Origin of the sequence: Streptomyces sp. NRRL F-5123, from assembly GCF_000721495.1 — a bacterium.
Taxonomy (GTDB): domain Bacteria; phylum Actinomycetota; class Actinomycetes; order Streptomycetales; family Streptomycetaceae; genus Actinacidiphila.
In genome coordinates this window covers 113,696-229,038 of sequence record NZ_JOHY01000003.1, presented here as the reverse complement: position 1 = coordinate 229,038, position 115,343 = coordinate 113,696, and the positions used below count along the sequence as shown (strand labels likewise).

The following is a 115,343-nucleotide window of genomic DNA, read 5'->3' as shown; positions in this document are numbered from 1 at the left end:
GCCTCTTCGCCGAGGACAAGCTGGCGGCGGCCGACAAGCTCGCACCCAAGCTCAAGCGCGAGCTGGAGATCATCGCCGAGGACGGGCGCTGGGCCAAGAACCACCTGCTGGAGGCCAACCTCCGGCTCGTCGTCTCCCTGGCCAAGCGCTACACCGGCCGCGGCATGCTCTTCCTTGACCTGATCCAGGAGGGCAACCTGGGCCTGATCCGCGCGGTCGAGAAGTTCGACTACACCAAGGGCTTCAAGTTCTCCACGTACGCCACCTGGTGGATCCGGCAGGCGATCACCCGCGCGATGGCCGACCAGGCCCGCACCATCCGTATTCCGGTGCACATGGTCGAGGTCATCAACAAGCTCGCCAGGGTGCAGCGGCAGATGCTCCAGGACCTGGGCCGCGAGCCCACCCCGGAGGAGCTGGCCAAGGAACTCGACATGACCCCGGAGAAGGTCATCGAGGTCCAGAAGTACGGCCGCGAGCCGATCTCGCTGCACACCCCGCTCGGGGAGGACGGCGACAGCGAGTTCGGTGACCTCATCGAGGACTCCGAGGCGGTCGTGCCCGCCGACGCGGTCAGCTTCACGCTTCTGCAGGAGCAGCTGCACTCGGTCCTCGACACGCTGTCCGAGCGGGAGGCAGGCGTCGTCTCCATGCGCTTCGGCCTGACCGACGGGCAGCCGAAGACGCTGGACGAGATCGGCAAGGTCTACGGCGTCACGCGCGAGCGGATCCGGCAGATCGAGTCGAAGACGATGTCGAAGCTGCGCCACCCGTCGCGCTCCCAGGTGCTGCGCGACTACCTCGACTGACCCTCCTCCGGACGGCGGGACCGGGGCGCGCGGCACTGCGCGCGCCGCCGGTCTGCGGATGCGGCCTCCGGCCCTATCGATGACTCTGGGTGCTCAGAGTGGTTCATAGGGTCAGGAGGCCGTATGCATCTCCCCGTTCCCACCTGTCTGCGTCATCGCGGCCGCCGCGACCGTCGGCGCCGCCGCCGTACGGCCATAGCCGTGGCGGCCCTGCTGTCGGCGTTCGCCCTTCCCCTGGCGGTGCCGGCGGCTCCGGCCGCCGCCAACGGAGTAGTCGTCGGCGGCGTGCCGACATCGACCGACGACGAGCCGTGGGTGGTGGCGCTCGCCAGCCGGGAGCGTTTCGGTTCCGCCAGATCCGGGCAGTTCTGCGGCGGTGTGGCGGTGGGGCCGCGTACGGTCGTCACCGCGGCGCACTGCTTCGGGCAGGAGGCGCTCGGTGTCACGGACTGGCACAAGCTGCCGGACCTGAGGGTCATCGCCGGGCGGACGGATCTGAGTGGGTCCGACGGGCAGGAGCTGACACTTGCCGATGTATGGGTCAACCCCGACTTCGACGCCTCCACCAATGCCGGGGACGTCGCGGTGATCACGCTTCCTCAGGCTCTGCCGGGCGGCGCCGTGCTCCCGATGGCCCAACCGTCCGACGCCGCGCCGTACGCGCCGGGTACCCAGGCACAGGTCTACGGCTGGGGCGACACCACGGGGCAGGGTACGTATCCGCAGGCGCTGCGGACGGCCACCGTGGACGTACTGGCCGACTCGGTGTGCGAGAAGGCCTACCCCGGCGACGCGGACGGCACGTACCTGCGCGACTCCATGGTGTGCGCGGGGCTGTCCGCCGGTGGCAAGGACGCCTGCCAGGGCGACAGCGGCGGGCCGCTCGTCGCGGCGGGCCGGCTGATCGGGCTCGTGTCGTGGGGGACGGGCTGCGCGGAGGCCGACTACCCGGGCGTCTACACCCGCGTGTCGGCGGTGTCCCAGCTGGTGGCCCAGCACATGTGAGCGCGGCACACCACCGGCGGAAAGCCCGCGGGCGGACACCCCCTCAAGGGGTCCGTCCGCCCGCGGGGCCGAGCTCGTCGCGTGGTGCGATGTGTCAGCGCTCGTCTTCTCCCGCCGGGGCCGGGGCGTCGGTGAGCCGCCCCGTCTCGTCCTGTATTTCTGCAGCGATCTTCTTGAGTTCCGGCTCGAACTTGCGTCCGTGGTGTGCGCAGAAGAGCAGCTCTCCGCCGCTGGTGAGAACGACACGCAGGTAGGCCTGAGCGCCGCAACGGTCGCAGCGGTCTGCCGCTGTCAGCGGACTCGCGGGGGTCAGAACAGTAGTCACGTCGCCTCTTCTCTAGCTCGACGAGCTGTCGTACCAGGGTCAACATCCAACCAGGCCGAAAACGTTCCCGCTGACGGCTTTTCCTCGAAAACGGGCCTCGGAGTGACTGGGTGTTACCGATTGGCGGCGAATAGGAGTCAGTTGCGTCAGATGTCGCATATGGGGCTTTTGTCGTACTGGTCCACACTCGCCCCGACCGGCTTGCCGGGGTGTTGGTGAGGACGTGCCCGGAGCCTAAATGGTTCATGCCTCTTTGGGAACGTGACATGTGTATCACTCGTGCGGGTTATCGAACGTGTGAGCGAGCAAGGCTACGATGAAGGTCCGGATACCGGGTCGCGGCGCAGCTGCCCTCCCCGACCTCGGTACCCTCTCACCGATACGGCTGAAGAGCTTCAGGCCACACCAGATCGAGGAGTTGCCCGCGTGACCGCCGAAACATCCGTGCCGTCCACCGCGCTGCTGACGGGCGCAGATCGCGACGGCTCCAACTACACAGCGCGGCACCTGCTCGTCCTCGAAGGCCTCGAAGCGGTTCGCAAGCGTCCCGGCATGTACATCGGGTCCACCGACAGCCGCGGTCTGATGCACTGCGTCTGGGAGATCATCGACAACTCCGTCGACGAGGCCCTGGGCGGCCACTGCGACAGCATCGAGGTGATCCTCGCGGCCGACGGCTCCATCGAGGTCCGCGACAACGGCCGCGGCATCCCTGTCGACGTCGAGCCCAAGACCGGCCTGTCGGGTGTCGAGGTCGTCATGACCAAGCTGCACGCCGGCGGCAAGTTCGGCGGCGGCTCGTACGCGGCCTCCGGCGGTCTGCACGGCGTCGGCGCGTCGGTGGTCAACGCGCTCTCGGCCCGACTGGACGTCGAGGTCGACCGCAGCGGCAGCACCCACGCCATCAGCTTCCGCCGCGGCGTGCCCGGCGCCTTCGCCTCCGCCGGTCCGGATGCCAAGTTCGAGCCCGCGAGCGGCCTGACGAAGACCAAGAAGATCCCGCGTACGCGCACCGGCACCCGGGTCCGCTACTGGCCGGACCGGCAGATCTTCCTCAAGGACGCCAAGCTCTCGCTGGAGACGCTGCACCAGCGCGCCCGGCAGACTGCCTTCCTGGTGCCGGGCCTGACGATCGTGGTCCGCGACGAACGCGGCGTCGAATCCGAGAAGCCGGTCGAGGAGATCTTCCACTTCGACGGCGGCATCAGCGAGTTCTGCGAATTCCTGGCCCCCGACAAGCCCATCTGCGACGTCCTGCGGCTCACCGGCAGCGGCACGTTCAAGGAGACGGTCCCGGTCCTGGACGACCGCGGCCACATGACGCCCACCGAGGTCACCCGGGAACTGGGCGTCGACATCGCGCTGCGCTGGGGCACCGGGTACGACACCACGGTCCGCTCCTTCGTCAACATCATCGCCACGCCCAAGGGCGGCACCCATGTCACCGGATTCGAGCGCTCGGTGGCCAAGACGGTGAACGAGGTGCTGCGTGCCGCCAAGCTGCTGCGCGTCGCCGAGGACGACATCGTCAAGGACGACGCGATGGAGGGCCTCACGGCCGTCGTCACCGTCCGGCTCGCCGAGCCGCAGTTCGAGGGCCAGACCAAGGAGGTGCTCGGCACCTCCGCCGCCAACCGGATCGTGGCGAACGTGGTGGCCAAGGAGCTGAAGGAGTTCCTGACCTCCACCAAGCGGGACGCCAAGGCCCAGGCGCGCGCCGTCCTGGAGAAGGCCGTCGCGGCCGCCCGGACGCGTATCGCGGCCCGCCAGCACAAGGAGGCGCAGCGCAGGAAGACGGCCCTGGAGACGTCCTCGCTGCCCGCCAAGCTCGCGGACTGCCGCAGCGACGACGTCGACCGCAGCGAACTGTTCATCGTGGAGGGCGACTCGGCGCTCGGCACCGCAAAGCTCGCGCGCAACTCGGAGTTCCAGGCGCTGCTGCCGATCCGCGGCAAGATCCTCAACACCCAGAAGTCGTCGGTCTCCGACATGCTCAAGAACGCGGAGTGCGGCGCGATCATCCAGGTCATAGGAGCCGGCTCCGGCCGCACCTTCGACATCGACCAGGCGCGCTACGGCAAGGTGATCTTCCTCGCCGACGCCGATGTCGACGGCGCCCACATCCGCTGCCTGCTGCTGACCCTCTTCCAGCGCTACATGCGCCCCATGGTCGAGGAGGGCCGCGTCTTCTCGGCGGTCCCGCCGCTCCACCGCATCGAGCTCGTCCAGCCCAAGAAGGGCCAGGACAAGTACCTCTACACCTACTCCGACAACGAACTCCGCCAGACCCTGCTCGACCTCCAGCGCCGCAACGTCCGCTACAAGGACAGCATCCAGCGCTACAAGGGCCTCGGCGAGATGGACGCCAACCAACTGGCCGAAACCACGATGGACCCCCGCCACCGCACCCTCCGCCGCATCAACATCAGCGACATCGAAGCCGCCGAACGCGCCTTCGACCTTCTGATGGGCAACGAGGTGGCCCCCCGCAAGGAGTTCATCACCAACTCGGCCTCCACGCTGGACCGGGCGCGGATCGACGTCTGACCTGCGGCGGAGCAGGCGGGCTGCCTCGGTGAACGCCTGGCAGTCCGCAGACGGTCCGCAACCGCGCTGACGGTTGGTCAGCGCGGGGGAGTGGCTACGCCACTTCCTGGGCGGGCTCGTCCGGGCGGTCCGCGTAGGCGCAGTCGACGGCTGCGCGGGTCCGCTCCTCGGAGTCGGGCCACAGGTGGGTGTAGATGTTCAGCGTCATGGCCGCGTTGGTGTGGCCGAGGCGCTCGGAGACGGTCTTCACCGACTCGCCGTGCTTGATGAGCAGGCTGGCGTAGTGGTGCCGGAGGGCGTGAGGGCCGACGCCGTCCGGTATCCCGGCCTTCCGGCATGCGGGGCGCCACACGCGCTTCATGAACTCGTTGTAGGCCACAGGACCGCCCTCTGGCGCCGTGAAGAGCCAGTCCTGCTGTGTGGGGGCCGGGAAGGACTTCAGGTGGGCCTTGACCGCGTCGGTCGCCATCCTCGGAAGCGGCACGACCCGGTACGAGCGGTCCGTCTTGGGCGGCCCCACGAAGACGCCGTGCTTGGTCTGCTGCACCTGCTGGTCGACGGTGAGGGTCGCACGGGCCAGATTCAGGTGACGGCGCTGGAGCCCGAACACTTCTCCCGGGCGTAGCCCGGTGCTGGCCGCCAGGTACACCAGGCCCTTGTAGGGCGCGGCTATCTGCGTTGCGAGGCTCCGTACCTGGGCGACGGTAAGAGGCACGATCTGCTTCCGTGGCACCGATGGCAGCTTGACGCCGGTGCACGGGTTGAGGGGGATCATGCGGTCGCGGACGGCCGCGCTGAAGACGGCGTTGACGGTGTTGAAGACCGTCCGCGTCGTGCTGGCTGCGAGCTTGTGCGTGGACGTGAGGCTGGTGACCCAGCTCTGGACGTCACCGGGCTTGATGCCACCCAGCGTCCGGCTTTCCCAGGCGGGGTATGCATGGCACCTGAGGTGCTGCTCGACCGCCCTGGCCGTGGAAGGCCGGTGAGGCTGGCTGCGGCGCCACTCCTCGGCGTACTCCTTGAACGGTTTCCTGGCGGACTGCGGGTCGACGTACTGGCCGGTGACGATGCTGGTGGTGACCTCGTCGAGCCAGCGCTGGGCCTCGACCTTGCGGTCGAAGTGCCGGGCGTGTTCCTTGCCGTTGGAGTCGCGGTATCGGGCGCGCCACTTGCCGTTGGGGCGCTTCTGGACGTTGGCCAAGGTGGGGCTTCCTATCTGGTCAGTGGTGGTAGCCCCCGTTCTCGATGTGCTGGGTGAGGGCGCGTGCGTCGCGCTCGTCGCCCATGAGGCGGAGGCACTGGGTATGGATCCCGGTGGAGCTGTCGGGGTGGGCTCTGAGGTAGTCGGCGATGCCGATCACGGCTGCGTGCAGGCGGTCCTGGGCGTCGCGGGACTCGTAGAAGGCTTCGACGGCTTCCTGGACGACGCGTCTGCCTTCCAGGTCGATGCCTTCCAGGGGTGGTGACATCAGCTCTTCCAGGGGCAGTTCGAAGACGCGGGCGAAGCCGAGGGCCTCGTCGAGTGTGATTTTGCGGCGGGGCTTGCCGTTCTCGATCCGCCAGACCGCGGTCTGGTTCATGGGGACGCCGGCCTTGGTCATGCGGGTGGCGAGTTCTGTGGTGCTCCAGCCCCTGATCTCGCGTTCGAGGGCGACGCGTGCTGCCGCGTTGCCCTCGCTGTACAGCAGCGGGGTGCCGCTGTCGTTCGGCTCAGTCGCCATCGGCCTCTTCCTTCGATCGGTGCGCCCTACCCGGCCAGGTGCTAGTCAAAATGTAACATGTGCTATCCCGTTTGCATGGCCCGGGCTTTCGTGATTGGTTCATCTCCGTAACGGAAGGCGACCTAGTCGAAAGGGAAAACATGGACCGCTACCTGACCACGGCCGAGGTGGCCGAGCGCTACCGCACAGCGGACAGCACTGTGCGGTACTGGCGGCACATCGGCTACGGGCCGAAGGGGGTGAAGGTCGGCCGCCGCGTGCTCTACAGCGAGGCCGAACTCACCCGCTTCGAGCAGCGCCTGGCCGAGCAGGACCCGGGCTGCGACGGTTGGACCCTGGGGGCCTGATGCCCGTCCAGACGCCGCAGCCAACGAAACGACCCCCGGTGCTACCAACACCGAGGGCCTCGTGAACACCCATCAAACCGTGCGATCGATTCACGACGGTGAAGGCGGGCCTGCCAGCCACGACCTCACCGGGAGGAGCTCAGCATGAACGATACGCCCCCGACGCCCGAGGGTGCATCCCCGATACCCGCATGGCCAGCGGTCGCCATACCGGCCAGCCAGGCCGACACGAGCCCTCTACGGCCCCTGCCATGGTCGACGGGCACACATACCCAGAGGTGACAGAAGCGGCGCCTGTCGCCCCGCCCAAGCTGTTGGACTGGGGGACCGGCGAGGGTTCTCGCCTGCTCGGCGAACTACGGTCCCAGGTCGCGCGCTTCGTGATCCTCCCCTCCACGCACGCCCTCAACGCGGTCACGCTGTGGGTGGCGGCGACGCATCTGCAGCCCGCGTGGCAGCACGCCCCGCGCCTGGCCGTGGTCGGCCCGGCCAAGCGGTGCGGGAAGTCACGGCTGCTCGACGTCCTCACCGAGACCGTCCACGAGCCGATGCTGACGGTCAACACGACCCCGGCGGCGGTCTTCCGGTCCATCGGCGACCAGCCGCCCACCCTGCTGGTGGACGAGGCCGACACGATCTTCGGCAGCGTGAAGGTGGCGGAGAAGAACGAGGAGCTGCGCGGCCTGCTCAACGCCGGGCACCAGCGCAACCGCTACGTCACCCGCGTGGTCGGCAACGACCACACCCCGCACCGGTTCGCGACCTTCGCCATGGCGGCGCTCGCCGGGATCGGCGACCTGCCCGACACGATCATGGACCGGTCGGTGGTCGTCCGGATGCGCCGCCGCGCCGACGGCGAACGCGTCCACCCTTTCCGCTCCAAGCGCGACACCCCCGCCCTGCACGCCCTGCGCCAGCGGATCATCGCGTGGGCCGGGCCGCTGGTCGACGCAGCCGCAGACCTGGAGCCGGAACTGCCGGTGGAGGACCGGGCCGCCGACACCTGGGAGCCCCTGGTCATCGTCGCCGACCTGGCCGGCGGTCCGTGGCCGGACCTGGCGCGTGAGGCGTGCGCGCGGATGGTCGCGGCCGAAGCCCAAGCCGAGGAGGACAACCCGGGCGGCGCACGGGTCCTCGCGGATATCCGCCGGATCTTCTTCGCCCGCCGCGAGCCGGACAGCCTCACCACCACCGACCTGCTCGCCGAACTGCGTGCGGACCCCGAGGCACCGTGGGGGGAGTGGGGGAGGGCAGGGCTGTCCGCCCGCGACCTCGGTGCCCTGCTGCGCGAGTTCGGGATCGTCTCGGGCAACGTCCGCGTCGCTGACGGTACCCAGCGCAAGGGCTACACCCGCAGCAAGTTCCTCGACCCGTGGCGCCGGTACTGCCCCACCGTCCACCCGACCGGCATGAGCCCGGCACCCGGCACGGGCTGACCCGGTCCCCTGGTTGCCGTCTTTGCCGTCCCTGCCGTAACACCGCAGCTCAACAGGGGTCTGTGCAAGACGGCAACCGGGCCCAAGACGGCAACACGATCAGCACCAGGCCTCGGTGCCCCCTGGGACGCCGCCTCAATCCGTCCCGTGCCGTCTTTGCCGTCCCCGCCGTACCACCGCAGCTCACCCCGGGTGTACCCGGGACGGCACGAGCCACCCTGCCGTCCCGCCGACGACCCAAGACGGGTGCGCAACCGGGGCGAGACGGCAGCCCGGCGGGCTGCCGTACCTGCCCTGACCTGCGGTTGCAACGGCAAGACGGCCAAGACGGATCCACACCACCAAGCTCCCGCCCGTAAGGATGCTCTCCACGCATGCCCACCACCCCGCCGGACGCCCGCCCGACCGCCACGGGTGTGTTCGCCCGCACAACGATCACCCTCGTCATGGCGGTCATCGCAGCCCTCGCCTTCGTGTTCTCCTTCGGCAACGTCTGGGCACTGGCCCTCCGGCTCGGCATCTCCCGCCCGATCGCGCCACTGATCGCACCGATGGTCGACCTGTCCGTCGTCGGCCTGCTCGTCGCCCTGCACCACCTGGCCGCCTACGGCACCGACCCCGTCCACCTGCGCTCAGCCACACGGCTGATGCACCTGTGTGGCCTGCTGACCGTCGCCCTCAACACAGCCGAGCCCCTGCTCGCCCGGCACTACGGCCGCGCCGCCCTCGACACCGTCGCTCCAGCCCTCCTCCTCGGCTGGGGAGCCGTCGGCCCCACTCTCCTGCGCCACCTCCACACACCCACCGCCCCGCCACCGAACCAGACAAGCCGCCCCCGGCCGGACGAGGCCACCACCACGGTCACGAGCCCACCACTCGCCCGGAAGGCATACGCCGGAACGCCAACTGCCACCAAGCACGCAGCAACCGCCGTGCAAACCGAGAGCGACAGCACCGAGGCCGCCGCTGCGCGCAAACGCACCGGACGCCCGCCAGCGGCAACCATGGACGAGCTGATCGCCATAGCCCGACCCGCCGTCGCCGAGCACAATGTCAGCGTCGCCGTGGTCAAGCAGGCCCTGCGTGACGCTCACACACCCGTCAGCAGCGCCCGCCTCACCGAACTCATGAAGCACCTGAGGGCCGAAGCTGTCATCTCTGCCAGCGCCGCACCGGAGCCGGAGCCCGTGCGAGCCCACCCCGCCGAGAGCTGATGAGGGCGGCACCCCGATCTGGATGCGCGGATGTCCGGACGTCCCGCGGACTTCCGCGCATCCGGATCGCCGACCCACCTACACCCGGAATGGCGAAACCGCGACTCCATGAACTGCGCCGCAGCAGGACCACCCCCGTCATCCGCCTCACCGAAAGCCCCCACCGGAGAGAACCGTGAAGCCTGACCCGTACGCCGCGAACGACACCGAGGAAGGCCGCACCCCTGTCGCCAAGTCCCGAAGGCTGACCGGCTTGTGGAAGCGCGTCGTCACCAACGACGTCCCGGACGGAGCAAGCTGGAGCGGTCGAAACTCCTCTGGGGTTTCGTCCGCGCTTGCCTCCGCCCCAGCGGGGGCCGAGGGGTCCGGCCGCTTGGGGCCGCCGGACCAGGTGGGTGAGGCCGAGCGCGGCCTCACCCAGAACACGGCACGCCGGGCTACGGACGGGGCGTGCCCGTCGTGCGGCTACCTCCTGCCCGCTACTGCTGGGCAGCGGGAGTCCCCGTCGTGGCGGGAACCGGAAGATCCGCCATTGCCCGGCCCGATGTACCGCAAGCCCACCAGGGAGACACGGAGCAGGGCGCGCAGCATCCGCTTCACCCCGACCGCGGAGGCGGTGATCGAAGCCGCCGCCCAGGCGCGTGGCCAGTTCTTCGCCGGGTACGTCGGTGACGTCGCCTACGCCCACGCCCTCGGCAAGGCCACCGCGGGCCTGGGCAGCCCCGAGGACGACCCTGCCCGCCCCGTGGTCGAGGCGGTCGAGAGGCTGATCGCCCAGCTCCGCCGTAACGGCAACAACCTCAACCAGATCACCCACGCGATCAACACCGGCATCGTCCCCGACCACGCCGAGCACGTCCTGGCACGCGTCGAGGAGACGGTCGAGAAGGCCTTCACCCTCCTCGACGGGTTCGTCGGCAAGCAGGACGTGGCCTGATGGTCCCCGACGTGTCCACCGGTTCGCACACGGCCGGATTGCTGTACTACCTGTTCGGCAAGGGCCGACGCGACGAGCACGCCGATCCGCACATCGTCGCGGCCTGGGACATGGCCGGCGCCCCCGACCCCGGCCGCAACCCCGACGCCACCATCGTGCAGCTCGCCGACCGCCTCGACCTGCACGCCCGACTGCGGGCCAAGGAGACCGGGAAGATGCCGACCAAGCACATGTGGCACTGCCCCGTACGCACCGCGCCGGGCGATCGCTACCTCACCGACGCCGAGTGGGCCGAGGTCGCCCGCCGGATCGTCGCCGCAACCGGCATCGCCCCCGACGGCGACGACCTGGCCTGCCGGTGGATCGCGGTCCGCCACGCCGACGACCACATCCACATCGCCGCCGTCTCCGTACGCGCCGACGGCCGCCGCGCCCGCACCAACCGCGACGGCCAACGTGCCCAAGCCGAATGCCGCCTCATCGAGGAGGAATACGGGCTCCGGCAGCTGAAGTCCGGCGACATGACCGCGCCGAAGACCCCCACCAGCGCCGAGCAGGCCAAGGCCGACCGGATGGGCCGCGACATCACCAGCCGCGCATGGCTGCGCGACCAGGCATACGCCGTCCTGGCCGCCGTCCGCACCGAGGAAGAGTTCTTCGACGTCCTCGGCGCGCTCGGCATCAAGGTCAACAAGCGCATCGGAACCGAGACGGGGAAGGTCACCGGCTACAGCCTCGCCGCCCCCGGCGACACCAACACTGACGGCGAACCGGTGTACTTCGGCGGCTCCAAGCTAGCCCCGGACCTGTCCATCGTCCGCATCCGTGAAACGCTCACCCGCTCCGGACACGTCACTCCGGCCTCGCGCACCCGGCCCAGCCCGCTGGACGCCTGGCAGTCCGCCGAGACCGCACTCCGCGAGACCACCACGGTCCTCGGCGGCAGCGACGACGAGGAAGCCCAGGCCCACCTCGCCGCTTACAGCACCGTCCTCCACAACGCAGCCCTGAACGCCCCACCCACCTACCGGGCCGACCTTCGCGCCGCGGCAGCCGCCTTCAACCGCGCTCGCCGCTCCGCCATCCGAGCCGACCACGACAAGGCCACCGCCCTCCGCCAAGCCGCGAAGGACCTCATCTACGCCTCCCACGACGCAGGCGGCCTGCCCGTTGCGGTGATCGCCACCATCCTCCACCTGGCCGTCGCTGCCGCCCGTTGGTACGAACAGCGCGGCTACCAGCAGCAAGCAGCCGCAGCCCAGCAGACCGTCGCCCACCTGCGGGCCGGCTACCAGCGTGCCGCTGAACCGGTCTTGGCTGACCTCACCCGCCGCACCCCAAGCCCACAGGCTGCCCGACGCTTCGAGACCACGCTCCGCCAGGCGATCCCCGACCATGCCGATCGCCTTCTCACCGACCCCGCCTGGCCCGCCCTGGCCACCACCCTCGCCCAAGCCGAAACCGCCGGCCACCACCTCCCCACCCTTCTCCGCCAGGTCGCCGCCGAACGCGAACTCGACACAGCCCACTCACCCGCCGAAGTCCTCACCTGGCGCATCACGACCGCCCCCAACCGCCGAGCAGCCGCAGCGCAAACCCGCACCACCACTGTCCGAGCGACTCCACCCGCGCCGGAGCACGTACAGCCAGCGCGCCCCGCTGCCGTGCCTGACCAGCCGGTCCACAGGAGGCGGTAGGCAGTCTCTGTAGGGGCCGCCGTCCAAGAGCGTGCAGAACACCGCGGAGGGGTCCACGACGCTCGTGGACCCCTCCGACAGCCGGGACCGCCTACCTCTCGAGCCTCAACCTCACTCAGCTCCGAGGTCGCGCAGTGAACTGCGGCAGTCATGCCCGGCGTCGCCGGTGTTTCGCGCCCTGGCCCGTTGTAGCTGACCGACCCGGCAACACCGGCTGGGCAGCCGCGGAGGATGCAGGGCGATCCTCAAGGAGGATGGCTTGTCAGACCAGGTTCTGGAGTTCGCGGATGCAGGGGCCGCACGCGTACATGGGCGCCTGCGCTCCGGCGACGTTGGCCGGGCCGATCCACAGGACGCGGGTCCACTGCCGGCCGCAGTACAGCCAGCAGTATCCGTCAACCCACTCGTTGCCGTCGTCTGTCGTCGCAGGCTCGGGCAGACCGCCGCGGGCGAACGTAGCGATCCCGGGGATCACTCGGTGCTGAATGGAGACTTCGGTCAGCACTGCTTCACCCCGGCTGTCACCGACTGCCGGCAGCGGCGTCGAGGTCCTCGTTCTCCTTCACGTCGGAGAACAGGAGGGTGGATTCGGCCAGGATGTCGCGGCCCGCCTCGCTCTTGTAGATGGCGTCGACGCTGCCGAAGCGGGCGTCCACGTAGTCGAGACCCAGGCGAGCGGCGGCCTGGCGGACGGATACCTCGTCGGGGCCCTCGATCTCCAGGAAGGTGGGGAGGTCGGGCCAGGTGTCGAAGTCGAAGGCGATGTCGCCGAGCTGCCACTCCTCGCGGAAGTTCTCCTGGTAGCGCACCTCGCGCAGGCCCAGGTTGCTCAGGATCTCGGCCATCGCCTGCAGGTCGCCGACTTCGGTCTCGATCTCGGTCGTCCCGTGGATCGAGGTGGCGTCGGTGACCTGCTTGAGGGTGAGCGTGGTGCGCGTGCCTTCGTTGCGCAGGCGCACCCACTGGGAGCCGTCGAGGACGTCGCTCTCGAAGATCTTGCGGGTGAGCAGGGTCCGTGGAAATGCCTGGACCGCGCCCAGGGCCGCCAGCTTGGCCTGGAGCCCGGCCACGTCGACGGCGAGGAACTTCGCTTCGTACTCGTGCTTCATGATCGCTTCATGCCCTTTCGGTGGTCGCTGAAGAGGTACGGGTCGCCAGGAGCGCACCCATCCGGTGGACGTGCGGGTGCGGCTGGCCGATGTGCGGACGCTCGGTGAACTGCCCCGTCCTCAAGGTCAGCTGGATGTTCCAGCCCTTGGAGAAGTGGGGGCTGAGCCGTTCCGGGGACGTGTAGTGCTCGCTCAAGTGCTGCCGGGCCGTGACGGGCATCATGAACTCGGCTCCGAACAGACCGTGGACACGCACGAGGTCTTGCATGCGGGTGACGAAGTCGGCGAGGCGCCAGTGGTGGTTGGCACTGTAGTGCCAGGAGGAGCTCGTCCAGACCGCGTCGTATTGCCCGGTGATAGGCAGGTCCGCGTCGAGGAAGTCCGCCTCCACGACGTCCACGCGGTCGTCCAGCTGCTCCTGCCGAAGTCGCTCGATCAGCCCGGTCGCGTGGGCCTTCGTGCCGTCAGGCAACTCGACGAGTCCACCCTGAAGAGCGATCGGGTCTCGTTCGATCGCGATGACGCGGTGGCCGGCCGCGGCCAGCGGCAGGACCAGCCTGCCGTCGCTCGCGCCGATGACCACCACGGTTGCGTCACAGCCGACGTGTTCCGACAGGGCCGCGCGGAACTGGGGGAAGAAGGTGAGGGTGTGCTCCCACCTGCTGAGGGTCTGCACCGCCGCTGTCTCCTTGGGCTGTGATGTCGAGGATGCCGTGGACGACCTGCTCCGGGGTGCGGCGCGTGGTGTCCACTCGATGCATCGGGAAGGGGGCGTACGCGTGGGTGATCTGCTCTGCCACCTCCTCGGCGAGCCCGTCCCAGCGCGAAACGGGCTTGTGGCGGGCCAACAGCCTGCGCCGGCGTTCTTCCTCGGCGCACACGAGGCTGTACGTGACGGGCTCGGGCAGGTCCGGCGGCAGGCTGATGTCGAGGCGGGAGCCGTAGGCACGGTGGTTGGCCAGGCAGCGCGCGAAGTAGCTGTCCACGACGACCGGGGTACCGGCCGACAGGTGCCGGCGGATGTCGTCGGTGGCGGTGAACAGCGCGGAGAGGTAGAAGGCCATGCGGGCCTCCACGTTGTCCCGGGCGTCGACCTCCTTCCGCAACGACTGGTAGAGCGCGGGCACGGTGGGGACGAGTACGGCTCCGCGTGCCGCCGCGAGCAGGGGCGCGACCGTGGACTTCCCCGTGCCGCGTAACCCTTCGAGGCTCTCGAAGAGCGGCCCGTCAGGCACGGGCGTAGACCACGCCGGGCACCGCGAGGGCGATCTCGTCGGTGGCGGAAGGCCGGTGGACGATGTGACCGGCTTCCTTGTCGTACCAGAAGGCGTGGGCGTCCTTGCCGACCGCGTTGCAGGACATCGTCAGGGCGCCGCGCGGGTCGGCCTCGATCCGGGGAATCGAAAGGGCCTGGGGCGCGGGGGCGCAGGCCTCGAGGGTGCCCTCCTCGGAGAGGTCCTCGTCCACGATGACCTCGATCGTGAGGTCTGCGGTCCCGAGCTGCTCGCGCAGGCGGCCGTATGCGGCGGTGTCGGTGATGAGCAGCTCGGGGTGGTGGGCGGCGTTGCCGACCGGGCGCAGGTGGTGGAGCTTGAGCTGCCGGGCGCCGTGGTCCTGGAGGGTGCGGGCCAAGGGCAGGACCTCGTCGATGTTGCGGGCGTTGACGGTCATGGTCGCGCCGGTGGGAATGCCCAGATCGCGAGCGTGGTCCATGGCGCTGAGGGCGCCCTGGTAGCTGCCGAACTTGCGGATGGCGTCGTTGGTCGCGCCGTTCCCCTCCAGCGAGATCCGCAGCAGGTCCAGGTGCGGGGCGATCTCGGTGAGGCGGCGTTCGATGCGGTAGCCGTTGGTGCAGATCTCCACCTGGAGGCCCAGCTCCTGCTTGGCGTACCGGACGACCTCGGGCAGGTCCTTGTAGACGAAGGGCTCGCCGCCGAGGAGGTTCACGGCCTCGGTGCCGTAGTCCTTGTGCATCAGCCGCATCAGGCTGACGGCCTCGTCGAGCGTGAAGGCGTCGGCGTGCTGGAGGCGTTCGCCGTGGAAGCAGTGCTGGCAGGCGAAGTTGCAGCGGTAGAGCAACTGCAGGTACAGCATCCGGATCGTCCTGATGCCGGTGACTTCCGCGATCACAGGGGGCCTCCTCGGGCTCGTTGCCTGGTCGAGGCCCTGATGGTGGCCGGGTGAGACGGGACCGCGTCACCGCGTAAAGGGACGTGCTCAGGACGTCCCCGGGACGTTTTCGCCCCGCTCGACGTCCTCCAACCGGCGGAGAACGCGATCGGTGTCCGCCAGGTCGGGCAGAACGACGGGGGCACCGGCAGCGGCGAGCGCGGACGGACTGTCGACGCCGGTGGCCACGGCGATGACGTGTGCTCCGGAGGCCAGGGCCGCTTCCACGTCGCGAGGTGTGTCGCCCACCAGGACGACGGGGGTGTCGATGGGAAGCCCGCGGTCGCGGTGGATGCGGCGCCGGGCGATGTCCACAAGGTGCGGACGCTCCTCGGCGTCGGCGCCGTACGCCCCGACGGGCAGGTCCAACAACCCGTCCAGGCCGAAGGCTGCCAGCTTGACCCGGGCGTTGGCCGCGATGTTGCCCGTGAGGACCGAGGACACCCAGCCCTCGTGCACGGATGCTTCCTTGAGGGCTTCCCGCACACCGGGCAGCGCTGTACCGCGCTCGCGTAGGACCTCACGTCGTTCCTCGCCGGCCTCGGCAAGAGCGGTCTCGACCTGGGGCCACTCGGGCTCGTCCACGCCGTTCCGCCGGAACAGGCCTCGCATGATCAGGCGGTCCGTACGTCCTTCGGTGACCGCCGGCTTGGCTGGCCGCGCTCCCGTCACAGTCTCGAACGCGGCGGCGTAGATTTCCTTGCTCACGCCGGCGTTGTCGATGAGGGTGTGGTCGATGTCCCACAGGACGATGAGCGTCATACCGGCAGCGTAGGCGCCTCGCAGGAACGCCCCATTCCACTGGGCGCGAACCGACACGACTTGCCCGCCGGCAAGGCTCTGCACTTGTATGACTCTGTGAACGAGCGACTGCACTCCGTACTCGCCCAGCGCGGCGTCACACCTGAGTTGCTCGCAGAAGTGTGCGAAGTGGACCCCAAGACCGTCAGCCGCTGGCTTGGGGGACGCATTCCCCACCCTCGCCACCGCTATCGCGTCGCTCAGCACCTCCGCGTGGAGGAAGCCTTCCTCTGGCCTGCTCCGCAAGCCATGAGCAGGCCGACGGTCACCGCCCCTGGGACGGAACTGCTGGCCACTTATCCCAATCGGGCCAGCGTCCCGCGAGAGACGTGGATCTCCCTGATCCAACAGGCCCAGGAACAGATCGACGTGCTCGTCTTCTCCGGCACCTTCTTCGCCCAGAGCAACCCGCACGTCGCCCGAATGCTGGCAAGCCGTGCGGCCGACGGCGTCCGTGTGCGGCTGTGCTTCGGCGACCCGGGCGGCCAGGCCGTTGCCATCCGGGGCCGCGAAGAAGGCATCGGCGACACCCTGGCCGCCAAGATCCGCGCCTCCCTCACCTACTACCGCTCCCTGTTAACGGTGGACGGCTGCGAAGTGCGGCTGCACGACACGACGCTCTACACCTCGCTGTTCCGTTACGACGACACCCTGCTGGCTAACCCGCACATCTACGGCCAGCCCGCCAGCGCCAACCCCGTCCTCCACCTCAAATGGGCGGACGCCAACGGCTGGTTCGACACGTACGCTGACAGCTTCGACGCCGTCTGGGCCAGTGCACGCCCCTGGACGCCCGAACCGGAGGGGACCACCGCACATGGGCAGGACTGAGTACTACAACGACCCCAAGGCCCCCAAGGCCAACACCCTCATCCCCGCCAGCAACCTCCTGGTCGTGGACGGGACCGGCGCGATCCTCCTCCAGCGCCGCCGCGACACCGGCCAGTGGGCCCTGCCCGGCGGAGCCCAGGACATCGGCGAGACCGCCGCCGAATGCGCGGTCCGCGAGTGCCTGGAGGAAACGGGGATCATCGCCGAGATCACTGGCTTCCTCGGCGTCTACACCAACCCGCGCCACATCGTCGCCTACACCGACGGCGAGATCCGCCAGCAGTACGAGAACACCTACATCGGCCGACCCGTCGGCGGCGAACCCACCATCAACGACGAAGCCGACGGCGTCCGCTTCGTCCAGCCCACCGACCTCGACGCGTACGACATCCACCCCAGCATGCGCCAGCAGATCGGCGACTACCTCGCCGGCACCTACCCCTACCTGGGCTGAGCCATAGCGAGAGCTGCTTCCACCCGCTCCACCGCCGCGAAGATCTCGGGCTCCGCCCGCCGGATGAACCGCCCCACCACGCTGTCGGCCCCGTACCGGCTGACGATCTCCGCCACCCGGTCCTGGGCGGTTGTCGGCTCACCGTCAGGCGTCGTCGTCATGTCGCAGTACACGAGCGCGTCTACGAGCAACGGGTCCTCCAACAGCGGGAACTCGGCTTCCAGCACATCCCGCAGCCTGCGCTCCTCCGCCTCCAGCAACGCGAAGGAGTGGTTGGCCACCAGACGGACCAGGCGCTCGTCGCCTTCATGGACATCCCGGAGGAAGCGAGCCCCGTCTAGCGGGTGGAACCCGGTCGTCGCCAGACGCGGCGCGTAGCCGACGTCATGTAGGACGGCCGCCGCGCGAAGCAGTCCAGAATCTTGGCCAATCACGGTCGCAAGCGAGGAGGCCCGAGCCGCGACTCCTTGAGAGTGCGCCCAACGCCGAGGCAACGGGCCAGCCAGCTCGTCATGTGCCAACTGCGAGGCCCACGCGACCATGTCTCCGTGCACACGAAGGGGCATTCCCTACTCTGCGAGGTGCTACTCCCACTGGGCCATGGGGCTGCAGCCGAGGGATTGAAATTGGGCCGTGTTCGACAGCTCGCCCGGCACGGCACAGTGGAGGTTTCTAGCGAAGTGCCCGAACTAGCGAGTCCAGGGTGCGGGTAGCACAAGCTCCGCGGCCTGCCCCGCACCGTTCCCTTGCGTTACCTGCTCCGCCCGATCGTCGGCCTTGCGCACATCAACGGGCACCTCGCCCTGACCTACCCGACTCCGCGAGCAGGCATGCAAGGGGGTCACAGCACCCTAATACGAGGCCGCTTGCGCCGTCGTCGCCCGCATTGACTCCGACTACTTTTCCTACGCCTGGGGGCGACTTGCTCGCAGGGTCGCCTCCTGACGTATTACTCCGCAGCCAGGCGCTCCAGGGCCGCATCCAGTCGGGCCACCACGCGGTCGCGGCCCAGGACCTCAAGGGACTCGAAGAGCGGCAGACCGACCGTGCGTACCATCACCGCGACACGGACTGGAGCCTGGGCCTTGCCCAGCTTCAGTCCGTGCTTCTCTCCCACGGTCACCAGCACGGCCTTCAGCGGCTCCGTTTCCCACTCGGCGGTGGCCAGCTCGCCAGGGACGTCGCGCAACAGCTCGGCGGACCCGGACTTCATCGCCTTGCTCCACGAGACCTCGTCGTGCACCGGCTCGTCCAGGAACAGGAAGTCCGCGTACGACGTGACCTCGGTCAGCACCGCGATCCCACAGCAGTTGCTGCTTCGGCGTGTTCGACAGGTGCTCCTCGCCCCGGATGACCTCCGTGATGCCCTCATCCAGATCCTCGACGACATTCGCGATCAACAACACCGGAGACCCGTCGCCGCGGGCAATTACGAAGTCCTCGATCGCGCTGTTCGGGAACGCCGACTCCGGTTGGTTCCGGGCCGCGTCGGTGTCCTCGATCCGGAGGACGAGCATGCCACCGGACTGTCGTGCGACCGCCCAATTGTACAGAGCAGACCGCGCGCTCCACCGACGTGGAACATGCCGGTGCGGCGTCTCCGGGCAGCCGAGTCGGAATAAACGCGGCGCATAAAATTCGCTTCTCGACACTCCCGCATTTCTTGTCGGAGCCCGGGTCATGCCCTTATAGGTTGAGCGCCGCTGCCTCGTGCGGCTGAGGGTCACAGCCCGAGGGCTGGTATGGTGCAGCACGAAAAAATTGGTGCACAGAAACGCGCATTTGTCCTGAACGATGAGCGAGTCCGTGAGAACGAAAGGCGCCCGGCTTAATTCACCGACGTAGTCGGCATGGCTCAGCGTAGACGTCAGTCGCACGGCATTGCTGCTGCGGTCTCCCTACCCTGGAGAGGAAACGCTGAAAGGCTCCCGGCGCGAAGAAATTGTCACTCCTCATGGAAAGCATCCGTCGGACGTAGACGCCACTTCGAAGGGCCAGCAGAATTCACCCGTTCCTTGACTAGTTTCCCTTCGGCGACCAGTCGCTTCACAAAAGCCTGCCATTTGTCGCCGTGCTCGCGTGTCCACTTCATCCGAACGTCCTCGTCCGGCGGGTTGTAGTGCCGGTCCACGACAATAGCTACCCGGGTGTTGGCAATTTTGTCCCGGAAGAAGTCCTCAATGGTGCTCGCATCGACCGCCTCCTCGGGCAACCCAAGCAGCGCTCTTATCCCCATAGGCGTGCTCACCAGCCCGCCCTGGGTGAGCAGTTCGCCCACCTGCTTATGAGAGTCGTCTAGCAGCGGGTTGCCGGAGGTCCCGGAAAGGTCTAGCTGGTCGATCCGGCTGCGGGTCAACCGCACATTGACGCCCGGTCCCAGAGCTAGGTACTTCACCTGGGCCTGGTCGAGCGTCACTGTGCCGGAGCCGTTGAGCTCAAGCCTCTCGACGACAATACGGCTTACCCTCCTGGCGTTCTCCGCAGTCCCGTGCACCCTCGCCCATAGCTCGCCGAGGCTTGCCATCGCGGGACGGCACTCCTCGGGCGACAGGGCCGCACTCACCCTGCCCTGGAGTTCAGCGACCAATGCGACCAGCTTCTCGCCTTGAGCCTCTGGCCACATCGAGGCGATCAACTGAGCGCACAGAGCCGAGATGGCCACATCGGACAATAGTGCCACGGCTTGTTGGAACGGTACCCGGACGACCTGCCTGGCGAGGAAGTGTTCGGCGATCGCAAGATGAGTGAAGCTGAACGAGAGCTCATACTCCGACCACTCGGCGCTCATGGCGCATAGCGCGACCAGCCTGCGCCGCTCCTTCTCGTCGAGTTCCTTACCCAGGGCGAACTCTGCCGAATCCACTAGGTCAGACTCGGAGATCTCCCCGGTCACGTTGCGGGCGGTCATCTCCGCGACCTCGCAGAAGATCCCTGCAAGGTCGTCCTTGGTGAAGAGAGGGGTGCGTTGATGACTTTCCAGTTTCCCCAACTCGCGTTGGAGGTAGGCGTCGATTACAAACTGTAGGAAATTCCCCCGCGGGTCTGCTCGTTTCCAAGCTGCGTATGCAAGACAGAAGAAGGGAGTGGTCAGTAGTTGCCGAACTTCCGGGGCTTCCTCGGCGGAGGCATCGATAGACAAGTGGTCGGCGAGTTCAATCAACTGTGACCGTCGCCACGGCTGCAATTTCATCGTGGTTAGTCGGTGGCGGGACTCCTTGGAAGGGTGCTCCTTGAGGCTTTTCCAGAGCCGCGCTTCTGAATAACTTGCCCTCGCGGACAGAATGACGGCTCCCCGGTTACGGAGTGGGTCGAGAATCGGCTGCAGGCCCGACAGTGGGTCGTCGTAGGACCGAAATCCCAACATCTCGTCGAATCCGTCGATTATCAGTATTGCCAGGCCGGCTCGGCACAGGGCCAGCACCGATTCCCTGTCCAGAATACGTGTGCTGGCGACTCCGGCCGTGATGAGTTTGTCGAGAGTGGTCGCACTCGACCTGCTGGAGGAGATGTAGATTACCACCGGGTCGAGGTCGCTACGAGAGGCCAACGATTCGCGGGCGAATTGGAGCAGACTATGAGTCTTCCCGGCCCCGGCCTCGCCGGTCAGCGTGATGAGATTCGTGCTGCCACGGTAGGTGTGGACGCCCCCGGTGATCTCCGTGCAAGCTGCAGTGATGGTCAGATTGGCGTGATGTCCCTGATAGTCATCATCCAACTGGACCAGCGCTGGCACATGATGAGCGACCTGCTGCAGGTTCGGGAACAAATCTCGGCTGATTCGCTTCTCGGCGGCAACCTGTTCCTCGAGCTCCTCAAGTAGTCGCCGCTTGAGCAACGACCACTTGCAGACATCTGCCAAGAACGCCTTGTAGGGCTTCGGCCCAGACTCGGTCAGCCATATTCTGGCATGATCGGCGCCGATGTCGAACCGATCGACCCGCGGGTCCGGCCCCTCGGAGCTGCGTCGATCCCAGTGCACAACGATGGGCTGTGGCGGCGACACCAGGACGTAGACCGAGTCACGCTCAGCGAACCCCTTGAGGTCCCGCTCGACGTCCTGCGCGAAGTCATCGAGTAGACGGTCACCACGTTGGAAGTTCAGTTTCTTCAACGCGTCCACCACGTCAGGGTCCGCCACATCAACAGCTTCCCCCCGGCGCGGCCAGTACGTTGCTGCCGTGCCCGAGAAAGAGTGCAATGCCGCAAGTCCGCCGTTTACCACCCGGAAGTATGGCCGCAACTCGCTGACGTGGCCGTGCTCGTAGATCCGCATGATGCGCTCGGCGTTGTCAGTCACTACCGTGCGCAAGACCGACTCGTCGATGTCCTCCGGGACCGGGCCGCCGTGGCAGATCTGGTTGCGCACCTGCCTGATCGACAGCTCCGGCTTTTTGGCCACCACGGTGTTGATACTGTCGGCGGCCTCCGCCGCGTCCGTCCGACACTCCAGACAGCCCAGTTTCTCGCTCTGCTTCTTGCTGTAATCGCCCCACGCCTCGAGCGAGCCGGGTGTGCTGAACTTGCCCGGCTTCACATCCGCAGCCGCGCACAGCAGCCCTAGCACTCGGAGTTGGTACTCCACGTGGACCAGCGCTCTGAACGGCTCCTGCTGCAGGTCCGGCGCCGCGACGAGGTCCGCAATGGTCACAATCTGCTCCAGCGTGTGTGCAGCGGGGGGAGAAAATTTGGGGATCCCAACAATCAACTTGTCGACGCTCCATCAAATCACGTGGCTGGACCGAGCGTGTCAGAAATTCTGTCCTGACGACCGCACTCGCGGCGGCGAAGGCCGCTTGCTTGGCGAAGCGGTCCGCAAACAGTTCCGCAGACAGTCGAAACTGCTGTCGTAGGCCAACGCTCGCCGTCGGGAAGAGGCCAGGTCAGCGATGCGAGAGGAGGTTTCTCCGCAGGCCGGAAGGGTGGCTGATTGGTCCATTGCCAGTTCGGCGATGACGCTCGACCGCTCGAAGATCGACTTCTGACCTGCGGTGGAGGGTGCGGGCTGGCTCAGGGGTAACCCCTGCGCCGGCACACCGCCCACGGATGATCTGACGCCAGGGCCAGCTCAGGGAGGCATCATGCCGCCGTATGGACCCGCGCCGCCTGTGTTCGGGCGGTCCGTGAGTGACCGAATGCCTCGTTGGCACGGGATCTGAGTTGCGCCATGATGGCACGTCAGCGAGTGATCGGGATGATGGCAGGCCGGGCTCTTCGGGGGGTGGGGATGGCCGCAACCCATGACATGTCCGGTCCACCCCTTCGCCGGCACCGGGCGTTCGCCTCGGCCGGAACGTCGAGAGTCGGCCGGCTGGACGACGAGGTGCCCTTCCTTGCCCGGCTGGAGCACGAGCAGCGGGTGCTCCTGCTGGAACTCGGGAATCCCATGAAGTACGGGCCACGCGCCACCCTGGTCCAGCAGGACGAGCCCTCCACCCACGTCGTCATCATCCTTAGCGGCTGGACCAAGGTCACCCGCTCGGCAGCGAACGGCTACGAGGCTCTGCTCGCGCTGCGCGGCCCCGGAGACATCGTGGGTGAGGCCTCCGCCATCAGCGGACGGCCCCGGTCGGCAACAGTGACTGCGCTCGGGGAGGTGGAGGCCCTCACCATCGATCGGGACGGCTTTTTGACTCACCTCTCCGCCTCTCCCACCACCGCCCTTCAGCTTCTCGGTCTGACTGCGGACCGTACCCGGGCGAGCGACCGGCAACGCGTGGAGCAGGGCGCGCTCGGCGTCCGTGAGCGGTTGGCGATCCTTCTGCTGGATCTGGCCCGGACCCACGGTGAGCAGGACCCGGAAGGCGTGCTCTGACGACGGGGCTCAGCCAGCACGAGCTGGCGGGCTCGGTCGGAGCGTCACGGGAGGCCGTGGCACGACTCCTGAAGGACCTGCGGGAGCGCGGCATCGTCCAGACAAGCCGCCGAGGGCTCGTCATCGTGCGCCCCGATCAGCTGCGCCGGATCGGACAGGGCGGTTAGCCGGCCGGCCGACGCAGGCCCGTCTGCGGACGGCTTTGGTGCGCTCGGCTTCTGTGCACTCGGTCACAGACGGGGTGTGCCATTGTTCCTCCCTTGCTGTCAGACCCCTGGGGGATAGTGCTGCAGACCGAGCCGAGCCCCCGAGAGGCACGCATGTCCTTATCGCTCGCCGAACCCGTCAACCGTACGTTCCTGCTCGTCGACATCGAGAGCTTCAGCAACCGGGACAACGTTGAGCAGGCGGTCCTGCGCCGAGAACTGCACAACGTGGTGGAGGACATCCTCGCCGGGGCGGGCGTGGAACCGAACCTGCAGTATCGGGAAGACCGGGGAGACGGGCTGATCATCCTGGTCAGCGCCGACATCCCGAAGGCCGCACTGCTGCGAGCGCTGTTGACGACGGCGCCGGACTCGCTGCGCACGTACAACCGTGTGGCGTCGAGTAGCGCTCAGATGCGACTGCGGACCGTCCTGGCCTCGGGAGAGGTCGCCTTCGACCCGCGTGAGGGAACAGTCGGCGGCCTCGTCGGCCACGATCTGAACCAGGCGTGCCGACTGCTCGACGCCGACGTTCTGCGCCGGGCGCTCGAGCAGCGGTCCACCGACTGCGTCCTGTGCGTGTCGACTCCCGTGTACGAAGGCGTCGTCCGCCATGGTTATCGCGGCCTGCGGCCGGAGGAGTTCCACCGGGTGCCCGTGTCCGTGAAGAAGGATCAGTTGAGCGCGTGGCTGCACGGCCCGCTCCCGGTGGAGACGTCCGCCGTGGCCCCCGCGTCGGATACGAACGGCAACGGCGGATCTGGTGGAACCCCGCAGACCCCGGGCACCCAGGCCGGATCGCCCGGACGAGGTGGGACGAGCCTCACCGTCAACGGCGGCTCCATGACCTTCGGCGGCAGCCAGGTCAGCGGTGACCAGATCGGTGTGAGCGGCGGGAATGTCACCGGCGACGTCATCATGGGCAGCGTCCGCCACGAGGCTGGGGACGGCCGCCCGTGAGCGAGCAACCAGCCCAGGACAAGCCGGACCAGCACGGTCCGGGCGAACCCGAGGGGGCACCCGGTGGTCAAGAGCAGCCTGCCGAGGAGCAGACCAAGGACGTGGAACAGGAGAGTGACACCCCGCAGGACCCGTGGACGGCCCGGCGCGAGCTGATCAATCACATACCGAGCGCCCTCGGAGGCAGTCTGGTCGGCGGCAATCAGACCGGGATCAGCGGTGGCAGCGTCCTCGGCGACGTCGTCCTGGGTACGAAGATCGAGCAGACTTTCCGCCTCGGGGTGTCCACTCATGCGTCCGGCGACATTCCCGCCGCCGAGATCGAGTGGTGCGCCAAAGTCTTCGCGGGATACGAGGAACTGGTGCACCCGCTGCTCGTGCGGCTGCGCGACGAACGGGTTCTCGTTCTGTCAGGTGCGCCCATGACCGGCCGCCACAGTGCCGCCCTGATGCTGCTCCACGCGCTGGAGGCCGTACCGGTACGCGCCCTCGACCCCAAGACCAAGCCCACCGCGCTCAAGGACGACGTGGCGGGGGCATCGCTGGGCTACCTCGTCACGGACCTGGTGACGAGCCGCGATGAACCGCTGCGCGACATCGACCTCTGGTCGGTGCGCGACGAACTGCAGAAGAAGAACGCCTACCTCGTCATCACGGTCGATCTGTACGCCGTCCTGCACGGCGTCAGGACGGTTGAGTGGCAGTCTCCGTCCCCGGAGGCCGTACTGCGCTCGCATCTCCACGCGCGGGTCGACGACCCGCCGCAGGAGAGCCGTCTGCTCGCTCTGCCCGCGGCCCGTGACTTCCTTGCGCAGGGAAACCACCAGCTTCGTGAAGCGGCATCCTTCGCGGAGGCTCTCGCCTCCCACGCGCGCGGCGAGACCAGCCACGAGAAGCTGGACGACGTCGGCAGAGAACTGCTGCGCAACCAGGTCCAGGAATGGTTCAGCGAGGAACGGACACAGCTGCGGGACAAGGCCTTCCTCCTGTCCCTTGCAGCGTTCGACGAGGCCGCGTATGCACTGACCGCAGAACTCAGTGACGACCTGTTCGCCCAGTTCCAGCGGACCCAGGACGCGGGATCGAGTCCCCGTGTCGGAATCTTCGGCACGTCGATCACCCAACGCCTGACCCTCGCGCGCGCCAAGGAGTACCTGAAGGAGGAGCCCACTGAGTGGGGGCCGGTGACGCAGCGCATGGTCCGTTTCCTTGAGCCCAGGACTGCCGGCGAGATCCTGCGCGAGGTGTGGACGGGGCACCCGTCGGCGCGTCCAGCACTGATCCGCTGGCTGGAGCGACTCGCCGATGACGGCCGGCCGCTGGTGCGGACCAGGGCCGCGGTGACCGCGGCAGTGCTGGCCGTCGCCGACCTGCCCTCGGCCATGGCACTGCTCATCGAACGCTGGGCGGCTTCGAGGCGCTACCGGACCTGTCTGGTCGCCGCCAACGCCCTGGCTATGGCCCATTCCGTGGGCGCGCCCAACATCCCGGGAATCCTGCGGGCCTGGTGCGGCGAGCCGCCTGAGTCCCGGCTGCGCTGGACCGCGATCCGCGTCTACGGGCTGATGGGCGCGAACATGCCGCGGGACGCACTGGAAGCACTGGCGGATGCCGCCCGTGGGGAAAGCGACGGCGCGCGGGCCACACACATTGCCGAGTCGGTCGCCCTGCTGCTGACTGATCAGTCACCCGCCGTACGGGCGGAGATCCTCCGTGACCTGATCGGTCTGCTCAAGGAGACGCCATCGGTCGCCCGGTTGGCGCTGCACGCCTTCGTCCTGGCATGTACGCACACAGACGACCGGCTGCTCCTGCGGTGGTACGCCGAGGCCGCCGCTCAGCGGGGCACTGAGGACGCCCGGCACCTTGCTCACCTGTGGCGATCCGTACTCAATGACATGCGATTCACCAACGACGCCCTGCAGGCGCTGGGCGGCTGGGTCCGGGCGGCAGAGGACGACCCCCGAAGTGAGGGGCAGCTGACCGTGCTGCTTCCCGTACTCGCGACGACCGCCGAGGATCGCAGACGCCTCGACCACATGCTGCGGACGCTGCGCGACAAACGCGACGAACAACCAACCGTGGCGAAGCGACTGCTGAACGCGCTGGCGGTGCCCACGAACACCGGCAGCCCTTCCGTGATGCGAACGGACAAGGAGCAAGGAGAGGTGAACCATGGTGGAATTCCGCCGCGAACCTGACTGGGACCAGGGCGCGCACCGGCACAGCGTCCTCGTCGATCCCGTCGTGACGGTGCGCCAGCTGGCGCGGTTCGACTACCGCAAGAACTACAGCCGTATCGACAACGCCCTGGTCTTCACGACGAACAAGGGCGAGCACGACGTCTACCTTCCGCCGCGGCGTCCGACCCGCTCGGAACTCGCCGCCCGGCGGTACACCGCCGTTTACGAAGTCGACATGGGCATTCATTCCTGCTCGCGCTTACTGTCGCTGCCAAGTGACAACGACGCCTTCGACTTCAGTGCCGAACTGGCGATGACCTGGCAAGTGATTCGCCCTGACGCTTTCGTGACCAGCCGCGAGCGGGACGTGCCCGGCCTTTTGACCAGACGGCTGGAGGAGCTGGCGCGCGAGGTCGGCCGCAAATTCCCCATCGACCGGAGCGCCGATGCCGAGCGGGCCATGAGCGAGGCGGTTGCAGCGGGCGGCCCTCTGGCGGGCAACGCCGGGCTGCGCGTGTCGTGGGCGCTACGGCTGCGGCAGGACGACGACGCCGTCGCACAGCAACGCCAGTTGCGCGAGCTCCGCTACAGCGACGAGAGGCTCGGATCCGCCCACGATCTCGCGATGCGCGAGGACCGGCTGCGAGCCGAGCGGGACCGGGTTCAGGCCGAGCAGCAGCACGAACTCGCCATGCGGCGCAGCCGTCAGGAGGCAGAGCTCCGCCAGCTGGAGGCGGAGAAGATCGGCTATTACCAGTCTTACCTCCAGCACGGTGGCGTGGCGTCATGGGCCCTTCATCTGAGCCGGCACCCGGAGGACTCCCAGCTGGTGATGGAGAGCCTCCGCAAGGATCAACTGCTGCTGATCCAAAGTCAGAAAGAGGTGGCCCTGCAAGTGCTGAAAGGAGAGGGCGGCCTGGAGGACTACCAGCGTTCCCACCTGAACGAATCCGCGATACGGATCATCGAGGAGTTCCTCACTCGCGGCCTGCCCGGTGCTGATCCGGCTCCCCCTACAGCGGGTTCGCTGCCCTGGCAGCTGACGGAGAAGCCAGAAGACGACCCGGAGGATGGCCCGGAGGGCGAACGGTGAGTGAGCGGGCCCCTGACGGTTCAGCCGCGGGTTTGCGCCTCCTGTCAGAACTGCGCGCAGAGACCGCGCACGCAGACAACAAAGCGTCCTTGCTGCTGGGCGCGCTGAGCATGACGGCCGGCCTGCTCGGTGGTCTGCTCGCCACCCGCCGATGGTCGGTGTCACAGCTATCGCTTACCGGAACGGTGCTGTGGTGGGCAGCTGTGACCGCGCTGGCGGGTTCGCTCCTCTCCCTCCTGCTCGCCGTACGTCCCAGGTACAGCACCAGGGCCTGGATCCCAGGGCGCCCACTGACGTACTTCGACGACATCCGCCGAGCGGCACAGCAGGGGCTGCTTGCGGAGGCACTCGACCGCACGAGAACGAACCCTGATACGGGTCTGCTCAGCGCGCTGACCGAGAACAGCCGCATCGTGGCTCACAAGCACCACTGGATACGCGCGGGCCTGGATTTCTACTGCGCGGGAGTGGTCCTCCTGCCGACTGCGCTCGCCCTGCACTGACCGCTTCCCGCCCACCCCTCGCCGCGCCATGTCGGTACGGCCGAACGCACGTATAGGAATTCGTCATCATGGCCACCCCGTCTGACCCCTTGCGTGTCCCTCCAGACATCCCGCCGTACCCCGGCGGCACGATCCCGCCCCCACCGCCCTACCCGCGCGCAGCGGACGGCGCACCGACCACCACGCGTGTTCCTCCGCCCCGCCGGCCTCCCGCCGCGGACGAGACCGATTTCGGAAGCCCGGGGCGGGTGTACCTTGCCAGGCGGCAGCGCACTGTAGATGCTGCCTCGGTCGGCCAGCTGCTGCTGCATCTGCCTCCGTTCGTCATGAGCCTGCTGATTGTGGCGACTATCTCCTACACCCTGCTGCCGAGCATGGGATGGGTGGCTGTGCTCGTCTGGCTCAGCTCGGGTGCCTTGGCATTCCACCGGCCCACGGAAAGCGTTCTCGCCCGGCACCTGCTGAACCTCCGCTATCCGACGCCGCGAGAGCGCGCACGGCTGGAGCCGATCTGGCGGGAGGTGACCGCTCGGGCGGGTATCGAAGGGCGCACCTACGAACTGTGGGTCGAGGAGAGTGACGACCTCAACGCCTCCGCCGCGGCGGGCCATATCGTGAGCGTCACGCACTTTTCCCTGGCGAGCCTGCCTAGTAGTCATCTCGCCGCGGTCCTCGCACACGAATTGGCGCACCACGTGGGCGGCCATGCATGGTCCTCACTGCTGGGCGAGTGGTACGCCCTTCCGGGGCGGCTGGCGTGGGCCGCCGTGCGCGGGGTGGCCCGGCTCGGTGTCAAGCTCAGCCGTCGCCTCAACGGCTGTCTGGTGCTCGTCCTCCTCCTCGCGGCGGGCAGCGTCGTGCTCGCATTCGCGGTCTCCTACTGGTTCGTCATCCTGGCCATGCTCGTGGCTCCCTATCCGTTGGCCGCTGTGGCCCGAAGGGCCGAACTGCGGGCAGACCAGCACGCGGCGTCGCTCGGCTTCGGGCCGCTGCTCGCGGAGGTGCTGCAGGCCATGCACACGCAGGAGCCCGGAAACAACGCCCTGGCCGCTTCCTTCGCTGCACGCGGGGAGGCGGGCGCCTTCGGAACGATAGTCCGGGCGCACAGCAGACGCTCCGGCACGCTGGGCAAGCTTCTTGCTTCGCACCCCGACTACCACACCCGCCTTCACCACTTGGCTCCATACCTGGAGCCCAGTCGCTGAACCACTCCTCGGCGGCGCTCGTGGTGGTAGGGCAGTTATCTGCCTGTCGGCCCCCGTCAAGCAGTCCGCAAACGGTCCGCAGCGCAGTCGAAAACGGCAGTCGGGGGCCAACGCTGGCCGTCGGGGAAACGCCAGGTCAGCGCGCGATCGGCGGCTGCGCCGCAGGTCAGAAGGGTAGGCGATTGGTTCATCACCAATTCGGCCACGACGCTCGACCGGTCGAAGATCGACGTCTGACCTGCCGCGGAGCGGGCGGGCTGCCTCGGTGAACCTCCCCACGACGGAGGGGGCCGCGCCCCGTTGCCGCGTGGGTGCGCCGGCGGGACGGGCGGGGGCCAGGCTGCCGGTTGCCGCGACGTGCCCGGGGCTTGATCCGCCGTGCGGCCCTTGCCGAGGCCGGGCGGGGCGGGTGCGCCGCAGGGCGCGTGTTCTGCCGGCGTTCTGGGCTTGTGCCAGGGGTGGTCGCAACCGGCGACAGGGCTCTTCCCCGCGGGCTACCAATGGAGGCGACACATCCCGGAAGGAGGTGGACGGAATGAAGAAGATCAAGATCCGCAAGGCGGGTTCGGTGCGCCTCACGACCTCCGCTTCGCTCTACGGCGGTCCCCCCTGCGACGTGGCCTGACTGTGACAACCTCGGCGATGGGCCGGCCGATACCGCGCCCATCGCCGAGGCCCACCCCGCAGCGCGTCCCGTCGTCCCGCCGTGCTCCGTTCCGAACACCGGCCCAACGGGGGAGCCATGCCCGATCACACGCCCGCCTCCGCCGAGGCTGCTCCCGCCGGGAAGACGGCGGTACAGGCCCACGACGAACCGCTCGCCTTCCACCCGCTGACCTTCCAGCCCGAAGGCGACGAAGTGACGGTCGGCCGGATGGACGAGGGCACCTTCGTCGTACTGCCCGCCGACGGCGCCGCGCTGCTCCGGCGGCTGGTCGAAGGCACGCCGCCGCGGCAGGCGGCCCGCTGGTACGAGCAGGAGTACGGGGACCCCGTCGACATCGACGACTTCGCCGCCGAGCTGACGGAACTCGGCTTCCTGCGTGCGGACGGCATCCCCGAGCCGTTGCCCGCGCGCCCCCTGCGATGGCGGCAGCTGGGCCGCGCGGTCTTCTCGCCCGTCGGGGCGGTGCTCTACACGGCGCTGCTGGCGGCGTGCGTCCTGGTGGTCGTGCGCGTCCCCGACGCGGCACCGCGCTACCACAACGTCTTCTTCACCCACTACATGTCGGTGCTCACGCTGACGCTGTTCGTCGGCCAGCTCCCGCTGATCTTGCTGCACGAGTCCGCGCACGCCCTGGCCGGACGGCGGCTCGGCGTGCCCTCGCGGCTCTCCATCGGACGACGGCTGTACTACGTGGTGTTCGAGACCAACCTCGACGGGCTCGCGGGGGTGCCGCGACGCAGCCGCTACCTGCCGATGCTCGCGGGCATGCTCACCGACGTCGGTTGCTTCGCGGTGCTCACCCTGCTCGCCGCCGGCACCCACCGTGCGGGCGGCGGCTTCCCGCCGGCCGGTGCCGTACTTCTCGCGCTGGCCTACGCCACGCTGCTGCGTCTGGTCTGGCAGGGGTACTTCTTCCTCCAGACGGACATCTACTACCTGGTCGTCACCGTGCTGGGCTGCGTCGACCTCCAGACGACCGCACGCCAGCTGCTGGCCAACCGGTGGTGCGCGCTCCTACGGCGGCCGGCCCCCCACGACCCCGAGCAGTGGCATCCCCGGGACCGCAGTGTGGCCCGCTGGTACTCCTGGCTGATGGTCGCCGGCTACGCGTTCTGCCTGGCCACGCTGCTCCTCACACTGCTGCCCATCCTCGTCCACGTCTTCGGCACCGCGGTCGCCCGGCTGGCCGGCAACGGCCACCAGGGCGGCGCCGGTCTCGCCGACAGCCTGCTGTTCCTCGTGCTGAGCCTGGGGGAGACGGCCGTCGCCGTCACGATGTACGTCCGCGAGCGGCGGGCAGCCGCCCCGACCGCCGAGGCTGCCGCGCCCGCTTCCGCCTGACCGCTACGGGAGATCCCATGCCTGACCCAACGCACCAGCCGGCCCCCGCCCACCTCTTCCTGGCCGGAGCGCTGCGGCGCGACCGGCGCGAGTGCCTCGGGACGCTGCTGCTGCCGGGCCCCGCGCATCCCGCGGTGCGGGTGATCGACGCGAACCGGCGGTCGGGCGGCCCGTACACGGTGGCCGGCGCGCTGATGCGCGCCCTGGTGCCGGCGGCGCTGGCCGAGCGCCCGGATCTGGTCGCCAGGCACCAGGTGGAGATCCTCACCGCCGCCGCCGACCTGCGCGGCATCGTTCCCGCCACCCAGGAGACGCTGACCTCGCTGGCGGTGCCGACCGAGCGAACCCGGTTCTACGCGAGGCAGCGGACGCTGCGCATCGCGCACGGTCTCAAGGAGTTCCTGCACGACCTGCTGTCCGCCCCTGGGCACGGCCCCTGCGCCGTGGTCGTCGACGACCTCGACCACGCCGACCCCACCGACGCGGAGTTCATCGCGGTCCTGCTGCGCCGGATGGACCCGGCGGTGCTGACCGTGGTGGCCGGGGGCACCACCGGGCTGCTCGACCCGGCCACGGAGGCGCCCGCCGAACCCGGAACCCCCTCGGGAGAGCAACTGCACACTGCTCTCCTGCGGTACTGCCGCCGGGTGGACTGCGCCCCCGCCCAGGCCCCGGCCGAATCGACGGGAGAACCGCGCGCGCTCGCGGCGCGGTACGTGGTCGGCGACTGCCGGGACGACGACCCGGCGGTGCTCGCGGCGTACCGCGGCCTGGCACCGGACGAGCGGCAGCGTCTGCACGACGCGCGCGCCGACCAACTGGAGGCGGCCGAAGACCCCGTTACGGCCCTCGGCGCCCTGCCGTTCCACCGCGAGCACGGTTCGGATCCGCTCGGTGCGGGTCTGGCGGCGATGGAGCAGGCGATGACCACCTGCGTGCTGCACGGCTTCTACGACGCAGTGCTGGACTTCTGCCGGCGGGGCAGGGCGCTGACCGACTGGGAGACCACCGCGCGCCGGCGCTGGACGTTCTCCACGCTGCTCCCCACCACGCTGTCCGCACTCGGCCGGGCGGAGGAGGCCGAGGCGATCTGCGACGAGGCCCGTGTCCACATGCGCGACCCGCGCGTCCACATGCAGGTCGCGTACGCCACCGCGATGCTGTACACCCGCCACCGTGCGCCGGGGCGCCGGGACCACGAGCGGGCGACGGCATGGATCAACACGGCCATCGCCATCTCCGGTCTCCTGCCCGACGCCCGCAGCCGGGCCTTCAGCACGGTCTTCCACCACAACGGGCTTGCGCTGATCGAGGCCCACCGGGGGCGCCCGCTGGAGGCGCTGGAACTCGTCACGCAGGGCATGGCCGCACTCGACCGCGAACTCGGCGAGGGCGAGCACAGCCTGCACCGCTCGGTGCTGCGCCACAACCGCGCCACCGTGCTGATGGGGCTGGGGCGGTACGAGGAGGCGCTCGCCGAACTCCGCGTGGTGATCGACGCGGACCCGTACTACCCCGAGTACCACCTCGACCTGGGCAACCTCCTCCAGCGGATGGGCCGTCACGAGGAGGCCGCCGCCGCCTACGACACCGTGACCCGACTCGGTCCGCCCTTCCCCGAGCTGTACTACAACCGGGGAGACCTGCGGAACGGGCAGGGCGACGAGGAGGGTGCTCTCGCCGATTTCGGCTACGTGCTGGAACTCGATCCCGGGTTCGTGGACGCCTACGTCAACCGGGCGGGCCTGCTCCTGGACCGCGGTGAGACCGAAGCGGCCGAGCACGACATCCGCGCGGGGCTGGAGTTGGCGCCGGACAGCCCGCTGCTGCTCGCCGCGCTGGGCCGGCTGCACGCCGACCGCGCAGAGGCGGAGAGCGCCCGGGCGGCCTTCGACCGGGCGCTCTCCTCCGCCCCCGACCTGGTCGCCGCGCTGTGCGGCCGGGCCGGCCTCGCCTTCGACGCGGGGGAAGCCGATGCAGCCCTCGACGACTTCGGCCGCGCGGTCGAGGCGGCACCCCACGACCCCGCCATCCGCTACAACCGCGCGTTCGTGCTGCGCAGCGTCGGCCGCTGGGACGAGGCGCTGGCCGACCTCGAAGCGGCGGCGGCCGGCACCCCCGACGACCCGGAGGTGCAGGAGGCGCTGGAGGAGTGCAGGCAGCGGCTCGCCGCAGCGTGAGCGGAGGACGGGCCCCCGCGGCCTGTCCTCATCCCGCTCACACGGCGGGTGGGGAGCGCGGGCCCCGACACCGCCTCCCGAGCGGGCCGCCGGCAGCGCCCGGGTCCGTCTCCCGCGCACCTGGGCGCCGGTCTCGGCGAACCGCTCGGCCGTCGACCGATGGGCCCACCCGCCGCAGGCGAGGGCGCCGGCCGCGTCCGGTCGGGTGGGCTACCGTCGCGGGCGGAAACCGGTCCCGCCCGAGGTGCCCGGGAGGCGGGCGAGACCGAGGACGGCGGTCGGCAGCCGGACAAGGGCCGACGCGAGGCGGACGGCTCTGCTGCGCCAGTGGGAGGCGGGCGCGGCGGGCGGTACGGCCAGCGATGCCGCGGGCGCCGACTCCAGCGTGCGGGACAGCGCGTCGGTCAGGCGCTCCGCCCGCTCGGCCAGCGCCTGTCGGCGCAGATTCAGCAGCGAGCCGGGCGGCAGGCCGAAGGCACGCTCGTAGGCGCACACCAGCGCTTCGGAGGGCAGCCGCTGCCCGCGCTCGACGTCCACGAAGACGCTGTGGGCGCTGTAGCCGAGCAGCCGGGCCAGTGCGCGCAGCGACAGTTCGTGTTCCAGCCGGAGGCGGTAGAGAGCGAGGCCGAGGCGCCGCTGCGCAGGGAGGGCGGCGCCGCCCGCCGGAGGCGCGACCGCGGACGGGCCGTGAGGGGGGACAGCGGGTGCCGCCCCGGGCGGGAGTACGGGGGTCCGGCGCACCTGGAGCGGGCGGCCCGGTCTTCCGCCCTCCGGCATGCCCGTCACATCGGCCCCCGCGGAGCGGTGTGACGGCGGTCGAGAAGTCGGCCGCAACAGTGGCCGGGGTCCTGCGGTCTCATCTGATCACGCTTCCTTGCGTCAGGACCGCGCCTACGCGGCACGGTGCTCTTTCACGAGGCGGTAAAGCGATCACGCCTGTCGACTGCACGCCGAAGTCACATGTCGAGATCTCATGTGGACATCGAGCGCATGCGTTCCGCTGATCCCTGCGTGCATTCCGTACGGCGTACTCGGGGCCATTTCCCCGGACATCTTGACGGGAAAGCCCGCCGGCCGATCGGATCACCAGCATGAGGTTCAGCCCACGACTCGTCAAGGCGACCGGAACCGGCCCGCCGCCGAGGCGGACGCCGATCAGCCGAGCGCGGAAAGCGGCACGGCCGGGCGGAAACCCTGCCGCCGCGCACCATGCGCCACGTCACCGGGGCGCACCTCTCGCTCGGCCTTCCGAACGGCACACCGGGGTGTGCGTGAGGGAAATGGCTGGATCCCGCCGGGTGCGGGTATTTCCGTATTCCGGTAATGGTGGAACGGATGTGGCGAGTGTGAAAAGCGTGGTTCCGGCGGCTGACCGGGCTGCGGACGCAAGCCGGAACCGTCGTTATCCGCCTCGTCGGACAGGGACGCGGCCACGAGGTCGAACTCACTGAGCGGACGGCAGCCGAAGCCGTCATCCGCCCAGAAGAATAATTTCCCGACTTCCCTGGGGTTTGGACGAAGAGGGCGACGTTCCGTACTCCGGGGCCGGGTCATGCGGGCGAGCCGGGGCTCGGTCAGTCCTTTGCGGAAGGCGATGGACGCTGCCTCGGTGCGGGTTGCCGCGCCCGGCTCGGCCAGGATGTGGGAGACGTGGACGCCCGCCGTGCTCGGCGAGATACGGCCGTTTCGGGTACGGCGTCGCCGGCCACGTGGCCGAAATCCGGGGCGACAAGCGATTCATGTCGCTGCGGCCCGGTACCGATCTCGGCGACGGGACGGTCCGCCTGCTCGGCCGCGAGGACGCCCGGCCGCTCCTGGAGAAGGTCTACGAGGGGGACGGACGGCCGCGGTGAGGGAGGAGGAAGCGCCAACCTCGACGCCCACACCGGTCTCGCCTACGACGGCGCCGTCGGGGCGGGACCACCCTGGCGTCACTGGCCGCCGCGGGCCGGGTCGAGGAACTGCGCCCGGTCGCGGCCGCCGCAGCCTCGCTCGCCTTCCGCGGCGAACGGGCACCGTTCCATCCCTCGGGGTGGGCGTTCCCTGCCTTCTGAGCACGTCCGGCCTCTTCTGTCCGCTTTCCGTCTGTCCCCACGACGAAGAAGGAGCACCGCAGGGGCTGCTGGACGAACGCGTCCCGATGCCTGCGGCCGGTTGACGGGCGGGGCTGAAAGATCTTCTCGTTCAGGCGTCCGGGGAGTGGGCCGGTTCGGGGTGAGGGGCGTCGAGTTCGGGTTCCAGGCCCTCGGTCACGGGGGCGGCGCGCCGGCGGGCGTCGGAGCGCCAGGCCTCGAAGGCCCAGGTCGTCGCCGCGACCACCGTCAGGCCGAGCAGCCAGCCGCCGATCACGTCGCTGCACCAGTGGACGCCCAGCGCCACACGGGTGAAGCCCACGCCCACCACGGCCACCACGGATGTCAGCCAGCACAGCCAGTGCGCGGCGCGCGGCACCAGCGGCAGCAGGACCAGCAGGAAGATCGCGAAGGACGTGGTGGCCGTCATCGCGTGCCCGGAGGGGAAGGAGTAGCCCGGCGCGTGGGCCACCGGATCGGGCAGGGCGGGGCGGGCCCGTTCGACGACCGCCTTCACGAGCGCGCCCGTGATCGCCCCGGTGATCGCGGTCACCGCCGACCACGCGGCCAGCCGCCAGGCTCTGCGGTACAGCAGCCAGAGGGTGAGCAGCGCCACCGCGGTGCGGAGGGTGCCGGGGCTGAGGATCCGGTTCGACACGAAGGCCAGCCCGTCCGTCCACCCGTGGTGGTGGAGGGCCCGGCGGTGCAGGGCGCCGGCCGCTCCGCTGTCCATGCGGCGGAGCGGTCCCCAGTGCGCCTCCACCAGGAGGAGCACGAGCCCGAACAGCGCGGCCGCGACCGCGGCGCCGGCGGCCGAACCGAGCAGGTGGGCGCCGTACCTGCGGTCGGCCCGGCGGATGCGGTCGCGGGCGGACGGGGGGCCGGCGGGGCCGGTGCGTCCGGTGGCGGCGGGATGGGGGTGGGAGGGCATGTCATGCTCCGGGATCGGATTGGACGGGGCCCGGCCGCAACGCCCGCACCGCCTCCAACTGGGCCGCGAAGGACAGCCCGAGGAAGAGCGCGAGCGACGTCAGGTAGGACCAGAGGAGAAGGGCCATGAACGCGCTCAGCGGGCCGTAGACCGTGTCGAACGAACCGCTGTACCGCAGGTAGAGGGCCAGCAGCGTGGTGAGTGCGGCCCACAGGACGATGGAGACGGCGGCCCCGAACGCCAGCCAGGTGTAGCCTGGCTGGCGCCGCCGCGGCGCGCCGCGGAAGATCACACTCGCCGACGCCAGGGCGAGGAGTACCCCGGCGGGCCAGCGTACGGCGTTCCACACGCTCAGGGCGGTGCCGCCCCCCGTGTGCCAGACCTCCGCCACCGAGGCCCCGAGGTCGTCCCCGGCCACCATCGCGACGGTCGCCAGGCCCAGCGGGGTGCCGGCCGTCACCGACATCATCAGGCCGCGGGCGTACTTCCGGTGGAAGGGCCGGTCCCGCTCGATGCCGTAGATCCGGTTCGCCCCGCGCTCGATCTGGCACATGGCCGTCGTGAGGTTGACCCAGGAGAAGATCAGGCCGAACCACAGGGCGAACTCGGCGCCCCCGCCTGCGTGCCCGCGGCTGCGGGCGAGCGCGTCGTCGACCACCTGCTCGCTGGGGCCGGACACCAGCCGGCGGATCGTCAGCTCGGCGACCCGCCCCAGGCTCTCGCCGTGCAGCGCCGTGGACAGGCCCACGAAAGCGATGGCCAGCGGGATCACCGCCAGCACGATCTGCAGGGCCAGGGCCCGCGCATGGCTGAACCCGTCGGCGTAGCGGAAACGGACGAAGGAGTCGCGCAGCAGCGGCCAGCGCCCGTAGCGGAGCAGCGTTGCCATCGCCTCGTCGGCCGACAGTTCGTCCTCGGACATGCCGTGGGTCTGCGGGACCCGTGTCGCGGTGCCCACTCAGGCCTCCTCACCGGGGTCGGGAAGGAGGACGTGCACCCCTCCCCGTACGACGCGCGCCGATATCCGCCGCCCAGCTGCCACCGGGTCGCCGTCGATCTCGCGCGGGGACGGGGTGTGCAGGGTCAGCTCGGCGTGACGGCAGGCGAAGATCTCGGGTCCGCCGTGCCGGGGGTGCCGGGAGGGCCCCCGAAGGATCGCCGCAACTACCGATGCCCAGCCGCGCAGGCCGCGCGGGTCGAGGAGTACGACGTGCAGGAGGCCGTCGTCCGGGCGGGCGGCGGGGGCGAGGGAGGCGCCGCCCTGGAGGCGGCCGACGTTGGCGACCACGGCCATGCGCACGGTGCGGTGCACCGGCCCGTCACCGTCCAGGCGCAGCGAGAGGCGCGTGCGGGCGGTGCGCAGGGCTCGTACGGAGGCCAGGGCGTAGGCGGGCCACCCCAGCGCGGACTTGACGCGCTCCGGGGTCCGCTCCATCAGCGCGGCGTCCAGGCCGGCGCCGGCCATGACGCAGAAGTGGCCCGGCGGGAGTCCGTCGCCCTCGATGTGCCCGAGGTCCACGGGATGCGGTGAGCCGCCGAGCGCCGCGTCGAGCGCCCGGGCCGGGTCCATCGGCAGGCCGAGGTTGCGGGCCAGCAGGTTCCCGGTGCCGTGCGGGGCCACCGCCAGCGGTACGCCGGTGCCCGCGAGGGCGTCGGCCACCGCGCGGACGGTGCCGTCCCCGCCGCAGACGACGACCAGGGCCGCTCCGCCCGCCACGGCCCGCGACGCCTGGCCGTGGCCCGGGTCGTCGGCGGTCGTCTCGGCGAACCGCGGGGCGGTCCGGCCGTGCCGCTCCAGCACCAGGCGGAGCCGGTCGCGGTCGGAAGCGGTGACGGACACGGGGTTGACGATCACGACCGTCGCGCCCGGCACCGGCTCGACGTCCTTCCGCGCCTCGGCCACGGAGGCGTCCACGGCGTTCTCCGGCAGCGGGGCGGGGACGGCATCGCCGGACAGCAGGGTGCGGCCCGCGACCAGCAGCGAGAGCGCCCCGTTGAGGATCCCTCCGGCGACGTCCGTCGGGTGGTGCATGCCGCGGTACAGCCGGCACGTGCCCACGGCGAGCGGTATCAGCAGCAGAAGGACGGCGACCGCGATCCGCCATGGGCGGCCCAGCCGCCGGGCGCGGGTGAGCACGAGCACGGCGAGCCCGCCGTACAGCGCGGTGGCCGCGCCCGTGTGCCCCGAGGTGTAGCTCGACGTCGGGGGCGAGTCGTCGAGCCGGTGCACCTCGGGCCGGTCGCGGTCCACGGCGGAGGTGATCGCGAGGAACACCAGCGCCTGGAGCGACACGCCCACCGCGAGGAAGAAGGCTTCGCGCCACCGCGGCAGGACCGGGCCGACGACGAGGGCTCCGCAGACGGCCAGCGTGATCGCGATGACGGTCAGGGTGTTGCCGGCTCCTGACCCCCAGGACGTGACCGTGTCGAAGGTGCCCGTCCGGAGGTGCTCGAAGCCCCGGTTGACGCCGTCCTCGGCGGCGATCGGCCACAGGTGGCGCGCCGGGCCGGTGATCAGCAGCCCCAGGCCGACCAGCAGCGCCGCCTGGCACGCGGTCAGCGCGGCGACGCGGACGGTGGCGGAGGCCACCCCGGTGGTCAGCAGGGGCGGACCACCCGCGCGGGACGCCGCGGACAGCCGGCGGTACGGGCGGCGGCCGGAGCCCGGAACGCTCCGGTCCGGGAGGACGGTGGGCATGGGACCCCCTGTTCGGCGGTTGGGGACGGAGGGCGCCGGGCGGACGGCCACCGGGTGGGCCGGTGGACATCCGGGCGGCGGGGCCGGGAGCGCAACGCCCGCGACGGCGGGGAAGGGCTCAGAGGAAGCGGCGGATGGGCAGCACGGCGGCTTCGCGGGCGCGCTGGAGGAGCATGCGGCGGCGCCACCTGGCGGGGTCGATCGTCTCGGCCCGCAGCATGTCGCGCTCGAAGTCGGCGTCCAGCGAGGCGGTGAACTCCGCGTCCAGCACCGCCACCATGACTTCCTCGTCGAGGTCCATCGACCGGCGGTTGAAGTTCGACGAGCCGATCAGCGCGCCCACCCCGTCCACGGTGGCGATCTTCGTGTGGAGCATGGTCGGCTGGTACTCCAGGATCTGCACCCCTGCGTCGAGCAGCGAGGAGTACAGGTACTGCCCGGCGAGGCGGCAGGCCCGCTGGTCGGTGTGCGGCCCGGGCAGCAGGATCTGCACCTGGACCCCGCGCCGGGCCGTTGCGCACAGCAGGTCCGCGAAGTAGCGGTCAGGGGCGAAATAGGCGGTGGAGAGCCGGAGGCGCTCCTCGGCGGAGTCGATGACCACGCGCAGCAGCGTCTGCATGTCCTGCCATCCGACGCTCGCCGAGCCGCGGACCACCTGCACCACCGCTCGTCCCGGCTGCTCGTGGGTGATGAAGCGGTCGCGGTCGTCGAACAGCTCGGTACGGCACTCCGCCCAGTTCTGCGCGAAGGCGGCACTGATGCCGTCCACGGCCGGGCCCCGGATCTCGACGTGGGTGTCGCGCCACTCGCCGGGGTTGCGGGCATCACCGCACCACTCCTCCGCGATGCCCACTCCACCGGTGAACGCCTGGCGTTCGTCGACGATCAGCGCCTTGCGGTGGCAGCGGTGGTTCTGCTTGAAGGGCGAGAGCCACAGGGGTTTGCGGAACCAGGCCACGTGGACGCCTGCCGCGTCCATCATGTCCAGAAGCGCCGGCTCGATCTGCTTGGCGCCGAATCCGTCGAGCAGGAGCCGTACCCGCACGCCCGCCGAGGCGCGTTCGGCGAGGGCGTGCGCGAAATCACGGGCGATCTGGCCGCGCCAGTACACGAAGGTCATCATGTCGACGGTGTACCGGGCGCCCCGCACAGCGGAGAGGAGCGCGGGGAAGATCTCGTCGCCGTTGCGCAGCGGGCGCAGCGTGTTGCCCTCGGTCGCGGCGACGCCGATGAGCCGTTCCAGCCGCCGTCGCAGTCGCTGCGCCCGGGCGCTCCGGTCGAGCTCCGGGGCTTCGGCGTCCCCGCCGTCGAGTGGGACACGGAAATCCACAGCCGTCATCTGATCCTCCCGCCCAACGGCGACCGTCGGCCGTCTCCAGCTGACGGCACCCACCCCCCCGTCTGCCCCGACTTTGCGGATGCAGCCAATGGCTCGGCGCGGTTCAGGGGCATCGTGCGCATCTCGGCCTGCTGACGGACCCCGTGACGCGCACGCCTCAGGCCTGTTCGTCCCGGGTGGAGCCAGGCAGGGACGGAGGGCCCGAGGGCAGTGTTGACGCGGGCCTTCTCCACCCGGGGGTGGACGCGGGAGTTCGCCGGGCGCTGGAGGTGCCGGCAGGAAAGGAAGATGCGGGGGATGCGACGCGACACGCCGAGAGGAGGGAATTGCCGGACGGGTTGACGGTCCGGGAGGCGGAGGTGCCTCCGCTGGTGGCGGAGGGACTGCCGAACGCCGAGATCGCCGCGAGGCCGCAGGCCAGTACTGCCACGGTGAAGACGCACACCGACAACCTGTTCGCGAAGACCGGTGTGCGGGACCGCGCTCAGGCCGTGGGATACGCCTGCCGGAAGGGCATCACCTGATGGGGTGAGCGATTCGTGATTGTCGGTCGGGATCTTCCCGCTCTGTCCAAAATGGGACACACGGTTCATCTGGCCGTGGAACGAGGAGAGTTCGGTGGACAAGCACGACGGCGGCGACCCCTTGGCGCTGCGGGTGGACGACCCATGGCGGGACGCCGGAGAGGAAGAACTCTGGCTGCCCGGTCAGGCCGAGCCTCCCGCGCAGCCTGAGGAGAGGGCGCCGGTCGCCGCGGGGGTGACGGGGGATCGGGGGGCGGTCTACGAGGAGGTGCAGTTGAGTGCCGCATTCCGGCAAGTGCGGCAGCGGTACCGGGGATTCGCCTTCCCGGCGGCGACCGGGTTCGTGGCCTGGTATCTGGCCTACGTCGTGATGGCCACCACGGCGCCGGGGCTGATGGGCCGCCAGGTCGCCGGGCAGGTCAACGTGGCGATGGTCGCGGGGCTGGCGCAGTTCGCCACGACGTTCCTGCTGACCTGGGCCTACACCCGGCACGCGCGGCTGCGCAGGGACCGGGCGGCACTCGACCTGCGCTGGACGCTGGCGACCAGGACCGGGCAGGAGCGCGTGCGGTGAGGGGCCAACGGATGACGGCGGCGGCGTATCTCGCGGATTCGGCCGGCGAGCACCAGGGGCTGGCCGTGGTGCTGTTCACGGTGTTCGTCACGGTGACGCTGGCGATCACCGCGTGGGCGGGGCGGCAGCGCAGCTCGTCGGTGGAGTTCTTCGCCGGCGGCCGGATGTTCAGCCCGATGGAGAACGGATTCGCGATCTCCGGCGACTACATGTCGGCGGCGTCCTTCCTCGGCATCTCGGGGCTGATCGCGCTGTACGGCTACGACGGGCTGCTGTACTCGGTGGGCTTCCTGGTCGCCTGGCTCGTGGTGCTCGTGCTGGTCGCGGAGCTGGTGCGCAACTGCGGGCGCTACACGCTGGCCGACGTGCTGTCGGCCAGGATGAAGCAGCGCCCGGTGCGGATCGCGGCGGGCACCTCGTCGGTCGTGGTGTCCGTGCTCTACCTGGTGGCGCAGATGGTGGGCGCCGGCAGCCTGGTCGGGCTGCTGCTCGGCGGCGAGAGCACCGCGGCGCGCACCTGGGCGGTGATCGGCTGCGGGGCACTGATGGTCTTCTACGTGACCTTCGGCGGGATGCGGGCCACCACCTGGATCCAGATCGTCAAGACCGTGCTGCTGATGAGCGGCACGGTGCTGCTCACCGTGCTGGTGCTCTGGCGCTTCCACGGCAACGTCGACGACCTGCTGCGGTCGGCGGTCGGCGGCAGCGGGCAGGGGCACGCCTTCCTGGCGCCCGGGCTCAAGTACGGCGGGAGCTGGACCTCGCGGCTGGACTTCGTGAGCCTCGGCCTCGCGCTGGTGCTGGGCACCGCGGGGCTGCCGCACATCCTGTCCCGCTTCTACACCGTGCCGACGGCCCGCTCGGCTCGGCAGTCGGTGGTGTGGGCGATCGGGCTCATCGGGGCGTTCTACCTGATGACGATCGTGCTGGGCTTCGGCGCCGCGGCCGTCGTCGGGTCGGACACCGTACGGGCGTCCAACGCGGCGGGAAACACCGCCGTGCCGCTGCTCGCCGAGGCGCTCGGCGGCGGGGCGGGGACGACCGGCGGGACGGTGCTGTTCGCCGTCGTCGGCGCGGTGGCCTTCGCGACCATCCTGGCCGTGGTCGCCGGCATCACCCTGGCCTCCTCGGCGTCGGTCGCGCACGACCTCTACACCGCGCTGCGCCGCCCCGCGGCCCGGCACGGGCGGCGGGACCCGGGCGAGGCCATGGAGGAGGACGAGGTACGGGTCGCGCGCTTCGCGGCCGTCGGCATCGGCGCGGCGGCGATCGCGCTGAGCCTGCTCGCCCAGGATCAGAACATCGCCTTCCTGGTGGGTCTGGCCTTCGCGGTGGCCGCGTCGGCGAACCTGCCGGCGCTGCTCTACTCGCTGTTCTGGTCCCGCTTCACCACCCGCGGTTCGGTGTGGGCGATCTACGGCGGTCTGGTGCCCGCACTGCTGCTGGTGGTGCTGTCGCCGGTGGTGTCGGGGCGGCCGGACGCGCTCTTCCCCGGGGTCGACTTCCACGTCTTCCCGCTGGAGAACCCCGGGCTGATCTCGATCCCGCTCGGCTTCCTCGCGGGGTGGCTCGGCACGGTGCTGTCGCCGGAGCCGGCCGACCCGCAGCGGTTCGCCGAGACCGAGGTCAGGTCGCTCACCGGGGCCGGAGCGGTGTAGCCGGCCCGCCCGCTCAACGGCCCGGCGCCGCCCAGGTGTAGCGGTGCTCGGGCCGGCCGGTGTCGCCGTAGCGGAGGGTGAGGCTCAGCCGGCCCGCCTGCTCCAGGTGCTTGAGATAGCGCTGGGCGGTGGATCTGCTGAGCCCTGCCCGCTCCGCCACCTCGTGCGCCGACAGCGGGTGCGGCGCCTCCCGCAGCACCCGGCGGATGAGGTCGGCGGTGGGCGCGGAGTGGCCTTTGGGCAGGTCGGCGGGGGCGGCGGACGCGGAGCGCAGCGCGCCGAAGATCCGGTCGACCTGCTCCTGCCCCGCCTCGCCGCGCCCGCCGCCACCCGCGACGCCGTCCAGCGCCCGGCGCAGCGCCGCGTAACCGTCGAGCTTGGCACGCAGCCCGGCGAAGCCGAACGGCTTGACGAGGTACTGCAGCGCCCCCAGCCGCAGCGCGGCCTGCACGGTCGCGACGTCCCGGGCCGCTGTCACCATGATCACGTCGGCGTGGTGACCCTGCTGGCGCATCCGGCGCACCAGCGTCAGCCCGGACTCGTCCGGCAGGTAGTGGTCCAGCAGCACCAGGTCGATGCGGCCGCGCTCCAGCGCCGCCAGCGCCTGCGCCGCGGTGTGCGCCCGCCCGGCGACCCGGAAGCCGGGCACCTTGGCCACGTAGGCGGCGTTGATCTCGGCCACCCGGAAGTCGTCGTCCACGACCAGCACCTCGATCACCGGTCCCCGCCTCCCGCCGCCGGAACGAGCACGCGGTGCTGCTCGGCGGTGTCCTGGCGCGGCGCCAGGTCCCCCGCCATCAGCGCCTCGGGCAGCACCACGGTGAACAGCGCCCCGCCCCCGGCCCTGGCGGTCACCCGCGCGGTGCCCCCGTAGCGCTCCGCGAGCCGTCGCACCAGCGCCAGGCCCAGGCCCCGCTCGCGGTGCGCCGGCGGCTCCTTCGTCGTCCAGCCCTCCTCGAAGATCCGCCCCCGCAGCTCCGGCGGCACCCCCGGCCCGTCGTCGCCCACCCGCAGCAGCACCGTGGACCGCTCGGCCCGCAGCTCCACCTCCACCTCGCCCGCCGCGGCGTCCAGCGCGTTGTCGACCAGGTTGCCCAGCACGGTCACCACGTCGCGCGGGTCCACCACGCGGTCCGGCAGCAGCGTGTCCTGTGCGATCCGCAGCGTCACCCCGCGCTCGGCCGCGATCGCCGACTTCCCCACCAGCAGCGCCGCCACCAGCGGATCCCGCACCCGCTCCGCAACCTCCTCCGCCGACGTCCGGTGGGCGTCGGCCACCTCCGCCAGGAAGTCCACGGCCGCGTCGTGCAGCCCGAGTTCGAGCAGGCCTAGCAGGGTGTGCAGCCGGTTGGCGTGCTCGTGGTCCTGCGCCCGCAGCGCCTCCAGCAGCCCGTGGGTGGAGTCCAGCTCGCGGCCCAGCAGCTCCAGTTCGGTGCGGTCGCGCAGCGTGACGACCGCGCCGCCGCCCTCGGTCGGCATCCGGTTGGCCACCAGCACCCGTCCGTCGCTGACCGTCAGCAGGTCGGTGCCCCCGGCCCGCCCGGCCAGCACGTCCGTGGTCCGCCCCGGGGGCAGCACCGCCTCCAGCGGGCGGCCGGTGTCCTGCGCGCCCAGCCCGAGCAGCCGTTGCGCCTCGTCGTTGACCAGCCGGATCCTGCCGTGCGGGTCGAGCGCGACGACACCCTCGCGGATGCCGTGCAGCATCGCCTCCCGCTCGTCCAGCAGCGCCGAGATGTCTGCGAAGGCCAGCCCGTGGGTGGCGCGCTGCAGTCGCCGCGCCGCCCAGAGCGCGGCGAGCACGCCCACCGCGAGCGCCGCGCCCGCGTACCGCAGCAGCGGCACGACGGCCAGCAGCCGGGCGCGCATGCCGGTGTAGTCGAAGCCGACCGACACCGCGCCGACGATCCGCCCGTGCGCGTCCCGCAGCGGCACCTTGCCGCGCGCGGTGCGGCCCAGGGTCCCGCTGTCGACCTGCATGATGTCGTGGCCGCCGAGTGCGACGCTCGGGTCGGTCGAGACGTGCCCGCCGATCCGGGACCTGTCGGTGTGCGACCAGCGGGTGCCGTGCACGTCCATCACCACGATGTAGCTGGCCCCGGTGGCCAGCCGGATGCGTTCCGCCTCCGCCTGCACCGGGCCCTGCGGGGTCGGCCGGGAGGTCAGCAGCGCCTGCGCCACCTGCGGCTCCGCCGCCACCGTCTGCGCGATGGCCAGCGCCCGCCGCATCGACTGCTGGTCCAGCTGCCGGCTCAGCGGCGCCAGGAAGAGCCCGACGGCCAGCGCCGTCACCCCCGCAGTGATCAGCACCTGTATCAGCAGCACCTGCGCCGAGACGCGGCGCGGCCACCCGATGCGCATCCTCGCCTCCCGAAGGCCTCGCGTCCTGTCCGTCCCGAACGGCAGCGAGGCGGGCCTGCGGCCCCGGCGCCCGTGCCGTCAACGCAACGTAAACGCTGGGCGCTCCGAAGGGCAGGGTCCGTCACACTTTCGTTGTCGAGGCGTGGGCAAAACGAGCAGAAGCCCAGCTTGCGGGCACAAGGGGGGCTTGCGCTCACAAGTCTGTGCGGGCCGGGCGGGCGCTCGTAGCGTCCACCGCCATGACCCACGACACGAGCCCCGCCATCGAGCTGCGGGGGGCGGGCAAGGCGTTCCGGACACCGTCCGGCGCGCTGCACACCGCCGTGAGAGATCTGGACCTGACCGTCGGCCGCGGCGAGTTCGTCGCCGTCGTCGGCCCCACCGGCTGCGGCAAGTCCACCACGCTGACGCTGGTCAGCGGCCTGGAGGAGCCCTCGCAGGGCGAGGTGCTGGTGGGCGGGGAGCCGGTGCGCGGCATCGGCACCGAGGTCGGCTTCGTCTTCCAGCAGGACGCCGTCTTCCCGTGGCGCACCGTGCTGTCCAACGTCATGGCGGGGCCGCGCTTCCGCGGCGTACCCAGGGCCGAGGCGCGGGAGCGGGCGCGGGACTGGCTGGCCCGGGTGGGCCTGTCGGCCTTCGAGGACCGCTACCCGCACCAGCTGTCGGGCGGCCAGCGCAAGCGCGTCGCGCTCGCCGCGACCTTCGTCAACGACCCCTCGATCCTGCTGATGGACGAGCCCTTCTCGGCGCTCGACGTGCAGACCAGGGCCCTGATGTCGGACCAGCTGCTGGAGCTGTGGGCCGGCACCGGCGCCTCCGTGGTCTTCGTCACGCACGACCTGGAGGAGTCGATCGCGCTCGCCGACAAGGTCGTGGTCATGACCGCGGGCCCGGCCACCGTCAAGGAGGTCTTCACGATCGACCTGCCCCGGCCCCGCAAGGTCGAGGAGGTCCGCCTCGAACCGCGCTTCGTCGAGATCTACCGCGAGATCTGGTCCTCGCTCGGCGAGGAAGTCCGCATCACCAGGGAGAGGGGTGCCGCAAGTGCCGAAGCCGTCGAAGACGCTGCCTGAGCCCGCCGCGGGAACCGCCGGGTCCGTGAAGAAAGCCCAGCCCAGGTCCTCCGGGCCCGGGGCCGACCGTACGGCGGCGCGCGCCCGCGCGGCGCGTAACCGCGCGCTGCTGGTGTACGGCTGCCGGCTGCTGGTGCTCGTCGCGGTGCTCGGCCTGTGGGAGTGGTTCGCCCGCACCGGGGTCATCGACCCCTTCAACTTCTCCATGCCGAGCAAGATCTGGGACCAGATCCGGCAGTGGACGCTGCACGGCACCGCGCAGGGCAGCCTCGCCGAGCAGATCTGGGCGACGCTCTCCGAGGCGCTGCTCGGCTGGCTCATCGGCGTCGTCGCGGGGGTGCTGCTGGGCATCGCGCTGGGCCGGGTGCGCTTCCTCGCCGACGTCTTCGGCCCGTACGTCAAGGTGCTCAACGCGCTGCCGCGTATCGTGCTGGCCCCGATCTTCCTGATCTGGTTCGGCCTCGGACCGGCCTCCAAGGTGGCCTCCGCGGTCGTGCTGGTCTTCTTCCCGGTCTTCTTCAACGCCTTCCAGGGCGCCCGCGAGGTCGACCGCAACCTGGTGGCCAACGCCCGGATCCTCGGCGCGAGCAACCGGCGGGTCACCTTCCAGGTGGTCATCCCCTCGGCCACCTCGTGGATCTTCACCAGCCTGCACGTCAGCTTCGGCTTCGCGCTGATCGGCGCGATCGTCGGCGAGTACATCGGCGCGACCAAGGGCCTGGGCCTGATGGTCTCCACCGCGCAGGGCACCTTCAACGCCGCCGGTGTCTACGCGGCGATGGTCATCCTCGCCGTCGTCGCCCTCGTCGCCGAGGGCCTGCTCACCTTCCTGGAGAAGCGGCTCTTCCGCTGGAAGCCCGCGGACACCGGCGCCGGCCGCTGACGCACCGCCTCCTTCCACCGCCCCACCACCTCACAAGGACGTGACCCCCATGCGCACCCGCAGAACCCTTCCCGCGCTCGCCGTCACCGCGGCCCTCGCCCTGACCACGCTGACCGCCTGCGCCGACGACTCCTCCAGCAGCGCCGGTTCCTCCGGCGGCTCCGGTGGCGGCACCAAGGTCAAGATCATGGTCGGCGGCCTGGACAAGGTCATCTACATGCCGGCCATGCTGTCCCAGCAGCTCGGCTACTTCAAGGCCGAGGGCCTGGACGTGACCCTCATGAGCGAGCCCGCCGGTGTCGACGCGACGACAGCGCTGGTGTCCGGTGACGTCCAGGGCGCGGTCGGCTTCTACGACCACACGCTGGACCTCCAGACGAAGAAGAAGTACGTGGAGTCCGTGGTGCAGTTCGCCCAGGCGCCCGGCGAGGTGGAGGTCGTGTCGGACAAGGCCGCCGCCGACATCACCTCCGCCAAGGACTTCAAGGGCAAGAAGCTCGGCGTGACCGGCCTCGGCTCCTCCACCGACTTCCTCACGAAGTACCTGGCCGTCAGCAACGGCCTTCAGATCAGCGACTTCACGCCCGTCGCGGCCGGCGCCGGCCAGACCTTCATCGCCGCCATGCAGCAGGGCGCGATCCAGGGCGGCATGACGACGGACCCGACCGTCGCCCAGATCCTCGACAAGGGCATCGGCAAGGTGCTCTACGACATGCGCACCCCGGAGGGTTCGCGGCAGGCGCTCGGCGGCCTCTACCCGTCCTCCAGCCTCTACATGAACACCGACTGGGTGAACGGTCACAAGGACACCGTCCAGAAACTGGCCAACGCCTTCGTCAAGACCCTGGGCTGGATGTCCACCCACACGCCCGAGGAGATCGCCGCCAAGATGCCGGCGGACTACGCGCAGGGCGGCGCGCAGCTCTACGCGGCCTCGATCAAGGCGACGCTGCCGATGTTCACCACCGACGGGGTCATGCCGCCCGACGGTCCGGCGACCGTGGAGCGCGTGCTGAAGGCCTTCAACCCCAACCTCAAGAACGCCACGGTGGACCTGGAGAAGACCTACACCACGGAGTTCGTCAAGAACGCCCGCTGACGGCCGACACCCGGTCCGCCGTGAACGCGGCAGGGGTGCCGAGCGCGCCGCCGCAGCTCTCCGGGCGCGGCGGCTGCGCGGCCGCCCGGGACACGCCGACGTCCCAGGCGCGGCCGTCGGTGTGCCGCACCCGGACCGTCCAGCCGTCGGGCCCGTCCGGGACGGTGCCGGACACCGCCAGCGCGCCCTCCCGCTCCTCACCGGTCAGGGCGCGTACGGCGAGGTCGGCGGCCTGCTCGGGGCGGTCCCAGAAGGAGCGGCCGCGGCAGCCGTCGAGGGCGATCCGCCCGGCGTGCGCCGCCGCCAGCACCTCCTTGGCGAGCGGGGCGTCGACCCGCCCGTACGCGTAGCCGAAGGGCAGCACCAGCATGGTCGGGGAGAAGCGGTGGCCGCCCAGATGCGTGGCCTCCCAGACGCCGGTGCCCTCGGCGGCGGCCAATGCGGTGGCGAGCGGACGGCCCTGCACCGCGCAGCAGCGGTCGCGCCGCCCGTTGGTGCACACCAGGGCGAGCGGCGGGCCCGCGTAGCCGTCCCCGAAACCGCCGTGCTCGCCGGTGCCCAGCGCGGTGAAGTCCAGCGCCGCGAGCTCCGCCGGATCCGCGACGGACGCGGTGCGCACCCAGGAGCCGCCCGGCGCGGTGTGCGCGAGGAAGACCCGGTGCGCGGCGGGGACGTGCCGGTCGGCGTGCCGGCCGGGCCGGCGGACGAGCGCGACCCGCACCCCCGTGCCGTCGGCGAGCCGCTCCAGCTCCCGGCCCACCGCGGGGTCGAGCCGGCTCGACGTCAGCGCCTTGGGGCCCCACGGCCCGGGCTGCTCCACCAGCAGCCAGGTGCGCGCGACGGCCGCGGTCGCCGCCACCGATTCACCCAGCTCCGCCGAGGCGGACGTACACGTACTCGTCACCGCGCGAGCCTAACCCGCGCCCCCCGCGGCGCCCGGCACGGCCCCCGGCAGCCCCGGCCCGGGGCCTGCCCCACCGAGGCCCAGCGCCCCGACGCCCCCGTCCACGGGCCCGGCACCGCTCCGGCGCCGGGCCCCGCGGCCTCACACCGGTCCGGCCACCACCGTCACCGGCTTCGCCAGCGGCACCCCCGAGCCGTCGCGGCGCGGGTCCTTCGGCGGCAGCTCGGCCGGCGCGCCCGTCGCCGTCGCGGCGCGGGCCGGCGTGGGGCCCGCCCAGGCCAGCAGCAGCCCGTCCTCGCCCCGCAGGAAGCGCTGGCAGCGCACCCCGCCCGTCGCCCGGCCCTTGCGCGGGAACTGCTCGAAGGGCGTGAGCTTCGCGGTGCCCTCGCCCGCGCCGTCCAGCGTGCCCTCGGAGCGGGCCACGGTGAGGACCACCGCGTCGACCGCCGGGTCCACCGCCGTGAAGGAGATCACCTTGGCGCCCTCCGCGAGCTTGACGCCCGCCATGCCGCCGGCCGGCCGCCCCTGCGGGCGCACCTGGCCGGCGGGGTAGCGCAGCAGCTGCGCGTCGTCGGTGATGAAGACCAGGTCCTCCTCGCCCGTCCGCAGCTCGACCGCGCCGACCACCGTGTCGCCGTCCCTGAGGCCGATGACCTCCAGGTCGTCCTTGTTGGCGGGGTAGTCCGGCACGACGCGCTTGACCACCCCCTGCTCCGTGCCGAGCGCGAGGCCCGGCGAGGACTCGTCCAGCGTGGTCAGGCACAGCACCCGCTCGTCGTCCTCCAGCGACACGAACTCGGCGAGCGGCGCGCCCCCGGCGAGCGTCAGCGGCCCGGCGGACTCCGGCAGCACCGGCAGGTCGATGACCGTCAGCCGCAGCAGCCGGCCGTGCGTGGTCACCGCCCCGATGTCGGCGCGGGCGGTGGTGGGCACCGCGGAGACGATCACGTCGTGCTTGGCGCGCTTGCCGCCGCCCGCGTCCCCGGTGGCGTCGGTCGTGGTGCGGGCCAGCAGCCCGGTGGAGGACAGCAGCACCCGGCACGGGTCGTCGGCGACCTCCAGCGGCACCGCGGCGACCGGCGCGCCGCCGGCCTCCAGCAGCAGCGTGCGGCGCTCGGTGCCGTACTGCTTGGCCACCGCCGCCAGCTCCGAGGACACCAGCTTGCGCAGCTCCGCGTCGGACTCCAGGATCCGCGTCAGCTCGGCGATCTCCGCGTTCAGCCGGTCGCGCTCGGCCTCCAGCTCGATCCGGTCGAAGCGGGTCAGCCGGCGCAGCGGGGTGTCCAGGATGTACTGCGTCTGGATCTCCGACAGGCCGAAGCGCTCCATCAGGCGCTCCTTGGCCTGCGCGGCGTTCTCGCTGGCCCGGATGATCGCGATGACCTCGTCGATGTCGACGAGCGCGACCAGCAGGCCGTCGACCAGGTGCAGCCGGTCGCGGCGCTTGGTGCGGCGGAACTCGCTGCGCCGCCGCACCACCTCGAAGCGGTGGTCGACATAGACCTGGAGCAGCTCGCGCAGGCCCAGCGTGAGCGGCTGGCCGTCGACGAGCGCCACGTTGTTGATGCCGAAGGAGTCCTCCATCGGCGTGAGCTTGTAGAGCTGTTCGAGCACGGCCTCGGGGTTGAAGCCGTTCTTGATCTCGATGACCAGCCGCAGGCCGTGCTCGCGGTCGGTGAGGTCCTTGACGTCGGCGATGCCCTGGAGCTTCTTCGCGCCGACCATGTCCTTGATCTTGGCGATGACCTTCTCGGGCCCGACGTTGAAGGGCAGTTCGGTGACGACCAGGCCCTTGCGGCGCGCCGTGACGTCCTCGACGCTCACCGTCGCGCGGATACGGAAGGTGCCGCGGCCGGTCTCGTACGCGTCGCGGATCCCGTCCAGGCCGATGATCCGGCCGCCGGTCGGCAGGTCGGGGCCCGGGACGTGGCGCATCAGCGCGTCCAGGTCGGCGTTGGGGTGGCGGATCAGGTGCCGGGCGGCGGCGACGACCTCGCCGAGGTTGTGCGGCGGCATGTTGGTGGCCATGCCGACCGCGATGCCGGACGAGCCGTTCACCAGCAGGTTGGGATACGCCGACGGCAGGACCGCGGGCTCCTGCTCCTGGCCGTCGTAGTTCGGCGCGAAGTCGACGGTGTCCTCGTCGATCGACTCGACCATCAGCTGCGCCGGGCCGGACATCCGGGCCTCGGTGTAGCGCATGGCGGCCGGCATGTCGTCCAGCGAGCCGAAGTTGCCGTGCCCGTCGACGAGCGGGAGGCGCTGCGAGAAGGGCTGCGCCATCCGCACCATCGCGTCGTAGATGGACGCGTCGCCGTGCGGGTGCAGCTTGCCCATCACCTCGCCGACGACGCGGGCGCACTTGACGAAGCCGCGCTCGGGGCGCAGGCCCATCTCGTTCATCTGGTAGACGATGCGCCGGTGCACCGGCTTCATGCCGTCCCGGGCGTCGGGCAGGGCGCGCGCGTAGATGACCGAGTAGGCGTATTCGAGATACGACGCCTGCATCTCGTCCACGACGTCGATGTCGAGGATCCGCTCCTCGAAACCGTCGTCCGGCGGCGGGGTCTTCGTCGTGCGGCGGGCCATCTCGGCGGCGCTCCTTCGTCTGGTTCCTGCTGCACCGGTGGTTCTGCTGCACCGGACATCTGTTCGGCTGGACCGGGTGAACTGACGCGGACCATTGTGGACCGCGCCGCCGACAACGCCGACCACGGCCCGGCACGAGCGCGTCCGCGACCGGGAACTTCACCGCCCGCGCACTCGCTTGCCTAGAGTGGCAGCACTCTACGCAGTCAGCGGACAGACGCACGCGACCGGAAGGACAGCTTGCCCATGGGTCACACGGCCTCGCCGGAGGCACACTCCAGCGGCCTGACAGCCACCGAGCACCGCCTGGCGAACGGGTTGCGGGTGGTGCTCTCAGTGGACCACCTCACCCCGGTCGCGGCCGTCTGCCTCTGGTACGACGTCGGTTCACGCCACGAGGTCAAGGGGCGCACCGGCCTCGCCCACCTCTTCGAGCACCTGATGTTCCAGGGCTCGGCGAGCGTGAAGGGCAACGGCCACTTCGAACTGGTCCAGGGCGCGGGCGGCTCGCTCAACGGCACCACCAGCTTCGAGCGCACCAACTACTTCGAGACCATGCCCGCCCACCAGCTGGAACTGGCCCTGTGGCTGGAGGCCGACCGGATGGGCAGCCTGCTGACCGCGCTGGACCAGGAGAGCCTGGACAACCAGCGGGACGTGGTCAAGAACGAGCGCCGCCAGCGGTACGACAACGTGCCCTACGGAACGGCGTTCGAGCGCCTGACCGCGCTCGCCTACCCCGACGGCCACCCGTACCACCACACCCCGATCGGCTCGATGGCCGACCTGGACGCGGCCTCGCTGGAGGACGCCCAGGCGTTCTTCCGCACGTATTACGCGCCCGGCAACGCGGTGCTCGCGGTCGTCGGCGACATCGACCCCGAGCAGACGCTCCGCTGGGTGGAGAAGTACTTCGGCAGCATCCCCGCCCACGACGGCAAGCCCGAGCCGCGCGACGGCTCGCTGCCCGACGTGATGGGCGGCCAGCTCCGCGAGGTCGTGGAGGAGGACGTGCCCTCGCGCGCCCTGATGGCCGCCTACCGGCTGCCCGAGGACGGCACTCGTGCGGGTGACGCTGCCGACCTGGCGCTGACGGTGCTGGGCGGCGGTGAGTCCTCCCGGCTGCACAACCGGCTGGTGCGCCGCGACCGCACCGCGGTGACCGCCGGCTTCGGACTGCTGCGGCTGGCCGGAGCGCCGTCGCTGGGCTGGCTGGACGTCAAGTCGTCCGGGGGCGCCGAGCTGGCCGCGATCGAGGCCGCGGTCGACGAGGAGCTGGCCCGCTTCGCCGCCGAGGGCCCCACGCCCGAGGAGATGGAACGGGCGCAGGCGCAGCTGGAGCGCGAGTGGCTGGACCGGCTGGCCACGGTCGGCGGCCGGGCGGACGAACTGTGCCGCTTCGCCGTGCTGTTCGGCGACCCGCAGAAGGCGCTGACCGCGGTGCAGCGTGTGCTGGAAGTCACCCCGGAGGAGGTCCGGGCGGTGGCCGCGGCCCGGCTGCGCCCCGACAACCGGGCGGTGCTGCTGTACGAGCCCACGGGCAAGGCGGCGCAGGAGGCCGCGGACGCCGGCGAGGACGCCGAGGACGCGGGTGCCGCGGCCACCGCAGACCAGGAGGAGGGCGAGCTGTGAGCGACACCACCGCCGTCATGACGTTCCACCCGCAGCCGCAGGCCGGTGCGCCCAAGCCGTGGGCCTTCCCGGCCCCCGAGCGCGGGACGCTCGGCAACGGGCTGACGCTGCTCACCAGCCACCGCCCCGGCCAGCAGGTCGTCGCGGTCGAGGTGCTGCTCGCGGCGCCGCTGGACGCCGAGCCCGAGGGCCTGGACGGCGTCGCGACCATCATGGCCAGGGCGCTGTCGGAGGGCACCGACGAGCACACCGCCGAGGAGTTCGCGGCCGAGCTGGAGCGCTGCGGCGCCACCCTGGACGCGCACGCCGACCACCCCGGGGTGCGGGTGTCGCTGGAGGTGCCCGCCTCCCGGCTGGACCGGGCGCTGGCCCTGCTGGCCCAGGCGCTGCGCTCGCCGGCCTTCGCCGACGACGAGGTCGAGCGGCTGGTCGCCAACCGGCTGGACGAGATCGAGCACGAGCTGGCCAACCCGGCGCGCCGGGCGGCCATGGAGCTGTCGAAGGAGCTCTTCCCGGCGGAGCTGCGCTGCTCCCGCCCGCGACTGGGCACCGAGGAGACCGTCCGGCGGATCGACGCGGCGGCGGTGCGGGCCTTCTACACCGCGCACGTCCGGCCCGCGACGTCCACCGCGGTGGTGGTCGGCGACCTGACCGGCATCGACCTGCCTGCGCTGCTCGACGACACCCTCGGCCGCTGGACGGGGGCGGCCGCGCAGCCGCGCCCGCGTCCGGTGATCACCGCGAACGACGCCGCCCGCGTGGTCATCGTGGACCGGCCCGGCGCGGTGCAGACCCAGATCCTCATCGGCCGCACCGGCCCCGACCGGCACGCCCTGGTGTGGCCGGCCCAGGTCATCGGCACGTACTGCCTGGGCGGCACCCTCACCTCGCGGCTGGACCGGGTGCTGCGCGAGGAGAAGGGCTACACCTACGGCGTGCGGGCCTTCGCGCAGGTGCTGCTGGCGTCCGCGGACGGTACGGGCGCGGCGCTGCTGGCGATCAACGGCTCGGTGGCCACCGAGGTCACCGGGCCCGCGCTGGCCGACGCCTGGCAGGTCGTCCGCACCCTCGCCGAGGGCGGCCTGACCGACGAGGAGCGGGACGTCGCGGTGCAGAACCTGGTCGGCGTGGCCCCGCTGCGCTACGAGACGGCCGCGGCCGTGGCCGGCACGCTGCTCGACCAGGTCGAGCAGCAGCTGCCGGACGACTTCCAGGCGCATCTGTACCAGCGGCTGGCCGCCACCGGCACGGTCGAGGCGACCGCCGCCGTGGTGAGCGCCTTCCCGCTGGACCGCCTGGTGGTGGTCCTGGTCGGCGACGCGTCCGCGATCGCCGAGCCGGTCCGCGAGCTGGGCATCGGGCCGGTGCGCGTCACCAGCTGAGGCCCGCGGGGCGCGCGGGGGCCCGGCGCCCGCGCCCTCGCGCCCCCTCACGACCGCCGACGGACCCCGGCACGCCCGCGCGTGGCGGGGTCCGCGCATATGCGCATACCACCGTAATTCCGAGGCCGCATTCCCCTTTCCCGGTGTGCTGGAATAGAGTCGCTGCACAATTCGGGGAAAGGGCGTGGTCGGGCGATGCGGAATCGGACGTGAGCGGGTCGGAAGGCACCGCGCGGCGAATCTCGGCCGAGGTGGTGTGTACGGCGATACGCGACGACATCGTCGCCGGCTACTTCCCGCCGGGGAGCCGGCTGACGGAGGAGCTGCTCGCGCAGCGCTACGGGGTCTCGCGGGTGCCGGTGCGCGAGGCGCTGCGCACCCTGGAGTCCGAGGGCTTCGTCCGGACCCGCAAGCACGCCGGTGCGTCGGTCGCCGAGCCCACCGAGCAGGAGGCCGCCGACCTGCTGGAGATCCGCGGGCTGCTGGAGCCGCTGGGCGCCGCGCGGGCGGCGCAGCGGCGCACCGACGCGCATCTGAAGGTGCTGCGCGGGCTGGTGCGGCTGGGCCAGGAGCGGGCGGTGCAGGGGCAGGTGTCCGACCTGCCGTCGCTGAGCGGATGGTTCCACGAGACCCTCGCGCAGGCCTCCGGCAGCCCGACGCTGGCCGCGCTGCTGATCCAGCTGCGGCACAAGATCTCCTGGGTCTACGCCGACGACGGGTCGGGGCGCGCCGCCGAGGCGTGGGAGGAGCACGCGGCGATCGTGGACGCGGTCGCGCGCGGTGACGCCGAGCGGGCCCGCCGGCTCGCCGCCGTCCACCTGGAGCACGCCGCGGCGGTGAGAACCCTGAAACACCGTGTAAACGCGGGGCGCCGCCGCAATTAACAATCACACCGTATACAAGAGTGCGTGATTATCGGCCGGCTATCGCCGTGGGCGGCCGGGGAAAAGCGTGAAGTGGGCGCGAAAAAGCGGGCCCCGGCAATCCTGGCGGATTGCGGGACCCGCTGGTTCCGACCTGCGCGCAATTCACGGCGCACGGCGTGAAGCCGTGGGCGCCGCGGGAAACCGGCCGGTGCGAACGCCCGCGCCGTACAGGCACGCCGCGCGGGCATGCGCCACGCCTTCGGCCCCGCACCGTGGCGCCCGCGCCGTACGCGCACGCCGCGCGGTGCCGGAGGCGTGAGATGCGTCAGACGGTCTCGGGAAGCTCTTCCAGCCCCTCGGCGACCAGCTTCGCCAGCCGGTCCAGCGCGGCCTCGGCGCCCTCGGCGTCGGAGGCCAGCACGATCTCCTCGCCGCCCTTCGCGCCCAGGCTCAGCACCGCGAGCATCGAGGCGGCGTTGACCGGGCCGCCGCCCTCCCTGGCGATGGTGACCGGCACCCCGGCGGCGGTCGCCGCGCGGACGAAGATGGACGCCGGGCGGGCGTGCAGGCCCTCCGCCCAGCCGACGTTGACGCGGCGCTCAACCATGGTGTTGCCCTTCGGTGTGTGTGTCAGGTCGTGCAAGTTGTCTAGACCATTTTTGCACGACGCGAGTGCAGCCCGGGCACCCGGCCGGTGAGCCCAGGGTCCCGCGTGCGCCTGCCGCCCGCCAGATGGCCGCGCCGCCTACGCTGGAGGCCATGACCGACCCGCAAGGCCCGCGAGATCCGCAGGGCGCGCAAGGCCCGCAAGACCCGCAGGAAGCCGCCCCCCGGCCCTACCCCGTCCACTGGGAGGCCGACGTGGTGCTGCGGGACGGCGGCATCGCCCACATCCGGCCGATCGGCCCGGACGACGCGGGACGGCTCGTGGACTTCTACGAGAAGGTCTCCGACGAGTCCAAGTACTACCGCTTCTTCGCGCCCTACCCCCGGCTGTCCGACCGCGACGTGCACCGCTTCACGCACCACGACTACGACGACCGCGTGGGCCTGGCCGCCACCGTCGGCGGCGAGTTCATCGCCACCGTCCGCTACGACCGCACCGACGAGCAGGGCCGGGCCGCGTCCGGCGCCGCCGGGACCAGCGCCGAGGTCGCCTTCCTGGTCCAGGACGCCCACCAGGGCCGCGGGGTCGCCTCCGCACTGCTCGAACACATCGCCGCCGTCGCCCGCGAGCGCGGCATCCTGCACTTCACCGCGGACGTCCTGCCCGCCAACAGCAAGATGGTCAAGGTCTTCACCGACGCCGGCTACACCCAGCGGCGCAGCTTCGCCGACGGCGTCGTCCACCTCGACCTCGACCTGGAGCCCACCGCCGAGTCCGTGCAGGTCATGCGCTCGCGCGAGCACCGCGCCGAGGCCCGCTCGATGCAGCGGCTGCTGCGCCCGGAGTCGGTCGCGGTGATCGGCGCCGGGCGGCGGCCGGGCGGCGTGGGGCGCACACTGCTGCGCAACATCGCCGCCGGCGGATTCACCGGCCGCCTCTACGCCGTCAACCACTCCTTCACCACGGACACCGACCTCGACGGGGTGCCCGGCTTCCGCTCCGTGCGGGAGATCGCCGCACGCGGCGAGAGCGTCGACCTCGCGGTGGTCGCCGTGCCCGCCGGGCAGGTGCCGCAGGCCGTCGCCGACTGCGGGGAGGCGGGCGTACGCGGCCTGGTCGTGGTCGCGGCCGGCTACTCCGAGACCGGGCCCGAGGGCCGCGAGCGGCAGCGCGAGCTGGTGCGGCTGGCCCGCGGCCACGGCATGCGGCTCATCGGGCCGAACGCCTTCGGGGTCCTCAACACCGCGCCTTCCGTCCGGCTCAACGCCTCGCTCTCGCCGGGGATGCCGCACCAGGGGCGGCTGGGGCTCTTCACGCAGTCCGGGTCCATCGGCATCGCGCTGCTGTCCGGGCTGCACCGGCGCGGCGCCGGCCCCTCCACCTTCGTCTCGGCCGGCAACCGCGCGGACGTCTCCGGCAACGACCTGCTCCAGTTCTGGCAGGACGACCCGGACACCGACGCCGTGCTGATGTACCTGGAGTCCTTCGGCAACCCGCGCAAGTTCAGCCGGCTCGCCCGCCGGACGGCCGCCGCCAAGCCCGTGGTGGTCGTCAAGGGCGCCCTGCACAGCGGCTCCGTGCCCGCCGGGCACGCCGTACCCGTCACCCGCATCCCGGACAGCACCGTCAGCGCGCTCTTCCGGCAGGCCGGTGTGATCCGCGTCGACACCGTCACCGAACTCCTCGACGCCGGGCTCCTCCTCGCACTCCAGCCGCTCCCCGCGGGCGACCGGCTGGCGATCCTGGGCAATTCCGAATCCCTCGGCCTGCTCACCTACGACGCCGCCCGCACCGCGGGCCTGCGCCCCACCGCCCCGCTGGACCTCACCACCTCGGCCGCCCCCGCCGACTTCGCCGCCGCCCTGACCCGCGCGCTGGCCGACCCGGCGACGGACGCGGTCGTGGTCACCGCCATCCCGCGGGTCACCGCCGATGCCCCGGCGCCGGGCGCCACCGGGACGCTGGACGGGGTTCCGGACGAGGGCGACGACCCGGTCCTGGCCGACACGCTGCGCCGCGCCGCCGCCGGGGACAAGCCGGTGGTCGTGGTGCACCTGGCCCTGGAGACCTTCGCCGAACGGCTCGGCGCGCCCGGCGGCGAGGGCGCGCGGCTGCCCGCCTACCGGGCGCCGGACCGGGCCGTCGGCTCGCTCGCCGAGGCCGCCCGGTACGCCGCGTGGCGCGCGGGCGCCGCCGAACCCGGGCGGGTTCCGGCCTTCGACGACATCCAGGAGGCCGCGGCCGCCGAGGACGTCCGCCGGCTGCTGCCGCCCGGCTCCCCGCCGCAGGGCGTCACCCTCGCCGACGCCGACGCCGCGGCCCTGCTCGCCCGCTACGGCGTCACCGTGCGCCGCGCGCTGCCCGCCCCCGGGCCGGACGCGGCCGTCGCCGCCGCCGAGTCGATCGGCTACCCAGTCGCCCTCAAGGCCACCGCCCCACACCTGCGGCACCGCCCGGACCTCGGCGGCGTACGCCTGGACCTGGCCGACGAGGGCGATCTGCGGCGTGCGTACGAGGAGCTGACCGCGCAGCTCGGCGGGCCCGCGGAACTGCTGCCGGTCGTCCAGGCGATGGCGCCGCGCGGGGTGGACACCGTGATCCGCGCCGGGGTGGACCCGGCCGCCGGGGCCGTGCTCTCCTTCGGGCTGGCAGGACCGCCCTCCGAGCTGCTCGGCGACCTCGCGCACCGGCTCGTCCCCGCGACCGACCGGGACGCCGCGGACCTGGTCCGCTCCATCAAGGCCGCGCCGCTGCTCTTCGGCTGGCGCGGCGCCGAGCCGGTCGACACCGGCGCGCTGGAGGAGCTGCTGCTGCGGGTGTCACTGCTGGCCGACGACCTGCCGGAGGTCGTCGCGGTGCGGCTGGACCCGGTGGTCGTCGCCCCGCGCGGGCTGACCGTGCTGGCCGCGACCGTACGGCTGGCGCCGCCGCCCGCCCGTACCGACCTCGGCCCGCGGGCCCTGTCGCTCTTCTGACCTCCGGCCTCCGGCGCGCGCCGGGGGCCGGAGGAAGAGGCGGGGGAAGAGGCGCGCCCCGGGGACGCGGCGCCGCCGGGACCTGCGGGACACCCCTAGGATGGGCGTATGGCGAAGTCGGGGATCACGACGCAGGGACTGCGGACGGCGATCGAGCGCAGCGGGTACTACCCCGGGCTCGTGTCGGAGGCCGTGGAGGCCGCGGTCGGGCAGGAGCCCGTCGCGTCGTATCTGGTGCACCAGGAGACCACGTTCGACGCGAACGAGGTGCGCCGGCATGTGACCGTGCTGGTGCTCACCGCGAGCCGCTTCATCGTGAGCCATACCGACGAGCAGGCCGCCGACGACTCCTCGCCGACGCCCTACGCCACGACGTCGACGGAGTCGGTGAAGATCGGCCGGATCTCCTCCGTCGTGGTCAGCCGCGTGGTGGCCAACCCCGAGGCGTACACCCCGGGCACGCTGCCGCGCGAGGTCGTGCTGACGATCGGCTGGGGCGCCGTCTCCCGGATCGACCTGGAGCCGGCCGCGTGCGGGGATCCCAACTGCGAGGCGGACCACGGCTACACCGGCTCCTCCACCGCCGACGACCTGTCCCTGCGGGTCAGCGAGGCGGGCGACGGGCCCGACACCGTGAAGCAGGCGCTCGCCTTCGCGCAGGCGCTGTCCGAGGCGACCGCGGCTGCCGCCTGATGGTCCAGCCCCTGCACGACGACGGGCTGCTCGACCCCCGCACCGCCCCCGTACCCGCCTACGGCAGCGCCGCGCTGTGCGACGTCGTGCCGGCCGCGGTCGCGGGATTCGGCATCGACGGGATGCCGCGCACCGGACTGGAGCTTGCGCCCGCCGACCGGGTGTGCGTCTTCCTCGTCGACGGGCTCGGCTGGGAGCTGATCGCCCGGCATCCGGACGAGGCGCCGTACCTGAACGCGCTGCTGCCGTCCTCGCTGGGCGGCACCGGCCGCCCGCTGACTGCGGGCTTCCCCGCCACCACCGCGACCTCGCTGGCCTCCGTCGGCACCGGACTGCCGCCCGGCCGGCACGGCCTGGCCAGCTACGTGACGCTCAACCCGGCGACCGGCGAGCTGATGAACCAGCTGCGCTGGCAGCCCTGGACCCCCCCGGCGGCGTGGCAGCCGCACCCTTCCGTCTTCCGGCTCGCCGACGCCGCGGGCATCGCCACCTGCCAGGTGTCCTCGCCGGACTTCGTGAAGACCCCGCTCACGCAGGTCGCGCTGTCCGGCGGCACCTTCCACGGCCGGCTGACCGGCGAGGAGCGGATGGACCTGGCCGCCGACCGGCTCGCCGCCGCCGGCCGCACCCTGGTCTACACGTACTACAGCGAGCTGGACGGCATGGGCCACCGGCACGGCGTGGACTCCGACGCCTGGCGCGGGCAGCTGATGATGGTCGACCGGCTGGTGCAGCGGCTCGCCGAGCAGCTGCCGCCGCGCTCGGTGCTCTACGTCACCGCCGACCACGGCATGACCGACATCCCCTTCGACGAGGAGTCGCGCATCGACTTCGACGAGGACTGGGAGCTGCGCGCCGGAGTGGGGCTGCTGGGCGGCGAGGGGCGCGCGCGGCACGTCTACGCGGTGCCGGGCGCCGCGGCCGACGTGCTCGCGGTGTGGCGCGAGGTGCTCGGCGACCGGATGTGGGTCGCCGACCGCGCCGGGGCCGTGACCGAGGGCTGGTTCGGGCCGCACGTGGAGCCGCGGGTGCTGCCCAGGATCGGCGACGTGGTCGCGGTCGCGCGCGACGACATCGCGATCGTCGCGACCCGCAGCGAGCCGGGGGAGTCGAAGATGATCGGTCTGCACGGCTCGATGGTCCCCGCCGAGCAGCACGTGCCGCTGCTCGAAGTCCGCACCTGAGCCCTCCGCCCGGCCCCCCGCCCCGCCCTGTCCCCTCACCGAAAGGCCGCCGTCCCGCCATGTCCGAGCTGGTCTTCTTCTCCGGAACGATGGACTGCGGCAAGAGCACCCTCGCCCTGCAGATCGTCCACAACCGCGCCTCGCGCGGCCTGCAGGCGGTGATCTTCACCAAGGACGACCGGGCGGGCGAGGGCAAGCTGTCGTCGCGGCTCGGGCTGGTCACCGACGCGGTCGAGGCGGTGGCCGGCATGGACCTCTACGCGCATCTGGTCGCCCTGATAAGCCGCGGCGGCCGGGCGGACTTCGTGGTCGTGGACGAGGCGCAGTTCCTGGCGCCGGAACAGATCGACCAGCTCGCCCGCGCGGTCGACGAGCTGGACGTGGACGTCTACGCCTTCGGTATCGCCACCGACTTCCGCACCCGGCTCTTCCCCGGCTCCCAGCGGCTCATCGAACTCGCCGACCGCATCGAGGCGCTGCAGGTCGAGGCGCTGTGCTGGTGCGGGTCCCGGGCCACGCACAACGCCCGTACGGTCGGCGGGCAGATGGTCGTGGAGGGCGCCCAGGTGGTGGTCGGGGACGTCTCCCAGCAGGACGAGACCGGCTACGAGGTGCTGTGCCGCCGCCACCACCGGCGCCGGATGACAGCTGCCTCCGCGGGCGCCGCGGCGCTGTCGCCCGACGTGCTGCCGGTGCCGGGCGGCTGACCGCCCGCGTGAACGGGCGCGGGCCCGGGGGACGGCCCCGGGCCCGCGCGTTCTCCGGCCGGGTCAGCCCGCGGCCGGGCCGAACTCGGCCCGCACCGTGCGGTCGGCCGTGACCGGGACGCTCAGCGAGTCGCCGTCGGCCGGCACGCCGGCCCCGTCCAGCGTCCAGCCGAGCAGCCGGTAACCGGCGGCCGGGACGGCGGTGACCGTCACGGTGTCGCCCTTCTCGTAACGGCCCGGCTCGGTGGCGTTGCCGGTCACCGCGACCGTGCCGCCTGCCGCCGGCGAGGCGCTCGCGGTCACCGACTGCTGCACCATGTTGATCGCCATGATGTTGAACAGCTTCGCCGGACCGGTGTACGTCGTGCCGTTGTAGCGCATGACGTTGACCGCCCGGACGTCCGCGGACGGGCCGGCCTTGACGGTGTATCCGCCGTCGCCCAGGTTGTCCGTGCCCAGGTTGAAGGCGCGGACCTGTCCGGACTCGACCGCCAGGCCGTCGTGCATGCCGTAGCCGAAGACGTCCAGGACCGTCAGGTCGCGGGCGCCCGCGACGTGCACCAGGTCGGTGTTCTTGCGGGTGACGCCGTCGATGGTCTGCGGGAAGAGGTTGCTCCCCAGGCCCCAGTTCGGCTGGTAGAAACCGGTCCGGTTGACGGCGTTCCCGTTGCTGAGGACACCGTCGACCGTGCCGTGGTCGTTGGCGCCGACCGTGATGCCCCGGTTGAGGAAGACGCCGCCGACCTTGTGCACCGTGAAGCCGTCGTCGCGCTCCGAGGTGAGGTCGATGCCGTTCCAGGTGTTGGTCATCGTGACGTCGACGACGTAGGTGCCGCGCCCCGCCCCGCGGATGGCGTACGGGTAGGGGACGTAGCCGGTGGCCGGGTTGTTCTCCGGGTGGAAGACCCGCAGGCCGCGGACCCCTGCGCCGTCGCCGACCAGCGTGACCAGCGCGGTGGCGGTGGCGGGGGCCGAGGTGTTCCGGCCCTCGAAGGCGAAGAGCACGGTGCCGCCGCTGTCGCCGTCCTCGTCACGGTTCGGCGAGGCCGCCGCGCCGCGCAGCTCGACGCCCGCCGGGACCTTCACATGGCTGCCGACGCGGTACCAGCCGGCCGGCAGGTAGACGGTGCCGCCGCCCTGCCTGCCCGCCGTGTCCAGCAGCTCCTGCAGCGGGCCGGTCGCGTCGGCGGCGGGCAGGTAGCCCACGCCGTGCGGCACGCCGCTCGCGACGTACAGCGCCTGCCTCTTCGGCGCCGGGTCGGCGGTCGCGGCCGGGGCGGCGGGGACGCCGCCGGGCAGCTGGACGACCGTGCCGGAGGCGGGGCCGTCCAGGGTGGTGCCGGTGAGCTTCACATAGCCGCCGGTGGTGTTGCGGACCGACGCGGTGCTGCCCTGGAGGGTGCCGCCGGCGAAGGACATGCCCCAGCGGCTGTCGAGGTCGTCCACCTGGAGGGCGACGTCCGTGCGGACCACCGAGGTGCGCAGGAACGAGCCGGTGAAGGTGGCGCGCTGGCCCTTGACCGTCCGGATGCCGATGTGGAGGTCGGACAGCGAGATGCCGGAGAACTGGTCCCATTCGAGGTCGCCGAGCACCAGCCCGGTGGCGTTGGCCCGGGTCCAGCGGTCCAGGTCGGCCCGCTCCGGCGGCTGGTAGGCCGCCGGGGCCTTCGCCCAGTAGGAGTTCGAGAAGGTGACGTCGCTCCAGGTGCCGACGTCCGAGCCGTTGTAGGCGGTGGCGCCGGCTGACAGCACGGTGCCCTTGACGTCGTCGACGGTCGCCGACTCGTGCACCTGGCCCTGCACCGCCGGGCGCCCGCGGTCGTCGGCCTTCGTGGAGATGCCGATGCCCTGGTAGGAGTTGAGCATCGTGACGTGCGCGACGGTGCCCATCATGAAGTTGGCGTCGCTCTGCCAGGCCGAGCCCGGGATCTCGAACGTGTTGCCGTACGGGACCGGGTGGGTGGCGCTCTGGTGCGGGTAGTACGTGGTCAGGCCCTGCACGGAGGCGCTGCCGCCGATCCGGAAGAGCACCGGGCCGTCCGCGCCGGACGGCAGGTCGGCGCTGATCACGGTGCCGTAGGAGCCCGAGCCGGTGTCCGGGTCGCGCCGGTCGCCGCGCAGCGAGCAGAAGGCCGGGATCTCCACGGTGCCGGTGATCCGGTAGGTGCCCGCGCCCATCCAGACCGTGCCGCCGCCCGCGTCCTGGCAGTCGTACAGCGCCTGCTGCACGGCCGAGGTGGCGTCCTTGCGGCCGGTCGGGTCGGCGCCGTAGCCGTGGACGTCGAAGTCGGCGACCACCGGGTCGGCGGTGGGGTAGCGGGTGCGGACGAGCACGGGGTGCGGGGTGGCCGCGCTCCGCCGGTGCACTTCGAGGTCGGCCAGCGCGACCTTGCTCGCGCCGGGCGCGTAGCCGGTCACCGCGAGCCGGACGTAGCGCGCGGTGGTGAGCGGGAAGGCGGTGCTCGTCGCGGAGCCCGCGCCGGTGGCGCCGCTGCGGCCGACGGTGGTGAAGTGGGTGCCGTCGGTGCCGGCCTGCACGGTGTAGTCCCAGCCGAAGGTGCCCTGCCAGGTGGCCAGGACCTGGTCGAAGCGCTGCGGCTTGCCCAGGTCCACCGTGAAGGTCTCGCCCTTGCCGGCGTCGCCGCTGGTCCAGGCGGTGCCGCCGTTGCCGTCTATGGCCGCGGCGGGGGAGGAGCCGGCCGCCGAGCTGGACGCGGTGGCGGTGCCCAGGTGCGCCAGGTCGGTGTTCACGGCCAGCGCGTGGAAGGCGTCGAGCGCGGCCTGGAGGGCGTGGAAGGCGGTACGGGCCTGCTCGTCCGTCACGCCGGTGCCGTCCGCGACCGTACGGGCCTGGTCGGCGGCCTGCTCCAGGGCCTCCTTGGCACCCGCCGGGTACTGCCCGTCGCGGGTGCCCTCGCGGGCGGCGAGGTAGGCCAGGTCGGCCTGGGCGACGAGCTGCTTCAGGCCCGCCGTCGGGTCGAGCGTCCTCGGCAGCGCCGTCACCGTGACCCGGGCGACCTTGAGTTCGGCCGCGCTGCCGCCGGTGGTGATGCGGAAGTCGGAGCCGTTGGAGCGGTTGGTGAGGATCGCGTCGTCCAGCACGAAGGTGTGGGTCTTCCACGTCCCCGAGTCGCCGTAGGTGAACAGCGGCGACTGCTTGAACATCTGCGGGATGGTGTCGCCCGGGGAGTCGTACTGCAGCTGGATCGCACCGCTGCCCTGGTCGTAGTAGTCGATGCTGACGGCGACCGGGTCGGCGGTGTCGTACACCACGGTGTCGTCGGCGTTCATGTAGAAGAAGCCGGTCTCGGCGCCCGGGTGGCTCTGGTCGGTCTGCCAGTAGCCGCGGCCGTCGACGGTGCCGGTGACCAGGTGGGAGTCGTTGTCACCCGCGCGCGGGTCGACGCCGTGCGTCTCGACCGTGGGGCCGAGGTCCACCGACAGGCCCGCGGCGATCCGCACCCGGGCCACCGTGACGTCGGCCGGAGCGCCGCCGTCGGTGCCGGATATCCGCAGCTCGCGGCCGGTGGAGAAGTCGGCCGGCACGGTGAAGGCCGCGGTGGTGAAGCCGCCGGAGCCGGTCAGCGCGACGCTGCCCAGCGCGTCCCCGGAGCCGCCGCGGGTCAGCTGGAGCGCGCCGCTGCCGGTGTCCTGGTAGGTGACGGCGACGGTCAGCCGGCCGGCCGTCACGGTGTCGGTGTAGTCCTGGTCGAGGTCGAACGCCAGGTACCCGGCGCCGGCCGCGACGTCGGTGCGCCAGTACGGCGTACCGTCCTGCGTACCGGTCCGCAGGCTCCCGGCGTCGTCCCCGGCGGTCGCGGTCAGGCCGAGGGTGAAGGGCGCGGGGCCGAGGTCGGCGCCGACCCCCAGCGGGTAGAGGGTGGGCGCGGCGGCCCACGCCGGCAGCGAGGCCGGCAGCAGCAGCGCGGCCACGGTGAGCAGCAGCAGAGCGGGGGCGCGCAGCAGCGCCCGGAGCGGGGAACGTCTGGGTGGCACGGGGACAACCTCCGGAGGATCACGACGGGACGTACGGTCAGGGGTCGTGCGGATGGTGCGTGTGCGTGCGGTGCTCGTGGTGCGCATACGGCGGGTGGTGCGGGACGGGCCCGGTTCCGGGGCAGCCGGAGCCGCCGGACCGGCGGACCGGCCCGGGGCGGGCCCGGACCGCGCCGCTCCCGTCGGCGGGGGCGGCGCGGCGGTTCGGGGTGGCGCGGGGTCAGGCCCGGCGCAGCCGGAGCGTCAGGATCTGGAAGGGCCGCAGCTCCAGCGGCAGCCCGCCGTCGCCGTCGGCCGCCACCGGCTCCACCGGGTTCTCCAGCAGGTCGGTGACCTCGGCCCCGGCCAGGGCGAAGCCGGTGTGCAGCACGCCGCGGGCGGTGCCGCCGCGCGACTCGTACAGCCGCACCACGACGTCGCCGCTGCGGTCGTCGGCGAGCTTGACCGTCTCCACGGTGATGTCCGGGTTGTCGACGGTGACGAGCGCGGGCCCGCCCGCCGGTGCCGCGCCGGCCGGGCGCAGCGGCAGGTTGAAGGCGTAGCCCGCGGCGATGGCGTCACCGATCCCGGCGCCGACGACGAGCGCGTAGCCGAAGCTGTGCCGGCCGCGGTCGGCCTGCGGGTCGGGGCTGTGCGGGGAGCGCAGCAGCGACAGCCGCAGGGTGGTCGTGGTGCCGCCGTCCTCGCGGGTGGTGCGGGACACGTCGTGGCCGTAGGTGGAGTCGTTGACGACCGCGGCGCCCCAGTTGTGCTCGCCGATGTGCACCCAGCGGTGCGCCCACAGCTCGAAGCGGGCGGCGTCCCAGCTGGTGTTCTCGTGCGTGGGGCGGCGGACGTGGCCGAACTGGATCTCCGCGCTCTCGGTCTCGGCGTGCACGTTGACCGGCCAGGCGGCCTTGAGCAGGGTGTCGCGCTCCTGCCAGTCGATGTCGGTCCTGACGGTCAGCCGGTCGCTGCCCGCGGTCAGCTCCAGGTGCTGCACCAGGTGCGAGTCGCCGAACGCGCGCTCCACGCGTACCGACGCCAGCAGCGGGCCGGGCTCGGCGATCTCGACGGACACCGCGTCGGTGAGGTCCCGGACGGTGTCGCGGTAGTAGCCGTCGATGTTCCAGGCGCTCCACAGGTTCGGGTCGTCCGGGTGCAGTTGGAGCAGATTGCCCGCGGCGCCCGGCGCGACGGCCTCGCGGCGCGCCCGCAGGTCGTACACCGAGCGCACCAGGCCCTGGGCGTCGATGCCGACCCGCAGCACCCCGTTGTCGAGGGTGATCGTGCCGTCCTCGGCGACCGCGGTGACCGGCGGTGTCCCGGCCGGGTCGACGGCGTGCCCGCTGCCCAGCGCGGGCGCCTCGACCAGCACGGCCTGCCGCCCGTCGGAGAGCTGCTGCCCGCCGCCGGCGTGCACGCCCTCGGGCAGCACCGCGACCTCGCGGCGCGGGTAGGGGCCGGCGTTGAAGAAGGCGGTGCCCTCGCCGCCGTCCAGCGCGGTGCCGATGACCTCGGCCAGCTCCGCCTGCAGCTCGCCGTGCACCTTCTCGGCCTCCTGGTGCACCCAGGCGATCGACGAGCCGGGCAGGATGTCGTGGAACTGGTGCAGCAGCACCCGCTGCCAGATCGACTCCAGCTTCTCGTACGGGTAGGGCGCCCCGGCGCGTACCGCGGCCGCCACCGACCACAGCTCGGCCTCGCGCAGCAGCGCCTCGGCGCGCCGGTTGCCCTGCTTGGTGCGGGCCTGGCTGGTGTACGTGCCGCGGTGGTTCTCCAGGTAGAGCTCGCCGCGCCAGACCGGCAGCTTCGCGTACTCCGCGCGGGCGGCGGCGAAGAAGTCCTCCGGGTGGCCGACCTCGACGCGGGTGGAGCCCTCCAGGTCGCGCAGCCGGCGGGCCTTCTCCAGCATCTCCCGGGTCGGGCCGCCACCGCCGTCGCCGAAGCCGAAGGGGGCCAGCGAGCGGGTCGCGGCGCCCTTGTCGGCGAAGTTGTTCTCGGCGTGCGCCAGTTCGGCGCCGGTCAGGCTCGCGTTGTAGGTGTCGACGGGCGGGAAGTGGGTGAAGATGCGGGTGCCGTCGATGCCCTCCCACGCGAAGGTGTGGTGCGGCAGCCGGTTGGTCTCGTTCCACGACAGCTTCTGGGTGAGGAACCACTTGGCCCCGGCGAGCGTCGCCAGCTGCGGGTAGGCGGCGGTGTAGCCGAAGGAGTCCGGCAGCCACACGCCCTCCTGCGCGAGGCCGAACTCCTCGGCGAAGAAGCGGCGGCCGAGGACCAGCTGCCGGGCCAGCGCCTCGCCGCCGGGCAGGTTGCCGTCCGCCTCCACCCACATGCCGCCGACCGGCGCCCAGTTGCCGTCGGTGACGGCCTTCTTGATGCGTTCGAAGATCTCCGGGCGACGCTCCTTGATCCATGCGTACTGCTGCGCGGACGAGCACGCGAAGACCAGCTCCGGGTACTCCTCGGCGAGCGTCGTCATGTTGGTGAAGGTGCGGGCGCACTTGCGCACCGTCTCCCGGATCGGCCACAGCCACGCCGAGTCGATGTGCGCGTGGCCGACCGCGGTGACGGTGTGCGCGGACGCGTACGCCGGGCGGGACAGGACGTCCGCGAGCCGGTCGCGGGCGGCCTGCGCGGTGCCCGCGACGTCCTTGACGTCGACGGCGTCGATCGCGTGCGCCAGCGCGCGCAGGATCTCGTGCCGCCGCGAGCCGCCCGCGGGCAGCTCGCGCATCAGCTCGTCGAGCACCTCCATGTCGTGCAGCAGGTGCCAGACCGCGTTCTCGCGCACCGCGATGTGCGCTTCGCGCAGCTCGTAGAGGTGCTCGGTGCCTGCGGTCTCCTTGGAGCCGAACCATGTGCCGACCGACTTCGCGCCCTCGATCATCGGGTTCGCGGCCAGCTCCACCAGCAGCTCCACCGGCTCGCCGCCGGCCGCGGGCTCGGCGAGCAGCACACTGCGGTGGTGCGGGTGCAGGCCCTGCAGGGGCGAGCCGGCGGCGTCGTGGGCGAAGCCCTCCGCCTGCCCGCCCGGGCCCTTGGCGGGATCGAAGCCCAGGTCGAAAACGGCCTCGACGCGCTGCCCCGCCCACTCCTGCGGGATGCGGCCGGCGGCCTTGAGCCAGCTGGTCGACCAGGGTCCGCCCCAGGTCTGGCCGATCGCCGCCGGCTCGTACGCGGCGGCCAGGGCGTCCGCCACCGGGACGGGTTCGCCCGGGACGTGCCAGACGGTCAGGTCGAGGTCCACCGGGTCGCGGTAGAGGGCGGGTCTGACCACCTGCGCGAGGAATTTGGTGATCCGCTCTTCGACGATGTGCCGGTCGTCATGCACTGGTGTGCTCTTTCTGCTGGGGGTCTGCCGAGGGCCGGGGGAGGGTGCGGTCAGCGGCGGGCGTGGCGCGCGGCCTTGGCCAGGGCCCGCTCGAAGCGGGCGGCCCAGTGGGCGGTGCGGTCGAGGTACGCGGTCTGCGCCCGCACGCCGCTGCGGCCGTATGCGCCGTCGTAGTCCAGGTAGTCGAGGCTGCCCGGTGCTGCGGCGGTGGCCGGCTCGATCATGGTGCCCTCGTGCCACTCGTTGAAGGAGGTGATGCTCACCCAGTCCGGCGGTGCGTCGCCGTTGCCGGCGGCCAGGGCGTACTCCCACTCCCGGTCGTAGGTGGCGCCGTCCGCGCGGTCCAGGGTCGGGGTGGTGTTGCCGGGCACCGCGCGGTCGTCGAGGTAGCCGGGGCCGAGCGAGGGTGCCCACACCATGCCGCGGTCGGCGCAGAAGGCGGCGACCTCGGTCCAGTCGGGCCTGTTCGCGGTGGCGATGGCGTCGTAGGTGTAGACGCCGCCGAAGTCGCCGATCCGGGTGAGGTCCCAGGTCTGCGCCATGACGATCGCCCGGTCGTCGACCTCGTGCAGCGCCGACCAGTCCACCGTGAGCAGGCTGTTGAAGATGTAGTACGCGGTGCGGCCGCCGCGCTCCGGGTCGCGGTGGAAGGCCGGGTGGTCGCCGTACCTCTCGCTGATGTAGCGGATGTCGGCGACGACCGAGGCGGCGTCCCGGCCGCCGTACGGCTCGATGTGCCAGGCGACCTCCAGGCCCTGCTCGGCGGCCGCGTCCAGGACGACGGCGGCCTGCTGGTCCTCGTAACTGCCCTGCCCCCACCAGCTGCTCACCAGCACCCCGGTGCCGGCCTGGCGCAGCCAGCGCATGTGCTGCGCGACCGCGCCGTACCGGTCGCCCGAGTCGTACGGGCCGAGGACCGGGTAGTAGTTCGAGCTGATGTCGTCCGGCGGGGTCAGCGAGCCCTGCGGCCAGTGCCGCCACTGGCCGGAGAACTCCGGGTTGCCGTACCACGGGTAGTAGAAGATGTGGGTGTGCGGCGAGACGCGCGGCGCCGCGGCGGCGGCGCCGGGCGCGGACAGTCCGACCAGGGCGGCGGCCCCGGCGGCGGCGCCGCCCGCCAGGAACGTACGGCGGGAGGGGGATGCGTGCGACATCAGCTCTCTCCTTCGGTGGTACGCCAGGTGAGCCGGGGGACGAACCCCAGCAGATCGGTGCATGCGGTCGTGTCGAACAGGCTCGCGTGCCCGGTGACCGAGGGCGGTACGGGAACGCCGGGGTGGTGGGCGGCCATCAGCTCCGCCGAGGGCACGTCGGACGTGGTGTCGGCTGCGGTGACGTTGACGACGTGGCAGCCGGTCACGTCGCCCTCGACCGCGAGCCGGATCGCCCGCGCCGCGTCGTGCGTGTGCAGCCAGCCCCACAGGTCGTGCCGCTGCGCCGCGGGGTCGGCGGCGCAGGTGGCCAGGAAGTCCGCGAGCCGGTCGCCGGTGCCGGTGAAGGGGAAGCGCATGCACACCGCGTCCAGCCCCCAGCGCCGGTGCGCGGTCCGCGCGACCTCCTCCAGTACCACCTTGGACAGCCCGTACGGGTCGCGCACCAGGCTCGGGTGCCCTTCGTCCAGCGGTACGTACGAGGGCGAGACCGGGACCGGGGACCATGCGAGGCCGGCCGCCGCCATGCTGGAGGCGGCCACCACGCGGCGGACCCCGGAGCGGCCAGCCTCGTCGAACACCCGGTGCGCGGACAGGCAGTTGGCGGCGAACATCGCGCTGTGGTCGGGCACGTTGGGGTGCGGGACCGCCCCCAGGTGGACCACCGCGTCCACGCCCGCCACGGCCTTGCCGACCAGCTCGGCGTCCTGGAGGTCGCCGGTGTGCACGGCCGCCGCGCGCGGCTCGTCGAGCGGCAGCAGGTCGGTCAGCACCAGCTCGTGGCCGGCCGCGAGCAGCTCTTCGGTGACGTGGCCGCCGATGTGCCCGGCGGCGCCGGTCACCAGGATCCGCATCAGCCCTTCACCGCCCCGACCAGGCCGTTGACGAAGTAGCGCTGGAGGGCCAGGAAGAGCAGGACCACCGGCACCACGACGATGAGCGCGCCGGCCATCAGGTTGTTGTAGTGCGGCACGTTCTCCGAGGCGAGGGTCTGCAGGCCCAGCGGCAGTGTGTAGGTGCTCGGGTCGTTGAGCGACACCCGGGTCAGCAGGTACTCGTTCCAGGTGGGGATCGCCGTGATCAGCGCCACCGTGATGAGCGCCGGCCGGGTGAGCGGCAGGTAGATGTGGGTGAAGATGTGGAACTCGTTGGCTCCGTCCACCCGCGCCGACTCGCGCAGCTCCTTGGGCACCGAGGCGAAGGCGCCGGTCATCAGCAGCACCGACAGCGGCGCGCCGCCGTTGACGAAGGGCAGCACCAGTCCCATGTGGGTGCCGAGGATGCCCATCTTGTCCTCCAGCAGCACGATCGGCAGCATCACCGTCACGCCGGGCACGAACAGCAGCGCGACGAAGAGCTTCTGCAGCGCGCCGCGGCCGGGGAAGTCCAGCACCGCGAAGGCGTAGCCGGCGGCCGCGTAGACCACCAGCGTCAGCACCACGGTCAGCAGGGTGACTTCCAGGCTGTTCATGAAGTAGTGGAAGAAGTGCAGCTGGTTCCACGTGCTGGTGAGGGTGTCCAGCGTCGGGTGGTGCGGGATCAGATGGCCGCCGCGGACCACCTCGATCTGGTCCTTGAAGGCCGCCGACACCATCCACAGGAAGGGGTAGATGCTGATTACGCCGTAGAGCGTGAGGAGCACGCCGACCAGCACGCGGGCGCTGATCCTGCGGGCGCGGGCCGCGGTGGCGCCGTCCTTGCCCCCTGTGCGGCCCGGTCCGGAGCCGAGGGAAATCGTTGTCATGTTTTGCTCCGCATGACTCGCAGGTTGATCAGCGCGATGACCAGCGCGGCCGCGAACAGCAGCCAGCCCAGCGCGCTGGCCAGGCCCAGGGTCGGCGCGAGGTCCTTGAGGAAGGCCAGCCGGTAGGCCTCCAGGCCCAGCACGTTGGTGTGGTCGCCGGGACCGCCGTTGGTCATCACCAGGAAGGTCTGGAAGCCCTGCAGCGAGTCGCGCAGGTTGAGCAGCACCACGATCGAGGTGATCGGCCGCACGAGCGGCCACACCACCGAGACGTTGGTGCGCCACCACCCGGCGCCGTCGAGCTGCGCGGCCTCCAGCACGCTGCGGTCGATGCCCTGCAGGCCCGTCAGGTAGAGCAGCATCGCGACGGGCACCGCGCCCCAGACCGTGACCACGACCATCGTGGGCAGCGCGGTGTCCGGGTTGCCGAGCCAGCCCTGCGGCTCGCTGAGCGAGCCCATGCCCAGGCTGCTCAGCACGGTGTTGACGGCGCCGTCCGGCTGGAGGATGTACTGCCAGGCGAAGAACACCGCGACACCGCTGGTCACGTACGGCACGAAGTAGACCGAGCGCAGCAGGCCCTGCATCCGCTTGGCGGAGTTGAGCAGCACCGCGAGCGGGAAGGACACCAGCACGGTCAGCAGCGGGACGAAGATCATCACGTAGAGCGTGTGCTTCGCCGCGTGGTGCAGCCGGGGGGCGTAGGCGGGGTTCTGCCAGAGCAGGTCCTTGTAGTTCTGCAGGCCCACCCAGTCCCAGTGCGGCGCGAAGCCGTTCCACCGGGCGAAGCTCAGCATGAAGCCGTAGCCCACGGTGTACAGGCCCATGACCGCGAAGAGGATCACGGCGGGGGCGACGAACAGGTAACCGGAGACGGCCTCGTAGGTGCGGCGGCGCATGCGGCGGCCGCTCCCGGGGCCGGCCGCGTCCGCCGGCCGGGGGGTGCCCCGGCCGGCGGCGGCCGTCTCCGTCAGTGCGGGACGGGGTGCGGTGCTCACTTGTTCGCCGTCGCCCAGAAGTTGTTGTTCAGCTTGGCCAGGGCCTTGCCGGTGGCCTCCACGCCCTTCTGCTTCAGCGGGGTGAGGTCGGCGAGGATCTCCGCCATCGAGTCCTGGTCGTAGCCCGGCGGCCGGAAGTCGGCGACGTTCGGGTCGTAGGTGTTCTCGGGGGTGCCCTCGAAGGCCTTCGTCATGTCGGCGAGCGTCGCGCCCATCACCGAGGCCGCGTCCGCGCCGAGCTCGGTGGAGGGTACCTCGGTGGCGTCCTTGGCGAACTTCGAGGCGACGTCGGCCTGGGCCAGGAACTTCATCCACTTGAGCGCGTTGTCAGGGTGCGCGCTGGTGGAGGTGACCGAGAGGCCGGTGAGGGCGAGCGGGGCGAGCGCGGGCTTCGGCACGGCGCCGGCCTGCGGGCCGGGGAAGCCGAAGGCCATCACGTCGTCGGGGTTCATGCCGTTCTGCTGGAGGAAGGCCAGCGTGAAGGTGCCGCCGATGTCCCACGCCGACTTGCCCTGCGCGAAGGCCTGGTCGGCCGCGTCGATGTCCAGGCTCTGGGTGCCGGGCATCCAGTACGGCTGCATCTTCGCGTAGTCGGCGAGCACCTTCTGGCCGTCGGGCGAGGCGAAGTCGGCGGCGGAGTCCTGGCCCCACAGCGCCTGGTACTTGTCCTTGCCCAGCTCGCCGAAGGCCAGCGGCTGGAGCGCCCAGGTCAGGCCGGTGGCCTTGACCTTCAGGCCGAGCGAGACGCCGCCGTTCGTCGGGTCCTTGTCCGTGGTCGCCCTGAGGTCGGCGAGCCACTCCTCGTAGCTGGCGGGGGGCTTGGTGACCCCCGCAGCGGCCAGCATCTTCTTGTTGCCCATGACGATGCCGAAGGTGCCCGAGGTCAGCGGCACGCTGAAGCGCTGGCCCTCCTTGACGCCGTGCGTCTTGGAGTCGGCGGGGACGGACTCCTTGTAGTGCGCGGGGGTCACCGTGCCGGAGGCCTGGACGCCCTTCTGGTAGAGGCCGCTCCAGTCGCTGCCGACGTCCTCGGCGACGTCCTTGACGATGCCGGTGGCGCCGAGTGCGAAGTCCTCGCCGTCGGAGTGCACTTCGAGGACGTCGGGCAGGTCGTGCGTCTTGGCGGCGGCCTGCACCTTGGTGGTGTAGGCGTCGTCCGGGCCGTACGCCTGGACGTTCACCGTGACACCGGTCTGCTTCTTGAACTCCGCCGCCGCGTTCTTCAGCGCCGCCACGTGGGACTGCTTGAAGGTCCACATGGTCAGCGACTTGGCGTCGCCGCCACCGGAGGAGCCGCCGCCGCACGCGGCGAGCGGGCTCATCGACAGGACGGCCGCCACCGCTCCCGCGGCAAGTCTCGTTTTCGGGGTGAAACGTGCGAATGGTGTGCGCATGGGCCCCTACCTAGGCTTCGGCCGTTCAGAAGACCGAATGACGTTGGAGTCCCTGAACTTAGGGTCGTGTTTGGTATAGCGTCAAGACGCGCGCTGCGGTGAGATGGGCACAGCGCGGCCGGGAGGCGTCGGCGCGGGGAGCGGAGGATCAGTGGAATCGGTGGCAGAAGCGGCGCGCGGACGGAAGCCGGAAGAGGTCAAGTCCGCGGCGCGCGTGCTGGAAGTGCTGGAGCTGCTCGGGGTGCAGGGGGCCCGGCTCTCGCTGGCGGAGATGGCCGCGGCCATGTCCGTGCCGAAGAGCAGCCTGCATGCGATCCTGCGGACCATGGAGGCCCGCAGATGGGTCGACCTGGACGCCTCGGGCACGCGGTACGGCATCGGTCTGAAGGCGCTGCTGACGGGCACCGCCTACCTGGAGGGCGACGACGTCACGAGCCTGGCCGGGCCGGTGCTCGACGCGCTCGCCGAGGAGACCGGCGAGGCGGTCCACCTGGGCAGGCTCGACGGCACGCACGTCGTCTACCTGGCAAAACGCGAGTCCAGGCACGCACTTCGGATGTATTCGGCGGTCGGCCGCCGGCTTCCCGCGCATGCCACCGGGCTGGGCAAGGCGGTGCTCTCGCAGTTCGATCCGGCCGAGGTGCAGCGCCGGCTGGACTGGCCGCTGGAGCGGCTGACCCCCAGCACGGTGACCGACCCGGACGCCTTCCTGGCCCAGCTCGCCGAGACCAGGCTGCGCGGCTGGGCGACCGACGACGGCGAGAACTCCGTCGACATCCGCTGCGTCGCGGTGCCGCTCGGCGGCGGCCAGGGCTTGGACGCGATCAGCTGCTCCGCGCCCAAGAGCCGGATGGACGACGCCCGGCTGGAAGAGGTCGCGCAGGCCGTCACCGAGGCCGCGCACAGCCTCAGCACCCTCCTCAAGCGCCTCGGCCGGCACTGAGCGGCCGCCCCCGGCGCGCCCGGCGCCCCTCCGCACCGCCGGCGCGAGCCGCGGTGTGCCCTGCTGCCTCCCGTGACCAACTCCCGCTGCCCGCTTGGTTGTTGACGGGTGGCCGGTCGACGGCCGCCGGCAGGCATTGACAAGTGTCGACCGCCCTCCATACGTTCGGATGGCAGTACGACATTCTGCTATCTGTACGTTGGAGTCCCACATGGCATTGCCTGATGCCGGCACCGACAGCCATAGCGACACCGCCCCCGCCGGTCCCGTACTTCTCGCCCCCGCGCCCTGGGTCGAGGAGCGCGGAGCCGCCGTACGCATCACGGCCGTCCGCACGTTCCTGACAGCCCCGCACGGCTGTCCCCACCTCGTCGTCCGGGTCGAGACCGACGACCCCGGACTCTACGGCCTCGGCTGTGCGAGCGACCCCCAGCGTACGCTCGCCGTCCGCTCGGTCCTCGACGACTACGTCGCCCCGCTGCTGGTCGGCCGCGACCCCGACGACATCGAGGACATCCACCGGCTGCTGCTCAACAGCGGCTACTGGCGCGGCGGATCCGTCACCGGGAACGCGCTCGGCGGGGTCGACGTCGCGCTGTGGGACCTGAAGGCCAAGCGCCTCGGGGTCCCGCTGCACTCGCTGTTCGGCGGCCGGGTCCGGGCCTTCGCCGAGGCCTACACGCACGTCGACGGCCAGGACGCCGCCGAGATCGCCGACAAGGTGCTGGCCGCCCGCGAGCGCGGCTACCGGCACGTCCGGATCCAGGCCGCGGTGCCCGGCGCCGACACGTACGGCACCGCGGGAGGCGGCGCGGCCGACCCGCGGGCGGTGCACGAGCGGCGGGTGCCGTGGGACAGCGGCGGCTACCTGCGGCACGTCCCGCCGGTCCTCACCCGGGTCCGCGAGCTGGTCGGCGACGACGTCGAGCTGCTGCACGACGTGCACGAGCGCCTCGACCCGCGGCAGGCCCGGGAGTTCCTGCGCCGCGTCGAGGACGCCAGGATGTACTTCGTCGAGGACCTGCTCGCCCCCGAGGACGCCGGCCACTTCAAGCGGCTGCACGACGCCTCGCCCGTACCGCTCGCGGTCGGCGAGCTCTTCCACGACCCGGCGCAGTTCACCGCGCTGCTCGCCGGGCCGGACATCGACTTCGCCCGGATCAGGGTCCCCACGCTCGGCGGGCTGACCCCGGCGCGCAAGGTCGCGGCCATGTGCGAGCTGCGCGGGGTCCGCCTCGCGCCGCACGGCCCGGCCGACGTCAGCCCGGTCGCGCAGGCCGCGACCCTGGCCATGGACATCTCCAGCCACGCCTTCGGGGTGCAGGAGGCGGCCGTCTTCAAGCCGCCGGTGCACGAGGTCTACCCGGGTACGGTCGTGGCGGAGGGCGGGGGCCTGCGCCCCAACGAGTCGCCCGGCCACGGGGTCGACTTCGACGAGGCCGCCGCACGCAGGTACCCGGTACCCGAACCGCTGGCCCACGACCGGTGGGCCCTGCTGCGCAACACCGATGGGAGCGTGCAACGCCCGTGACCGAATCCGTACGGAAGGCCCTCGTCGTCCGGGGCGGCTGGGAAGGACACAGCCCGGTGGAGATCACCGGCCTCTTCCTGCCCTTCCTCCAGGACCAGGGCTTCACCGTCGAGATCTCCGACTCGCTCGACGTCTACACCGACGACGCCCTGCTGGCCGGCACCGACCTGGTCGTCCAGTGCTGGACGATGGGCGTGATCACGCCCGAGCAGAGCCGGGGCCTGTCCGCCGCGGTGCGCGCGGGCACCGGATTCGCCGGCTGGCACGGCGGGGTCCTGGACTCCTTCCGCGGCGACCTGGACTACGCCCAGCTGACCGGCGGGCAGTTCCTCATGCACCCGCCCGGCTTCGTCGACTACACCGTCGAGCCGGTCGGCGACGGCCACGTGATCACCGCGGGCCTGAAGGAGTTCGCGGTGCACACCGAGCACTACTTCATGTCCACCGACCCGGCGAGCGAGGTGCTGGCCACCTCGGTCTTCCCGGCCGCGGGCGACCGCCCGCGGGACGTGGTCATGCCGCAGGTGTGGACCAGGACGCACGGCGCGGGACGGGTCTTCGTCTCCGCCATCGGCCACAAGGCCGACGACTTCGACGTGCCCGAGGTGCGGGCGATCACCGAGAGGGGACTGCTGTGGGCGAGCCGCTGAGGATAGGCATGGTCGGGGCCGGCAAGATCAGCGGCCAGTACCTCGACACCATCGCCCGGCTGGAGACCCTGCGGCTGACCGCGGTCACCGACCTGGACCCGGCGCGCGCCAAGGAGGCCGCCGCGGGGGCCGGCGCCGAGGTCGTGGGCGACGTCGCCGAGCTGGTCGCGCGCGACGACGTGGACGCGGTGCTCAACCTGACGATCCCCGCCGTGCACGCCGAGGTCGCGCTCGCCGCGATCGCGGCGGGCAAGCACGTCTACGGCGAGAAGCCGCTCGCCGCGACCCGCGCGGAGGCCACCGCCGTCCTGGCCGCCGCGCGCACCGCGGGCGTACGGGTCGGCAGCGCGCCGGACACCGTGCTCGGCACCGGCACCCAGACCGCCCGCAAGGCGGTCGACGACGGGCTGATCGGGCGGCCGGTCGCCGCGACGGCCTTCATGACCACCGCGGGCCACGAGGCCTGGCACCCCGACCCGGAGTTCTACTACCGGCCGGGCGGCGGGCCGCTGCTGGACATGGGCCCGTACTACCTCTCGGCACTGGTGCACCTGCTCGGCCCGGTCGTCAGGGTGACCGGCGCGGCGAGCACCCCGCGCGCCGAGCGGGAGATCGGCAGCGGGTCGCGGGCCGGGCAGCGCTTCCCGGTCGAGGTCGACACGCATGTCACGGGCGTGCTGGAGCATGCCGCGGGCGCGCTGTCCACGCTGGTGATGAGCTTCGACATCCACGCCGCCCACCTGCCGCGGATCGAGGTGCACGGCACGCAGGGCTCGCTCGGGGTGCCGGACCCGAACGGCTTCGACGGCCCGGTGGAGCTCTTCACCGGCGGCGCCTGGCAGCAGCTCCCGGTGTCCGCGGGCCACCGCGGCGCAGGGCGCGGCACCGGACTCGCGGACCTCGCCGGGGCCGTGGCCGCCGGCCGCCCGCACCTGGCGTCGGGCGAACTCGCCGAGCACGTCCTCGACGTGATGCTCACGCTGCTGGACGCGGCGCACGAGGGCCGGTCGCTGCCGGTCGCCACTGCTTGCGAGCGCCCGGCGGCGGTGCCGCTCACGTAAGCCCGCCACCAGCGGCGGCACGGGCAGCACGGGCACGCAAATGCGGCGGAGGCACCGGTCATGGAGGCCGGTGCCTCCGCCGCATTTGCGTCCCGGTGATGTCATGTCAATTACCGTCCGAAGAATGCGCGCTGTGGCGGTTAATACGCATGACAAATATGTCCTCGCAGGTCACGACCAGCAAGAAAGCCGAAAGCGTTGGAAGCGTTGACTTGATAACACACATGGTTTTACATAGCGGTTACTGGCTGGACAGGAAGGGCTGCCCATGCATGACCGGACCGCTTCCGGGGAAGAGCGCACAGCCGCCTTCCTCGCCGACAGGCTGCGCCCCGCGCTCTATCCGCAGCGACTGCCCATGGACGTCGGCGCCTGGCACATCGCCGGTGAACCGGTGCCCGCCGAGGTGGCCCTGCGTGCCGACTACACCCCCTTCACCGTGGGCGAGCCCTGGGGCCGCCCGTGGGCGACCAGCTGGTTCGACGTCCGTGCGACCGTGCCCGAGCGGTGGGCGGGCCGCCGCGTCGAGGCGCTCGTCGACCTCGGCGCCGAGGAGGACGCCGGCGGGTACGGCGGCCGCGCCGAGGCCCTCGTCCACGACGCGCACGGCATCCCGCTGCAGGGCCTGCACCCCGGGCTCGGCGCGGTGCTGCTGCACCGCTCGGCGTCCGGCGGCGAGAGCGTACGGCTGCTCGTCGAGGCCGCGGCCAACCCCCGCATCGAGGGCGGCAGCGGCGCCGGCACCCGCTACGGCGACCCCGCGACCGCCGGCGACACCCCGCTCTTCCGGCTGCGCCGCGCCGACCTCGCCATCCGCGACGAGGACGTCTGGCAGCTCGTCCACGACATCGAGACGCTGCTCGGCCTGATGCGCGCGCTGCCCGCCGGCACCCCGCGGCGGTACGAGATCGCCGTCGGCCTGGAGCGCGCGACAGCCGCCGTCGACCCGCGCGCGGTCGGCCGGACCGCGGCCTGCGCCCGCGCCGTCCTCGCCCCGCTGCTCGCCCGCCCGGCCCACGACTCCGCCCACCGCCTGGACGCCGTCGGCCACGCCCACATCGACTCCGCCTGGCTGTGGCCGGTGCGCGAGACCGTGCGCAAGTGCGCCCGCACCTTCAGCACCATGGCCGCGCTCGCCGAGGAATACCCCGAGCTGACCGTCGCCGCCTCCGCCGCCCAGCACTACGCCTGGACCAAGGAGCACCACCCGCACGTCTTCGAGCGGATACGCAAGGCCGTCGCGCACGGCACCTGGGCGCCGGTCGGCGGCATGTGGGTCGAGGCCGACGCCGAACTGCCCGGCGGCGAGGCGCTGGTGCGGCAGTTCGTCTACGGGCGGCGCTTCTTCCGCGACGAACTCGGCGTCGAGACCGAGGGGGTCTGGCTGCCCGACGCGTCCGGCGCCTCCGCCGCCTTCCCGCAGATCGCCGCGCTGTCCGGCGCCACCTGGTTCCTCAGCCGCCGCCCCGACCCGGGCTGCGGCCCCGCGCACCACACCTTCTGGTGGGAGGGCCTGGACGGCACCCGGCTGTTCACCCACCTCGCGCCCGGCGGGCCCGAGGGCAGCGGGCTGACCGCGGGGGACACCGCGGACGCCGTCGCGGGCTTCGCCGAGAAGGGCCTCGCCACCCGCTCGCTGCTGCCCTTCGGGCGCAGCGACGGCGGGCCCGACCGCTCGATGCTGGAGCGCGCCCGCCGCCTCGCCGACCTCGACGGCGCCCCGCGAGTGACCCTGCGCCGGCCGGGCCACTTCTTCCGCGACGCCGCCGCCGAGTACGCCGCGCCCGCGGGCGGACCGGGCGGGCCCGCCGGAGGGGACGGCCGCGCCGCCGCCCCGGTCTGGCGCGGCGAGATCGACCTGACCCCGCACACCGGTTCGTACACGAGCCAGGCCCGCACCAAGCGCGGCAACCGTCGCAGCGAGGCGCTGCTGCACGAGGCCGAGCTGTGGTCGGCCACCGCCGCGGTGCGGCTCGGCGCCGGCTACCCCTACCAGGAGCTGGAGCGGCTGTGGAAGAAGGTGCTGCTCCAGCAGTGCCACGACATCCTGCCCGGCACCTCGATCGCCTGGGTGCACGAGGAGGCCGAGCAGACCCACCGCGACGTCCACCGCCGCCTCGACCGGCTGGTCCGCCGCGCGACCGGCGACCCCGAGGGCGGCTGCGTGCTCAACTCCGCGCCGCACGCCCGCCGCGAGGTCGCCGTGCTCCCCGCGCCCGAGGCCGGCGCCGGCATCTGCTACCCCACCGCGCAGCCGCTGCCCGGCGGCCAGGTGGCCGTCCTCGCGCAGGCGCCCGCCCTCGGCGCCGGCCCCGCGGGACTGCCGCTCGGCGGCACCGCCCCGGTCACCGTCACCGCGACCGACGACGGCGGGCACGTCCTGGACAACGGCCTGCTCCGGGTCCGTATCGACGCCGCCGGCCTGGTGCGCTCCGCGGTCGACGTGGCCGCCGGGCGGGACGCCATCGCCCCCGGCGAGGCGGGCAACCTGCTCCAGCTGCACCGCGACGAGCCGGCCGGCTGGAGCGCGCTGCAGCTCGACCCCGGCTACCGCGCCACCCGGCGCGACCTCGACACCGCCGAGCGGGTCGAGGTGCGGGCGGCCGGACCGCTGCTCGCGGTGGTGCGGGTGACCCGCGGCACCGGCCGCTCCACCGTCGTCCAGGACCTCGCGCTCGGCGCGGGCAGCCGGGCGCTCGCGGTGGACACCGAGGTCGACTGGCGCGAGCAGGACACCGTGCTCAAGGCCGCCTGGCCGCTGGACGTGCACGCCGAGAACACCCGCGCCGAGGTGCAGTTCGGGCACGTCACCCGCCCCACGCACGAGAACACCGCGCAGGACGCCGCCCACCAGGAGGCCGCCGCCCAGCGCTGGATCCACGTGGGCGAGCACGGCTTCGGCGTCGCCCTGGCCGGCGACGCGGGCTACGGCTACGACGTCACCCGGCACACCCGCGCCGACGGCGGCACCACCACGGTCGTCCGCAGCACCCTGCTGCGGGCCCCGCACAGCCCCGACCCGCACGCCGACCGCGGCGTCCAGTACTTCCGGCACACGCTGCGCCCGGGTGCCGGGATCGGCGACGCGGTCGCCGAGGGCTACGCGCTCGCCCTGCCGCTGCGCCCCGGACCCGGCCGGCCGCAGGAGCCGCTGGTCGCCGTCGACCACCCGGACGTACTGGTGGAGACGGTCAAGCTGGCGGACGACCGCAGCGGAGACATCGTTGTCAGACTGTACGAATCACGTGGCGGCCGCGCGCGTGCCACGCTGGCGGCCGGCTTCCCCGTCGCCGCCGTCCACGAAACCGACCTGCTGGAGTCCCCGCTGAGCCCCCGCCCGCACGCCGCCGACGGCGTCCCGCTCACCTTGCGTCCCTTCCAGATCCTCACCCTCCGGCTGACCCCGGCCGCGCCGGAGGGGGCGAGCCGTGGCTGAGGCCCGGACGGCCACGACGGCCGCGGGGGAGCAGGAGGAGTCCGGCAGCCGGGAGGTGCTGCGCGGGTGGGCCGCCGAGGACGGGCCGCTCGCGGTACGCGCCCGGGTGGTGCTGCTCGCCGAGGAGGGCGTGCGGGACGCCGAGATCGCCCGCCGGCTCGGCATCTCCCGGCAGACCGTCGGCACCTGGCGCCACCGCTGGCAGAGCGCGGGCCTGCGCGGCCTGGAACAGCGTCCGCGCACCGGCCGGCCCGCCACCGTCGACGAGGCCGAGGTCGTCACCCGCGCCCTGCTCGCCCCCGGCGGCAGCGGCGCGGGCCGGGCCATCGCCCGCGAACTGGGCCTGTCGCACGCCACGGTGGCCGCCATCCGCCGCCGCTGGCGCCTCACCCCGGACGCCGGCGCGCCCGGCCCCGAGGTGCCGACCGTCCCGCCACTGCCCGGCCCCGACGTCTGGGTGCTCGGCCTCTACGCCGACGCGTGCCGCGCGGTGCTGCTGGCCGGGACGCGCAGCCGTCCGGCGGCCGCGCCGGGCCCGGCCGCGACCGTGATCGGCGAGGACGTGCTGGCCGGACTCGGCCGGGCGCTGGAGGAGCGCCGTCCCGCGGGCCGCGCCGCCGCCGCGCCGCGGCCGCCGGGCGCGGACGGGCTCGCCGCCTTCCTCACCGCCGCCGCCGGGCACCACCCGGACATCGCGCTGCACGCCGTCACGCTGTGGGACGACGGTCCCGCGCCGGACGTCCCGCCCACGGCGCCGCCGGGCGGGCCCAGCCGGCACCTGCTGCCCGCCCGGTCCTCCTGGCGCGGCTTCCTGCGCGCGATGGTCGCGCTGGACAGCACCAGCCACCCGGAGTCCTCGCGCCGCGTCTACCTCGACCTGATCGCCGCGCTCCAGCAGGCCGAAGGCCCGGTGGGCTGGCTGCGGGAGAGCGTCGCCGGGCACCTGCGCACCCCGCGCGCCGCGGCCCCGGACGGCGCCGCCCTGGGAGCGGTCCCACGCCAGCCGTCGTCCAGCGGCGTCAACCAGATCGACCTGGGCTCGTTCAACGAGTGCGTGGTGATCGAGGCCGTACGCCTGGCCGGCACCATCACCCGCGGCGAGATCGCGCACCGTACGGGCCTCACCCAGCAGTCCGTCTCCCGGATCGCCCGGTCGCTGCTGGACCGCGGCATCCTCGTCGAGGACGCGCAGCGGCGGGCGACCTCGGGCAAGCCGCGCACCCCGGTGCGGCTGTGCGGGACCGCGGCGCACGCGCTGGGCCTGCACATCGACCCCGAGGTGATCACCGCGGTCGTCATCGACCTGGACGGCGCGATCGTGTGCACCTGCACCCGGCCGGTCAGCGCCGACATCGACCCCGGCGACTTCGTCGCGCAGGTCGTCGCGCTGGGCCGGGAGGCGCTGGAGAAGGCGCGCGGCGCGGTGCGCGAGGACGGCTTCCTCGGTATCGGCGTCGCCGTGCCCGGCCCGGTCGACATCGCGTCGGGCACCGTGCTGGACCCGCCGCTGATGTCGGCGTGGAACGACCTGCCGCTGCTCTACCTGCTTCAGGACCACTTCCCCTGCCCGGTGATCATCGAGAAGGACTCGCTGGCGGCGGCCGCGGGGGAGCGGTGGATCGGCCGCGACCGCCGGGCGCGCGACTTCGCGTACCTCTACCTCGGTACGGGCGTGGGCTCCGGCCTCTACCTCAACGGCGACATCTACCGCGGGGTGAGCGCCAACGCCGGGGAGTTCGGCCAGCTGTGCGCCGTCGCGCTGGGCCGGGTCGGCCCGGACGGCAGGCCCGAGCTGCTGCCGGAGTGCAACCCGCCGGTGTCCGTGCCGGAGGCCGCCGCGCGGCTGGGCCTGCGGACCGCGGGCCGCGCCGACCTGCCGCAGCCGGGCGGTCCGGGCGGCTCGTCGGCGGCCTACCGCGAGGTGGGGCGGGCGGCGGCGGGCGGTGACCCCGCGGCGGCCGCGGCACTGCGGGAGGTCGCGGGGGCGGTGGGGCGCGGCGCACTGGGCCTGGTCGACCTGCTGGACATCGACCTGATCGTGCTGGGCGGCCCCTTCTTCACCGACGACACGGCCTCCTACTACCTGGACGAGATCCGCCGGGTGGTCAACGACTTCCCGCAGGCCCGCCGGCTGCGCCAGGTCGAGGTGGAGCCGTCGGTGCTCAGCGCCGAGGCCGCGGCGGTCGGCGCGGCCTCGACGATCTTCCACGCCACCTTCACCCCGCGGCTGCGCGGCCGGGACCGCCCCTGAACGGCGCTGCCTGCCCGGGGCCGCCGCCCCGACCTCACCACTGCAAAAAATTTGCGCAATTTGCGTGATCTCGCATGTCATTTTCCAGCATTACTCATCGGATAATTTCGTGCACACGTCTTGACCTTGCATCAGATCTGGCCACACACTGCCCAGTTGTTACCGCACTGCCCGGGCCTTTCTCCGGACTTGGACGAAAGCCGCGGAGCGGCCGGGGTCCCTGCTCGATGACGTACGGAGGCAGGATGGATCAGCGAAAGCGCCGGCGCGCGGGAGTCGCCGTCGCGTGCGCCATGGCGTGCGCGGCCGCGACGACCGCGGGGAGCGGCGCCGCGGCCGCGGCCGGCACCCCCCGCGCGACGGCCGCGGCCACCCCGGTCTACCTGGACACCCACTACTCCTTCGAGGAGCGTGCCGCGGACCTGGTGTCCCGGATGACGCCCGAGGAGAAGGTGCACCAGCTCAGCACGAACAACGCCCCCGCCATTCCGCGGCTCGGCGTCCAGCAGTACACGTACTGGAGCGAAGGCCAGCACGGCGTCAACCGGCTCGGTGCCGACACCGCGGCGGGCGGTCAGGGCGAGCTCGACCCGGCGGCGACCAGCTTCCCGGTCAACTTCGCCTCGTCGATGTCCTGGGACAGGGACCTGATGTACCAGGAGAGCACGGCGATCTCCGACGAGATCCGCGGCTTCCTGGACAAGTCGCTGTTCGGCAAGGGGCAGAACAACCTCGGGCCCTCCGCCGACGACTACGGCTCGCTCACCTTCTGGGCGCCCACCGTCAACCTGGACCGCGACCCGCGCTGGGGCCGCACCGACGAGGCGTTCGGCGAGGACCCGTACTTCGTCGGGCAGATGGCCGGGCAGTTCGTCGACGGCTACCAGGGCAACAACCCCGACGGCAGCTCCCCGACGGGCTACCTCAAGGTCGCCGCGACCGCCAAGCACTACGCCCTCAACAACGTCGAGGACAACCGCACCGGCATCAGCTCCGACGTGAGCGACACCGAGCTGCGCGACTACTACACCGCGCAGTTCCGCGACCTGGTCGAGCAGGCGCATGTCGCGGGCCTGATGACGTCGTACAACGCGATCAACGGCACCCCGTCGGTCGCCGACACGTACACCACCAACGAACTCGCCCAGCGCACCTACGGGTTCGGCGGCTACATCACCTCCGACTGCGGCGCGGTCGGCACCGGCTGGCGGCAGTTCCCCGGCGGGCACGACTGGGCGCCGCCCGGGTGGACCACCGACCACGACGCGGACAACCCCACCTGGACCGGGACCGCCACCGGCAAGAAGCTGTCCGGGCAGGCCGGCAGCCAGGCGTACGCGCTGCGCGCCGGCACCGACCTCAACTGCACCGGCGACGAGGCCACCACCGCGGACATCCAGGCGGCCATCGCGTCCGGGGCGCTCAGCGGGGGCGTCGTCGACACCGCGCTGGTGCGGGTCTTCACCGTACGGATGGCGACCGGCGAGTTCGACCCGGCCGGATCGGTGCCGTACACCAGGCTCACCGCCGACCAGGTCGAGAGCCCGGCGCACCAGGCGCTGGCCACCGAGGTCGCCGACAACTCGCTGGTGCTGCTGAAGAACGCGAAGCCCGCCGCCGCCAAGGCGCCGCTGCTCCCGGCCGACGTGAACAAGGCCGAGAAGGTCGTCGTCCTCGGCGACCTCGCCGGCGCCACCACGCTCGGCCTCTACTCCGGCAAGCCCACCCACACCACCACCCCGCTGCGGGGCGTGCAGAACGCGGTGCACTCGGTCGACCCGTACGCCTCGGTCGTCTACGACGCGGCAGGCACCTCCTCCACCGCCACCACCCCGGCGGTGCTCAGCGACGCGACCAAGGACGCGATCAGGGCGGCGGACCTCGTCGTGGTCTTCGTCGGCACCACCCAGGCCAACGGCGACGAGGGCAACGACCGCGACGACCTCGCGATGCCCGGCAACTACCGCTCGCTCATCGACCAGACCGCCGCCCTCGGCAACGACCGGACAGCGCTGGTCATCCAGTCCGACGGCCCGGTCGAGGTCGACGACGTGCAGGACAAGGTCTCCTCGATCCTCTTCAGCGGCTACAACGGCCAGGACCAGGGAACCGCGCTCGCAGACGTGCTCTTCGGGAAGCAGAACCCGTCCGCGCACCTGAACTTCACCTGGTACAAGGACGACTCGCAGCTGCCCGACAAGCAGAACTACGGCCTGACGCCCGCGGAGACCGGCGGACTCGGCCGCACCTACCAGTTCTTCACCGGCGAGCCGACCTACCCCTTCGGCTTCGGCCTGAGCTACACCACCTTCTCCTTCAAGAACGTCAGCGCCGACAAGTCGCGGATCACCGCGGACGGCACCGTGAAGATCGGCGTCGACGTCACCAACACCGGCAGGACCGCCGGCGCGGCCATCGCCCAGCTCTACGCGGCGACCCCGTTCACCGTCCCCGGCCTCACCCTGCCGCAGCAGCGGCTGGCGGGCTTCGGCAAGACCAGTGTGCTCGCACCCGGCAAGTCACAGCACCTCGGCTTCACCGTCAAGGCCGCCGACCTCGCGGTGTGGGACGCCGCCGCCTCCCGGCAGACCGTGCCGGCCGGCGGCTACCGCTTCTCGGTCGGCCCGGACTCCGCGCACCCCGCGGGCAGCGCCGAGGTCAAGGTCACCGGCAGCCTCACCCCGAAGGTGCGGACCGTCACCGTCCAGCCGGAGAACGTCGTGCTGGACGCGGGCGCGACCTTCTCGCTCGCCGGCAGGAACCGGTGGATCGCGGACGACACCGACCACTCCAGGGAGCAGCGCGACACCTCGATCACCGCGGACGGCGTCGTCGAGGCGGTCAACAACGACCAGTCCTTCGTGGACCTGTCGAAGACCGAGGTCAGCTACGCCAGCAGCAACCCCGCGGTGGCCTCGGTCGGCGCGGACGGCACCGTGCACGCGGTCGCCGACGGCGTCGCGACCCTGTCGGCCACCGTCGGCGGCGTCACCGGCTCCGCGCCGATCGTCGTCCGCGACACGCTGACGCTCGGCGCGCCGCCCATCGCCGCGGCGGGCAGCACCCTGACCGCGCGGACCACCTACACCAACGGCAGCCCGGACGCCGTGCAGAACGTGGCCGTGGGGCTCGCTGTCCCGGACGGCTGGCAGGCCACCGCCGCCACACCGGACGTCTTCGGCGAGGTCGGCCCTGGCCGGTCGGTCAGCACCACCTGGAGCGTGACCGTCCCCGACGGGGCGGAGCCCGGCAACGTCATTCTCGACGCGACCGTCACCACGCCGGGCGGCGACTACGGCGCACAGGCCCCGGTCACCGTGCCGTACGCCTCGCTCACCGCCGCCTACGACAACTCCGGCATCAGCGACGACGCCGACACCAGGACGGGCAGCATCGACGCCGAGGGCGCCAGCCTCTCCCTCCAGGCGCTCGCCGCGCAGGGCTGGACCGCCGGGAAGAGCACCGACCACGACGGGATCTCCTTCCCCTGGCCCGCCACCGCGGGCACCGGGCGGCCCGACAACGTCGTGGCGGGCGGCCAGGGCATCCAGATCACCGGGACCGGCGGCAAGCTCGGCTTCGTCGGCACCAGCACCTTCGGCGCCACGTCCGGTACCGGCGTGATCCTCTACACCGACGGCACGACCCAGACGTACGCGCTGGCGCTGTCGGACTGGTGGGCAGGGTCACCCGCGCAGGGCAGCGACTTCGCCGCCGTCACGCCGTACCTCAACAACGGCGGCGGGCAGCAGACGCAGACCGTCCACATCTCCGCGGCCACCGTGGACCTGCTGCCGGGCAGGACCGTGCAGGCGATCACCCTGCCGAACGTCAGCAAGGGGCAGATCGACCACCAGGTCGGCATGCACCTGTTCTCGATCGCGATCGGCGGCTGAGCCGCCCGCAGGACGCGTGACGGCGGCCGCCCTGCCCGGAGGTCCCGGGCGGGGCGGCCGCCGCCGTACCGCGTGCGGTGTCAGGACGAGGAGCTGAACGCCGAGTCGAAGGACGCGGCAGGCGGCTCGATCGCGGCCAGCGCCCGCACGTGCGCGAGGGCCTGCGGGGCGCCAAGGGTGCGGTCCATGCCTGCGTCCTCCCACTCGACCGAGATCGGGCCCGCGTAGCCGATGCTGTTGAGCATCCGGAAGACCGGCTCCCACGGAACGTCGCCGTGCCCGGTGGACACGAAGTCCCAGCCGCGCCGCGGGTCGCCCCACGGCAGGTGCGAGCCGAGCCGGCCGTTTCGCCCGTTCAGCTGCTTGACGGACTCCTTGCAGTCGACGTGGTAAATGCGGTCCTTGAAGTCCCACAGGAAGCCGACCGGGTCCAGGTCCTGCCACACGAAGTGGCTCGGGTCGAAGTTCAGCCCGAAGGCGGGGCGGTGGCCGATCGCCTCCAGCGTCCGCACGGTGGTGTGGTAGTCGTACGCGATCTCGCTGGGGTGCACCTCGTGCGCGAAGCGCACCCCGACCTCGTCGAAGACGTCCAGGATCGGGTTCCAGCGGTCGGCGAAGTCCTGGTAGCCGCGCTCGATCATCTGCGGCGGCACCGGCGGGAACATCGCCACGGTGTGCCAGATCGACGAGCCGGTGAAGCCCACCACCGTGTCCACCCCGAAGGCGGCCGCGGCGCGCGCGGTGTTCTTGATCTCCTCCGCCGCCCGCTGCCGCACCCCCTCGGGCTCCCCGTCGCCCCAGATACGGGCCGGCAGGATGCCCTGGTGCCGCTCGTCGATCGGGTGGTCGCACACCGCCTGGCCGGTCAGATGGCAGGAGATCGTCCAGCACTTGAGCCCGTGCTTGTCCAAAGTGTCGCGCAGCCGCGGCAGGTAGCCGTCGTCGGCGAGCGCCGCCTCGACGTCGAAGTGGTCGCCCCAGCAGGCGATCTCCAGGCCGTCGTAGCCCCACTGCGAGGCCAGCCGGCACACCTCGGTGAAGGGCAGGTCGGCGAACTGGCCGGTGAAGAGCGTGACGGGTCGTGCCATGGTGCGTCCTCCTGGGACAGGTGGGCGGGGGGTACGGGCGGGGGCGCGGCGGTGACGGCGGTAGGCGGGGGCGGCGCGGGCGTCAGGAGGCCGCGGGAACGCCCTGGACGGGGATGTGCACGCCCAGCGCGGCCGCGCTGGACTCGACGGCGGACAGCACCTTCTGCACCTGCAGGCCGTCCGCGAAGGACGGCTTCGGGTCGCGGCCCTCGGCGATCGCCGTCACGAAGTCCGACACCTGGTGGGTGAAGGTGTGCTCGTAGCCGATCAGGTGGCCGGGCGGCCACCAGGCGTGCAGGTAGGGGTGGGTGTCCTCGGTCACCAGGATGCGGCGGAAGCCCGCGGTCGACGGGTCCTCGGAACGGTCGTGGAAGGACAGCTCGTTCATCGACTCCGCGTCGAAGGCCAGGCTGCCCGCCGAGCCGCTGATCTCGATCCGCATCGCGTTCTTGTGCCCGGTGGCGAAGCGCGTCGCCTCGAACACGCCGATCGCGCCGCCGTCGAAGCGCGCGGTGAACAGCGCCGCGTCGTCCACCGTCACCTGGCCGCGCTCGCTGCCCGCGGTGCCGGACAGGCCGCTGGAACTGGCCGGCAGCGGGCGCTCGGTGACGAACGTCTCCAGCACCGCGCCCACCGACGAGATCCGCCGGCCGGTCAGGTACTGCGCGACGTCGATGCTGTGCGCGCCCAGGTCGCCCAGCGCCCCGGAGCCCGCGCGGTCCTTGCGCAGCCGCCACGCCAGCGGGAATTCCGGGTCGACCAGCCAGTCCTGCAGGTACTGCGCCCGCACCTGGTGGATCCGGCCCAGCCGGCCCTCCTCGACCAGCTGCCGGGCGAGCGCCAGCGCCGGCACCCGGCGGTAGTTGAAGGCGACCATCGAACGCACGCCCTCGGCAGCCGCCTTGGCGGCCGCCGTGGTCATCTCCTCCGCCTCCCGCACCGAGTTGGCCAGGGGCTTCTCGCACAGCACGTGCTTGCCCGCGGCCAGCGCCGCGAGCGCGATCTCCGCGTGGCTGTCGCCGGGCGTGCAGATGTCCACCACGTCGATGTCCGGCCGGGCGACCAGCACGCGCCAGTCCGTCTCGTACGACTGCCAGCCGTAGCGCTCGGCGGCCTGCCGGACGCGGTCGGCCGAGCGTCCGCACACCGCGGTCAGCTCGACCGGCCGCGGCAGGTCGAAGAAGCGGCCCGCGGTGCGCCACGCGTGCGAGTGCGCCGCCCCCATGAACGCATGGCCCACCATGCCGATCCGCAGGGGCTGCGGGTCTGTCGTCGTCACGTGTGTCCTCCTCGGGCGGCGCGCGGCCGTGAATCGTTATTCATCCGGGATCGACTGAAAGTCAGCGAGTTGGGTAGAACAGTTCGCGAGTTTCTGCCTGAAGTTCGTCATAAGTCAAGGCTCTTGACCGGGCCTGACGCAAGAGGGCGCTGTGTTGCGAACCGATTACCCGCAGCGTCGCGCCGGCACACCACGGGAGTCACGATCGACACACCAGTCAACCTGCGCGAGGTCGGACGGCTCCGGGTACTGGAGGCGCTGCACGCCGCACCGCGCATCAGCCGCCCCGAACTGGTACGGGTCACCGGGCTGTCCCGGGCCACCGTCTCCTCGCTCGTCGCCGACCTCATCACGGTCGGCCTCGTCACCGAGGAAGCGCACCGGGAAGGGGCCGAGGTGCCCGCGGCGCGGCGCACCGGCCGCCCCGCCCAGACGCTGTCCCTGGTGCCCAGCGCCGGGTACGCGATCGGCGCGGACATCGGCCACCAGCACGTCCGGGTCATCCTCAGTGACCTGTTCGGCACGGTGCTGTGGGAGCACTGGGTCGCCAAGGACGTCGACCGCGCCCCCGGCGAGACCCTCGACCTCGTGGCCGTCCTCGTCGGCCGCGCCCTCCAGGAGGCGGGCGTCGACCGCGAGCGGGTGCTAGGCATCGGCGCGGGCATCGCCTCGCCGGTCGAGAAGGGCAGCGGCGAGCTCGGCGCCGAGGGCATCATGCCCGGCTGGGTCGGCCTGCACCTCACCGACGAGCTGCGGGGCCGCACCGGGCTGCCCGTCCGCGTCACCAACGACGCCAACGCCGGAGCGCTCGCCGAGCTGATGTACGGAGCCGGACGGCAGGTCGACGACATGGTCTACATCCGGCTGTCCGCGGGCATCGGCGCGGGAATCGTCAGCAACGGGCGGCTGCTGCTCGGCGCGCGAGGCCTCGCGGGCGAGATCGGCCACCTGCCGCTCGTCACCGACGGGCTCATCTGCCGCTGCGGCAACCGCGGTTGCCTGGAGACCGTCGCCAGCCCCGTCGCCATCGCCCGGCTGCTCAGCCAGAGCTGGGGCCGGCAGATCGCCGCGCGCGACCTGCTCGCGCTCATCAAGCAGCGCAACACCGGCGCGCTGCGGGCCGTCCGGGACGCCGGCGACGCGGTCGGCCGCGCCCTGGCCGCCCTGGTCACGCTGCTCAACCCGCGGCTCGTCGTGGTCGGCGGCGACCTCGCCGCGGCCGGCGAGGACCTGCTCGAACCGCTCCGGGCGGGCATCGGGCGGCACACCCTGCCGTCCGCCGCCCGCGGCATCGAGATCGTCACCGGCGGCCTCGGCGCCGGCGCCGAGGTCCGCGGCGCGGCAGGCCTGGTGCTCAGCGCCGCCCCGCAGCTGCTGGCCTGAGCGCCGCTACGGCAGGCCGACGAGCGAGAAGGGGGAGCCCTCGGGGTCGGACAGCGCCGCCGTGGGCCCGTGCGGACCCGCGTGCGGGGCGGTCAGGATCCGGCCGCCCAGCCGCACGGCCAGATGGGCCGCGGCGTCCACGTCCGCGACGGCGAAGCTCGTCATCCAGTGCGCCCCGCGGTCGCGCGGCAGCGCGCGGCCCAGCCCGCGGATCCCGGCGACCGCGTTGCCGCCGGTCACGAGCACCGCGCGGTCCTCGTCCTGCCCCCCGGCCCGCTCCACGGTGAGGCCGAACACCACCTCGTAGAACTTCCCGACCATCGACGCGTCATGGGTCAGCAGCTCGCTCCAGCCGACGCTGCCCGGCACCCCCGTGACGTCCGCGCCGCTGAACAGGCCGCCCTGCCAGATCCCGAAGACCGCGCCCGAGGGGTCCACCGCGATCGCGAGCCGCCCGTCCTCGCCGGCGTTCAGCGGCCCGATACCCACCGTGCCGCCGCACTCGCGCACCCGCTCCGCCGCCGCGTCCACGTCGTCCGCCGCCAGCATCGTCGTCCAGGACACCGGGCGGTGCGGCTCCGGCGACCCCTCGCCGATCCCCGCCACCCGCAGTCCGCCCTTCGCCGCCAGCGTGTACGAGCCGAGTTGCGGCGGGCCCGGCGAGAACTCCCAGCCGAACAAGGCCGCGTAGAACTCCCGCGTCCGGTCCGCCCGGTGGGCCATGAGGCTGGCCCAGCAGGGAGTGCCCGGCGCCCGCCGGTCCCGTACCTCGGTGGTCATGCGAACGCTCTCCTCGTGGGCAGCCCGCTGCCTGCCCGGCTTTCCGCGGGGGCCGGCACAGCGATCGTCGCACCAGGGACGGCGGTAGGCCGTCGGGCCGCGCCGCAGTGCGGTGCCGGGCCTCCACAATAGGCGTATGGATTTCCTGATCTCCGCCGGCGACCTCGCCGCCGCGCCCGTGCCGCCGGTCCTGCTCGACGTGCGCTACAAGATGGGCGGACCGCCCGGACTCGGCGAATACGCCAAGGGGCACATCCCCGGGGCCCGTTACGTCGACCTGGACGCCGAACTCGCCTCGCCGCCCGGCGCAGCCGGCCGGCACCCGCTGCCGGACGCCGAGGAGTTCGGCGCCGCGATGCGCCGGGCGGGTGTCAGCGCCGACTCCGACGTCGTCGTCTACGACGACTGGAACGGCTGGGGGCCGGCTCGCGCCTGGTGGCTGCTGCGCTGGGCCGGGCACCACCGGGTGAAGGTGCTCGACGGCGGGCTCGGTGCCTGGCGGGCCGCCGGGCACCCCCTCTCCACGGAGGAACCCCCGCCGGGGGAGGGCGACTTCACGCCGCGCCCCGGCGGCATGCCGGTACTCGACGCCGCGGGGGCCGCCGCGCTCGCCCGCAGCGGCCTGCTGCTCGACGCCCGCGCCGGGGAGCGCTACCGGGGAGAGGTCGAGCCGATCGACCCGGTCGCCGGGCACATCCCGGGCGCCGTCAACGCCCCCACGACCGAGAACGTGACGGCTGAGGGCACGTTCCTGCCGGCCCAGGCCCTCGCCGCCCGCTTCAGCGCGCTCGGGGCTGCGCCCGGCACGGAGGTCGGCGTCTACTGCGGCTCGGGCGTCTCGGCGGCGCAGGAGGTCCTCGCCCTCGCGGAGGCCGGGATCACCGCGGCGCTCTACCCCGGCTCCTGGAGCGAATGGACTGCGTCCGGCCTCCCCGTGGAAACGGGCCCCGGCCCCGTCTGACCCCTCTCGCCCCCCGCGGGTGGGCTCTGAACCCGCCCTGCGCGGCGAGCGCTTCTGCTGCGCAGGGCGGTGAGGCCTTGTCCGCCGCCCGCTCCGGATGGGCTTGCGCCGCGGCGCGGGGTGGGCGTTTTGCGGGCGCGTTCGCCCCGCAGGCTGCGGCTGCGCCGCGAGCGAGCGCTTTCCGCCGCCCGGTCGCGGATGGGGCTTGCGCATGCCGCGCCGGGCACCCCGGCGGGGGCCTGGGAGGTACCCCCGGCCCCCGCCGGGGCGCGGGTCGTCATCGGCCCGGAGGAGCGGTCGCTGTCTCCCCCGGAGCTTCACCTGGGCGGTACCCCCACGGACCACCGGCCGGTGAGGCTGGTCGCGCACCCCCCAGAGCTTCGCGTGGGGGGTGTCCCCCCGCGCCCCCGAAGACGCTCATCCGGCCGCGCAGCAGCGGCCCTGAAACGCTTGCCCGGCGGCGCAGGCGCGCCGTGAGAAGGCTCATCCGGCGGCGCAGGCGCGGCGTGAAACGCTTGCCCGGCGGCGCAGTCGCGCCGTGAGAAGGCTCATCTGGCGGCGCAGGCGCGGCGTGAAACGCTCGCCCGGCGGCGCAGGCGCGCCGTGAGAAGGCTCATCCGGCGGCGCAGGCGCGGCCGGGGAAACGCTCCCCCGTGGCACAACGGCACCCCGAAAACGAGTGTCCGGCGGCGCAGCCGTGCCGTGAGAAGGCTCATCCGGCGGCGCAGGCGTGCCGCGCGCGGGAGCGCGGAGGCGCGCCCCGCGCGCGGCGGTGGACATGCGTAGCCCGCGGGGGCTATTCCTGCTTCTTGCGGCGGCTGCCGAAGACGATCTCGTCCCAGCTCGGGACGGTCGCCCGGCGGCCCGGGCGGACGCCGTCCGCCTCGGCCTGCCGGTCGGTCGTCCCGACGAGCCGGTCGCGGTGGCCCGCGACCGCCCGTGGCATGAGGACGTCCGCGTACGCGGACCCCGCCGAGGCGGCCGGAGCCGCGGACTCCTGCTCGGCCTCGGCGGCGGGCTCCTGCGGGGCGGGCGGCGTGTCCGGAGCGGCCGGAGGCGCCGGCACCACCATGTCCCCGCGGAAGCTCGGCACCGCCTCCAGCAGGCTCGTGAGCGAGTCGCGCTCGTCCGCCTCCGCCGAGGCCGCAGCCGCAGCCGCGGCGGCCCCGCGCTCCTCGACGCGTGCGGCGGCGCGGTCCGGCCGCTCGGAGCGGTCGGGCCGCTCCGGGCGCTCCAGCGCGCGGTCCATCGTGCGCTCGCGCGGCAGCCGCGCGATCCGCGGCACGAACGGGAAGCTCGGCTCCTGCGCCTGCGTCTGCGGGGTCTCGCCGATCAGCGCCCTGGCCTCGTCGTCGACGGCCTGCACCAGGCGGCGCGGCGGGTCGTACGTCCAGCTCGCGGAGTGCGGTTCGCCGGCGACGCGGTAGACGAGCAGCACCTCCCACGTGCCGTCGTCACGCCGCCAGGAGTCCCACAGCACGGTCTCCTTCTCGGCGCCGCGCATCAGCAGCCGCTCGGCCACCGCCTCGCCGAGCTGCGGACCGGTGCTCTCGCCCTGCCGCCGGACGGGGGTCTTGCGGGCCCGCTCGGCCATGAAGGCGCGCTCGGCCAGCACGGGCCCCTCGAAGCGGCGGACCCGCTCCACCGGGATGCCGGCCATCTGGGCGACCTCTTCCGCGGAGGCACCCGCGCGTATCCGCGCCTGGATGTCGCGGGGCCGCAGATGGCTCTCGACCTCGATCTCGATCTGGCCGAGCCGGGCCCGGTCGTTGCGCACGGCGGCGCGCAGCCGCTCGTCGATCGGGAGCGTGTATTCCGTGCTGTCGGCAGCCTTGAGCACCAGTCGTGTGCCGTCGTTGCTGACGGCCACGACGCGCAGTTCGGGCACGGTTACCTCCCGGATGGTGCCTGCCGACGTCGGGTGCGTCGCTGCTCCCGTTGGACGAGTGTGGCCTTCCCGGGTGCAGCGTGCCACAACCTTGCAGAGTTGCCCGGCGTGTCGTCCCTGTGTGGTGACACCCCGTTATGGGAAGGTGGACGATTGGCCACTCTGGGTGACCTTACGCCACGCGGCGGGGCGACTGCCGTCGCAGCTACCTCCCATCCGTCCGAGCGACCGGACGGGCACCGGGAGCACGGAATCGTCACGGTACTCCATTTGGGCCACCGCAGGGTGGCTGCCGCGCCGCCGATTGTGGTGCGCCGGGCGGGAGTTGGGTGATGCGTCTCACTCGGGGGAGTGAACGCCGCTGGACAAACAGGGCGAAGACCTACGAACCCAGCACCCGGCGGAGGTAGTCGTTGCCGAAAAGCCGTCCCGGGTCCAACTGGTCGCGCAATCCGGTGAACTCGGCGAACCGCGGGTAGACGGTACGGAAATAGTCCGCGTCACGGGTGTGCATCTTGCCCCAGTGCGGCCGGCCCTCCCGTTCCGTCATGATCCGCTCCACCGCGGTGAAGTACTCCTGGTAGCGGCTGCCCCGGTACATGTGCACGGCGACGTAGGCGCTGTCCCGGCCGGACGCCGTCGACAGCGTGATGTCGTCGGCCGGCGCGACCCGTACCTCGACGGGGAAGCTGATCCGGAAGTCGGACCGCTCCACCGTGGCCTTGAGTTCCCGGATCGCGTCGACCGCGGCCTCGCGCGGCACCGCGTACTCCATCTCCACGAAGCGCACCCGGCGCGGACTGGTGAAGACCTTGTAGGGGATGTCGGTGTACGTGCGGGCGGACAGCGCGCGGCTGGAGATCCGGGCGATGCCCGGGATGGCGCCGGGGGCGGCCTTGCCGAGCGCGCAGGCGGCCTGGAAGACGCCGTTGGACAGCAGCTCGTCGTCGATCCAGCCGCGGACCGCGGGCAGCGGCGCCGCCGGCCCCTGGCTGCGGTTGTTGCGCTTGGTGTTGCAGTTGTCGGTGTGGGGGAACCAGTAGAACTCGAAGTGCTCGTTCTCGGTGGCGAGTGCGTCGAACTCCGCCATCACCCGGTCGAAGCGCATCGGCTCCTCGCGCGCGGCCAGCAGGAAGACGGGCTCCACCGCGAAGGTGACCGCGCTGATCACGCCGAGCGCGCCCAGCCCGATGCGCGCGGCCGCGAAGACCTCGGGCCGCTCGGCGGCGGAGCAGGTGAGCACCGAGCCGTCGGCGGTGACCAGCTCCAGCGCGGTGATCTGCGCGGCGATCGAGGCGGAGTCGCGGCCCGTGCCGTGGGTGCCGGTGCTGATCGCGCCGGCCACGGTCTGCTCCATGATGTCGCCCATGTTGGTGAGCGACAGCCCCTCGGCGGCCAGTGCCGCGTTGAGGTGCTTGAGCTGCACGCCCGCCTCGACCGTCACGGTGCCGGCGGCCCGGTCGAGGGAGCGGATCGCGGTGAGCCCGTCGGGGCGGATCAGTACCCCGCCGGTCGCGGCGGTGGACGTGAAGGAGTGCCCGGAGCCGACCGCCTTGGCCGTCAGGCCGTCCGCGGCGGCCTTGCGGAGCACCGCGGCCAGCTCGTCGGGAGAGGCGGGCGCCACGCTGCGCACCGGGCGTGCGGCGACGTTCCCGGCCCAGTTACGCCACGTCGCCGTGCTTTTCGAGCGCGCCGAACGCATCCCGCTCCTCGCCGTCGTACTCACCGTGCACGTCCTCCCGCTCCGGCGCCGGCCGCAGCCGGCGGTACCCGAGTCCTGCCGCCGCCGCGGCGAGGAACGCCGCGCCGGCGGGTACCGCGAACGCCGTCGAGGCACCGTGCGCGTCGGTCACCCGACCGGCGAGCGCGGCCCCCAGGGACACCCCGACCGCCAGGCCGGTGGAGGTCCACGTGATGCCCTCGGTCAGCCGCGTCCGCGGCACGAGCCGTTCGACCAGGCTCATCGTCGTCACCATGGTGGGGGCGATCGTGAGGCCGGAGACGAACAGCGCCATGGCCAGGAACACCAGGTTTCCGACCAGTAGTGGCGGGATCATACTCACCGCCATCAGGGTGACACCCAGCAGGAACCTGCCGCGTGCGCTGCCGCGCGGCTGCGCCAGCCCGAACACCACGCCCGCCAGGCACGAGCCGAGCGCGTACGTGGCCAGCACCAGGCTGGCCAGCGCCTTGTGGCCGCGCTCGTCCGCGAAGGCCAGCGTGATGACCTCGACCGCGCCGAACATCGCGCCCATTCCCGTGAAGACGACGATGAGCACCGGCATGCCCGGGGCCCGCAGCGCCGAGCCGCCCCCCTGGTGGGTGCGCGGATGCGGCTGCGGTTCCGTGCCGCGCTGGGCGGCCAGCAGCAGCACGCCGATGCCCAGGAAGGCGGCGGCCAGCAGCGGGCCGGCCTCGGCGAACCAGACCGTGCACAGGCCGACGGACAGGATCGGGCCGACGATGAAGACGATCTCGTCCACCACCGATTCGAACGAATAAGCGGTGTGGAGGAGTTCCGGCGCGCTGCGGTGGATGACCGACCAGCGGGCCCGCACCATCGCTCCCAGGCTCGGCGTCGCGCCCACTCCCGCCGCGCCCAGGAAGAACACCCAGTGCGGCGCCCCCGCCCGCACCCCGAGCAGGAGTACCGCGACCGCCAGCACGGTCACGGCGGCAGCCGGGCGCAGCACCCGCGCCTGGCCGTGGCGGTCGACCAGCCGGGAGACCTGCGGGCCGATCACCGCGCCGGACAGCGCCGTCGTCGCCGACAGCGCGCCCGCGAGCCCGTACTGGCCGGTCACCTGCGAGATCATCGTGACGATGCCGATGCCCAGCATGGACAGCGGCATCCGGCCTATCAGCCCCGCCGCGGAGAACGCCCGGCTGCCGGGAGCAGCGAAGATCGCACGGTAGGGGCTGGTCACGGCGGTGCTCCCGTAAGGACTGTGGATGGTCTATACAGCTTACGGAGCGAAGCGGCCGGTGAACACCGCTCGGGCACGCGGTCGGGCACGCCGGGCCAGGTCGGGCGGCGGGGGCGCCGGGTGGCAGGATCGGAGCCATGCCAGAGCAGTCACCCACGCCCGACACCCCCGCGCCCGGGACCGGCGCGCCGACGAGCGGCCCGGCGCCGTACGACGCCCTGCTGCTGCTGTCCTTCGGCGGCCCCGAGGGACCCGACGACGTCGTGCCCTTCCTGGAGAACGTCACCCGCGGCCGGGGCATCCCCCGGGAGCGCCTCAAGGAGGTCGGCCGGCACTACTTCCTCTTCGGCGGCGTCAGCCCGATCAACGCGCAGAACCGCGAGCTGCTCGACGCGCTGCGCAAGGACTTCGCCGAGCACGGCCTCGACCTGCCGGTCTTCTGGGGCAACCGCAACTGGGCGCCCTACCTGACCGACACCCTGCGGGAGATGTCCGACGCCGGGCACCGCCGCGTCCTGGTCCTTGCCACCAGTGCCTACGCCTCGTACTCCGGCTGCCGGCAGTACCGCGAGAACCTCGCCGCCGCCCTGGCCGAGCTCGCCGCCGAGGGGCGCGCCGTGCCGCAGGTCGACAAGCTCCGGCACTACTTCAACCACCCCGGCTTCGTCGGGCCCATGACCGACGCGACCCTGGCCGCGCTCGCCGAGCTGCCGCCGGGGACCAGGGCCGGCGCCCGGCTGGCCTTCACCACCCACTCCATCCCGACCGCCGCGGCCGACACCTCCGGTCCGGCCGAGGGCCACGGTGACGGCGGCGCCTACGTCGCGCAGCACCTGGACACCGCCCGGCTGGTCGCCGACGCGGTCCGGGCCGCCGACGGCGTGGACCGCCCGTGGGAGCTCGTCTACCAGTCGCGCAGCGGAGCCCCGACCATCCCCTGGCTGGAGCCCGACATCTGCGACCACCTGGAGCAGCAGCACGCCGGCGGCGCCACCGCCGTCGTGATGGTGCCCATCGGCTTCGTCTCCGACCACATGGAGGTGAAGTACGACCTGGACACCGAGGCCGCCGCCAAGGCCGCGGAACTCGGCCTGCCGGTCACCCGCGCCGCCACCGTCGGCGCCGACCCGCGCTTCGCCGCCGCCGTGCGCGAGCTGGTCCTGGAGCGGGCGGCCACCGAGCGCGGCCAGGCTGCCCCGCGCTGCGCGCTCGGCGCGCTCGGCCCGAGCCACGACGTCTGCCCGCGCGGCTGCTGCCCCGCCCGGACCCCGCTGCCCGCCGCCGCGGGCCTGGACTGAGCGCATGGCGCACCCCACCGCACCGGTCGCCGCGACCGGAGCCCACGACCCGAGGAGCACGACGTGAGCACACCGCCACCGGACGGCAAAGGCGCGCTGTACGCCGAACTGCTGGAGGTCGCCCTGGACGCCGCGCGCGGCGCCGGCGCGCTGCTGCGCGACGGCCGACCCGCCGACCTGGGCGTCGCCGCGACCAAGAGCAGCCCCATCGACGTCGTCACGGAGATGGACATCGCGGCGGAGAAGCTCATCGCCGACCGCATCGCCCGCTCCCGCCCCGACGACGGCATCCTGGGCGAGGAGGGCGCCAGCAGCCCCGGCAGCAGCGGGGTGCGCTGGATCGTCGACCCGCTCGACGGCACCGTGAACTACCTCTACGGCCTGCCGTCGTGGTCGGTCAGCATCGCGGCGGAGAAGGACGGCGAGGTCGTCGTCGGCGTCGTCGAGGCGCCCATGCGCGCCGAGACCTACCAGGCCGTGCTGGGCGGCGGCGCCTTCGTCAACGGGGTGCGCGCACACTGCCGCACGGCGCCGGAGATGGCGCAGGCGCTCGTCGCCACCGGCTTCGGCTACCTCACCGAGCGGCGCACCGCCCAGGCCGAGGTCGCCCGCAAGCTGATCCCGCAGGTCCGCGACATCCGCCGCGCGGGCTCGGCCGCGATCGACCTGGCCGATCTCGGCTGCGGGCGGCTGGACGCCTATTACGAGCGCGGCCTGAATCCCTGGGACCTCGCCGCAGGGGACCTCTTCGCGCGGGAGGCGGGTGCCCTCACCGGCGGGCGGCCGGGGGAGCGCCCCTCGGGCGAGCTGACCGTCGCCGCCCCGGCGGGGCTGTTCGAGCCGCTCCAGCGGCTGCTGGACGACCTGGGGGCCTGGCACGACTGAGCCGGACCCCGGACATGCGAACGCCCCGGCTCCCTCCAGGGGCCGGGGCGTGCGGCTTGGGGGTCAGGCGACCTTGGGCCGTACGTCCACGCCGTGCTCCGCCGCGAGCCGGCGCAGATCGTCCAGCTCTCCCTGCTCGACCTCGGCGAGGAAGTCGTCGCCCGTCTCGCGAGCCCTGCGCAGATCGGACTCCGTGGTGTGTATGCGCTGCAGGATTCCGGTGGTGAACGCGTCCATGGCGCCCCCTCCTCGTCTCCGTTGACACGCGCTGCGTGTCAAGCCAGATGCCGCGCGTGACGACACGCGACGGGCGTGGTGGGTGGGTGTGCAGTCGTCCTCCCCGCCGTGCCCGCGGCGGAAACCTTCCCGACACCGTGGAAATTCCACGGGTTCCGCACTTACCGCCGATTTACCGGTCCCCGGTGCAGGATGGACGGGAATCCACACAGCTCATGGAAGGAACAGCGCCTTGCGCGTACTGGTCGTCGAGGACGAGCAACTGCTCGCCGACGCGGTTGCCACCGGCCTGCGCCGCGAGGCGATGGCCGTCGACGTGGTCTACGACGGCGGTGCCGCCCTGGAGCGGATCGGCGTCAACGACTACGACGTGGTCGTCCTCGACCGCGACCTGCCGGTCGTCCACGGCGACGACGTCTGCCGCCAGATCGTCGAGCTGGGCCTGCCCACCCGGGTCCTCATGCTCACCGCGGCCGGCGACGTCAGCGAGCGCGTGGAGGGTTTGGAACTGGGCGCCGACGACTACCTGCCCAAGCCCTTCGCCTTCACCGAGCTGACCGCCCGCGTCCGCGCGCTCGGCCGCCGTACGACGACGGCCCTGCCGCCCGTCCTGGAGCGCTCCGGCATCCGGCTCGACCCCAACCGCCGCGAGGTCACGCGGGACGGCAACGAGGTGCATCTGGCGCCCAAGGAGTTCGCCGTGCTGGAGGTGCTGATGCGCAGCGAGGGCTCGGTCGTCTCGGCGGAGCAGCTGCTGGAGAAGGCCTGGGACGAGAACACCGACCCGTTCACCAACGTCGTGCGGGTGACCGTGATGACGCTGCGCCGCAAGCTGGGCGAGCCGCCGGTGATCGTCACGGTGCCCGGCTCGGGCTACCGGATCTGATCGCGTGGCCACCGCTTCCTCCGCCTCCCCCACGCCGCCCGCCCCGCAGGCGCCGCCGCGTCCGCCGTGGGATCCGCAGCCGGCCGACCGGCCGCCGCCCTGGCTGCGGCCGACGATCCGGATACGGCTCACGGTGCTCTACGGCGGCATGTTCCTGATCGCCGGAGTGCTGCTGCTGTGGGTGATCTACCTGCTGGCCGCGCAGGCGGCCAAACAGGGCGGCGAGCTGCCCTTCAACATCACCGGCGGCACCCTCCAGTTCGAGCAGATCAACTGCCCGCAGCTGACCTCGGTCACCGGCGGGAAGGACTTCACCGCCACGGTCAACGAGTGCATGCAGCACCAGCGGGACCTGGCCCTCAACACCATGTTCAAGCGCTCGCTGCTGGCCCTGATCGGCCTGGCGGTCGTCGCCTTCGCCTTCGGCTACATGATGGCCGGCCGGGTGCTGGCCCCGCTGGGCCGGATCACCCGCACCGCCCGCAGCGTCGTCGGCTCCGACCTCAAGCGCCGCATCGAGCTGGAGGGCCCGGACGACGAGCTGAAGGAGCTGGCCGACACCTTCGACGAGATGCTCGACCGGCTGGAGAGATCCTTCGACGCCCAGCGCCGCTTCGTCGCGAACGCCTCGCACGAGCTGCGCACCCCGCTCGCGATCAACCGCACGCTGCTGGAGGTGCAGCTCTCGGACCCGGAGGCCTCCGCGGACCTCCAGCAGCTCGGCAAGACGCTGCTGGCCACCAACGAGCGCAGCGAGCAGCTCGTCGAGGGCCTGCTGCTGCTGGCCCGCAGCGACAACGAGATCGTCGACCGCAAGCCGGTGGACCTGGCCGAGGCCGCCTCCCGGGCGCTGGACCAGGCGAGCGCCGAGGCCCAGGCCAAGGGCGTGCAGCTGCGTGCGGCCGTGTCGCCCGCGGTGGTGCAGGGCAACGGCGTGCTGCTGGAGCGCATCGCGCTGAACCTGGTGCAGAACGCGGTGCGCTACAACGTGCCCGAGGACGGCTGGGTCGACCTGAGCACCGAGGTCGTGCACGGCCACGCGGTGCTCGTCGTGGTCAACACCGGGCCCGTCGTCCCGGCGTACGAGATCGACAACCTCTTCGAGCCCTTCCGGCGGCTGCGCACCGAGCGCACGGGCAGCGACAAGGGCGTCGGGCTGGGCCTGTCCATCGCCCGCTCGGTGGCCCGCGCGCACGGCGGCGTCATCACCGCGGAGCCCCGCGAGGGCGGTGGACTCGTGATGAGAGTGGCGATCCCGGTCTGACCTGGGCCTCGCCGGCGGTGTCCGGCAGATGTGAAGCGTGTCACTCGGCTGATCACCGAGTGTCGCGACTTGCCCGATCGCTGTTCGCTTTGCGAGTAATTTTGCGGTCTGTGACGACCATGGGATGGTTGTGATCGATCGCACACACGATCTACCCAGTGCCTACACTCAGTGATCAAGACATTGGGGAAAAGACCGGAAAATCCATGTTTCCGCAGGTCATGATCACGGGAAGTAGAGGTACTGGCGGATGTGCCGGGTGCATTCCCGGCCACTGCCGACCATGATCGGCCACAGTCGTGATCACCTCTTCGGGGGTGCGGCTGGGTGTCGATTGAGTAACGGGCCTTGATGTGAGGCAAAATCTCCGCTTCAGGTCGGGCACAAGTCCGGCCTCCCGCGCGTTACGTGCGCTGGAGACACCGCAGACACCCACAGGGGGAGAGCGAAAATGGCTACTGATTACGACACGCCACGCAAGACCGACGATGACGTCAACGAGGACAGCATCGAAGAACTGAAGGCCCGGCGGAACGAGAAGACGACCTCCGCCGTCGACGTCGACGAGTTCGACCAGGCCGAGTCCCTGGAGCTGCCCGGCGCAGACCTGTCCAACGAGGAGCTGTCGGTCCGCGTGCTGCCCCGCCAGGCGGACGAGTTCACCTGCATGAGCTGCTTCCTGGTCCACCACCGCAGCCAGCTCGCGTCGGAGAAGAACGGGAACCCGATCTGCCGCGACTGCGCGGCCTGATCCCGTGTCCGGCGCACCGGCGGGCCGTGAGGGCATCGAGCGGGGCCGTGCGGCCTCGCTCGCGGCCATGACCGCACGCGGCCTCGGCCGCGGCGTCAGGCACGGCGTGGGCGGTGTGCGCGGCGGCGCCCGCAGGAGCGGGAGCGCCGCGAGGGCCGGGATCGGATCGGTCGCGGAGCGGCTGATCGAGGTGGCACCCCGCATTCCGGTGCGGGACCTCGCCGCCTTGCGCAGGCAGTTTCCCGGCCTCGGCCCCGACGAGATCGCCGACCGGCTGATCGCCGCCGCGGTGAAGGGCACGATGACGGTCGGCGCCGGTGTCGGCGCCGCCGCGATGCTGCCCAGCCCGCCGACCATGCCGGCCGAACTGGCCACCGAGACGCTCGGCGTCGCGGCCATCGAGTACAAGCTCATCGCCGAGCTGCACGAGGTCTACGGACTGCGCGTCCCCGGCGGTGCCCGTGAGCGGGCCACCGCCTACCTGTGGTCCTGGACCGAGCAGCGCGGCATCGACGTGCTGAAGCTGTCCACGGTCAACGTCGCCCTGGGCAGCAGCATGAAGCGCAGCGTGCGCCAGCAGCTGCTGCGCCGCACCCTGCGCAACGCGCCGACGCTGACCCCGTTCATGATCGGCGCGGCTGTCGGCGCGGTGGTCAACCGCCGCGACACCCGCAAGCTCGCCGAGCGGATCCGCCGCGACCTGCGCGCCGCGCAGTTCCCGTGGCCGGAGGTGCCGGAGTCCGAGACCGGCCCCGGCCCCTACCCCGACGTCTGACCGCGGCCCCCCGGCGTACGCCCGGGACCCCCGCCCCGGCCGCCCCTCCCGTGCGGCCTCAGTGCGCCTCGGCGGCCCCCGCCGCGGGCTCGGCGTCCTCCGCCGGCGCTTGCGCCCGTACCGCCTCCAGCGCCGCCGCCAGCCGCTGCGGCGAGCGCGTCGACAGGTAGACGTACGGCGTCGGGTCCGCCGGGTCGGTCACCTCGACCCGGACCGCGGTCGGCACGTACGAGCGCAGCAGCATGAAGGCCCGCGGGTCGGCCTTGTACGTCCGCCACGCCACTGTCTCCTCGCGGTCCAGCACGGTGGCCTCGCCCAGCGCGCCGACCGGGATGCGGGCCTTTCCGGCCACCAGTGAGCCGGCCACCACCCGGATCCGGACCGACCCGTACGAGCTGACCGCCATGAGCGACAGCGCCGCGCCGACCACCAGCCCGGCCAGCAGCGGCAGCGGGCCGAAGGGGAGCAGGATCAGCGCCATCGCGACGCCCACGCCGATGGCGAGGAACCACCAGGAGCGCGGGACGGTGAGGCGTTCGTCGTAAGGCTGCATGCCACCAGACTGCCACGGGCGAATGTGCGTGCCCGCGCCGCCCGCACGGCGGCCCCAGGAGGGTAGGGTCTCGGGCGTGAGTGCAGCCACGACACCCCCCGGCGCCCCGCGCGCCGGCCTGACACCCCCCGCCGACGCCGCCGCGCCGGTACGCCACCGCGACGCCCCGGCGCCGGGCGAGCTGCTGGGCGCGCACTACGACCAGTGCTTCGGCTGCGGCGACGCCCAGTCGCACGGGCTGCACCTGGCGGCGCGGGCCGGCGAGGGCGTCACCGTGACCGCCGAGTTCACCGTGCAGCCCGCCCACCAGGGCGCGCCGGGCCTGGCGCACGGCGGGGTGCTGGTCTCCGCGCTGGACGAGACGCTGGGCGCGCTGGGCTGGATGCTGCGCGTCATCGCCGTGACCGGCCGGCTGGAGACCGACTTCCTGCGCCCGGTGCCGGTCGGCGCCACCCTGCACCTGTCGGCCCGCTGCACGGCGGTGGCCGGCCGGAAGATCTACAGCTCCGCGGAGGGCCGGATCGGCGCCCCCGACGGGCCGGTCGCGGTGCGCGCCGACGCGCTCTTCGTCGAGGTCAAGCTGGAGCACTTCACCGGCAACGGCCGCCCCGAGGAGATCCGGGCCGCGATGGCCGACCCGGACCAGGTCAAGGTCGCCCGCGCCTTCGAGGTGAACCCGTGACCCGGCGGCCGGTGGACGTGCTGCTGCGCCGCCTCGACGACTCCGTGCCGGTGCCCTCCTACGCGCACCCCGGCGACGCCGGGGTCGATCTCACCACCACCGAGGCCGCCGAGCTGGCGCCCGGCGAGCGGGCCGTGCTGCCGACCGGGATCGCGCTCGCGCTGCCCGACGGCTACGCGGCCTTCGTGCACCCGCGCTCCGGGCTGGCCGCCCGCTGCGGTGTGGCCATGGTGAATGCCCCGGGAACGGTGGATGCCGGGTACCGTGGAGAGATCAAGGTGATCGTCGTCAATCTCGACCCGCGCGAATCCGTGCGGTTCGCCAAGGGCGACCGGATCGCCCAACTGGTCGTGCAGCAGGTCGAGCGGGTCCGCTTCCACGAGGTGGCGGAACTGCCCGGGTCTGCCAGGGCCGCGGGGGGCTTCGGCTCCACGGGGGGTCATGCCGCGGGGGAAGCGCCCTCGGCCGGCACGTCCAGATACGGATACGCATCGGTCGTAGCAGACCGGGAAGGACAGTGACCGTGTTCCGTCGTCGCAAGGAGCGCGAAGACGCCCTCGACGAGCTCGACGAGGCCGTCGAGGCCGACGAAGAGCCGGCCGAGGACGCTGCCGAGTCGGACGACTCCGGGGACGCCCGCCGGTACAATTTGCCGCCCGCGGCTCGGCCGGACGGCCCCTGGGACGTGTCCGAGACCAGCAGCCCGGCGGACGGCCGGGTCGACCTCGGCGGAATGTTCGTGCCCGGGGTCGAGGGCATGGAGCTGCGGGTCGAGGTCGCCGGTGAGTCGATCGTCGCCGCAACCGTGGTGCTGCGGGACAGTGCCGTCCAGCTCCAGGCCTTCGCCGCGCCCAAGTCCGAGGGGATCTGGGGCGAGGTGCGCGAGGAGATCGCCTCCGGGATCACCCAGCAGGGCGGTGTCGTCGACGAGGTCGAGGGCCCGCTGGGCTGGGAGCTGCGCGCCCAGGTGCCCGTGCCGCTGCCGGACGGACGCAACGGCGTGCAGCTGGTGCGCTTCGTCGGCTGCGACGGGCCGCGCTGGTTCCTGCGCGGGGTCATCTCCGGACAGGGCGCGGTGCAGCCGCAGGCCGCGGGCGTGCTGGAGTCGGTCTTCCGTGACACCGTGGTGGTGCGCGGCGAGTCCCCGATGGCGCCGCGCGACCCGATCGTCCTGAAGCTGCCCAACGACGCCCAGATGGTGCCGGACGGCGGCGCCGCGGCCGAGCCGCAGTCACGGTTCGGCGACGGCATAGACCCGATGCGCCGCGGCCCGGAGATCACCGAGCTGCACTGACGCCCGGCGCTGCACGCCGTACGAGCCGTACCCGCGCGGGTACGGACCTGGTGACGCCAGGTCCGTACCCGCGCGGTTTCCTGCCCGGCGTACGTGCGGTACGTGCACGGGGTCCTGCGGGATCGCGGGGAGCCTGCAAATAGCTGCAAAATTCTGCGGATAACCGGAAAATATCTTCCGGTTATCTGAAAGTCTTGCACAATGCTACTTCCGGGACTAGCGTCACCGCCGGACCGCCGCACGGCCGTCCACCGGGGGGCGGCACGGGGGTGGATCGGCGTATGGCGACGGACGTACGGCCCAAGCCCGCGCGCCGCAGAACCGGCCCCGCCGCACCCGCCGCCGTCCGCGGCGGCACCCACCACCTCGCCGTGCTGCTGGCCGCGGCCCTCGCGATCCTGCTGTCCGCCACCGTGCTCTCGGCCCTGGCCGCGCTCGCCGACCGCTCCGTGCAGAGCGCCGTCCGGCAGCGGCTGTCCACCGGCACCGGCGCCGACACCGGAGTGGACATCTTCGGCCGCTACCGGCCGCAGGACCTGGCCGGCGGCGACAAGGCCGCCCGCGGCGCGCTCGACCGGGTCTTCGGCGACGTGCCGCACCGCACGTACACCGCGCTGCGCGCCCCCGCCTCGCTGTCCTCCGAATACTCCCTGCTCCGCGCCGACGGCGCCCTCAGCGGCGCCAGCTCCGTGGTCGTCGCCCTGCCGGACCCCGCGGCGCACGCCCGGCTCACCGCCGGCGGCTGGCCGCAGGCCGGCGCGGGCAGGCCCGGCGCCCCTCTGCAGGCGGCCCTCAGCCAGCCCGCCGCGGCCCGTATCGGCCTGGGCGTCGGCGACAGCTTCCAGCTCCAGGTCGGCCTGCACCGCGTCGCCCTGCGGCTCACCGGCATCTACGCCCCCGCGCCGGGCGACCCCGGCGTCCTGGCCGGGCTCAGCAGCTCCTACGGCACCACCGACAGCCTGGCCCTCGTCGCCCCCGGCGCCTTCACTGCGCAGCCCGCGCTCACCGCAGACGCGCTCGGCGCCTGGATGGGTGCCCCCGACACCTCCCGGCTGACCCTCGGCGCGATCGGCCCGCTCCACGACCGCGCCGCGCGCTTCGCCGGCAGCGACACCGCCGTCTCCGTCTTCCAGGGCAGGCCGCCCGCCATGAGCGGCGTCTACACCTTCTCGCGGCTGCCGGACACGCTCGCCGCCCTGTCCGCGCCCATGGCCGTCGCCCGCGCCGGGATGGACATCCCCGCCGCCCTGGTCGCCGCGCTCGCCACCGCCGCCCTGGTGCTGACCGCCCGCCAGCTCGCCCAGGCGCGGGCCGCCGAGATCGCGCTCAGGGGCGCGCGGGGCGCCGGGACGGGCCGGCTGGTCGGCGCGGCCGCCGGGCAGTGGGCCCTGGTCGCGGTGCCCGCGGCCCTGGCCGCGCCCTTCCTGGCCGGGCCGCTGCTCGCCGGGCTGCGCGGTGCCGGGCTGCTGCACGGCGACCTGCCCGCGTCCGGCGCGACCGCAGTCGGCTGGACCGCGGCGCTGCTGGCCCTCGCGCTGCACGGCGCCGCGGTGCTGCTCCCCACCGCCCGCGCCGCCGCCGACCGCAGGGCGGGGATGCGGCTGCGGCTTCGCGGCGCCCGCGCCGCCGCCTTCCAGCGGGCCGGCACCGACCTGGTGCTCGCCGCGGTCGCCGTGGCCGGCTGGCTCGAACTGCGCCACTACCGCAGCCCGGTGGCCGGCGGGGTGAGCGGCGCCTCGGTCGACCCGGTGCTGATCCTCACCCCCGTGCTGATGGCCGCGGCGGCGACGCTGCTGAGCCTGCGGCTGCTGCCGCTCGCCGCACCGCTCATCGACCGGGCCGCGCGCCGCGCCGCCGGCTTCGTCCTGCCGCTCGCCGGCTGGCAGGTCGGCCGCCGCGCCGCCCGGCACACCGGGCCCGCGCTGCTCATGACGCTCGCGCTCGCCGTGGGCTCGCTCGGCGTGACGGCGCTCGCGATCCTCGACCGCGGGGCGAACGACCAGGCCGCCTTCGGCGTCGGCGGCGACCTGCGGGTCACTCCGCCGCCGCAGACCCTCGGAAAGGTGCCGCCCATCGGGCAGCGCCACGACGTCTACGCGGGCCTGCCCGGTGTCACCGCCGCCACCCCCGTCACCGGCCTGGGGCTCAGCCGCGGCGACACGGTCCTGACCGCGGAAGGCGTGAACACCGCGGCGATCCTCGCGACCCAGACGTCCGGCACCACCGGCCCCGTGCCCGTGGTGCGCCCCGACATGGTCGACCGGCCCGCCGCCGACCTGCTGGCCGGCCTCGGCGCCGCGGTCCCCGACCACGGCTTCACCCTGCCCGGCCGTCCCACCGAACTGCCGCTCACCGTACGGCTGTCCGCGGGCGGCAAGGGGCCGTACGTGCCGGTGGGGCTGACCCTCACGATCGAGGACGCCGACGGGCTCCCCGACCACCTCACCACCTCGCTGCCGGTCACCGACGGCACGCCGTACACCGTGCGGCTGCCGCTCGGCTTCACCGGGCGCGCCCCGGCCGTCCGGCACTACCCGCTGCGCGTCATCGGGCTCGCCGTCAGCATCCGCTTCCCGTACGAGCGCCGCACGTACCACCTGCGGATCGACTCCGACGCGGCACCGGACGGCGCGCTGTGGAAGGACCTGACCAACACGGCGTACGACCCCGCCCAGTGCGAGCCCGGCAACGTGGACGTCGAGGCGGAGGTGGGCCCGCACCTGTGTGACGACGCGCAGGTGCCCGGTGCGCTCTTCTCCGGCACCTTCCGCGGCCCGCAGCCCGGTGTCGTCCCGCCGCAGTGGGACATGGCCCTCGGCCCGGTGGCGGCGCCCGACCAGCCGCCCGTGCCCGCGCTCGCCGACGCCGCGCTCCAGGCCACGGGCGAGTTCGACACCGGGGCGGTCGTCGACCTGGCCGACGGGCCGGACGTGATGGTCAAAGTGAAGATCATCGGGCGGATCACCGCCGTGCCCGGCGTCGACCGCTCGGTGGGCCGGCTGCTCGTCGACTCGCGCGCGCTCGCCGCCGCCGTGGTCGCGGCCGGCAGCGAACCGCCGACCGACGACTTCTGGCTGCTGTCCGCCCGGGACGGTGACGCCACCGCCGCCGCGGCCGCGCTGCGCGCCGACCCGGCGGCCGGCGTCGGCACCACCGTGCCGCAGACAGCCCGGCTGATCCGCGACGACCCGCTGCAACGCGGCACCCGCTCCGCGCTGGTGCTCGCGCTGGTGCTCGCGCCGGCCTTCGCGGTCATCGGCTTCACGCTGCACACCGCGATGTCCGCCCGCTCGCGGCGCAGCGAGTTCGCACTGCTGCGCGCCGTCGGCGTCCGCAGACGCCAGCTGGCCGCGCTGCTGTGGACCGAGCAGCTCGGCCTCGCCCTGCTCGCCGTCGTGGTCGGCAGCGTGCTGGGGACCTTCCTCGGGGCCGTGATCACCCCGCTGGTCAGCGTGGACGCCACCGGGGCCCCGATCGTTCCGGGCCTCGTCGTGACCGTCCCCTGGCCGAAGGTCGCCGGGGTCGCCCTCGGCACGGCCGTGCTGATCGTCGCCGTCGTCACCGCCCTCGCCCGCGTCTTCGCCCGTGTCGACCTCGTCCGCGTCCTGCGAGCGGGTGACGACGGATGAGGCATGTACGACGGACCCGGCCGCCCCGGACCCGCCGGTCGCCGGTCCCGTACCGCGCGGTGGCGCGCCGTCACGCGCGCCGGGGGGCTGCGGAGGGGTTTCGCGCGGGTGGCCGGGTAGCCGGTGCGCGCGGGTACGGGCCCGGGGATGCGGGGTGTGCCGGCGCGGAGCCGGGACCTGTGGCGTGTGCGGTTCACCCGGCCGCGGCGCCGCGTGACCGCGTGGCCCGGGGTGCCGGGGGCGTTCGCGCGGTGCCGGACCGGGCCCGTCCGGCGGTGGGCCGTGGCGGTGCGGGGGCACGTGGCGGGCAGGGGCTCTTTCGAGGCGAGGCAGGGGGACGGGCATGAGCCGATCCGGGGCGGTGCGCCGGTTGCGGCCGGGCAGTGGTGTGCGGGATCCGGAGGTGCGGCGCGAGGCGCGCGCGGAGGCGCCGCTGCTGGCGTGCCTGACCCTGGTCGTCGCGCTGCTCGCGCTGGTCACGGCAGCCGGACCGACGCTGCTCGACCGGTGGGCGGGCGACGCGCTGCGCAGCCGCTTCGCCGTGGCGCGGCAGAACGACGGCGAGATCAAGCACAGCCTCAGTCTGATGCCCGACGCCTCCGTGCCCGTCCCCGACCCGTCCGGCTCCACCCTCGCGAGCGACCTGCGCGCCACCGGGGCCGAGCTGCTCGCCGCGGCGAAGCCGCCGCTGGACGCGATGCTCGTCCACGACTCCACCCGGGTCGAGGTGCCCCCGCTGCACGCCGTCACCGCGGCGGGCGCCCTCCAGCTCGGGCTGCTGTACGCCGACGACGCGCCACCGGCGTCCTCCTACACACAGGGCACCCCGCCCGGCAGGCCGACGAGGACCTCGCCGATCCCCGTCGCCTTCTCCACCGCCGCCCGCGACGCCCTGCACCTCAGCACGGGTCAGCGCCTCCACCTTTCCCGCGACATCGGCACCAACGACACCGACGCCGTCGTCAGCGGCTTCTTCACCCCGCCGACCGGCGCAGCCGCGCCGATCTGGCACGACGAGACACTGCTCGCCCGGCCCACCCGCGTCGAAGGCCTGTGGCGCGGCCAGGCCGTCATCGACGCGACGGCGGTCGAGGCGCTCCAGCAGCTCACCCGCGGCCGCGGCGACCCCTTCACCGTGGTGTGGCGCGACTCCATCCGGATGACGCCGCAGCAGGCGACCCGGACGGCCACCCCGGAGGGCCTGCGCAAGCTGCGGGACGCGGCCGACAGCTTCGCGGCAGCGGTCGCCGACGTCTACTGCCCGGACGCCCACGACTACATGGGCGACCAGTGCGGCCTCGGACGCCATTACACCTCCGAGCTGACCACCGACGACGCCGTGCCCGACGTCCTGGAGCCCTTCGCGCGGGCCCGCGACCAGGCCCGCACCCTGGAGTCCTTCGCGCTCGCCGGGCTGATCGCGGTCGGCCTGGCCACCGTCGTCGTCACCGCCCGGCTCGCCGTCCACCGCCGGGAGCGGGCCCAGGCGCTGCAGCGCGCCCGGGGCGCCTCCGCGACGGACCTCGCGCTGGTCCGGCTCGTCCAGACCGCGCCCGCCGCGCTGCTCGGCGGCGCGCTCGGCGTCGGCGCCGCCGTCCGGGCCACGCCCGCGGGCGGCGCCGGGCTCGGCAGCCTGCTGCCCGCGTTCGTGGTCGCCGCCGTGGCCTGGCTGACGCTGCCGCTGCTCACGCTGGCCGCGGCGCGGGACCACGGCGGCCGGGAGAGCCGCCCTCCGGCGCTGCGGCGGCTCGCCGTCGAGGTCATGGTGCTGCTGCTCGCCGTGGCGGGCGTGGCGATGCTGCGCCTGCACGGCGCCGGGGCGGGCGGGCTGGACCTGCAGCTCGCGATCGTGCCCGCGCTGCTGGGGGCAGCCGCCGTGGTGCTGCTGGTGCGGCTCTACCCGCTGCCGCTGCGGCTGGTGTCGCGGGCCGCGCGCGGCCGGCGCGGGACGGTGCCGCTGATCGCGTTCTCGCGTGCCGCCCGGGATGCGCCCGGGCACGCGCTGGCCCTGCTGGTGCTGGTCATGACGCTGTCCACGGCCGTTTTCGGCGGCCTGGTGTCCCGTACGGTCGCCGAGGGCAGCAGGACCGCGGCGGTGTGGACGTCGGGCGCGGACGCCGTCGTGATCGGCGCGGGCCGGGACGGCACCGTGGACCGCGAACTCACCGACGTCCAGGGCGTCCGCAAGGCCACGGTCGTCCGCAGCCTGCTCAACCAGCTCACCAGCGTGACGGACGGCGCCCGCTACAGCACCACCCGTGTCGCGGGCGTCGACGCCGACGTGCTCGCCGCCCAGGCCCCGGACTCCGCGGCCGCCCGCGCGCTCGAAGCCGCAGGCCTCGCGGGCCGGCCGGAGCCCGCGCCCGTGAAGGGCCACTACATCCTGCCGGCCCTCGCCACCTCGGACTTCGCGGGCGGCGCGATCGGCGACACGTACACCACCACCCTCAGGCGCAACACGGTCTCCGTCCGTGTCGTGGGCCGGCTGCCGGACGCCGCCCGCCGCGACCCGGCGCTGGGGCCGCTGCTGAGCGTCGACCAGCAGGACGCCGGGCGCGGCGAGGAAGACGGCAGTCCGACGTCGGTGGCCACCGACAGCCCGCTGCTGCTGGTGGATTCCGCCGAGCTGCGCATGCTCGACGAGAGCGAGTACGACACCGCCGCCGTGCTCCTCTACGGCCCGCACCTGAACGGCGACGCCCTGCGCGCCACGGGCCCGCGGGTCGCCGGGCCCTCCGGGCAGGTCCGGATCAAGGCCGACGAGCTGTCGCTCGCCGCGGACGACGGGCTGCTGCGCGGGGTGCGCCGCACGTACGCGACCGCCACCGCGCTCGCCGTGCTGCTCGCCCTGGTGGCGCTGGTGCTGGAGCTGCTGCTCTCGGCCGGCGACCGCGGCCGCACCGCCTCCCGGCTGCGCACCCTGGGCCTGCCGACGCGCGGTATCGCGGCGCTGGACCTGCTGGAGCTGCTGCCGATGGCGCTCGCCGCGGTCGCCGGGGGAGTGGCGCTCGGCCTGCTCCTGCCCGGCATCCTGGGGCCCGCGCTGACCTTGCGCGAGTTCACCGGCGGCCCCGCCGCACCCGCGCTGCACACCGACTACGCCCTGACCGCGGGGCTGGGCGTGGGCCTCGCCGCCCTGGTGGCGGCCGCCGTCGCCGTCGAGACCTGGGCGGGGCGCCGCCGCGGTCTGGGCGCGGTGCTGCGGCTGGGGGACGCGGTATGAGCCGCCCGAGCGCCCGCCGCACCGCGCCCCGTACCGCGGGGCGCCCCGCAGGACCGCACGACGACCACCGGGAGCACGTATGACCGACCTCGCCACGCTCCAGGCCCGCGCCATGGCCTCCGCCGCTCCCGCGCCCGACGAGGGGCTCATCGTCTGCGACAACCTCGTGCGGGTCTACCGCACGGAGGGCGTCGAGGTGCAGGCGCTCCAGGGACTGGACCTGATCGTCGACGAGGGCGAGCTGCTGGCCGTCGTCGGGGCGTCCGGCTCGGGCAAGTCCACGCTGCTGGGCATCCTGTCCGGGCTCGACCTGCCGACCGCCGGCCGCGCCCGGGTCGCGCGGCACGACCTGCTGGCCATGAAGCGCCGCGAGCGGCTCGACTACCGGCGTCGCACGGTCGGCTTCGTGTGGCAGCAGACCGCCCGCAACCTGCTGCCGTACCTGACGGCGCTGGAGAACGTCACCATGCCCATGGGCTACGCCAGGGTGCCGCGCGCCCGGCGCGCCGAGCGGGCCGGGGAACTGCTGGACATGCTCGGCGTCGCCGACTGCCGCGACCGCCGCCCGGGCGAGCTGTCCGGCGGCCAGCAGCAGCGCGTCGCCATCGCCGTGGCCGCCGCCAACACCCCCCGGGTGCTCTTCGCGGACGAGCCCACCGGCGAGCTGGACACCGCCAGCGGCGAGGAGGTCTTCGCGGCCCTTCGCCGTACCAACACCGAGCTGGGCGTAACGATCCTGATCGTTACCCACGACCCGGCCGTCTCCGAGCAGGTCCGGCGTACCGTACGGATACGCGACGGCCGCACGGCGACCGAGGTGCTGCGCCCCGGGGCGGGCGGGGCCGACGGCGACGGGCAGGGCGTCGCGGAGGAGTTCGCCGTCCTGGACCGGGTGG

86 protein-coding genes and 4 pseudogenes (2 of these 90 running past the window's edge) are annotated in these 115,343 nt (G+C 72.5%); 52 read left to right on the top strand and 38 right to left on the bottom strand.

All coding sequences use genetic code 11. The features are described 5' to 3' along the window. Together IH54_RS0104710 and IH54_RS0104700 are read left to right on the top strand one after the other, a co-directional pair. Nucleotides 1-809 carry the 3' portion of an RNA polymerase sigma factor gene (locus tag IH54_RS0104710; protein ID WP_031513004.1) on the top strand. 763 nt of this gene lie to the left of the window's left edge, so only the last 809 of its 1,572 coding nucleotides appear in the window; the start codon falls outside the window, past its left edge; the stop codon is at nucleotides 807-809. Between the two features lie 123 nt (nucleotides 810-932). After that, the gene (locus IH54_RS0104700; protein WP_078861938.1) at nucleotides 933-1,814 is read left to right on the top strand and encodes a S1 family serine peptidase; all 882 of its coding nucleotides are present in this window, start codon (nucleotides 933-935) and stop codon (nucleotides 1,812-1,814) included. A 94-nt stretch (nucleotides 1,815-1,908) separates the two neighbouring features. On the opposite strand, the gene IH54_RS42840 is transcribed toward IH54_RS0104700, so the two are convergent. Further along, nucleotides 1,909-2,139 carry a DUF7455 domain-containing protein gene (locus IH54_RS42840; RefSeq protein ID WP_031513000.1) on the bottom strand — a complete coding sequence of 77 codons (231 nt, stop codon included), beginning with the start codon at nucleotides 2,137-2,139 and terminating at the stop codon, nucleotides 1,909-1,911. Nucleotides 2,140-2,565: 426 nt separating this feature from the next. Between IH54_RS42840 and IH54_RS0104690 the strand changes: the two genes are divergently transcribed. Further along, nucleotides 2,566-4,686, top strand: a complete 2,121-nt coding sequence (locus tag IH54_RS0104690; protein ID WP_031512998.1) for a DNA gyrase/topoisomerase IV subunit B — start codon at nucleotides 2,566-2,568, stop codon at nucleotides 4,684-4,686. Nucleotides 4,687-4,780: 94 nt separating this feature from the next. On the opposite strand, the gene IH54_RS0104685 is transcribed toward IH54_RS0104690, so the two are convergent. Further along, nucleotides 4,781-5,887: a tyrosine-type recombinase/integrase gene (locus IH54_RS0104685; protein ID WP_031512997.1), complete on the bottom strand. Its 1,107-nt coding sequence runs from the start codon at nucleotides 5,885-5,887 to the stop codon at nucleotides 4,781-4,783. A 19-nt stretch (nucleotides 5,888-5,906) separates the two neighbouring features. Next, nucleotides 5,907-6,407, bottom strand: a complete 501-nt coding sequence (locus tag IH54_RS0104680; RefSeq protein ID WP_031512994.1) for a helix-turn-helix transcriptional regulator — start codon at nucleotides 6,405-6,407, stop codon at nucleotides 5,907-5,909. A gap of 140 nt (nucleotides 6,408-6,547) precedes the next feature. On the opposite strand from IH54_RS0104680, the gene IH54_RS0104675 reads away from it, so the two are divergent. The 5 genes from IH54_RS0104675 to IH54_RS0104655 all read left to right on the top strand — a co-directional run bounded on the left by IH54_RS0104675 (nucleotide 6,548) and on the right by IH54_RS0104655 (nucleotide 12,038). Continuing rightward, the gene (locus tag IH54_RS0104675) at nucleotides 6,548-6,754 is read left to right on the top strand and encodes a helix-turn-helix transcriptional regulator (RefSeq protein WP_031512993.1); all 207 of its coding nucleotides are present in this window, start codon (nucleotides 6,548-6,550) and stop codon (nucleotides 6,752-6,754) included. 278 nt (nucleotides 6,755-7,032) lie between these two features. Continuing rightward, a complete protein-coding gene (locus tag IH54_RS39315) occupies nucleotides 7,033-8,190 on the top strand; it encodes a DUF3631 domain-containing protein (protein ID WP_420711707.1) in 1,158 nt (385 codons plus the stop codon). A gap of 374 nt (nucleotides 8,191-8,564) precedes the next feature. After that, a complete protein-coding gene (locus IH54_RS42835) occupies nucleotides 8,565-9,404 on the top strand; it encodes a DUF2637 domain-containing protein (protein ID WP_078861937.1) in 840 nt (279 codons plus the stop codon). Nucleotides 9,405-9,936: 532 nt separating this feature from the next. Further along, on the top strand, nucleotides 9,937-10,341 hold the full coding sequence (locus IH54_RS0104660) for a MobC family plasmid mobilization relaxosome protein (RefSeq protein WP_234343361.1): 405 nt from the start codon (nucleotides 9,937-9,939) through the stop codon (nucleotides 10,339-10,341). Further along, the gene (locus IH54_RS0104655) at nucleotides 10,341-12,038 is read left to right on the top strand and encodes a relaxase/mobilization nuclease domain-containing protein (protein ID WP_031512990.1); all 1,698 of its coding nucleotides are present in this window, start codon (nucleotides 10,341-10,343) and stop codon (nucleotides 12,036-12,038) included. Before IH54_RS0104660 ends, IH54_RS0104655 begins: the two co-directional genes overlap by 1 nt. Nucleotides 12,039-12,300: 262 nt before the next feature. Here the strand turns inward: IH54_RS0104655 and IH54_RS41365 are convergent, their stop codons facing one another. From IH54_RS41365 to IH54_RS0104625, 6 genes are all read right to left on the bottom strand, one after another. Further along, entirely contained in the window at nucleotides 12,301-12,513 is a 213-nt protein-coding gene (locus tag IH54_RS41365; RefSeq protein WP_234343359.1) for a hypothetical protein, read from the bottom strand. 46 nt (nucleotides 12,514-12,559) lie between these two features. Next, nucleotides 12,560-13,147, bottom strand: coding sequence for a class IV adenylate cyclase (locus IH54_RS0104645; protein ID WP_031512989.1), 588 nt, complete (start codon nucleotides 13,145-13,147; stop codon nucleotides 12,560-12,562). 7 nt (nucleotides 13,148-13,154) lie between these two features. Then, nucleotides 13,155-13,823 carry a class I SAM-dependent methyltransferase gene (locus tag IH54_RS0104640; RefSeq protein WP_031512988.1) on the bottom strand — a complete coding sequence of 223 codons (669 nt, stop codon included), beginning with the start codon at nucleotides 13,821-13,823 and terminating at the stop codon, nucleotides 13,155-13,157. Then, on the bottom strand, nucleotides 13,741-14,382 hold the full coding sequence (locus IH54_RS0104635; RefSeq protein ID WP_031512987.1) for an AAA family ATPase: 642 nt from the start codon (nucleotides 14,380-14,382) through the stop codon (nucleotides 13,741-13,743). The genes IH54_RS0104640 and IH54_RS0104635 overlap by 83 nt, the downstream gene beginning before the upstream one ends. Beyond that, nucleotides 14,375-15,277, bottom strand: a complete 903-nt coding sequence (locus IH54_RS0104630; RefSeq protein ID WP_031512986.1) for a radical SAM protein — start codon at nucleotides 15,275-15,277, stop codon at nucleotides 14,375-14,377. The genes IH54_RS0104635 and IH54_RS0104630 overlap by 8 nt, the downstream gene beginning before the upstream one ends. A gap of 87 nt (nucleotides 15,278-15,364) precedes the next feature. Beyond that, complete coding sequence (locus IH54_RS0104625) at nucleotides 15,365-16,078, bottom strand: HAD family hydrolase (protein WP_043179786.1); 714 nt, start codon at nucleotides 16,076-16,078, stop codon at nucleotides 15,365-15,367. A 96-nt stretch (nucleotides 16,079-16,174) separates the two neighbouring features. On the opposite strand from IH54_RS0104625, the gene IH54_RS0104620 reads away from it, so the two are divergent. Then, entirely contained in the window at nucleotides 16,175-16,948 is a 774-nt protein-coding gene (locus tag IH54_RS0104620) for an XRE family transcriptional regulator (RefSeq protein WP_031512984.1), read from the top strand. Next, the gene (locus IH54_RS0104615; protein ID WP_031512983.1) at nucleotides 16,935-17,402 is read left to right on the top strand and encodes an NUDIX hydrolase; all 468 of its coding nucleotides are present in this window, start codon (nucleotides 16,935-16,937) and stop codon (nucleotides 17,400-17,402) included. The genes IH54_RS0104620 and IH54_RS0104615 overlap by 14 nt, the downstream gene beginning before the upstream one ends. Here the strand turns inward: IH54_RS0104615 and IH54_RS0104610 are convergent. The 4 genes and pseudogenes from IH54_RS0104610 to IH54_RS0104600 form a co-directional block, all read right to left on the bottom strand. Further along, the gene (locus tag IH54_RS0104610; RefSeq protein ID WP_031512982.1) at nucleotides 17,390-17,968 is read right to left on the bottom strand and encodes an HD domain-containing protein; all 579 of its coding nucleotides are present in this window, start codon (nucleotides 17,966-17,968) and stop codon (nucleotides 17,390-17,392) included. The genes IH54_RS0104615 and IH54_RS0104610 overlap by 13 nt on opposite strands. Nucleotides 17,969-18,351: 383 nt before the next feature. Continuing rightward, nucleotides 18,352-18,702: pseudogene (locus tag IH54_RS46565) on the bottom strand (glutamate--tRNA ligase); the annotation flags it as partial. A gap of 58 nt (nucleotides 18,703-18,760) precedes the next feature. Beyond that, nucleotides 18,761-19,084, bottom strand: a pseudogene (locus IH54_RS46560) (glutamate--tRNA ligase family protein); the annotation flags it as partial. A gap of 263 nt (nucleotides 19,085-19,347) precedes the next feature. Beyond that, on the bottom strand, nucleotides 19,348-22,050 hold the full coding sequence (locus IH54_RS0104600; RefSeq protein ID WP_031512980.1) for an NACHT domain-containing protein: 2,703 nt from the start codon (nucleotides 22,048-22,050) through the stop codon (nucleotides 19,348-19,350). A 594-nt stretch (nucleotides 22,051-22,644) separates the two neighbouring features. On the opposite strand from IH54_RS0104600, the pseudogene IH54_RS39295 reads away from it, so the two are divergent. The 8 genes and pseudogenes from IH54_RS39295 (at nucleotide 22,645) to IH54_RS45280 (ending at nucleotide 33,552) form a co-directional block, all read left to right on the top strand. After that, nucleotides 22,645-23,381, top strand: a pseudogene (locus tag IH54_RS39295) (Crp/Fnr family transcriptional regulator). Between the two features lie 153 nt (nucleotides 23,382-23,534). After that, complete coding sequence (locus tag IH54_RS0104590; RefSeq protein WP_031512979.1) at nucleotides 23,535-24,380, top strand: aromatic ring-opening dioxygenase LigA; 846 nt, start codon at nucleotides 23,535-23,537, stop codon at nucleotides 24,378-24,380. Then, nucleotides 24,377-26,581, top strand: coding sequence for a hypothetical protein (locus IH54_RS0104585; protein ID WP_063762199.1), 2,205 nt, complete (start codon nucleotides 24,377-24,379; stop codon nucleotides 26,579-26,581). The genes IH54_RS0104590 and IH54_RS0104585 overlap by 4 nt, the downstream gene beginning before the upstream one ends. Beyond that, nucleotides 26,556-27,656, top strand: a complete 1,101-nt coding sequence (locus IH54_RS0104580; protein WP_052397066.1) for a hypothetical protein — start codon at nucleotides 26,556-26,558, stop codon at nucleotides 27,654-27,656. The genes IH54_RS0104585 and IH54_RS0104580 overlap by 26 nt, the downstream gene beginning before the upstream one ends. A gap of 89 nt (nucleotides 27,657-27,745) precedes the next feature. Then, complete coding sequence (locus tag IH54_RS0104575; protein ID WP_234343357.1) at nucleotides 27,746-28,159, top strand: Pycsar system effector family protein; 414 nt, start codon at nucleotides 27,746-27,748, stop codon at nucleotides 28,157-28,159. Between the two features lie 248 nt (nucleotides 28,160-28,407). After that, entirely contained in the window at nucleotides 28,408-29,364 is a 957-nt protein-coding gene (locus IH54_RS0104570; RefSeq protein ID WP_043179784.1) for a M48 family metalloprotease, read from the top strand. Nucleotides 29,365-30,106: 742 nt separating this feature from the next. After that, nucleotides 30,107-31,372 carry a hypothetical protein gene (locus IH54_RS45285; RefSeq protein ID WP_052397065.1) on the top strand — a complete coding sequence of 422 codons (1,266 nt, stop codon included), beginning with the start codon at nucleotides 30,107-30,109 and terminating at the stop codon, nucleotides 31,370-31,372. 17 nt (nucleotides 31,373-31,389) lie between these two features. Then, a complete protein-coding gene (locus IH54_RS45280) occupies nucleotides 31,390-33,552 on the top strand; it encodes a tetratricopeptide repeat protein (protein WP_043179782.1) in 2,163 nt (720 codons plus the stop codon). Between the two features lie 210 nt (nucleotides 33,553-33,762). Here the strand turns inward: IH54_RS45280 and IH54_RS0104550 are convergent, their stop codons facing one another. From IH54_RS0104550 to IH54_RS0104520, 5 genes are all read right to left on the bottom strand, one after another. Next, nucleotides 33,763-34,329 (bottom strand): helix-turn-helix domain-containing protein, encoded by a 567-nt coding sequence (locus IH54_RS0104550; RefSeq protein WP_031512972.1) that lies wholly within the window; start codon nucleotides 34,327-34,329, stop codon nucleotides 33,763-33,765. 1,407 nt (nucleotides 34,330-35,736) lie between these two features. After that, nucleotides 35,737-36,555, bottom strand: a complete 819-nt coding sequence (locus IH54_RS0104535; RefSeq protein ID WP_078861934.1) for a phosphatase PAP2 family protein — start codon at nucleotides 36,553-36,555, stop codon at nucleotides 35,737-35,739. 1 nt (nucleotide 36,556) lies between these two features. Beyond that, a complete protein-coding gene (locus tag IH54_RS0104530) occupies nucleotides 36,557-37,513 on the bottom strand; it encodes a YihY/virulence factor BrkB family protein (protein ID WP_031512970.1) in 957 nt (318 codons plus the stop codon). After that, nucleotides 37,514-39,253 (bottom strand): diacylglycerol kinase family protein, encoded by a 1,740-nt coding sequence (locus IH54_RS0104525; RefSeq protein WP_031512969.1) that lies wholly within the window; start codon nucleotides 39,251-39,253, stop codon nucleotides 37,514-37,516. A 118-nt stretch (nucleotides 39,254-39,371) separates the two neighbouring features. Further along, on the bottom strand, nucleotides 39,372-40,592 hold the full coding sequence (locus tag IH54_RS0104520) for a phospholipase D-like domain-containing protein (RefSeq protein ID WP_031512968.1): 1,221 nt from the start codon (nucleotides 40,590-40,592) through the stop codon (nucleotides 39,372-39,374). 323 nt (nucleotides 40,593-40,915) lie between these two features. Between IH54_RS0104520 and IH54_RS46555 the strand changes: the two are divergent. The 3 genes and pseudogenes from IH54_RS46555 to IH54_RS0104505 form a co-directional block, all read left to right on the top strand. Continuing rightward, a pseudogene (locus IH54_RS46555) lies at nucleotides 40,916-41,116 on the top strand (LuxR C-terminal-related transcriptional regulator); the annotation flags it as partial. Between the two features lie 94 nt (nucleotides 41,117-41,210). Beyond that, nucleotides 41,211-41,690 (top strand): DUF485 domain-containing protein, encoded by a 480-nt coding sequence (locus tag IH54_RS0104510; protein WP_043179779.1) that lies wholly within the window; start codon nucleotides 41,211-41,213, stop codon nucleotides 41,688-41,690. Between the two features lie 11 nt (nucleotides 41,691-41,701). After that, entirely contained in the window at nucleotides 41,702-43,348 is a 1,647-nt protein-coding gene (locus IH54_RS0104505; RefSeq protein WP_031512965.1) for a cation acetate symporter, read from the top strand. Between the two features lie 13 nt (nucleotides 43,349-43,361). Here IH54_RS0104505 and IH54_RS0104500 read toward each other — a convergent pair whose 3' ends face one another. Further along, on the bottom strand, nucleotides 43,362-44,066 hold the full coding sequence (locus IH54_RS0104500) for a response regulator (protein ID WP_031512964.1): 705 nt from the start codon (nucleotides 44,064-44,066) through the stop codon (nucleotides 43,362-43,364). Further along, nucleotides 44,063-45,706 carry a sensor histidine kinase gene (locus IH54_RS0104495; RefSeq protein ID WP_052397063.1) on the bottom strand — a complete coding sequence of 548 codons (1,644 nt, stop codon included), beginning with the start codon at nucleotides 45,704-45,706 and terminating at the stop codon, nucleotides 44,063-44,065. Before IH54_RS0104495 ends, IH54_RS0104500 begins: the two co-directional genes overlap by 4 nt. Nucleotides 45,707-45,945: 239 nt before the next feature. Here IH54_RS0104495 and IH54_RS0104490 point away from each other — a divergent pair, with 239 nt between their 5' ends. Genes IH54_RS0104490 through IH54_RS0104480 form a run of 3 tightly spaced genes read left to right on the top strand, consistent with a single transcriptional unit; the run spans nucleotide 45,946 to nucleotide 48,761 of the window. Continuing rightward, nucleotides 45,946-46,779 (top strand): ABC transporter ATP-binding protein, encoded by an 834-nt coding sequence (locus tag IH54_RS0104490; protein ID WP_031512962.1) that lies wholly within the window; start codon nucleotides 45,946-45,948, stop codon nucleotides 46,777-46,779. A 25-nt stretch (nucleotides 46,780-46,804) separates the two neighbouring features. Continuing rightward, nucleotides 46,805-47,662, top strand: coding sequence for an ABC transporter permease (locus IH54_RS0104485; protein WP_031512961.1), 858 nt, complete (start codon nucleotides 46,805-46,807; stop codon nucleotides 47,660-47,662). A 49-nt stretch (nucleotides 47,663-47,711) separates the two neighbouring features. Next, nucleotides 47,712-48,761, top strand: a complete 1,050-nt coding sequence (locus IH54_RS0104480; RefSeq protein ID WP_031512960.1) for an ABC transporter substrate-binding protein — start codon at nucleotides 47,712-47,714, stop codon at nucleotides 48,759-48,761. Here the strand turns inward: IH54_RS0104480 and IH54_RS0104475 are convergent. Both IH54_RS0104475 and IH54_RS0104470 read right to left on the bottom strand, forming a co-directional pair. After that, nucleotides 48,745-49,665 (bottom strand): sucrase ferredoxin, encoded by a 921-nt coding sequence (locus IH54_RS0104475; RefSeq protein ID WP_052397062.1) that lies wholly within the window; start codon nucleotides 49,663-49,665, stop codon nucleotides 48,745-48,747. The genes IH54_RS0104480 and IH54_RS0104475 overlap by 17 nt on opposite strands. Nucleotides 49,666-49,806: 141 nt before the next feature. After that, a complete protein-coding gene (locus tag IH54_RS0104470; protein WP_031512958.1) occupies nucleotides 49,807-52,254 on the bottom strand; it encodes a DNA gyrase/topoisomerase IV subunit A in 2,448 nt (815 codons plus the stop codon). A 246-nt stretch (nucleotides 52,255-52,500) separates the two neighbouring features. Between IH54_RS0104470 and IH54_RS0104465 the strand changes: the two genes are divergently transcribed. The 3 genes from IH54_RS0104465 to IH54_RS0104455 all read left to right on the top strand — a co-directional run bounded on the left by IH54_RS0104465 (nucleotide 52,501) and on the right by IH54_RS0104455 (nucleotide 56,152). Next, nucleotides 52,501-53,886, top strand: coding sequence for a M16 family metallopeptidase (locus tag IH54_RS0104465; protein ID WP_031512957.1), 1,386 nt, complete (start codon nucleotides 52,501-52,503; stop codon nucleotides 53,884-53,886). 17 nt (nucleotides 53,887-53,903) lie between these two features. Beyond that, nucleotides 53,904-55,268, top strand: a complete 1,365-nt coding sequence (locus tag IH54_RS0104460) for a M16 family metallopeptidase (RefSeq protein ID WP_043179828.1) — start codon at nucleotides 53,904-53,906, stop codon at nucleotides 55,266-55,268. Nucleotides 55,269-55,477: 209 nt separating this feature from the next. Next, nucleotides 55,478-56,152 (top strand): GntR family transcriptional regulator, encoded by a 675-nt coding sequence (locus IH54_RS0104455; RefSeq protein ID WP_031512955.1) that lies wholly within the window; start codon nucleotides 55,478-55,480, stop codon nucleotides 56,150-56,152. Nucleotides 56,153-56,459: 307 nt separating this feature from the next. On the opposite strand, the gene IH54_RS0104450 is transcribed toward IH54_RS0104455, so the two are convergent. Further along, nucleotides 56,460-56,741: an HPr family phosphocarrier protein gene (locus tag IH54_RS0104450; RefSeq protein WP_031512954.1), complete on the bottom strand. Its 282-nt coding sequence runs from the start codon at nucleotides 56,739-56,741 to the stop codon at nucleotides 56,460-56,462. Nucleotides 56,742-56,893: 152 nt separating this feature from the next. On the opposite strand from IH54_RS0104450, the gene IH54_RS0104440 reads away from it, so the two are divergent. The 4 genes from IH54_RS0104440 to IH54_RS0104425 all read left to right on the top strand — a co-directional run bounded on the left by IH54_RS0104440 (nucleotide 56,894) and on the right by IH54_RS0104425 (nucleotide 62,300). Beyond that, a complete protein-coding gene (locus tag IH54_RS0104440) occupies nucleotides 56,894-59,716 on the top strand; it encodes a GNAT family N-acetyltransferase (protein WP_063762197.1) in 2,823 nt (940 codons plus the stop codon). 108 nt (nucleotides 59,717-59,824) lie between these two features. Then, nucleotides 59,825-60,409, top strand: a complete 585-nt coding sequence (locus IH54_RS0104435) for a DUF5998 family protein (protein ID WP_031512951.1) — start codon at nucleotides 59,825-59,827, stop codon at nucleotides 60,407-60,409. Next, on the top strand, nucleotides 60,409-61,593 hold the full coding sequence (locus IH54_RS0104430; protein ID WP_031512950.1) for an alkaline phosphatase family protein: 1,185 nt from the start codon (nucleotides 60,409-60,411) through the stop codon (nucleotides 61,591-61,593). The genes IH54_RS0104435 and IH54_RS0104430 overlap by 1 nt, the downstream gene beginning before the upstream one ends. A 59-nt stretch (nucleotides 61,594-61,652) precedes the next feature. After that, nucleotides 61,653-62,300: a thymidine kinase gene (locus IH54_RS0104425; protein WP_031512949.1), complete on the top strand. Its 648-nt coding sequence runs from the start codon at nucleotides 61,653-61,655 to the stop codon at nucleotides 62,298-62,300. 63 nt (nucleotides 62,301-62,363) lie between these two features. Here the strand turns inward: IH54_RS0104425 and IH54_RS0104420 are convergent, their stop codons facing one another. From IH54_RS0104420 to IH54_RS0104390, 7 genes are all read right to left on the bottom strand, one after another. Beyond that, entirely contained in the window at nucleotides 62,364-66,296 is a 3,933-nt protein-coding gene (locus IH54_RS0104420; RefSeq protein WP_031512948.1) for a discoidin domain-containing protein, read from the bottom strand. A 220-nt stretch (nucleotides 66,297-66,516) separates the two neighbouring features. Beyond that, complete coding sequence (locus IH54_RS0104415; RefSeq protein ID WP_031512947.1) at nucleotides 66,517-69,609, bottom strand: alpha-mannosidase; 3,093 nt, start codon at nucleotides 69,607-69,609, stop codon at nucleotides 66,517-66,519. A gap of 50 nt (nucleotides 69,610-69,659) precedes the next feature. Then, nucleotides 69,660-70,763: a glycoside hydrolase family 99 protein gene (locus IH54_RS0104410; RefSeq protein ID WP_031512946.1), complete on the bottom strand. Its 1,104-nt coding sequence runs from the start codon at nucleotides 70,761-70,763 to the stop codon at nucleotides 69,660-69,662. Continuing rightward, complete coding sequence (locus IH54_RS0104405) at nucleotides 70,763-71,614, bottom strand: NAD-dependent epimerase/dehydratase family protein (protein WP_031512945.1); 852 nt, start codon at nucleotides 71,612-71,614, stop codon at nucleotides 70,763-70,765. Before IH54_RS0104405 ends, IH54_RS0104410 begins: the two co-directional genes overlap by 1 nt. Further along, nucleotides 71,614-72,504, bottom strand: coding sequence for a carbohydrate ABC transporter permease (locus IH54_RS0104400; protein WP_078861932.1), 891 nt, complete (start codon nucleotides 72,502-72,504; stop codon nucleotides 71,614-71,616). Before IH54_RS0104400 ends, IH54_RS0104405 begins: the two co-directional genes overlap by 1 nt. Continuing rightward, nucleotides 72,501-73,502 (bottom strand): carbohydrate ABC transporter permease, encoded by a 1,002-nt coding sequence (locus IH54_RS0104395; protein ID WP_234343356.1) that lies wholly within the window; start codon nucleotides 73,500-73,502, stop codon nucleotides 72,501-72,503. The genes IH54_RS0104400 and IH54_RS0104395 overlap by 4 nt, the downstream gene beginning before the upstream one ends. Continuing rightward, complete coding sequence (locus tag IH54_RS0104390; protein ID WP_078861931.1) at nucleotides 73,499-74,896, bottom strand: ABC transporter substrate-binding protein; 1,398 nt, start codon at nucleotides 74,894-74,896, stop codon at nucleotides 73,499-73,501. The genes IH54_RS0104395 and IH54_RS0104390 overlap by 4 nt, the downstream gene beginning before the upstream one ends. A gap of 160 nt (nucleotides 74,897-75,056) precedes the next feature. Between IH54_RS0104390 and IH54_RS0104385 the strand changes: the two genes are divergently transcribed. From IH54_RS0104385 to IH54_RS0104355, 7 genes are all read left to right on the top strand, one after another. Next, nucleotides 75,057-75,839 carry an IclR family transcriptional regulator gene (locus IH54_RS0104385; protein ID WP_031512941.1) on the top strand — a complete coding sequence of 261 codons (783 nt, stop codon included), beginning with the start codon at nucleotides 75,057-75,059 and terminating at the stop codon, nucleotides 75,837-75,839. 211 nt (nucleotides 75,840-76,050) lie between these two features. Further along, nucleotides 76,051-77,370: an enolase C-terminal domain-like protein gene (locus IH54_RS0104380; protein ID WP_031512940.1), complete on the top strand. Its 1,320-nt coding sequence runs from the start codon at nucleotides 76,051-76,053 to the stop codon at nucleotides 77,368-77,370. Then, entirely contained in the window at nucleotides 77,367-78,020 is a 654-nt protein-coding gene (locus tag IH54_RS0104375) for a ThuA domain-containing protein (RefSeq protein WP_031512939.1), read from the top strand. The genes IH54_RS0104380 and IH54_RS0104375 overlap by 4 nt, the downstream gene beginning before the upstream one ends. Next, nucleotides 78,005-79,081 (top strand): Gfo/Idh/MocA family protein, encoded by a 1,077-nt coding sequence (locus IH54_RS0104370; protein WP_031512938.1) that lies wholly within the window; start codon nucleotides 78,005-78,007, stop codon nucleotides 79,079-79,081. The genes IH54_RS0104375 and IH54_RS0104370 overlap by 16 nt, the downstream gene beginning before the upstream one ends. 268 nt (nucleotides 79,082-79,349) lie before the next feature. Continuing rightward, nucleotides 79,350-82,517: an alpha-mannosidase gene (locus IH54_RS0104365; protein WP_031512937.1), complete on the top strand. Its 3,168-nt coding sequence runs from the start codon at nucleotides 79,350-79,352 to the stop codon at nucleotides 82,515-82,517. Then, entirely contained in the window at nucleotides 82,510-84,768 is a 2,259-nt protein-coding gene (locus IH54_RS42820; RefSeq protein ID WP_078861930.1) for an ROK family protein, read from the top strand. Before IH54_RS0104365 ends, IH54_RS42820 begins: the two co-directional genes overlap by 8 nt. Nucleotides 84,769-85,013: 245 nt before the next feature. Beyond that, the gene (locus IH54_RS0104355; protein ID WP_031512935.1) at nucleotides 85,014-88,664 is read left to right on the top strand and encodes a glycoside hydrolase family 3 C-terminal domain-containing protein; all 3,651 of its coding nucleotides are present in this window, start codon (nucleotides 85,014-85,016) and stop codon (nucleotides 88,662-88,664) included. 80 nt (nucleotides 88,665-88,744) lie between these two features. Here IH54_RS0104355 and IH54_RS0104350 read toward each other — a convergent pair whose 3' ends face one another. Continuing rightward, entirely contained in the window at nucleotides 88,745-89,752 is a 1,008-nt protein-coding gene (locus IH54_RS0104350) for a sugar phosphate isomerase/epimerase family protein (RefSeq protein WP_031512934.1), read from the bottom strand. Nucleotides 89,753-89,834: 82 nt separating this feature from the next. Next, complete coding sequence (locus tag IH54_RS0104345) at nucleotides 89,835-90,995, bottom strand: Gfo/Idh/MocA family protein (RefSeq protein ID WP_052397082.1); 1,161 nt, start codon at nucleotides 90,993-90,995, stop codon at nucleotides 89,835-89,837. A gap of 159 nt (nucleotides 90,996-91,154) precedes the next feature. Between IH54_RS0104345 and IH54_RS0104340 the strand changes: the two genes are divergently transcribed. Further along, nucleotides 91,155-92,414, top strand: a complete 1,260-nt coding sequence (locus IH54_RS0104340) for an ROK family transcriptional regulator (RefSeq protein WP_052397059.1) — start codon at nucleotides 91,155-91,157, stop codon at nucleotides 92,412-92,414. A 6-nt stretch (nucleotides 92,415-92,420) separates the two neighbouring features. Here IH54_RS0104340 and IH54_RS0104335 read toward each other — a convergent pair whose 3' ends face one another. Beyond that, nucleotides 92,421-93,194, bottom strand: coding sequence for a VOC family protein (locus tag IH54_RS0104335; protein ID WP_031512931.1), 774 nt, complete (start codon nucleotides 93,192-93,194; stop codon nucleotides 92,421-92,423). Between the two features lie 136 nt (nucleotides 93,195-93,330). Here IH54_RS0104335 and IH54_RS0104330 point away from each other — a divergent pair, with 136 nt between their 5' ends. Then, nucleotides 93,331-94,155 carry a sulfurtransferase gene (locus IH54_RS0104330; RefSeq protein WP_031512930.1) on the top strand — a complete coding sequence of 275 codons (825 nt, stop codon included), beginning with the start codon at nucleotides 93,331-93,333 and terminating at the stop codon, nucleotides 94,153-94,155. Between the two features lie 796 nt (nucleotides 94,156-94,951). On the opposite strand, the gene sepH is transcribed toward IH54_RS0104330, so the two are convergent. The 3 genes from sepH to IH54_RS0104315 form a co-directional block, all read right to left on the bottom strand. Beyond that, nucleotides 94,952-96,043: a septation protein SepH gene (sepH, locus tag IH54_RS0104325; RefSeq protein ID WP_031512929.1), complete on the bottom strand. Its 1,092-nt coding sequence runs from the start codon at nucleotides 96,041-96,043 to the stop codon at nucleotides 94,952-94,954. 382 nt (nucleotides 96,044-96,425) lie between these two features. Next, nucleotides 96,426-97,745, bottom strand: a complete 1,320-nt coding sequence (locus IH54_RS0104320) for a D-arabinono-1,4-lactone oxidase (protein ID WP_031512928.1) — start codon at nucleotides 97,743-97,745, stop codon at nucleotides 96,426-96,428. Beyond that, nucleotides 97,705-98,970 carry an MFS transporter gene (locus tag IH54_RS0104315; RefSeq protein ID WP_043179774.1) on the bottom strand — a complete coding sequence of 422 codons (1,266 nt, stop codon included), beginning with the start codon at nucleotides 98,968-98,970 and terminating at the stop codon, nucleotides 97,705-97,707. The genes IH54_RS0104320 and IH54_RS0104315 overlap by 41 nt, the downstream gene beginning before the upstream one ends. 137 nt (nucleotides 98,971-99,107) lie before the next feature. Between IH54_RS0104315 and IH54_RS0104310 the strand changes: the two genes are divergently transcribed. After that, nucleotides 99,108-100,268: a ferrochelatase gene (locus tag IH54_RS0104310; protein WP_031512926.1), complete on the top strand. Its 1,161-nt coding sequence runs from the start codon at nucleotides 99,108-99,110 to the stop codon at nucleotides 100,266-100,268. 63 nt (nucleotides 100,269-100,331) lie between these two features. Beyond that, nucleotides 100,332-101,153 carry an inositol monophosphatase family protein gene (locus tag IH54_RS0104305; protein WP_052397058.1) on the top strand — a complete coding sequence of 274 codons (822 nt, stop codon included), beginning with the start codon at nucleotides 100,332-100,334 and terminating at the stop codon, nucleotides 101,151-101,153. Between the two features lie 63 nt (nucleotides 101,154-101,216). On the opposite strand, the gene IH54_RS46060 is transcribed toward IH54_RS0104305, so the two are convergent. Beyond that, entirely contained in the window at nucleotides 101,217-101,390 is a 174-nt protein-coding gene (locus IH54_RS46060) for a hypothetical protein (protein WP_199923331.1), read from the bottom strand. 232 nt (nucleotides 101,391-101,622) lie between these two features. On the opposite strand from IH54_RS46060, the gene IH54_RS0104295 reads away from it, so the two are divergent. The 4 genes from IH54_RS0104295 to IH54_RS0104280 all read left to right on the top strand — a co-directional run bounded on the left by IH54_RS0104295 (nucleotide 101,623) and on the right by IH54_RS0104280 (nucleotide 105,066). After that, entirely contained in the window at nucleotides 101,623-102,276 is a 654-nt protein-coding gene (locus IH54_RS0104295; RefSeq protein ID WP_031512924.1) for a response regulator transcription factor, read from the top strand. Nucleotides 102,277-102,280: 4 nt separating this feature from the next. Beyond that, nucleotides 102,281-103,540, top strand: a complete 1,260-nt coding sequence (locus IH54_RS0104290; RefSeq protein ID WP_031512923.1) for a sensor histidine kinase — start codon at nucleotides 102,281-102,283, stop codon at nucleotides 103,538-103,540. A 451-nt stretch (nucleotides 103,541-103,991) separates the two neighbouring features. Beyond that, on the top strand, nucleotides 103,992-104,291 hold the full coding sequence (locus tag IH54_RS0104285) for a DUF4193 domain-containing protein (RefSeq protein ID WP_031512922.1): 300 nt from the start codon (nucleotides 103,992-103,994) through the stop codon (nucleotides 104,289-104,291). A 4-nt stretch (nucleotides 104,292-104,295) separates the two neighbouring features. After that, complete coding sequence (locus IH54_RS0104280) at nucleotides 104,296-105,066, top strand: hypothetical protein (RefSeq protein ID WP_063762195.1); 771 nt, start codon at nucleotides 104,296-104,298, stop codon at nucleotides 105,064-105,066. Between the two features lie 58 nt (nucleotides 105,067-105,124). On the opposite strand, the gene IH54_RS0104275 is transcribed toward IH54_RS0104280, so the two are convergent. Further along, nucleotides 105,125-105,619: a DUF3093 domain-containing protein gene (locus IH54_RS0104275; protein WP_052397057.1), complete on the bottom strand. Its 495-nt coding sequence runs from the start codon at nucleotides 105,617-105,619 to the stop codon at nucleotides 105,125-105,127. Nucleotides 105,620-105,695: 76 nt separating this feature from the next. Here IH54_RS0104275 and IH54_RS0104270 point away from each other — a divergent pair, with 76 nt between their 5' ends. The 6 genes from IH54_RS0104270 to IH54_RS0104245 form a co-directional block, all read left to right on the top strand. Continuing rightward, the gene (locus tag IH54_RS0104270) at nucleotides 105,696-106,301 is read left to right on the top strand and encodes a PaaI family thioesterase (protein ID WP_052397056.1); all 606 of its coding nucleotides are present in this window, start codon (nucleotides 105,696-105,698) and stop codon (nucleotides 106,299-106,301) included. Further along, nucleotides 106,298-106,822 carry a dUTP diphosphatase gene (gene dut, locus IH54_RS0104265; RefSeq protein WP_031512918.1) on the top strand — a complete coding sequence of 175 codons (525 nt, stop codon included), beginning with the start codon at nucleotides 106,298-106,300 and terminating at the stop codon, nucleotides 106,820-106,822. Before IH54_RS0104270 ends, dut begins: the two co-directional genes overlap by 4 nt. A gap of 2 nt (nucleotides 106,823-106,824) precedes the next feature. Next, on the top strand, nucleotides 106,825-107,595 hold the full coding sequence (locus IH54_RS0104260; RefSeq protein WP_031512917.1) for a DUF3710 domain-containing protein: 771 nt from the start codon (nucleotides 106,825-106,827) through the stop codon (nucleotides 107,593-107,595). A 281-nt stretch (nucleotides 107,596-107,876) separates the two neighbouring features. Continuing rightward, entirely contained in the window at nucleotides 107,877-111,224 is a 3,348-nt protein-coding gene (locus tag IH54_RS0104255; RefSeq protein ID WP_052397055.1) for an ABC transporter permease, read from the top strand. A gap of 343 nt (nucleotides 111,225-111,567) precedes the next feature. Then, a complete protein-coding gene (locus IH54_RS45275) occupies nucleotides 111,568-114,447 on the top strand; it encodes a hypothetical protein (RefSeq protein ID WP_159011639.1) in 2,880 nt (959 codons plus the stop codon). A gap of 79 nt (nucleotides 114,448-114,526) precedes the next feature. Continuing rightward, nucleotides 114,527-115,343: the 5' portion of an ABC transporter ATP-binding protein gene (locus IH54_RS0104245; RefSeq protein ID WP_052397053.1), read on the top strand. It continues 182 nt past the right edge of the window; only the first 817 of its 999 coding nucleotides appear in the window; it begins with the start codon at nucleotides 114,527-114,529; its stop codon lies off the right edge, out of view.

Coding starts and splice junctions, on each gene's coding strand:
- IH54_RS0104700 (WP_078861938.1), top strand. CDS start 933: ATGCATCTCCCCGTTCCCACCTGTCTGCGTCATCGCGGCCGCCGCGAC.
- IH54_RS0104680 (WP_031512994.1), bottom strand. CDS start 6,407: ATGGCGACTGAGCCGAACGACAGCGGCACCCCGCTGCTGTACAGCGAG.
- IH54_RS0104675 (WP_031512993.1), top strand. CDS start 6,548: ATGGACCGCTACCTGACCACGGCCGAGGTGGCCGAGCGCTACCGCACA.
- IH54_RS42835 (WP_078861937.1), top strand. CDS start 8,565: ATGCCCACCACCCCGCCGGACGCCCGCCCGACCGCCACGGGTGTGTTC.
- IH54_RS0104655 (WP_031512990.1), top strand. CDS start 10,341: ATGGTCCCCGACGTGTCCACCGGTTCGCACACGGCCGGATTGCTGTAC.
- IH54_RS0104645 (WP_031512989.1), bottom strand. CDS start 13,147: ATGAAGCACGAGTACGAAGCGAAGTTCCTCGCCGTCGACGTGGCCGGG.
- IH54_RS0104625 (WP_043179786.1), bottom strand. CDS start 16,078: ATGACGCTCATCGTCCTGTGGGACATCGACCACACCCTCATCGACAAC.
- IH54_RS0104615 (WP_031512983.1), top strand. CDS start 16,935: ATGGGCAGGACTGAGTACTACAACGACCCCAAGGCCCCCAAGGCCAAC.
- IH54_RS0104610 (WP_031512982.1), bottom strand. CDS start 17,968: ATGCCCCTTCGTGTGCACGGAGACATGGTCGCGTGGGCCTCGCAGTTG.
- IH54_RS0104590 (WP_031512979.1), top strand. CDS start 23,535: ATGTCCTTATCGCTCGCCGAACCCGTCAACCGTACGTTCCTGCTCGTC.
- IH54_RS0104580 (WP_052397066.1), top strand. CDS start 26,556: ATGGTGGAATTCCGCCGCGAACCTGACTGGGACCAGGGCGCGCACCGG.
- IH54_RS45285 (WP_052397065.1), top strand. CDS start 30,107: ATGCCCGATCACACGCCCGCCTCCGCCGAGGCTGCTCCCGCCGGGAAG.
- IH54_RS45280 (WP_043179782.1), top strand. CDS start 31,390: ATGCCTGACCCAACGCACCAGCCGGCCCCCGCCCACCTCTTCCTGGCC.
- IH54_RS0104550 (WP_031512972.1), bottom strand. CDS start 34,329: ATGCCGGAGGGCGGAAGACCGGGCCGCCCGCTCCAGGTGCGCCGGACC.
- IH54_RS0104535 (WP_078861934.1), bottom strand. CDS start 36,555: ATGCCCTCCCACCCCCATCCCGCCGCCACCGGACGCACCGGCCCCGCC.
- IH54_RS0104525 (WP_031512969.1), bottom strand. CDS start 39,253: ATGCCCACCGTCCTCCCGGACCGGAGCGTTCCGGGCTCCGGCCGCCGC.
- IH54_RS0104520 (WP_031512968.1), bottom strand. CDS start 40,592: ATGACGGCTGTGGATTTCCGTGTCCCACTCGACGGCGGGGACGCCGAA.
- IH54_RS0104505 (WP_031512965.1), top strand. CDS start 41,702: ATGACGGCGGCGGCGTATCTCGCGGATTCGGCCGGCGAGCACCAGGGG.
- IH54_RS0104495 (WP_052397063.1), bottom strand. CDS start 45,706: ATGCGCATCGGGTGGCCGCGCCGCGTCTCGGCGCAGGTGCTGCTGATA.
- IH54_RS0104490 (WP_031512962.1), top strand. CDS start 45,946: ATGACCCACGACACGAGCCCCGCCATCGAGCTGCGGGGGGCGGGCAAG.
- IH54_RS0104480 (WP_031512960.1), top strand. CDS start 47,712: ATGCGCACCCGCAGAACCCTTCCCGCGCTCGCCGTCACCGCGGCCCTC.
- IH54_RS0104470 (WP_031512958.1), bottom strand. CDS start 52,254: ATGGCCCGCCGCACGACGAAGACCCCGCCGCCGGACGACGGTTTCGAG.
- IH54_RS0104465 (WP_031512957.1), top strand. CDS start 52,501: ATGGGTCACACGGCCTCGCCGGAGGCACACTCCAGCGGCCTGACAGCC.
- IH54_RS0104460 (WP_043179828.1), top strand. CDS start 53,904: ATGACGTTCCACCCGCAGCCGCAGGCCGGTGCGCCCAAGCCGTGGGCC.
- IH54_RS0104450 (WP_031512954.1), bottom strand. CDS start 56,741: ATGGTTGAGCGCCGCGTCAACGTCGGCTGGGCGGAGGGCCTGCACGCC.
- IH54_RS0104440 (WP_063762197.1), top strand. CDS start 56,894: ATGACCGACCCGCAAGGCCCGCGAGATCCGCAGGGCGCGCAAGGCCCG.
- IH54_RS0104435 (WP_031512951.1), top strand. CDS start 59,825: ATGGCGAAGTCGGGGATCACGACGCAGGGACTGCGGACGGCGATCGAG.
- IH54_RS0104430 (WP_031512950.1), top strand. CDS start 60,409: ATGGTCCAGCCCCTGCACGACGACGGGCTGCTCGACCCCCGCACCGCC.
- IH54_RS0104425 (WP_031512949.1), top strand. CDS start 61,653: ATGTCCGAGCTGGTCTTCTTCTCCGGAACGATGGACTGCGGCAAGAGC.
- IH54_RS0104410 (WP_031512946.1), bottom strand. CDS start 70,763: ATGTCGCACGCATCCCCCTCCCGCCGTACGTTCCTGGCGGGCGGCGCC.
- IH54_RS0104405 (WP_031512945.1), bottom strand. CDS start 71,614: ATGCGGATCCTGGTGACCGGCGCCGCCGGGCACATCGGCGGCCACGTC.
- IH54_RS0104400 (WP_078861932.1), bottom strand. CDS start 72,504: ATGACAACGATTTCCCTCGGCTCCGGACCGGGCCGCACAGGGGGCAAG.
- IH54_RS0104390 (WP_078861931.1), bottom strand. CDS start 74,896: ATGCGCACACCATTCGCACGTTTCACCCCGAAAACGAGACTTGCCGCG.
- IH54_RS0104380 (WP_031512940.1), top strand. CDS start 76,051: ATGGCATTGCCTGATGCCGGCACCGACAGCCATAGCGACACCGCCCCC.
- IH54_RS0104365 (WP_031512937.1), top strand. CDS start 79,350: ATGCATGACCGGACCGCTTCCGGGGAAGAGCGCACAGCCGCCTTCCTC.
- IH54_RS0104355 (WP_031512935.1), top strand. CDS start 85,014: ATGGATCAGCGAAAGCGCCGGCGCGCGGGAGTCGCCGTCGCGTGCGCC.
- IH54_RS0104350 (WP_031512934.1), bottom strand. CDS start 89,752: ATGGCACGACCCGTCACGCTCTTCACCGGCCAGTTCGCCGACCTGCCC.
- IH54_RS0104345 (WP_052397082.1), bottom strand. CDS start 90,995: ATGGTGGGCCATGCGTTCATGGGGGCGGCGCACTCGCACGCGTGGCGC.
- IH54_RS0104335 (WP_031512931.1), bottom strand. CDS start 93,194: ATGACCACCGAGGTACGGGACCGGCGGGCGCCGGGCACTCCCTGCTGG.
- IH54_RS0104330 (WP_031512930.1), top strand. CDS start 93,331: ATGGATTTCCTGATCTCCGCCGGCGACCTCGCCGCCGCGCCCGTGCCG.
- IH54_RS0104320 (WP_031512928.1), bottom strand. CDS start 97,745: ATGCGTTCGGCGCGCTCGAAAAGCACGGCGACGTGGCGTAACTGGGCC.
- IH54_RS0104310 (WP_031512926.1), top strand. CDS start 99,108: ATGCCAGAGCAGTCACCCACGCCCGACACCCCCGCGCCCGGGACCGGC.
- IH54_RS46060 (WP_199923331.1), bottom strand. CDS start 101,390: ATGGACGCGTTCACCACCGGAATCCTGCAGCGCATACACACCACGGAG.
- IH54_RS0104285 (WP_031512922.1), top strand. CDS start 103,992: ATGGCTACTGATTACGACACGCCACGCAAGACCGACGATGACGTCAAC.
- IH54_RS0104275 (WP_052397057.1), bottom strand. CDS start 105,619: ATGCAGCCTTACGACGAACGCCTCACCGTCCCGCGCTCCTGGTGGTTC.
- IH54_RS0104255 (WP_052397055.1), top strand. CDS start 107,877: ATGGCGACGGACGTACGGCCCAAGCCCGCGCGCCGCAGAACCGGCCCC.
- IH54_RS45275 (WP_159011639.1), top strand. CDS start 111,568: ATGAGCCGATCCGGGGCGGTGCGCCGGTTGCGGCCGGGCAGTGGTGTG.